80 protein-coding genes and 1 pseudogene are annotated in these 93,225 nt (G+C 72.8%); 55 read left to right on the top strand and 26 right to left on the bottom strand.

The features are described from left to right. Positions 1–15: 15 nt before the first annotated feature. The 3 genes from ACFU5F_RS18910 to ACFU5F_RS18900 all read right to left on the bottom strand — a co-directional run bounded on the left by ACFU5F_RS18910 (position 16) and on the right by ACFU5F_RS18900 (position 3,715). Positions 16–831, bottom strand: coding sequence for a hypothetical protein (locus ACFU5F_RS18910; protein WP_383888257.1), 816 nt, complete (start codon positions 829–831; stop codon positions 16–18). Next, positions 831–2,102 (bottom strand): VWA domain-containing protein, encoded by a 1,272-nt coding sequence (locus ACFU5F_RS18905; protein WP_383888254.1) that lies wholly within the window; start codon positions 2,100–2,102, stop codon positions 831–833. Before ACFU5F_RS18905 ends, ACFU5F_RS18910 begins: the two co-directional genes overlap by 1 nt. A gap of 110 nt (positions 2,103–2,212) precedes the next feature. Further along, entirely contained in the window at positions 2,213–3,715 is a 1,503-nt protein-coding gene (locus ACFU5F_RS18900) for an IucA/IucC family protein (RefSeq protein ID WP_383888251.1), read from the bottom strand. A gap of 254 nt (positions 3,716–3,969) precedes the next feature. On the opposite strand from ACFU5F_RS18900, the gene ACFU5F_RS18895 reads away from it, so the two are divergent. The 3 genes from ACFU5F_RS18895 (at position 3,970) to ACFU5F_RS18885 (ending at position 7,091) form a co-directional block, all read left to right on the top strand. After that, on the top strand, positions 3,970–5,748 hold the full coding sequence (locus tag ACFU5F_RS18895; RefSeq protein ID WP_383888248.1) for an IucA/IucC family protein: 1,779 nt from the start codon (positions 3,970–3,972) through the stop codon (positions 5,746–5,748). 287 nt (positions 5,749–6,035) lie between these two features. Next, entirely contained in the window at positions 6,036–6,323 is a 288-nt protein-coding gene (locus ACFU5F_RS18890) for a hypothetical protein (protein ID WP_383888246.1), read from the top strand. A gap of 405 nt (positions 6,324–6,728) precedes the next feature. Continuing rightward, on the top strand, positions 6,729–7,091 hold the full coding sequence (locus tag ACFU5F_RS18885; RefSeq protein WP_383888243.1) for an ANTAR domain-containing protein: 363 nt from the start codon (positions 6,729–6,731) through the stop codon (positions 7,089–7,091). A 162-nt stretch (positions 7,092–7,253) separates the two neighbouring features. Here ACFU5F_RS18885 and ACFU5F_RS18880 read toward each other — a convergent pair whose 3' ends face one another. From ACFU5F_RS18880 to ACFU5F_RS18870, 3 genes are all read right to left on the bottom strand, one after another. Beyond that, on the bottom strand, positions 7,254–7,970 hold the full coding sequence (locus ACFU5F_RS18880; protein WP_383888241.1) for a GAF and ANTAR domain-containing protein: 717 nt from the start codon (positions 7,968–7,970) through the stop codon (positions 7,254–7,256). An 85-nt stretch (positions 7,971–8,055) separates the two neighbouring features. Beyond that, complete coding sequence (locus ACFU5F_RS18875) at positions 8,056–8,823, bottom strand: GAF and ANTAR domain-containing protein (RefSeq protein ID WP_383888239.1); 768 nt, start codon at positions 8,821–8,823, stop codon at positions 8,056–8,058. Positions 8,824–9,310: 487 nt separating this feature from the next. After that, entirely contained in the window at positions 9,311–10,009 is a 699-nt protein-coding gene (locus ACFU5F_RS18870; protein WP_383888236.1) for a DUF5994 family protein, read from the bottom strand. A 1,115-nt stretch (positions 10,010–11,124) separates the two neighbouring features. Between ACFU5F_RS18870 and ACFU5F_RS18865 the strand changes: the two genes are divergently transcribed. Next, positions 11,125–12,039 (top strand): HipA family kinase, encoded by a 915-nt coding sequence (locus ACFU5F_RS18865; RefSeq protein WP_383888233.1) that lies wholly within the window; start codon positions 11,125–11,127, stop codon positions 12,037–12,039. After that, entirely contained in the window at positions 12,036–12,317 is a 282-nt protein-coding gene (locus tag ACFU5F_RS18860) for a SelT/SelW/SelH family protein (protein ID WP_383888230.1), read from the top strand. The genes ACFU5F_RS18865 and ACFU5F_RS18860 overlap by 4 nt, the downstream gene beginning before the upstream one ends. 9 nt (positions 12,318–12,326) lie before the next feature. Here the strand turns inward: ACFU5F_RS18860 and aceB are convergent, their stop codons facing one another. Beyond that, positions 12,327–13,961, bottom strand: a complete 1,635-nt coding sequence (gene aceB, locus ACFU5F_RS18855) for a malate synthase A (RefSeq protein WP_383888228.1) — start codon at positions 13,959–13,961, stop codon at positions 12,327–12,329. Between the two features lie 208 nt (positions 13,962–14,169). Then, positions 14,170–14,787 (bottom strand): NTP transferase domain-containing protein, encoded by a 618-nt coding sequence (locus ACFU5F_RS18850; protein ID WP_383888226.1) that lies wholly within the window; start codon positions 14,785–14,787, stop codon positions 14,170–14,172. 262 nt (positions 14,788–15,049) lie between these two features. Here ACFU5F_RS18850 and ACFU5F_RS18845 point away from each other — a divergent pair, with 262 nt between their 5' ends. After that, entirely contained in the window at positions 15,050–15,340 is a 291-nt protein-coding gene (locus ACFU5F_RS18845) for a DUF5955 family protein (protein WP_383888224.1), read from the top strand. Positions 15,341–15,436: 96 nt separating this feature from the next. Here the strand turns inward: ACFU5F_RS18845 and ACFU5F_RS18840 are convergent, their stop codons facing one another. Beyond that, positions 15,437–16,234 (bottom strand): IclR family transcriptional regulator, encoded by a 798-nt coding sequence (locus ACFU5F_RS18840; RefSeq protein WP_383888221.1) that lies wholly within the window; start codon positions 16,232–16,234, stop codon positions 15,437–15,439. A 272-nt stretch (positions 16,235–16,506) separates the two neighbouring features. On the opposite strand from ACFU5F_RS18840, the gene allB reads away from it, so the two are divergent. Both allB and alc read left to right on the top strand, forming a co-directional pair. Further along, on the top strand, positions 16,507–17,847 hold the full coding sequence (allB, locus tag ACFU5F_RS18835) for an allantoinase AllB (RefSeq protein ID WP_383888218.1): 1,341 nt from the start codon (positions 16,507–16,509) through the stop codon (positions 17,845–17,847). Positions 17,848–17,899: 52 nt separating this feature from the next. Continuing rightward, positions 17,900–19,048 (top strand): allantoicase, encoded by a 1,149-nt coding sequence (gene alc / locus ACFU5F_RS18830; RefSeq protein ID WP_383888215.1) that lies wholly within the window; start codon positions 17,900–17,902, stop codon positions 19,046–19,048. A 52-nt stretch (positions 19,049–19,100) separates the two neighbouring features. On the opposite strand, the gene ACFU5F_RS18825 is transcribed toward alc, so the two are convergent. Then, positions 19,101–19,304: a hypothetical protein gene (locus tag ACFU5F_RS18825; RefSeq protein ID WP_383888212.1), complete on the bottom strand. Its 204-nt coding sequence runs from the start codon at positions 19,302–19,304 to the stop codon at positions 19,101–19,103. A gap of 179 nt (positions 19,305–19,483) precedes the next feature. On the opposite strand from ACFU5F_RS18825, the gene ACFU5F_RS18820 reads away from it, so the two are divergent. Continuing rightward, positions 19,484–20,758 carry a histidine kinase gene (locus ACFU5F_RS18820; RefSeq protein ID WP_383888210.1) on the top strand — a complete coding sequence of 425 codons (1,275 nt, stop codon included), beginning with the start codon at positions 19,484–19,486 and terminating at the stop codon, positions 20,756–20,758. 280 nt (positions 20,759–21,038) lie between these two features. Continuing rightward, positions 21,039–21,884 carry a hypothetical protein gene (locus tag ACFU5F_RS18815; RefSeq protein WP_383888207.1) on the top strand — a complete coding sequence of 282 codons (846 nt, stop codon included), beginning with the start codon at positions 21,039–21,041 and terminating at the stop codon, positions 21,882–21,884. 19 nt (positions 21,885–21,903) lie between these two features. Here the strand turns inward: ACFU5F_RS18815 and ACFU5F_RS18810 are convergent, their stop codons facing one another. Continuing rightward, positions 21,904–22,932, bottom strand: coding sequence for an aldo/keto reductase (locus tag ACFU5F_RS18810; RefSeq protein WP_383888205.1), 1,029 nt, complete (start codon positions 22,930–22,932; stop codon positions 21,904–21,906). 149 nt (positions 22,933–23,081) lie between these two features. On the opposite strand from ACFU5F_RS18810, the gene ACFU5F_RS18805 reads away from it, so the two are divergent. Together ACFU5F_RS18805 and ACFU5F_RS18800 are read left to right on the top strand one after the other, a co-directional pair. After that, entirely contained in the window at positions 23,082–23,756 is a 675-nt protein-coding gene (locus ACFU5F_RS18805) for a response regulator (protein ID WP_383888202.1), read from the top strand. Positions 23,757–23,791: 35 nt separating this feature from the next. Continuing rightward, on the top strand, positions 23,792–24,982 hold the full coding sequence (locus ACFU5F_RS18800) for a cytochrome P450 (RefSeq protein WP_383888200.1): 1,191 nt from the start codon (positions 23,792–23,794) through the stop codon (positions 24,980–24,982). A gap of 157 nt (positions 24,983–25,139) precedes the next feature. Here the strand turns inward: ACFU5F_RS18800 and ACFU5F_RS18795 are convergent, their stop codons facing one another. Continuing rightward, on the bottom strand, positions 25,140–26,150 hold the full coding sequence (locus tag ACFU5F_RS18795; protein ID WP_383888197.1) for a Gfo/Idh/MocA family oxidoreductase: 1,011 nt from the start codon (positions 26,148–26,150) through the stop codon (positions 25,140–25,142). Positions 26,151–26,279: 129 nt separating this feature from the next. Between ACFU5F_RS18795 and ACFU5F_RS18790 the strand changes: the two genes are divergently transcribed. From ACFU5F_RS18790 to ACFU5F_RS18755, 8 genes are all read left to right on the top strand, one after another. After that, positions 26,280–27,017, top strand: coding sequence for a GntR family transcriptional regulator (locus ACFU5F_RS18790; RefSeq protein ID WP_383888266.1), 738 nt, complete (start codon positions 26,280–26,282; stop codon positions 27,015–27,017). Positions 27,018–27,185: 168 nt separating this feature from the next. Then, the gene (locus ACFU5F_RS18785) at positions 27,186–28,331 is read left to right on the top strand and encodes an ROK family glucokinase (protein WP_012999673.1); all 1,146 of its coding nucleotides are present in this window, start codon (positions 27,186–27,188) and stop codon (positions 28,329–28,331) included. Beyond that, positions 28,328–28,909 (top strand): sugar kinase, encoded by a 582-nt coding sequence (locus ACFU5F_RS18780; protein ID WP_383888195.1) that lies wholly within the window; start codon positions 28,328–28,330, stop codon positions 28,907–28,909. Before ACFU5F_RS18785 ends, ACFU5F_RS18780 begins: the two co-directional genes overlap by 4 nt. 138 nt (positions 28,910–29,047) lie before the next feature. Continuing rightward, positions 29,048–31,885: a DEAD/DEAH box helicase gene (locus ACFU5F_RS18775; protein WP_383888193.1), complete on the top strand. Its 2,838-nt coding sequence runs from the start codon at positions 29,048–29,050 to the stop codon at positions 31,883–31,885. Further along, a complete protein-coding gene (locus ACFU5F_RS18770) occupies positions 31,882–34,200 on the top strand; it encodes an SWIM zinc finger family protein (RefSeq protein WP_383888190.1) in 2,319 nt (772 codons plus the stop codon). The genes ACFU5F_RS18775 and ACFU5F_RS18770 overlap by 4 nt, the downstream gene beginning before the upstream one ends. Before the next feature lie 248 nt (positions 34,201–34,448). After that, positions 34,449–35,747: a 4-carboxymuconolactone decarboxylase gene (gene pcaC / locus ACFU5F_RS18765; protein WP_383888188.1), complete on the top strand. Its 1,299-nt coding sequence runs from the start codon at positions 34,449–34,451 to the stop codon at positions 35,745–35,747. 61 nt (positions 35,748–35,808) lie between these two features. Beyond that, positions 35,809–36,444: an MBL fold metallo-hydrolase gene (locus ACFU5F_RS18760; protein WP_383888185.1), complete on the top strand. Its 636-nt coding sequence runs from the start codon at positions 35,809–35,811 to the stop codon at positions 36,442–36,444. Between the two features lie 77 nt (positions 36,445–36,521). Then, on the top strand, positions 36,522–37,301 hold the full coding sequence (locus tag ACFU5F_RS18755) for an exodeoxyribonuclease III (RefSeq protein WP_383888182.1): 780 nt from the start codon (positions 36,522–36,524) through the stop codon (positions 37,299–37,301). Positions 37,302–37,312: 11 nt separating this feature from the next. Here the strand turns inward: ACFU5F_RS18755 and ACFU5F_RS18750 are convergent, their stop codons facing one another. Further along, a complete protein-coding gene (locus tag ACFU5F_RS18750) occupies positions 37,313–39,073 on the bottom strand; it encodes an SGNH/GDSL hydrolase family protein (RefSeq protein ID WP_383888179.1) in 1,761 nt (586 codons plus the stop codon). Positions 39,074–39,285: 212 nt separating this feature from the next. Between ACFU5F_RS18750 and ACFU5F_RS18745 the strand changes: the two genes are divergently transcribed. Further along, entirely contained in the window at positions 39,286–39,729 is a 444-nt protein-coding gene (locus tag ACFU5F_RS18745; protein ID WP_383888177.1) for a DUF6278 family protein, read from the top strand. A gap of 224 nt (positions 39,730–39,953) precedes the next feature. After that, positions 39,954–40,697: an amino acid ABC transporter ATP-binding protein gene (locus tag ACFU5F_RS18740; protein WP_383888174.1), complete on the top strand. Its 744-nt coding sequence runs from the start codon at positions 39,954–39,956 to the stop codon at positions 40,695–40,697. Positions 40,698–40,852: 155 nt separating this feature from the next. Here ACFU5F_RS18740 and ACFU5F_RS18735 read toward each other — a convergent pair whose 3' ends face one another. Both ACFU5F_RS18735 and ACFU5F_RS18730 read right to left on the bottom strand, forming a co-directional pair. Continuing rightward, positions 40,853–42,451 carry a CocE/NonD family hydrolase gene (locus ACFU5F_RS18735; RefSeq protein ID WP_383888172.1) on the bottom strand — a complete coding sequence of 533 codons (1,599 nt, stop codon included), beginning with the start codon at positions 42,449–42,451 and terminating at the stop codon, positions 40,853–40,855. Positions 42,452–42,570: 119 nt separating this feature from the next. Further along, the gene (locus tag ACFU5F_RS18730; protein ID WP_383888169.1) at positions 42,571–43,326 is read right to left on the bottom strand and encodes a hypothetical protein; all 756 of its coding nucleotides are present in this window, start codon (positions 43,324–43,326) and stop codon (positions 42,571–42,573) included. Between the two features lie 183 nt (positions 43,327–43,509). On the opposite strand from ACFU5F_RS18730, the gene ggt reads away from it, so the two are divergent. Beyond that, positions 43,510–45,315, top strand: a complete 1,806-nt coding sequence (ggt, locus tag ACFU5F_RS18725; RefSeq protein ID WP_383888166.1) for a gamma-glutamyltransferase — start codon at positions 43,510–43,512, stop codon at positions 45,313–45,315. A gap of 18 nt (positions 45,316–45,333) precedes the next feature. Here ggt and ACFU5F_RS18720 read toward each other — a convergent pair whose 3' ends face one another. Together ACFU5F_RS18720 and map are read right to left on the bottom strand one after the other, a co-directional pair. Further along, complete coding sequence (locus ACFU5F_RS18720) at positions 45,334–47,943, bottom strand: ATP-dependent Clp protease ATP-binding subunit (protein ID WP_383888163.1); 2,610 nt, start codon at positions 47,941–47,943, stop codon at positions 45,334–45,336. Between the two features lie 296 nt (positions 47,944–48,239). Beyond that, entirely contained in the window at positions 48,240–49,007 is a 768-nt protein-coding gene (gene map, locus ACFU5F_RS18715) for a type I methionyl aminopeptidase (RefSeq protein ID WP_383888160.1), read from the bottom strand. 73 nt (positions 49,008–49,080) lie between these two features. Here map and ACFU5F_RS18710 point away from each other — a divergent pair, with 73 nt between their 5' ends. The 9 genes from ACFU5F_RS18710 to ACFU5F_RS18670 all read left to right on the top strand — a co-directional run bounded on the left by ACFU5F_RS18710 (position 49,081) and on the right by ACFU5F_RS18670 (position 60,455). Next, positions 49,081–49,356 carry a helix-turn-helix domain-containing protein gene (locus ACFU5F_RS18710; protein ID WP_383888157.1) on the top strand — a complete coding sequence of 92 codons (276 nt, stop codon included), beginning with the start codon at positions 49,081–49,083 and terminating at the stop codon, positions 49,354–49,356. A 146-nt stretch (positions 49,357–49,502) separates the two neighbouring features. Then, positions 49,503–51,059 (top strand): hypothetical protein, encoded by a 1,557-nt coding sequence (locus tag ACFU5F_RS18705; protein WP_383888155.1) that lies wholly within the window; start codon positions 49,503–49,505, stop codon positions 51,057–51,059. Positions 51,060–51,292: 233 nt separating this feature from the next. Further along, a complete protein-coding gene (locus ACFU5F_RS18700; protein ID WP_319363140.1) occupies positions 51,293–52,135 on the top strand; it encodes a nitrilase-related carbon-nitrogen hydrolase in 843 nt (280 codons plus the stop codon). An 83-nt stretch (positions 52,136–52,218) separates the two neighbouring features. Further along, a complete protein-coding gene (locus ACFU5F_RS18695) occupies positions 52,219–53,505 on the top strand; it encodes an aspartate aminotransferase family protein (protein WP_383888152.1) in 1,287 nt (428 codons plus the stop codon). 31 nt (positions 53,506–53,536) lie between these two features. Next, the gene (locus ACFU5F_RS18690; RefSeq protein WP_383888150.1) at positions 53,537–55,114 is read left to right on the top strand and encodes a PucR family transcriptional regulator; all 1,578 of its coding nucleotides are present in this window, start codon (positions 53,537–53,539) and stop codon (positions 55,112–55,114) included. 155 nt (positions 55,115–55,269) lie between these two features. Then, the gene (locus tag ACFU5F_RS18685; RefSeq protein WP_383888148.1) at positions 55,270–56,112 is read left to right on the top strand and encodes a nitrilase-related carbon-nitrogen hydrolase; all 843 of its coding nucleotides are present in this window, start codon (positions 55,270–55,272) and stop codon (positions 56,110–56,112) included. Positions 56,113–56,228: 116 nt separating this feature from the next. Continuing rightward, positions 56,229–57,632: a dihydropyrimidinase gene (hydA, locus tag ACFU5F_RS18680; RefSeq protein ID WP_383888146.1), complete on the top strand. Its 1,404-nt coding sequence runs from the start codon at positions 56,229–56,231 to the stop codon at positions 57,630–57,632. A gap of 11 nt (positions 57,633–57,643) precedes the next feature. Continuing rightward, the gene (locus tag ACFU5F_RS18675; RefSeq protein WP_383888144.1) at positions 57,644–58,663 is read left to right on the top strand and encodes a TIGR03842 family LLM class F420-dependent oxidoreductase; all 1,020 of its coding nucleotides are present in this window, start codon (positions 57,644–57,646) and stop codon (positions 58,661–58,663) included. Between the two features lie 211 nt (positions 58,664–58,874). Further along, positions 58,875–60,455, top strand: a complete 1,581-nt coding sequence (locus ACFU5F_RS18670) for an NCS1 family nucleobase:cation symporter-1 (protein WP_383888142.1) — start codon at positions 58,875–58,877, stop codon at positions 60,453–60,455. Positions 60,456–60,492: 37 nt separating this feature from the next. Here the strand turns inward: ACFU5F_RS18670 and ACFU5F_RS18665 are convergent, their stop codons facing one another. Then, on the bottom strand, positions 60,493–61,164 hold the full coding sequence (locus tag ACFU5F_RS18665; protein ID WP_383888140.1) for a hypothetical protein: 672 nt from the start codon (positions 61,162–61,164) through the stop codon (positions 60,493–60,495). 226 nt (positions 61,165–61,390) lie between these two features. Between ACFU5F_RS18665 and ACFU5F_RS18660 the strand changes: the two genes are divergently transcribed. The 18 genes from ACFU5F_RS18660 to ACFU5F_RS18575 all read left to right on the top strand — a co-directional run bounded on the left by ACFU5F_RS18660 (position 61,391) and on the right by ACFU5F_RS18575 (position 79,193). After that, positions 61,391–62,044, top strand: a complete 654-nt coding sequence (locus ACFU5F_RS18660; protein ID WP_383888138.1) for a DUF4232 domain-containing protein — start codon at positions 61,391–61,393, stop codon at positions 62,042–62,044. Positions 62,045–62,084: 40 nt separating this feature from the next. Then, positions 62,085–62,915 carry a class I SAM-dependent methyltransferase gene (locus ACFU5F_RS18655; protein ID WP_383888136.1) on the top strand — a complete coding sequence of 277 codons (831 nt, stop codon included), beginning with the start codon at positions 62,085–62,087 and terminating at the stop codon, positions 62,913–62,915. A gap of 96 nt (positions 62,916–63,011) precedes the next feature. Continuing rightward, complete coding sequence (locus ACFU5F_RS18650) at positions 63,012–64,838, top strand: gamma-glutamyltransferase family protein (protein ID WP_383888134.1); 1,827 nt, start codon at positions 63,012–63,014, stop codon at positions 64,836–64,838. A 109-nt stretch (positions 64,839–64,947) separates the two neighbouring features. After that, on the top strand, positions 64,948–65,793 hold the full coding sequence (locus tag ACFU5F_RS18645) for an inositol monophosphatase family protein (RefSeq protein ID WP_383888132.1): 846 nt from the start codon (positions 64,948–64,950) through the stop codon (positions 65,791–65,793). A 156-nt stretch (positions 65,794–65,949) separates the two neighbouring features. Beyond that, positions 65,950–67,362 (top strand): phytoene desaturase family protein, encoded by a 1,413-nt coding sequence (locus ACFU5F_RS18640; RefSeq protein ID WP_383888263.1) that lies wholly within the window; start codon positions 65,950–65,952, stop codon positions 67,360–67,362. Positions 67,363–67,463: 101 nt separating this feature from the next. Further along, positions 67,464–68,462 (top strand): SCO3242 family prenyltransferase, encoded by a 999-nt coding sequence (locus ACFU5F_RS18635; protein WP_383888130.1) that lies wholly within the window; start codon positions 67,464–67,466, stop codon positions 68,460–68,462. A gap of 33 nt (positions 68,463–68,495) precedes the next feature. Further along, positions 68,496–69,344: a sugar phosphate isomerase/epimerase family protein gene (locus tag ACFU5F_RS18630; protein WP_383888128.1), complete on the top strand. Its 849-nt coding sequence runs from the start codon at positions 68,496–68,498 to the stop codon at positions 69,342–69,344. A 64-nt stretch (positions 69,345–69,408) separates the two neighbouring features. Next, a complete protein-coding gene (locus ACFU5F_RS18625) occupies positions 69,409–70,221 on the top strand; it encodes an EboA domain-containing protein (protein WP_383888127.1) in 813 nt (270 codons plus the stop codon). A gap of 231 nt (positions 70,222–70,452) precedes the next feature. Then, the gene (locus ACFU5F_RS18620) at positions 70,453–71,307 is read left to right on the top strand and encodes a TatD family hydrolase (protein WP_383888125.1); all 855 of its coding nucleotides are present in this window, start codon (positions 70,453–70,455) and stop codon (positions 71,305–71,307) included. Between the two features lie 10 nt (positions 71,308–71,317). Beyond that, positions 71,318–72,484, top strand: coding sequence for a metabolite traffic protein EboE (eboE, locus tag ACFU5F_RS18615; protein ID WP_383888123.1), 1,167 nt, complete (start codon positions 71,318–71,320; stop codon positions 72,482–72,484). Next, positions 72,481–73,893: an alkaline phosphatase family protein gene (locus tag ACFU5F_RS18610; protein ID WP_383888121.1), complete on the top strand. Its 1,413-nt coding sequence runs from the start codon at positions 72,481–72,483 to the stop codon at positions 73,891–73,893. The genes eboE and ACFU5F_RS18610 overlap by 4 nt, the downstream gene beginning before the upstream one ends. Further along, a complete protein-coding gene (locus ACFU5F_RS18605) occupies positions 73,890–75,074 on the top strand; it encodes a cytochrome P450 (RefSeq protein ID WP_383888119.1) in 1,185 nt (394 codons plus the stop codon). The genes ACFU5F_RS18610 and ACFU5F_RS18605 overlap by 4 nt, the downstream gene beginning before the upstream one ends. Before the next feature lie 217 nt (positions 75,075–75,291). Continuing rightward, on the top strand, positions 75,292–75,792 hold the full coding sequence (locus tag ACFU5F_RS18600; protein ID WP_383888117.1) for a VOC family protein: 501 nt from the start codon (positions 75,292–75,294) through the stop codon (positions 75,790–75,792). Between the two features lie 152 nt (positions 75,793–75,944). Next, positions 75,945–76,274 (top strand): hypothetical protein, encoded by a 330-nt coding sequence (locus tag ACFU5F_RS18595; RefSeq protein WP_383888115.1) that lies wholly within the window; start codon positions 75,945–75,947, stop codon positions 76,272–76,274. Beyond that, on the top strand, positions 76,271–76,927 hold the full coding sequence (locus tag ACFU5F_RS18590; protein WP_383888113.1) for a YeeE/YedE family protein: 657 nt from the start codon (positions 76,271–76,273) through the stop codon (positions 76,925–76,927). The genes ACFU5F_RS18595 and ACFU5F_RS18590 overlap by 4 nt, the downstream gene beginning before the upstream one ends. Continuing rightward, positions 76,927–77,346 (top strand): YeeE/YedE thiosulfate transporter family protein, encoded by a 420-nt coding sequence (locus tag ACFU5F_RS18585; RefSeq protein ID WP_383888111.1) that lies wholly within the window; start codon positions 76,927–76,929, stop codon positions 77,344–77,346. The genes ACFU5F_RS18590 and ACFU5F_RS18585 overlap by 1 nt, the downstream gene beginning before the upstream one ends. A gap of 171 nt (positions 77,347–77,517) precedes the next feature. Then, positions 77,518–78,027, top strand: a complete 510-nt coding sequence (locus ACFU5F_RS18580; protein ID WP_383888109.1) for an O-acetyl-ADP-ribose deacetylase — start codon at positions 77,518–77,520, stop codon at positions 78,025–78,027. A gap of 269 nt (positions 78,028–78,296) precedes the next feature. Further along, complete coding sequence (locus ACFU5F_RS18575; protein WP_383888107.1) at positions 78,297–79,193, top strand: hypothetical protein; 897 nt, start codon at positions 78,297–78,299, stop codon at positions 79,191–79,193. A 5-nt stretch (positions 79,194–79,198) separates the two neighbouring features. On the opposite strand, the gene ACFU5F_RS18570 is transcribed toward ACFU5F_RS18575, so the two are convergent. Then, positions 79,199–79,567 (bottom strand): metalloregulator ArsR/SmtB family transcription factor, encoded by a 369-nt coding sequence (locus ACFU5F_RS18570; protein WP_012999635.1) that lies wholly within the window; start codon positions 79,565–79,567, stop codon positions 79,199–79,201. A gap of 142 nt (positions 79,568–79,709) precedes the next feature. Between ACFU5F_RS18570 and ACFU5F_RS18565 the strand changes: the two are divergent. The 3 genes and pseudogenes from ACFU5F_RS18565 to ACFU5F_RS18555 form a co-directional block, all read left to right on the top strand. Beyond that, positions 79,710–79,976 (top strand): annotated as a pseudogene (locus ACFU5F_RS18565) (heavy metal translocating P-type ATPase); the annotation flags it as partial. Between the two features lie 193 nt (positions 79,977–80,169). After that, positions 80,170–81,654 carry an AlkA N-terminal domain-containing protein gene (locus ACFU5F_RS18560; protein ID WP_383888105.1) on the top strand — a complete coding sequence of 495 codons (1,485 nt, stop codon included), beginning with the start codon at positions 80,170–80,172 and terminating at the stop codon, positions 81,652–81,654. Between the two features lie 37 nt (positions 81,655–81,691). Next, positions 81,692–82,192, top strand: a complete 501-nt coding sequence (locus tag ACFU5F_RS18555) for a methylated-DNA--[protein]-cysteine S-methyltransferase (protein ID WP_383888103.1) — start codon at positions 81,692–81,694, stop codon at positions 82,190–82,192. Positions 82,193–82,231: 39 nt separating this feature from the next. On the opposite strand, the gene ACFU5F_RS18550 is transcribed toward ACFU5F_RS18555, so the two are convergent. Together ACFU5F_RS18550 and ACFU5F_RS18545 are read right to left on the bottom strand one after the other, a co-directional pair. Next, positions 82,232–82,942 (bottom strand): response regulator, encoded by a 711-nt coding sequence (locus tag ACFU5F_RS18550; protein ID WP_383888101.1) that lies wholly within the window; start codon positions 82,940–82,942, stop codon positions 82,232–82,234. Further along, a complete protein-coding gene (locus ACFU5F_RS18545) occupies positions 82,939–84,198 on the bottom strand; it encodes a sensor histidine kinase (protein WP_383888099.1) in 1,260 nt (419 codons plus the stop codon). Before ACFU5F_RS18545 ends, ACFU5F_RS18550 begins: the two co-directional genes overlap by 4 nt. Before the next feature lie 233 nt (positions 84,199–84,431). On the opposite strand from ACFU5F_RS18545, the gene ACFU5F_RS18540 reads away from it, so the two are divergent. Continuing rightward, positions 84,432–85,238: a class I SAM-dependent methyltransferase gene (locus tag ACFU5F_RS18540; RefSeq protein ID WP_383888097.1), complete on the top strand. Its 807-nt coding sequence runs from the start codon at positions 84,432–84,434 to the stop codon at positions 85,236–85,238. Between the two features lie 23 nt (positions 85,239–85,261). Here ACFU5F_RS18540 and ACFU5F_RS18535 read toward each other — a convergent pair whose 3' ends face one another. The 4 genes from ACFU5F_RS18535 to ACFU5F_RS18520 form a co-directional block, all read right to left on the bottom strand. Further along, on the bottom strand, positions 85,262–85,996 hold the full coding sequence (locus ACFU5F_RS18535) for an NAD-dependent deacetylase (protein WP_383888095.1): 735 nt from the start codon (positions 85,994–85,996) through the stop codon (positions 85,262–85,264). Between the two features lie 66 nt (positions 85,997–86,062). Further along, on the bottom strand, positions 86,063–88,438 hold the full coding sequence (locus ACFU5F_RS18530) for a protein kinase (protein ID WP_383888093.1): 2,376 nt from the start codon (positions 88,436–88,438) through the stop codon (positions 86,063–86,065). A gap of 383 nt (positions 88,439–88,821) precedes the next feature. Continuing rightward, complete coding sequence (locus tag ACFU5F_RS18525) at positions 88,822–89,313, bottom strand: NUDIX domain-containing protein (protein ID WP_383888091.1); 492 nt, start codon at positions 89,311–89,313, stop codon at positions 88,822–88,824. A 63-nt stretch (positions 89,314–89,376) separates the two neighbouring features. Beyond that, positions 89,377–90,474 (bottom strand): ADP-ribosylglycohydrolase family protein, encoded by a 1,098-nt coding sequence (locus tag ACFU5F_RS18520; protein ID WP_383888089.1) that lies wholly within the window; start codon positions 90,472–90,474, stop codon positions 89,377–89,379. A 189-nt stretch (positions 90,475–90,663) separates the two neighbouring features. Here ACFU5F_RS18520 and ACFU5F_RS18515 point away from each other — a divergent pair, with 189 nt between their 5' ends. Next, complete coding sequence (locus tag ACFU5F_RS18515; RefSeq protein ID WP_383888260.1) at positions 90,664–91,827, top strand: glycerate kinase; 1,164 nt, start codon at positions 90,664–90,666, stop codon at positions 91,825–91,827. 3 nt (positions 91,828–91,830) lie between these two features. Here ACFU5F_RS18515 and ACFU5F_RS18510 read toward each other — a convergent pair whose 3' ends face one another. After that, positions 91,831–93,048 carry an alpha/beta fold hydrolase gene (locus tag ACFU5F_RS18510; RefSeq protein WP_383888087.1) on the bottom strand — a complete coding sequence of 406 codons (1,218 nt, stop codon included), beginning with the start codon at positions 93,046–93,048 and terminating at the stop codon, positions 91,831–91,833. Positions 93,049–93,225: the final 177 nt, after the last annotated feature.

The raw sequence follows: 93,225 nt of genomic DNA, 5'->3' as shown, positions 1-93,225 counted from the left end.
CCCCGGGGGCGACGGTCAGGCGCCCGGCGGCGGTACCCGGGCCGGGCGGCCCGAGCCCCTGGTCAGGGTGTAGCCCCCGATGCCCGCCAGCGCCGCCAGCGCCGCGCCCAGCGCCGTCCACACCCAGCGGTCGCTCCACCAGCCGGAAGCCCACCCGTCGTCGGGTTCCAGCGAGGAGAGGACGGCCTCGGCGGAGGAGCCGTCCTCGGCCTCCTCCTGGGCGGAGGTGACGGCGATGCCCGGCACCAGCGGCTGTGCCAGCGAGCCGTCGACGGCCGCGGCACCGCCCATGTCCTTCGACTCGACGCCGACCTCGGCGCCGACGGGCAGCCCCAGGTCGGCCGTGGCCAGCCGGATCGTGGTGAGGCGGAGGTAGTACGTGCCCGGCAGCGGATCGTCGGCCCACGGCTCCGACCAGGCGCGCACCGTGCGCAGGGTGCAGGACAGCTCGACGGAGCCCGCCCCCGCCGCGGCGGTCCGGGTCTGCGCCCCGTACTGGCAGGCCTGGCGGCGCCGCAGTCCGTCGTACACGTCGAGCTGCCAGGCGGAGGCGGACTCGGCGCCCTCGGGCAGCTTCACGGTCGCCCGCACGGTGGGCCGTTGCCCCGCGTCGGCCGGGAACGACCAGTACAGGTAGTCGCCGGTCGAGGCGTTCGCCGTCGCGGTCTCGCCCTGCTCGAACTCCGTGGCCGTACGGAAGGAGGTACCGGCCTCCGTCGGCGCGTCACCGTCCTTCGCGGGGCTCGCGGAGGGGGTGGAGTCGGCGACCGCCGGGGACACGGCCAGGCCGAGCGTCAGCAGGGCCGCGCCCAGCACACGTGTGATCCGCATCAGTTGGTCCTCCAGACCGCGACCCGCCAGCGTGACAGCCAGCCCCACAGCACACCCGCCAGGAACCCGACGAGCACCAGCACACCCAGCAGCCACCAGCCACGGCCGAGGCCGAAGGAGGCCACATCGCCGGCCTGGTCGGGCCCTTCCACGACGTCGACGGTGATTTCGAGCGGCAGACCGGGCGTGGTCTTCACGCCGGTCGCCGGTGAGTAGGAGTGGGTCACCTGGAGGCACACGGTCTCGGCACTGTCCGCGTCCGTGGAGTCGTCCTCGTCCTCCGCCTTCGGATAGCGCAGACCGGTCGAGATGACGTCGGTACGGCCGTTGCCGGCCGCCTCGCCGCGCACGATCTCGCGGTTCTCGCTGGTCACCGCGCGCAGCAGCACCCCGTAGTCCGGGTTGACGTCGCGGTCGGCCGCGACGCTCACCGCGGCCCGCAGCTCCTGACCGGGCTTCACGTCCACGCGGTACCAGCGCTGCCCGGCGAACTCCTCGCGGTCGGTGTAGAGACCCGACGTGAGCTTCGGCGCCTTCGCGCATGCCTCGGCGCCCTCGACCGCCTTCGGCACGACCACCGGGTCGGCGGCCCGGTCCACCAACTGATTGACGCGTTCGGTGAGTTCGTCGCCGTGCTCGATCGAGGTGTAGGTGCCGCCGGTCGCCTCGGCGATACAGCTCAGCTGGAGCCGCATCTTGGCGTTCGGGACCAGGCCGAGGGTGTCGATGGTCAGGCCGATGCCCTTCGCCGCGATCTCGCGGGCCACCTCGCACGGGTCGAGCGGGGCGCAGGTGTCCTCACCGTCGCTGATCAGCACGATCCGCTTGGTGCCCTCGCCGCCCTCCAGGTCGTCGGCCGCCTTCAGCAGCGCCGGGCCGATCGGGGTCCAGCCGGTCGGGGCGAGCGTCGCCACCGCCGTCTTCGCCTCGGTACGGTCCAGCGGCCCCACCGGATACAGCTGCGCGGTGTCCTTGCAGCCCGTCTTCCGGTCGTCGCCCGGGTAGTCGGCGCCCAGGGTGCGGATGCCGAGCTGTACCTCCTCGGGCGTGGCGTCCAGCACCTCGTTGAACGCCTGCTTCGCCGCGGACATGCGGGACTGGCCGTCGATGTCCTTGGCCCGCATCGAACCGCTGACGTCCAGCAGGAGGTTGACCTTGGGCGCGGTGGCCGTGGTCTCGTCGGCGACGGCCGTGGACGGGACCGCGATCCCGGCCGTCAGGACGGCGAGCAGGACGAACACCCCTGCCGCCAGCCGTTGTCTTGTGATCATCGGCGGATCCTATTGATCCGGAGGGCCACGCTTCAAAACGAGACCGCCTGTTGACGGTCCGTTCACCGGGCGGACGACGGGCGCGCACGGCCCCTTCGGGCCCCGTCGGGTCACCGCAGCGGACTCGGCACCTCCGCCCAGATGTCGCCGGGCCGCTCCGGCGAAAGGCGCATCAGCGTCAGCGCCTTCGTCGGTACGGGCCCCTCCAGCAGCGTGGCCAGATCGGGCGTGCGCGGCACATCCCGTACGGCGGTGGACAGCGCCTCGCGCAGCACGGGTGTCGAACCGGCCGTGGCGCCCAGCGTGCCCGTGATCAGGGCGCCGAACAGCTTGCGGCGCAGGACGGTCTCGTCGTCCGTGACGATGCGGCCGCTCATCGCCGGGGCGGGGACGCCGTGCCGGGCCAGGCGCGCGGGGCTGACCCGGATGTCCGCGAGGTCCCGGTAGACGAGCCGGCGGGGGGCACCCGAGGGGGACAGGACCACCAGGAGGTTCTGGCCGTGTGCCTCCAGGGCCACGCCCAGGTCGAGCAGTCGGAGGGAGACCGTGAGCGCGAGCCGGGCGAAGTCCGCCAGCCAGGACGGCGAACGGGGCAGCTCGGTCGTCGCGAGCGCGGCCACCGGCAGGACCCGTTCGCCCGTCGCCGTGTCCGCGTACGTCTCCGGTGACTCGCGCAGCACCGCCGCGAGATCGGGCGAACCGGCGGTGACCGCGCCGAGGGTGCGCGTGACGTGCAGCAGTCCCTCGGTGCGGCCGGCGACCTCCGTCATGAAGTCCGACACGATCGCCGACGTCTCGATCGAGTAGACGGAGATGTCCCGGACGGACGAGGTCAGCCGGGCGCTCAGCGCGGTCTTGACGTGCGGGCCGCCGTCCGCAAGGGCGAGGGTGCGCAGCGACATCAGGGGGTGCGCCTCGATCACCTGCCCCAGCGGGCACTTGAGGACATGGGCCGCCTGCCACGGATGCACCGGCACCAGCACCCGCCCGCCGTCCCGGAACTCGTCCGGCCACTCCCCGACGACCGCCGCGTCCCGCACCGGTGCCAGGCCCAGCCGGACGACCTGCCGGTGCTCCGGCCCGTACGCGAGCTGGTCACCCGCCGAGAACCCCGGACGGGAACGGCAGTTGGGGTGGAAGGGATGGCCGTCGACGATCAGCTGCTCCCATTCCCAGCTGGTGGCCGGTGGCGTGACTGCTGCCGCCCGACCGGCCCGGGACAGGGCCAGCGAGGCCACGCTGTGGTCGAGTTCGACGGCGAAGGCGGCGCTGTGCGGCACCGCGAGGGCGGCCATGAGGCGAGCCGGACGGTCGTAGGGCCGCTCGTCGCACCACACCTCCCCGGTGTGCGCGGCGGTGCTGTACGGGTCCACTGCGGGGCCGTGCAGCCGGCGGCCGTCGGCCAGATGGAGCGTGACCCCGTCGGCCCCGGCCGGGTCCCGGCGCACCACCCACGGCACCGGCTCATGGACGAGGCCGCGCCACAGCCGGGACAGCACGGCCGCTCGGGCGCCCGGCAGGGCGGTCGTGTACGGCAGCGCCAGATCGGGGCGCACGACGCCCAGTTCGGCGCCCAGCGTCGTCTCGGCGTCGGACAACGGGTGACGGTCCACGGAACGGGCTCCTCGGGTGAGGGACGGGTACGGAACCCGCATCGGCATCGGCGTACGACCACTGCCCGCCCGCCTCCGCCGCGACGCCCGACGGCGGCGCGGCGGAACCCCACGTGGCCGCGTCGCGACGCCGACGCGCACGGTCCCCCGGACGGGACGGCCCGCGACCGTCTCCCGCCGGAACCGCACCCGACAGCGTCGCGACGCGGCGCGACGGGCAGACATACTGATCACGAGTGCACCGTAAGGAACGAATGGACCCCGTGGACACCGACCCGCCTCGTGGCACCCCCGGCCTGCCCGACTTCGCCCCCGAACCGTCCGGCGCCGCGCAGGATCCGTCCGACGGCGGTACATGGCCGGTTCGCGGAGGTGACGTCCCGCCCGGCGAAGGGAGCGGCCCGGCGGGTCGCGACGCGGGTGTCCCGTTCGGTGACGGTGACGGTGACGGTGACGGCCGGGCTCACGGCGCCGGCGTCGCGTCCGGCGACGACCCCGATGACGCCTTCGGTCCCGCCGCCGACGCCCGTGCCGCCGCTCCGCTGCTCAACTGTCTTCTGCGGGAAGCGGCGGAGCCCGTCGCCTCGTCGGACGGGGTCGTGGTGCATCGTCTCCGGGCCGGGGGGCGGCTTCTGCGTGTGCGCGGCACCCGGCGTCCCACGCACCCCGAGGTGCGCACGGCGGGTGCCTGGCAGACGCTCGACCACACCGGACTCGTCGACCTCACCGCCGGGGAACTCCGCGCCCTCACCGGTCTGTCCAACCCCGAACTGCCCGCCGAGATGCTCGACAGCCGCGAGGCGGTGGCCGCTCTCCTCGCCGCGCGCGCCCGCACTCCTGCGCCCGAGGACCCGTACCGGCGCTCCGAGCAGTCCCTGATCACCGGTCACCCGTTCCACCCCGCCCCCAAGGCCCGCGGAGGCGGCCCGGTCACCGGCTGGCTGCCCTACGCACCCGAGGCGTATGCCGCGTTCCCGCTGGTCCTCCTCGGGGTCCGTGCTGACGCGGTGGTCGAGGAGGGGGACACCAGTGCCCTCGACGCGCTGGGTGCGCCTCCGCCCGGTTACCGGCTCCTTCCCGCCCATCCCTGGCAACTCGACCTTGTGGGCGCTCGGTTGACCGACGCCTTCGCCGACGGCCGCCTCGTCCGACTGGGCCGGACGGACACCGAGGTGTGGCCGACGGCGGCGATCCGCACGCTGTACGTGCCCGAAGCCCCGCCCGCATCCGGGCCGGTCGCCCCCGACCTCTTCCTCAAGTTCAGCCTGGACGTGCGGATCACCAACGACATCCGCCGCCTGTGGCGCCACGACCTGCTCAGGCTGCGCCGGACGGACCGGGCGGTCACCGAGGCCTTCGGCGGGGCGCCCGGTGCCTGGCTGAGCGACCGCGGCTACCGCACCGCCGACTTCGCCTTCGAGGAGCTGGCGGTCCTCGTGCGGGACGGCCTGCGCGGCCATGTGCCCCCCGGCACGACCCCTTTCCTCGCCGCCGCCCTCACCGAGGACACCGACGCCTTCCCGGACAACCCGCTGGCCCGCGCCACCGACCCCGGCGCCTGGTGGGAGGCGTATCTGCGCGCGGTCGTCCCCCCGGCCCTCGCCGCCTTCCACGACCACGGTGTCGTCCTGGAGGCCCACCTGCAGAACACCCTCATCGCCTGCGACCCCTCGGGAACGGCCGTGCGGGCCCTGTACCGGGACGCCGAGGGCGTGAAGCTCCTCCCGGACGTGACACGCGAGGCGGGCTGGGAGCGGCTGGTCTACTGCCTCTTCGTCAACAACCTCCTGGAGATCGCCGCGGCCCTGGTCGAACACCACCCCGGGATCGACCCCTGGCCCGCCGTACGGAGGGAGTTGGCGCGCCACGGTGACGTGCCGGAGGCCACCGGCCTCCTCGACTCGCCCACGCTGCCGGGCAAGACGAATCTGCTGCTGAGGTGGACCGGCGCGGACGGAGCGGACGCGCGCTACCTGCCGCTGCCCAACCCGGTCAGGCGGACGCCCGGCCGAGCCGGGCGACCGTCCGTCTGAACGCCCGCCACCCGATCTGCAGTGACCGGCGCGCTGTGCACAGTGACCGGTGTGCCGCGCGCAGTGACCGTGCGACGCGGCGGGCGGCAGATCGTGCCCGCCAAGGGGCGGCAGTTCGCACGCCTGCCCTTGCGGCGGATTTCCCGACAGGTGTCGAGCGGCCGTTCACGTAGGGCGGCACACGTTGGCGTCGCACGGTATCCGTGACCCTTGGGCAGGGCTACGCTGTGGGGTGAGGCCCCAGTCCCCGGCGTCGACGCTGTGTTCCGTTCCTGGGGAGGCCCATCGTGTTCGTCGTGCTTCTCGTCCCTATCGCGGTCCTGTTCGGCCTCGGCTTCCTCGACCCCCTCTGGTGGGTGGCCGCGGCGGTGATGCTGTTCGTCGCCACCCGCCACGGCCGCGATCGTGGGGGAGGCCGGATCCGTGGCGACGGGTCCGATCGCGGCGACTGTCGCGACTATCGCGACTACGAGAACCGCCGGAATCGTCAGGACCGCTGGGACCGACGCTACAGCCGTCAGCACCGGGCGCGCCTGCGGCGCGAGGACCGTCAGGACCGTGAACGCCGTGGATGACCCGTCAAGTGGTCCGGGAAGCGCGGGATCCGCGGGCCGAGGCCCTGTGGAACACACCTGCGGCACAGGACACCGGTGCGGACCCGGAGCGAGCCGCGTCGTACGCCTCGTCGACGTCCGGTGCGGGACCGGGGGCGCGACTCACGTTCCCCAGGCGGGTCATCGAGGTGGGGAGAGGCCCATGACTCACGCAGCCGGCGTCCGGGAACGGCGCGACCGCGATGTCGTTGACGCGGAATCGCGCAAGACCGGTGTCCTTGAGGCGGTCCATGTGGACACCACCACCGATGAGCCGGCCATGGCCACGGTGGGGACCGGCCTACGAGCCCGGCGCGGCCGGAGAACGGCAACTGCCATGTCGTTGAACACCTTTGGACGGGACGACTGCGCTGTGAGGTACGTGCCATGCGCCAGGTGACCCCGCCCGGTGTGGATCAGCGGCTGCCGACCGTGCCGTCGGCGGCGCATGCGGTACTGCTGGCCGAGGTCGTCGAACTGCGCGCCGAAAACCAGCAGTTGGCGCGAGCGATGGAGAGCCGGGAGGTGATCGACCAGGCGCGCGGCATGCTCATGGCCTTGGCATCGTGTTCCCGTGAAAGAGCCTGGGACCTGCTGGTGGGCGTGTCGCAGCGCAGCAACACCAAGCTCCGGGACGTGGCCGAGGCCCTGGTCGCCACGACCGAGGACCGGAGCCTTCCGGAACCGGTACGGCGGGAGCTGCGCGGAGCACTGCGACGCTTCCACGCGACGGGAACGGCACTTCCGTGACGAACTCCGGGTCGAGCATGTGCCGCGGCGCGTAAGGGAACTGCGCCGCGGCACACGGCCGTGCGCGGTTTCGCGCAGGCCCAGCGGCCCAGGGGCGGGCCACGGCTTCCGCTGCGCACGCCTGGGAGACCCGCCGGTAGCGGGTCTCCGCGAGGGTGTGGGTCAGGACCCCAGGCCGATGAGAGGTTCGGAGTCGTCGATGAGAGCGCGGGCCACGTCGGCCAGGCGCCGGTTGTGGGCGCGGGCGTAGCCGCGCAGGGAGCGGAACGACTGTTCCATGTCGATTCCCCGGCGTTCCGCGAGCTTTCCCTTGGCCTGTTCGATCAGCACCCGGCTGTTCAGTGCTGTCTGCAGTTGCTCGTTGAGCATCGTGCTGCGCTGAGCGGTGCGTTGTTGCAGCAGGCTGATGGTGGCGACGTCCGCCAGCGCCTGGGCGATGAGGGTGGCGGCCGGGTCGAAGGGGCCAGGGGCGGCGCGGAAGAGGTTCAGGGCGCCCACGGTCTCCGCCCGCAGGCGCATGGGCAGGGCCTGCACCGCCCCGAAGCCGCTGTGGTGGGCCGCCGTGACGAAGCGCGGCCAGCGGTCTATCTCCCGGGTCAGGTCGTGGATGACCACCGGTGTGTTGGTGCGGAAGCAATCGAGGCAGGGGCCTTCGTCGTTCTGCAGCTGGAAGAGCTCCAGCAGGCGCACCTGTTCGTCCGAGGCGGCCATGAGTCGGAGTCTGTCGTCCTGGTCGGCGATCAGCACCCCGGCGGCGCTCGCGTCGAGAATGCCGACGCAGCGGTCGGTCAGCAGGCACAGGAAATCGATGAGGTCGAAGTCGGCGACGAGGTTGTCGGCAAGCTCGACGAAGGTCTTGGCCAGAAGTTGTTGGTTCATGGTGGGCACCCTCGATTGAGACCGGTCCCGGCCCGGAGAGCCGGGAAGGACGGCCTGTTGCTCGGCCGGTGAAGACAGGTCAGGTCTACTCATCGGACTGCACCGGCTCCGTGTCCGTGTCCGTGTCCGGTGAGAAACGAAGCCGACGGGCCACCACATCCGCGGCCACGTCGGCGAGCCGGCGTCCCCGCGCGTAGGCGTAGGCGCGGAGCCGGACGAAGGCTTCCTCGATGCCGACTCCGAGCTGGACCGTGATCATCCCGCTGGCCTGGTCGATCTCCGCCCGATACGCGCCCAGGTCCGCGCAGCCGAGGTCCGGCATCGGCCCGTCGGTGGGAGCGCCCGTCTCGGCGATCCCTGCGTCGAGCAGGAGCAGTGTCGCGAGGTCGGCGAACGCCATGGCGTCGGCCAGTTCCTCCGCGTCCAGTACGGTCGGAACGCCGGCGTACAGGTCCAGGACTCCCGGGCTGATCGCGCCCTTCCGCAAGGGGAGGGAGAACAGTGCGCGAGCTCCTGTTCTCAGAGCCGCATCGGTGAACACGGCCCAGCGAAAAGGAAGTTCAGCGGCGAGCAGGTCGGGTGTCAGAACGGCCGAGCCGCTCGCGAAGGCGTCCACGCAGGGCCCCTCGCCGAGCGTGAGCTGGAGCTCCTCCAACTGCTCGCTGATGTCGTCGGTGCTGTACAGAGGGTGGCTCGCGGTGGACCGTGACATCGCCGACAGCCCTGCACCGCCGACCGGCAGCGCGGCCACGGCCGCGGTGCACACATCCACGACACCGACCCGGGCGCCTCGTCGGACCGCCTGCTCGGCGACCAGCAGCCGTATGCGGTCCGATCGGCTGTCAGGCCCCACCCGGGTCACCGCCTCCAGGGGTGGTGACGAGGCGCTCCGGCTCCGCCGTGAGGGCGCGCCCCGAGGGGTGCACCTGCCCGCGCGACGACGGCCCGGCAGCCCGCGCAGCGTGCCGGATACGCCAGGCTCCGACGGGTTCCCGGGCGTACCGGTGGTACGAGCCGGGTCGGCGATCCCAGTGGGCATCCATGGCGGAAAACCGGCTGGTCACCTGGGGCGAGCCCTACGGTTGCGGCCTGGCGGGAAGCGGGCAGGGCCCTCGTCGCGCTGGTCCCTCCGCTCGCCGCCGACCGACGACTCGGACCGGTCCGTTCCCACCGGCGGCTGCGGTCCGCCGCTACTGCGCCGGCCGGGCGGTGCGGCGCTGTACCGGCGTGCGGCGATTCTGTCGGCGTGCTGGGTGTTGAGCCGATGGATCACGTAGGCCCCCGCTGCGATGAGCACCACGAAGGCGGCGGCCGTCAGAAGGACGTTCACAGCCGCCCCCTCACATACCGATGATCAGACGGCTGGCCCGGCTGGGCGGCCCGGTCCGCTGCGGAGCGGCCGCGGACACCGTGGAGGCACCGCCCTCGTACTCCCATGATTCGTCCGGGTCCAGTGGTTCGGAGCTCGCGCAGACGCCGTACCGCGCCTCGTCCGCGGCGATGAACGCGCTCGCTGTCAGTGGCGGACCCTCGTGGTCGGACGCGGCTGCCATGAGCCGGGCCGCCGACTCCGCCCCTGTCTCGGGCGGGATGACCAGCAGGTCCCAGCGACCGGCGCCGTGGGAGAGCAGCAGTAGCTTGTGCGGGTCTATTTCCGCGGTGAACCAGCCGATCTTGACGACGTGGCCGTCCACGGGAACCTTGCGGGGGACGACCGGCCAGTGCGTCGGGTTGACGGCGATGCGGGTGATGCGGCCCCAGAGAGGGTCCAGCACGTCGGTCAGTGCGGGCAGTTCCCCCTGCAGATCTCGGGAGCGGGGCCACCAGGCCCCGTCCAGGAGTCCGCGGGACGCGCCGTCGGTCTTCAACGCGAGACGGGCGGCCGGGGCAGCCGTGTGGTGCGTCGGAGTGGGGAGCAAGGTCGCCGTCATGATGCGAACCCGTCTCCGGACCGCCTCTGCGGCGGCCCGGGTTTCATCTCTCGCCGAGAACGACCCGGCGTGGAAGCCGGTGTGCGAAATGCCCTCGGTAGTGACCACACTACTCCGCGCTCTGCCGCGATGCGTACCTCCGGCCGGCCCTGGAGGTTGAGCAGCCGTCGCGTGATCTCCCGGTGCTGCCTCAGTGCCTGCCGGAGTTCGCCGGACCGTGTCTCGGGGTCCCGGTCCCTGCATGCGGGACACGCCGCCGTTCTGCGAGGGCGCTCATGAGCTGGGCGGTGGCCTCGTCGTAGGCGCTCTCGGCCTCGTCTGCGCCTCGCGCGGAGCGTCGGCGAAGGTGTCGAGGACACATCGCAGGCGCCCGGTCGGTGGCGGTGTCCGGGCTGACCGCCACCAGAGCGCCGACCTCGTGCCCTTTCGGGTCCGCGACGTCGTGGACGCGCTTCGGACGCCGGCGGAACGGATCACGCCGTCCTCCAACGACCCCGGCGTCTGCACACCGGGGTCGCCCTTCCAGGCCGGTCGCACGTGAGAGTGTGCCGACCCGCTTTCATGCTATGCCCGGTTCACATCTCGGGCATCCGGCGTTTCGTCGTTCTTCGGCCACAGCAGACACATCTCGGCCTGCGACCACAGCCGCTCCTGGACGATGGCGCGGGACTCGCCCGGCTCGTTCCCCGTCGCCCGCGTACGGTCCGTGGCGGACACCCGGCGCCGCGGGTGGTGTGCCCGGACGGGACCAGTCGCCGTGCCGAGGAAGGAGGCCGCGGCGGACGCGTGAGGGCGACGCCGACCGGCTCACCGGCGGCGCACAGGCCCCTTCCGTGGAGCATCGGACGGCGCACGACGTCCGGCCACGGCCAGCGCGGGACGTCCGGCCACGTCCTCGCGATCACCTGGACCGTTTGCAAGCCACGCACGGACGAGCAGGGCCTCTCCCGCAGCCCTCGGCGACGGGCGCTCGCCGATCGGCCGGCCCGGCTCGTGCGAGGCTCGGACACCCATCACCGGCGATCACCCTCGGTTACTATGCTCACTTCATGCCGAAGGCCATGGACAAAGGGCGGGCGACCGTCGACGGACTGCTGGTCAGGCAGTGGGGACCGCATATGAGCCGATGACGGGCATGTCCCGCTGTCGGACACCCCGTTGTCCGGACGCCTCCGAGATTGTTCATGGATTGCAAGGTCGATGAAGCAGGGTGGTCTGAGAAAGTGTTGAGGGAAGTCAAAGCGACCCGCTATGTCGAACCTCTCCGGGCGGGCGGCTCTGTCCCCGGCATCGTCGAGGCCGACGACCTGGGTACGTACGTCGTGAAGTTCACCGGCTCCGCGCAGGGGCGCAAGGCGCTGGTCGCCGAGGTGATCGTCGGTGAGCTGGCGCGGGCGCTCGGCCTGCGCTTCCCCGAGCTGGTCCTCGCGCACTTCGACCCGGTGATCGCCGAGAGCGAGCCCCACCAGGAGGTGCGGGAGCTGCACGGTGCGAGCGCCGGCCTCAATCTCGGCATGGACTACCTGCCGGGCGCCAAGGACTTCACCCCGGAGGTCGCGCAGGAGTTCCGGGTGGAGCCCCTCGAAGCCGGCCGGATCATCTGGCTCGACGCCCTCACCGTCAACGTCGACCGCACCGTGCACAGTTCGAACCTCATGATCTGGCCCACGCTCGGCGTCACCCCCGCGCGCCTGTGGCTGATCGACCACGGCGCGGCCCTCGTCTTCCACCACCGCTGGGACGCCTCGGACCCCGCCAAGGCGTACGACTTCCGCCACCACGCCCTCGGCCACTACGCCCCCGACGTGCGCGCGGCGGACGCCGAACTCGCGCCGAAGGTGACGGAGGAACTGCTGCGGCGGATCGTCGCCGAGGTCCCGGACGCCTGGCTGTCCACCGAGGACGGCTTCGCGTCGCCCGACGAGGTCCGCGACGCCTACGTCCGCTACCTCCACGCGCGCGCGGGTGCCTCCGCCGCCTGGCTCCCCACCGACTTCCCCACCCCGGAGGAACTCGCCGCCGAGCAGGCCCAGCGTGCGGCGAGGACCCGGCGAGGCCGCCCGAACTGGCTCAAACAGGTCCCCGACCTGCATGGCGAACCGGCGGCGGAACAGGATTGGTCGGTGCATCTCGGATGAGTCCCGTCGTACAGATCGAGTACTGCACCCAGTGCCGCTGGCTGCCGCGCGCGGCCTGGCTCGCGCAGGAGCTGCTCACCACCTTCGAGACGGAGCTGACCGAGCTGTCGCTCAAGCCGGGGACCGGTGGTGTCTTCGTGGTCCGGGTCGACGACGAGGTGGTGTGGGACCGTCGCGCACAGGGTTTCCCGGAGCCGACGGCCGTCAAGCAGGCCGTACGCGACCGAGTGGCCCCGGGAAGATCCCTGGGCCACTCGGACAGGTCCGCCGGGGAGTAGGGCGGCCGGTCAGCCCTTGAGCTGTGCGTATGCCGGGAGCGTCAGGAAGTCGGCGTAGTCCTCGTCGAGGGCGACCTGGAGGAGCAGGTCATGGGCCTGCTGCCAGTGACCGGCGGCGAAGGCCTCCTCGCCGATCTCGGCGCGGACGGCGGCCAGTTCGTCGGCCGCGACCTTGCGGGCCAGCTCCGGAGTGGCCCGCACCGTGCTCCCGTCGTGCTCGAACTCGACGCCGGCGTTGATCCACTGCCAGATCTGGGAGCGGGAGATCTCGGCCGTGGCCGCGTCCTCCATGAGGTTGAAGATGGCGACGGCGCCGAGGCCGCGCAGCCACGCCTCGATGTACCGGATGCCCACCTGGACGGCGTTGACGAGTCCGGCGTACGTCGGCCGGGCGTCGAGGGAGTCGACGGCGATCAGGTCGGCGGCCTTGACGTCGACGTCCTCGCGGAGCCGGTCCTTCTGGTTGGGCCTGTCGCCGAGGACGGCGTCGAAGGATGCCATGGCGATCGGGACCAGGTCCGGGTGGGCCACCCACGACCCGTCGAACCCGTCGTTCGCCTCGCGGTCCTTGTCGGCCTTGACCTTCTCGAACGCGACCTTGTTGACCTCCTCGTCGCGCCGCGACGGAATGAAGGCGGCCATGCCGCCGATCGCGTGCGCGCCACGCTTGTGGCAGGTGCGGACGAGGAGCTCGGTGTACGCCCGCATGAACGGGGCGGTCATCGTGACGGCGTTGCGGTCCGGGAGGACGAACCTGGCCCCGCCATCACGGAAGTTCTTCACGATGGAGAAGAGGTAGTCCCAGCGGCCCGCGTTCAACCCGGAGGCGTGGTCGCGGAGTTCGTAGAGGATCTCCTCCATCTCGTACGCGGCCGTGATCGTCTCGATCAGGACGGTCGCGCGGACCGTGCCCTGCGGGATGCCGCAGTACTCCTGCGCGAACACGAACACCTCGTTCCACAGGCGGGCTTCGAGGTGCGACTCCGTCTTCGGGAGGTAGAAGTACGGGCCCTTGCCGAGGTCCAGCAGCCGCTGGGCGTTGTGGAAGAAGTACAGGCCGAAGTCGACGAGCGCGCCGGGGACGGGGGTGCCGTCGGCGTCGACGAGATGGCGCTCGTCGAGGTGCCAGCCGCGCGGGCGCATGACGACCGTCGCCAGTTCCTCGTTCGGGCGCAGGGCGTACGACTTGCCGGTGCGCTCGTCGGTGAAGTCGATGTTCCGGGTGTAGGCGTCGGCCATGTTCACCTGGCCGAGGACCACGTTCTCCCAGGTCGGCGCGGAGGCGTCCTCGAAGTCCGCGAGCCACACCCGGGCCCCGGAGTTGAGGGCGTTGATCGTCATCTTGCGGTCGGTGGGGCCGGTGATCTCGACGCGGCGGTCGTCCAGCGCGGCGGGGGAGGGGGCCACGCGCCACGAGTCGTCGGCACGGATCGCGGCGGTCTCCGGGAGGAAGTCGAGCGTGGAGGTGCGGGCGATCTCGGCGCGCCGCTCCGTGCGGCGGGCCAGCAGTTCGTCACGCCGGGGCGTGAACCGGCGGTGCAGTTCGGCCACGAAGGCGAGGGCGGCCTGGTCAAGGATCTCGTCCTGGCGGGGCAGGGGCTCGGCGTCGACGATGGCCAGCGGGGACGGCGCTGGTGCGGACATGAGCGGTCACTTCCTTCAGCGGGCGTGGCACCGGGTGTCGGTCGACCCGGGTGGGACGGTGAACGCCCGAGGATGAGCCGGGCGCCTCTGGGAAATGGATACTAGTTTCCTCATGGTGGAAGTTCAATGTTTTGTTGATGTCAAGATTCTTCGGGTCGAGGCGGGTCGAGGAGGGGTCCGGGTGGGGCGGTGCCGGGTCCCGTGCCCCTCACTCCAGGTGGGCCAGGTCGGCCTCGATGTCGATGTCGTACGGCCGCGCCACGTCCCCGCACTCGACGAGCGTGAGCCCGCCGCCGTGATCCCGCAGATAGGCGCGTGCCCCCCGGTCGCCGGTGGCCGTCTCGGCGATCCCCGCCCAGTGCGCGGCGCCGAAGAGGACGGGATGGCCTCGCACCCCGTCGTACGCGGCCGCCGCGAGCGAGTCCTGCGACCCGTACGCGGCGAGGACGCGGGCCACCGCCTCCGGGCCGATGCCCGGCTGGTCGACGAGTGAGACCAGGGCGGCGCCGGCGCCCGTCCCGGCCAGCGACTCCAGTCCGGCCCGCAGTGAGGAGCCCATGCCCTCGGCCCACTCCGGGTTGTCGACCAGGACGCAGCCGGGCAGTTCGGCCCGCGCGCGTACGGTCGCCGCGTCGGCGCCCAGGACCACATGGATCCGGGTGCAGCCGCCCGTCCGCAGCACCCCGGCCGCGTGTTCGACCAGGGGGCGGCCGCGGTGGGTCAGCAGGGCCTTGGGTCGGCCGCCGAGGCGGCGCCCGCCGCCGGCGGCCAGCAGCAATCCGGCGACATGGCCCGGGGGCCGGGGCCGGGTCTCGTGGTGCGTCATGTCCCCTGCATACCCGACCGGGCGACGGTGTCGCGTGAAGCCGGACGGACCGGCAGCCGGCTCGGTGGGATCCCGGGACTGAATTTCGGTCCCCGTGGTGGCGCTCGCCACACCGATTGGCGTTAACTGTCCCGCGCCACCTCCGGCGCCCGACCGACGCCACCGGTGGCGGGCCGTGCGCGGGTGCACGGCCGTGCCTCGCGCGTGTGGGAGCGGGCGGGGAGGGGGGAGGGCTGTGTTGCGGAGCTTGGGGCAGAGGCCAGTGACCGGCAGTGACGAGGATCCGAGGGTGGCGGGCTTGCGGTCGGCCGTGTCCCGGCTGCGTCGTGAACTGGCCGCGCATCCGGCGGAGTTCCCGGACCGCGGGATCGCCGAGGACGAACTGGCGGTCCTCGCGGCGATGGCGGTCACCGGCATGCCCGAGGTGCCGCGGTTACGGCGGTCCCTCCTGCTGATCGCGGGATCGATAGGGTCGGTCAGCGCGTTGTCCAGGGGGCTGGCGGACGTGCGTACGGCGGTCGAACTCTTCGGGGAGCCACCGCGACGGCACTGACCGTCCCGGCGACCGGGTGGACGGCGGCGCGGCCCGCTTCAGGAGCGAGGAAGCCGCGGTGAACCCTGCCGGACCCGCGTCCCCCCCCACCCTGGGTCAGTTCCCCGCGCCCGAACTCGCCAGCGCCTGCGACAGTTCGACCGCCACCTGCCGCAGCACCGGCACGATCCGCTCCGTCGCCGTCTCGGTGACGCGTCCGGCGGGGCCGGAGATGGAGATGGCCGCGGCGGTGGGGGAGCCGGGGACGGAGACGGCGAGGCAACGGACGCCGATCTCCTGCTCGTTGTCGTCGATGGCGTACCCGACCCGGCGGACCTCCTCCAGGGCGCTCAGGAAGCCCTCGGGAGTGGTGATCGTCTTCTCGGTGGCGGCCGGCATGCCCGTACGAGCGAGCAGGGCGCGGACCTCGTCGGCCGGGACGTCGGCGAGAAGGGCCTTGCCGACGCCGGTGGAGTGGGGCAGCACCCGGCGGCCCACCTCGGTGAACATCCGCATGGAGTGCTTGGACGGCACCTGGGCCACGTACACGATCTCGTCGCCGTCCAGGAGTGCCATGTTCGCCGTCTCGCCGGTCTCCTCCACCAGGCGCGCGAGGTAGGGCCGCGCCCAGGTGCCGAGCAGCCGGGACGCCGACTCGCCGAGGCGGATCAGGCGCGGGCCGAGGGCGTACCGCCGGTTGGACTGCTGGCGGACGTACCCGCAGACCACCAGCGTCCGCATCAGCCGGTGGATGGTCGGCAGCGGCAGCCCGCTGCTCGCGGACAACTCACTGAGGCCCACCTCGCCGCCGGCGTCCGCCATCCGCTCCAGCAGATCGAAGGCACGCTCCAGGGACTGGACGCCACCGGAGGACGACTTGGTGGACTCGGTGGCGCTGGCGCTGGACGTCGGCACGGGCACGGTCCTTTCGGATGGCAGGGAGGTCGCAGCCTACCGGGCAGTTCGTTGACTGCTCGCTTGTGCGTCACTACGTTCTGCTCAGTGGAATTCTAATTCCGTCTTGTGAAAACATCCAGACCGGATGCCGTCGAGGCAGAGTGGAGAGGCGCACCCTTGACGGGGTGCGGGCGGGGGTGAAAACTCCTTCAACAGAACGTTGAATTCCGTTACGCGGAAGTAAATACCGTGACACGGAAGTGAACGGCGGTACGGCGAGAGGGGTCCGGGTGTCCGAGGCTGAACTGGTGATGCGATCGACGCGTGTCCTCACCCCCGAAGGGTCGCGCGCCGCCGCGGTGGTCGTCGCCGACGGCAGGATCACGGCCGTCCTCCCGTACGACGCCGAGGTGCCGTCCGGCGCCCGCCTGGAGGATCTCGGGGACCACGTCCTGCTGCCGGGCCTGGTCGACACCCACGTCCATGTCAACGACCCCGGCCGCACCCACTGGGAGGGCTTCTGGACGGCCACGCGCGCCGCGGCGGTCGGCGGCATCACCACCCTCGTCGACATGCCGCTCAACTCCCTCCCGCCGACCACGACGCCCGGCCATCTCCGCACCAAGCGCGAGGTGGCCGCCGACAAGGCGCACATCGACGTCGGCTTCTGGGGCGGCGCGCTGCCCGACAACGTCAAGGAACTGCGGCCGCTGCACGACGCCGGGGTCTTCGGCTTCAAGGCGTTCCTGTCGCCGTCGGGCGTGGACGAGTTCCCGCACCTGGACCGGGACGGACTCGCCCGCTCCCTGGCCGAGATCGCCGGCTTCGGGGGCCTGCTCATCGTCCACGCCGAGGATCCGCACCACCTCGACGCCGCACCGCAGCGGGGCGGCCCCCGCTACGCCGACTTCCTCGCCTCCCGCCCGCGCGACGCCGAGGACAGCGCCATCGCGACCCTCGTCGCCGAGGCCCGCCGCCTCGACGCACGCGTCCACGTCCTCCACCTCTCCTCCGCCGACGCGCTCCCGCTGATCGCCGAGGCCAAACGGGACGGCGTACGCATCACCGTCGAGACCTGCCCCCACTACCTCACCCTCACCGCCGAGGAAGTCCCGGACGGGGCCAGCGAGTTCAAGTGCTGTCCGCCCATCCGGGAGTCGGCCAACCAGGATCTGCTGTGGCGGGCCCTCGCGGACGGCACGATCGACTGCGTGGTCACCGACCACTCCCCGTCCACGGCCGACCTGAAGACCGACGACTTCGCCACCGCCTGGGGCGGCATCTCCGGCCTGCAGCTCAGCCTCGCGGCGGTCTGGACGGAGGCCCGCGGGCGCGGCCACGCCCTGGAGGACGTGGTCCGCTGGATGTCGTCGCGCACCGCCGAACTGGTGGGCCTCGACGACCGCAAGGGCGCCATCGAGGCCGGCCGCGACGCCGACTTCGCCGTCCTCGCCCCGGACGAGACCTTCACCGTCGACCCGGCCGCCCTCCAGCACCGCAACCGCGTCACCGCGTACGCCGGCAAGACCCTGTACGGCGTGGTCAAGTCCACCTGGCTGCGCGGCGAACGGATCGTCGCGGACGGCGAGTTCACCACCCCGAAGGGACAACTCCTCACCCGCACCCCCTGATCCACCCTCCGCACCCGCGGCAGGTGACCACCGAAAGGCAGACCTGATCATCGTGACGGCGCAGCAGCACTCCCCGTTGGCGAGCTTCACCGGCGACGCGCGCCCGTACGGCGGCGGCGACCCGTACGCGGACTACCGCACCGCCGACTTCCCCTTCACCCGGTACGCCGACCTCGCCGACCGCAGGCTCGGCGCCGGTGTGGTCGCCGCCAACGACGAGTTCTTCGCCCAGCGCGAGAACCTGCTGGTGCCCGAGCGCGCCGAGTTCGACCCCGAGCACTTCGGGCACAAGGGCAAGATCATGGACGGCTGGGAGACGCGTCGCCGCCGGGGTGCCTCGGCCGACCACCCCTGGCCCACGGCCGACGACCACGACTGGGCCCTGATCCGCCTGGGCGCCCCCGGTGTGATCCGCGGGATCGTCGTCGACACCGCCCACTTCCGGGGCAACTACCCGCAGGCCGTCTCCGTCGAGGCCGCGTGCGTGGCCGGATTCCCGTCGCCGCAGGAACTGCTCGCCGACGACGTGAAGTGGACGACCCTCGTCCCGCGCACCGCGGTCGGCGGCCACGCGGCCAACGGTTTCCAGGTCTCCGTCGAGCAGCGCTTCACCCACGTCCGCCTGAACCAGCACCCCGACGGCGGCGTCGCCCGGCTGCGCGTGTACGGGGAGGTCGTGCCGGACCCGGCCTGGCTGGCCGCCCTCGGCACCTTCGACGTGGTCGCCCTGGAGAACGGCGGCCGGGCCGAGGACGCCTCCAACCTCTTCTACTCACCCGCCACCAACACCATCCAGCCCGGCCGCGCCCGGGTGATGCACGAGTGCTGGGAGACCCGTCGGCGCCGCGACCAGGGCAACGACTGGATCCGCTACCGCCTCGCCGCCCAGTCCGAGATCCGCGCGCTGGAGATCGACACGGCGTACCTCAAGGGCAACGCGGCCGGCTGGGCCACGGTCTCGGTGCGCGACGGCGAGGACGGCGGCCACGGCGAGACGGGCGACTGGACCGAGATCCTCCCCCGAACCCGTCTCCAGCCCGACACCCTGCACCGCTTCGTCCTCGACACCCCGGTCGTGGCCACCCACGCCCGCGTCGACATCTACCCCGACGGCGGCATCTCCCGCCTGCGCCTCTTCGGCTCCCTGACGGAGGAGGGCACAGCCCGTCTGTCGGCACGCCACCAGGAACTGGGCGGCTGAGCGACGCCCCGGGAAGGGGGCGCGACCCGGCCCGCCCCGGACGGCCGACGTGTCACCGGGGCTTCCGGCTCTCCGCCGCCGCGAACAGCGCGAGTGCCAGGACGATCAGCGCGATGCTCACATAGATCTCGTAGCCGTCCAGGGCGCTCCACCGCTGCGTCACCCCCCACCCCAGCCAGCCGGTGAGTTCGTGGACAAGACCGCCCGTGCCCTGCAGCAGGGCGAGGAACCCGAAGAACTCCAACAACTGCTTCATGTCCCGGATCCTCGCCCCGCGACCCCCTCGCCTTCATCGGCCGCGGGGTGCGGACGGACCGACCGGAGTACCGATCCACGGGACCGGCGGGCGCCGAAAGTCGACGGGGCGCCGACTTTCGTCGCGATCACCGGTGCGAGGGAGGTGGCGGGGTCCGACCCCGCGTAGATTCGTCGACCGTGAAGGGTGACATGGCGGTGCCGGGGCCCCGGGCCTTCCCCGGGCGGAGCTGGCTGCTGCCGTCGGCCCTGCTCGACGACGACCTCGCTCCCGGCTCCGGCCCTGGCCAGGACTCCGGCCCAGGCCGCCCCGGGCGGCCCAGGCGGACCGCGCGCGACTGGGTCGTCGACTTCACCTGTTTCCTGATGGCCGTGTTCATCGGTCTCCTCGGCATGGAGACGGTCAGGAACGAGCCCGACCTGCCGCAGACCTTCGCCGTCCTCGACCAGGTGCTGGGCGCGCTCGCCTGCGCGGCGGTCTGGCTGCGCCGCCGCTGGCCCGTCGGCCTCGCCGTGGCGATGCTCCCGGTCTGCTTCGTGTCCAACACCGCGGGCGGCGCCGGCCTCGTCGCCCTCTTCACCCTCACCGTGCACCGGCCCTTCCGGTACGTGGCCTGGATCGGCGGCGCGAGCCTGGCCCTGAACCCGCTGTTCTACCTGCTGCGCCCGGAACCGGACCTCGCCTACGCCTGGGCGGTCCTCCTGGCCCTGTTCCTCACCGCCGCCATCGTCGGCTGGGGCATGTTCGTGCGCTCCAAGCGGCAGCTCATGCTGAGCTTCCGGGACCGCGCCCGGCGCGCCGAGACGGAGGCGGCGCTCCGGGCCGAGCAGGCGCAACGGCTCGCCCGCGAGTCCATCGCGCGGGAGATGCACGATGTCCTGGCGCACCGCCTCACCCTGCTGAGCGTGCACGCGGGCGCGCTGGAGTTCCGCCCCGACGCCCCCCGCGCCGAGATCGTCCGCGCGGCGGGCGTCATCCGGGAGAGCGCCCACGAGGCCCTCCAGGACCTCCGCGAGATCATCGGAGTGCTGCGCGCGGGCGAACCCGACGAGGCGGGGCGCCCCCAGCCCACCCTCACCGCGCTCGACACGCTCGTCGCCGAGTGCCGCGAGGCCGGCATGAAGGTCACCCTCGACCAGCACGTCACCGACCGCGCCGCCGTTCCCGCCTCCGTCGGCCGCACCGCGTACCGCATCGCCCAGGAGTGCCTGACCAACGCCCGCAAGCACGCCCCCGGCGCCGAGGTCACCGTCACGGTCACGGGCGCCCCGGGCGAGGGGTTCACCGTCCGCGTACGCAACCCCGCGCCCCCTGGGGAGGTCCCGCACGTCCCCGGCTCCGGCCAGGGCCTCATCGGCCTCACCGAGCGCGCCACCCTGGCCGGGGGCCGCCTCGACCACGGTCCCGAGGCGGACGGCGGCTTCGCGGTGCGGGCGGCGCTGCCCTGGGACTGACCCCGGTCAACTCCTTCGAACCTCCGACCGGAACACCCGTATCGGGGTGCGCCGCGCCATCTCATCCCCCAAGATGGCCAGTTGACCCGTACGGCCGCTGAGGCACGTACGGCACACAGCACCGGAGCGTCCCGGGATCGGGACGGGAGGGGACAGCGCAGTGAGTGTCGGGGGACGGAATCCGTATCAGCCACCCTGGCCGCCACCGGACGGCGGACCACACCCACCGCACCTCCCGTACCTTCCGCCGTATCCCCCCTACGGCCCGCCGCCCACGCTCGTGCGGCGGCTGCGGGAGGACGAGTGGCCGCCGCTCAGGGAGTTCCTGAGCGGCCTCCGGCTGCACGGCTGCCTCTGGGCGCTGGCCGCGATGTGCGCGTGGCCGATGGTGGTCGGTCTGCTCGTGGGCTACCCGCTGGCGCGATCGGCCCGCCGTCCCGCCCGCCGGATCTTCCCCTCCCGCCCCCGCCACCGCACCCTGGACGACGACGTGACACGGATGCAGCGCCGACGCGCCTGGACGGCCACCCTCATGTCGCTGCTGATCCTGGCGGTCTACGGCAAACCGGAGGACGTCGACCAGGCGCAGCAGCAGTTCATGATGAGGCTGACGGTCAGCCCCTGGCTGCTGCTCCTGAGCGCGCCCGTCGTCGTCGCCGCCCTGTTCCGCTGGTCGTCGCCGGGCGCGCGCCGGACCATGCGCGCCCCGCTGCGCGCCGCCGGCAGGTCCGCCCTGTGGTACGTCGGCGCCTTCACCGCGATCCCGCTCCTCGGCGGGGCGATCTACTACACCCGCACCCGCCTGGACCAGGACCTGAGCCTGTGGGCGCCCCTCGCCCTCCTCGTCCCGCTGCTCTGGGTGCTGCTCTTCATCGTGTTCGCCACCGGGCCCGCCGTGCGCAGCGCGTTCAACACCGTCGATGTGCACCCCGCGCTCCCCGCGCTGCTCACCGGCGCCCTGGTCTGGGAGTTCTCCGCCATCAACCTCGCCGTCGGCGGCCTCCCGCCGGGCCCGCCCCTGGTCCAGCTCGCCGCCCTCATCGGCGGCCCGGCCTCGGTGACGGCGGTCGCGTGGTGGGAGATCCGCCGGCTGCGCACCCGGTACGGGGTCCGTCTGCGTGCCTGAGGAGCGCACCCCGCCGCGCTCACGCCCGGCGCGGCACCACCCGCCGGCCCGCCGCGCCGTACACCCAGGCGGACGCCTCGTCGATGAAGTCACCGGGGAAGCCGACGCGGAAGGTCGTGGTCTCCTCCAGCCGGGCCAGCACCTCCTCGGGGAGGACGAGCCGGGCCGCACCCAGGTTGTCCATGAGCTGCTCGACGCGGCGGGCGCCGAGGATGGGGTGGACGGCGGGGGAGTGGGCCATGGTCCAGGCGATGGCGATCTGCGCCGGGGTGGCGCCGAGTTCGTCCGCGGCGCCCTGCACGGCCTCCGCGACCGCGCGCTCGCGCGCCCCGATCGCCTCGGCCGACAGCCGGGTCGCGGTGCCGGGCGCCACCCCGCCCGGGCGGGTGTACTTGCCGGACAGGACGCCGTTGTGCAGGGGACTCCAGGCCGCCACCGACATGCCGAACGCCTCCGCCATCGGCAGCAGCTCGCGCTCGATGTCCCGGTCGAGCAGGCTGTAGGGCACCTGCAGCGCCGACAGCGCCGACCAACCCCGCCACTCCGCCAGGGTGTTGGCGCGCGCGACCACCCAGGCCGGGGCGTCCGAGATACCGACGTAGAGCACCTTCCCGGACCGTACGGCGTCGTCGAGGGCGCGCATCGTCTCCTCGACGGGGGTGTTCCGGTCCCAGATGTGCACCCAGTAGAGGTCGATGTAGTCGGTGCCCAGGCGCCTGAGGCTCGTCTCCAGGGACAGCGCGAGGTTCTTGCGGTGGTTGCCGGCCGCGTTGGGGTCGCTGCCGTCCCGGGAGACGGTGTACTTGGTGGACAGCACGAACCGGTCGCGCCGCCCCTTGAGCAGTTCGCCGACGATCCGCTCGCTCTCCCCGCCCCGGTAGTTGACGGCCGTGTCGATCACGTTCCCGCCGGCCTCCGCGTACACGTCGAGGATCCGCGCGCACTCCTCCCGGGGCGCCCCCACCCCGCCCTGCTCGCCGAACGTCATGGCGCCCAGGAACAGCTCGGAGACGCGCAGCCCGGTCCGGCCCAGGAGTCGGTAACGCACCCAAAACCTCCGTCAGTTGAATGCCGTACCGGCCGACACTAACGGGTCGGCCGTGGCGGCGCGGCGGTCCGGGCGCGGAGCCTCATTACGGTAGGACCCCGTGACCGGCACCAGAGGTGCTTCATGACCGACTTCCGAACGGTGGGCCGATGACCGCGATCCGACTCCTCCTCGTCGACGACGACCCCCTCGTGCGCGCCGGGCTCACGTTCATGCTGGGCGGCGCCGACGACATCGAGATCGTGGGCGAGGGCGCCGACGGCGACGAGGTGGACGCCCTCGTCGACCGCACCCGCCCCGACGTCGTCCTCATGGACATCCGGATGCCTACCGTCGACGGTCTCACCGCCACCGAGCGGCTGCGCACCCGCGCGGACGGGCCCCAGGTCGTCGTTCTGACCACCTTCCACGCCGACGACCAGGTCCTGCGCGCGCTGCGCGTGGGCGCCGCCGGCTTCGTCCTCAAGGACACCCCGCCCGCCGACATCGTCGAGGCGGTGCGCCGGGTCGCGGCCGGTGACCCCGTCCTCTCGCCCGCCGTCACCCGCCGGCTCATGGCCCACGCCGCCGGCGGCGCCCCCGACACCCGCCGTGACACCGCCCGTTCGCGCGTCGCCGTCCTCAACGACCGCGAACGCGAGGTCGCCGTCGCCGTCGGCCGCGGCGCCTCCAACGCGGAGATCGCCGCGGAACTCTTCCTCAGCGTCGCCACCGTCAAGACCCACGTCTCCCGCATCCTCGCCAAGCTCGACCTCAACAACCGCGTGCAGATCGCCCTGTTGACGTACGACGCGGGGCTGCTGGACGACGACGGGCACTCCTGAGCCGCTCCGGGAGTTGGACGGGTGAGGGGGAGACCATGGGACACGAGCGTGTGATCGATCTGGGGGAGTACGGGCCGGGGTTCACCGCGAACCCGTACCCCGTCTACGCCGAACTGCGCGAACGGGGTCCCGTGCACCGGGTCCGGCTGCCGGAACCCGACGCGCACCACGAGGTCTGGCTCGTCGTCGGGTACGAGGAGGCCCGGGCGGCGCTCGCCGACCCCCGGCTGTCCAAGGACGGCTCGAAGATCGGGATGACCTTCCTCGACGAGGAGCTGATCGGCAAGTACCTGCTGGTCGCCGACCCGCCCCAGCACACCCGGCTGCGCGGGCTGATAACCCGGGAGTTCACCGGACGCCGGGTCGAGATGCTGCGGCCGAGGATCCAGGAGATCACCGACTCGCTGCTCGACGCGATGGTGCCGCGGGGCCGCGCCGACCTCGTGGAGTCCTTCGCGTACCCCCTGCCGCTCACCGTCATCTGTGAGCTCCTCGGCGTGCCCGAGATCGACCGGGCGGCCTTCCGGAAACTGTCCACGGAGGCGGTCGCGCCGACCAGCGGCGAGAGCGAGTACCAGGCGTACGTCCAACTCGCCTCCTATCTGGGCGAGTTGATCGAGGACAAGCGCTGTTCACCGCCCGCCGACGACCTGCTGAGCGCCCTGATCCGGACGACCGACGAGGACGGCGACCGCCTGTCACCCACCGAACTGCGCGGCATGGCCTTCATCCTCCTGATCGCCGGCCACGAGACCACGGTCAACCTCGTCACCGGAGCGGTCCACGCACTGCTCACCCATCCCGGCCAACTCGCCGAGGTCCGGGCCGACCCGGGTCTCGTCGACGCGGTCGTGGAGGAGACGCTGCGCCACGAGGGCCCGGTGGAGAACGCGACGTTCCGTTACGCCGCGGAGCCGCTGGACATCGGGGGCACGGTCGTCCCGGCGGGTGACGCGGTCCTGATCGGCCTGGCCGCCGCCGACCGCGACGGCGCCCGCTATCAGGGCCCCGACGGCTTCGACCTCCACCGCGACACACGCGGCCACCTCGCCTTCGGCCACGGCATCCACTACTGCCTCGGCGCACCCCTGGCCCGGCTGGAGGCCCGGGTCGCCCTCAGGTCCCTCCTGGACCGCTGCCCCGACCTGACCCTGGACGGCCCCCCGGGCCCATGGCTCCCGGGCATGCTGATGCGGGGGGTACGGAGCCTTCCGCTCCGCTGGTGAGAGTGATTCTCCGCCGGCCTGAAAAGCAGGGGGCGTGGCCCCTGCTGTTCATCGGTGGGGCGCGGGGCGAACTGCGCGAGAAGCCCCACCGGCCCGCGGCCGCGACACCACACGAGCCCCCCGGACGGAGCGGACCCCGCACGCCGGAGGCCGAGCGCTACTCCCGGCCCCCCGCGATCTCCCCGAGGTTCACGGGCCGGTGCTCCAGCCGGGACAGCTCGCACGCCTCGGCGACGCGGAGTGCCTGGAGTGCTTCACGCCCGTCGCACGGGTTGGCCCGCTCCCCGCGCACGACCTCGACGAACGCGCCGATCTCGGCCTCGTAGGCGGCGGCGAAACGTTCCAGGAACCCCGTCCACGGCTTGTCCGCCGGCGGCGGCCCCTTCGGCTCCGTGGACGCGACCGGCGTACGGTCGTCCAGGCCCACCACCACGGTGTCCAGCTCCCCGGCCAGCTCCAGCCGCACGTCGTACCCGGCCCCGTTCACCCGCGCCGCCGTGGCCGTCACGAGCGTGCCGTCCTCCAGGGTGAGGACGGCCGCCGCGGTGTCCAGGTCGTGCGCCTCCCGGAACATCGGATGCCCGGCGTCCGACCCGGTGGCGTACACGGTGGTGACCTCGCGCCCCGTCACCCACCGCACGATGTCGAAGTCGTGGATCAGCGTGTCCCGGTAGATCCCGCCCGAGACCGTCAGGTATTCCGCGGGCGGCGGTGTCCGGTCGGCCGTGAGGGCCCGTACGGTGTGCAGCCGCCCGAGCCGGCCCGCGCGCACCGCCTCCCGCGCGGTGACATAGCCGGAGTCGAAACGCCGCTGGAAGCCCATCTGCAGCACCGTCCCGGCCGCGTCGACCTCGGTCAGCGCGTTTAACGTGTTCGGCAGGTCCACGGCGATGGGTTTCTCGCAGAACACCGGGAGACCCGAGCGTGCTGCCCGACCGATCAGTTCGCCGTGGGCCGAGGTCGCGGCCGTGATGACCACGGCGTCCACACCCCAGGTGAAGATCTCGTCCACCCCCGGAGCCACCGTCTCGCCGAGGCGTTCCGCGAGGTCGTGGGCCCGGGCCCGGTCGACGTCCGTGATGATCAGAGAGCCGACGTCGCGGTGGCGGCTGAGCGTGGTCGCGTGGAACGTCCCGATGCGACCCGCGCCGATGAGTCCGATGCGCATGGGAAACAAAGTGGGGTCGCACCCGCCGCTGTGTCAATGCTTTGTCCGGACAACCGAACCACGCAACTTCCCGTCATCCGGCACCGGGGCTACGCTCGGCCCGTGCCGAAACCAGAAGAGGCTCCGACCGTGTCGCTCCAGCTCAGCGTCGACCGCAGCAGTCCGGTCCCGCTCTACTTCCAGCTGTCCCAGCAGCTGGAGGCGGCGATCGAGCACGGCGAGCTGACCCCGGGCAGTCTGCTGGGCAACGAGATCGAGCTGGCGGCCCGCCTCGGCCTGTCCCGCCCCACCGTCCGCCAGGCCATCCAGTCCCTGGTCGACAAGGGCCTGCTCGTACGCCGCCGCGGCGTGGGCACCCAGGTCGTGCACAGCCAGGTCAAACGGCCCCTGGAACTGAGCAGCCTCTACGACGACCTGGAGGCCGCCGGCCAGCGCCCGGCCACCCGCGTCCTGCTCAACACCACCGTCGCCGCGTCCGCCGAGGTCGCCGCCGCCCTGGCCGTCGCGGAGGGCGGCGAAGTCCACCGTATCGAGCGACTCCGTCTGGCTCACGGCGAACCCGTGGCCTACCTGTGCAACTACCTCCCCGCCGACCTCATCGACCTCGACTCCCCCCAGCTCGAAGCGACCGGCCTGTACCGCCTGATGCGCGCCGCCGGCATCACCCTGCACAGCGCCCGCCAGACCATCGGCGCGAAGGCGGCCACCCCGGACGAGGCCGACCGCCTCACCGAACCCGAGGGCGCCCCCCTGCTCACCATGCAGCGCACCACTTTCGACGACACGGGCCGCGCCGTCGAGTACGGCACCCACATCTACCGGGCCTCGCGCTACTCGTTCGACTTCCAGCTGCTGGTGAGGGCGTAGAGAGGTCTCCGCCCCGCGCCCCTGTGGAGCACGGGGCGCAGCCCCTGCTCCACAGGGGCGCGGGGAACTGCGCGACCAGCCCTCACGCACCCGCACCCGAAAAACAATGAGGCGGCACCCCCCGCCCCCACGGCGCACCAAGCGGAGCGCTAAGGCAGAATCGGCCCGATGAGCACCTACCGCGACTTCACCCACCGCGGCTCCGCGCGGGCCACCGTCCTGCGGACCGTGGGAACGCGCGAGCGCCGCTCCCACCTGACGGCCCCCCGCGTCCCCACCGTCGGCATCGACATCGGCGGCACGAAGGTGATGGCGGGCGTCGTGGACGCCGACGGCAACATCCTGGAGAAGCTCCGCACGGAGACCCCGGACAAGTCCAAGAGCCCCCAGGTCGTCGAGGACACCATCACGGAACTCGTCCTGGACCTCTCCGACCGGCACGACGTGCACGCCGTCGGCATCGGCGCCGCCGGCTGGGTGGACGCGGACCGCAACCGCGTCCTGTTCGCCCCCCACCTGTCCTGGCGCAACGAGCCCCTGCGCGACCGCCTCGCCGGCCGCCTGGCCGTACCGGTCCTCGTCGACAACGACGCCAACGCCGCCGCCTGGGCGGAGTGGCGGTTCGGCGCCGGCCGCGACGAGGACCACCTGGTCATGATCACCCTCGGCACCGGCATCGGCGGCGCGATCCTGGAGGACGGCCAGGTCAAGCGCGGCAAGTTCGGTGTCGCGGGCGAGTTCGGCCATATGCAGGTCGTGCCCGGCGGCCACCGCTGCCCGTGCGGCAACCGCGGCTGCTGGGAGCAGTACAGCTCGGGGAACGCCCTGGTCAGGGAGGCCCGTGAACTCGCGGCGGCCGACTCCCCGGTGGCGTACGGGATCATCGAGCACGTCAAGGGGAACATCGGGGACATCACCGGCCCGATGATCACCGAGCTGGCCCGCGAGGGCGACGCGATGTGCATCGAGCTGCTCCAGGACATCGGCCAGTGGCTCGGCGTCGGCATCGCCAACCTCGCAGCCGCCCTCGACCCCTCCTGCTTCGTCATCGGCGGCGGTGTCTCGGCCGCCGACGACCTGCTGATCGGCCCCGCCCGGGACGCCTTCCGCCGCCACCTCACCGGCCGCGGCTACCGCCCCGAGGCCCGGATCGCCCGCGCCCAGCTCGGGCCCGAGGCCGGCATGGTGGGCGCCGCCGACCTCGCCAGACTCGTCGCCCGTCGCTTCCGGCGCGCGAACCGGCGCCGGGTGGAGCGGTACGAGCGCTACGCGCGGTACGTGGAGGCCCGCCGCACCACCCAGGACACCGCGTGACCACCTCGGTGCCGCGCCAGGGCTCCTCCCCCGAGGAGCCGGAGCGGCCCGCCGAGGACCGCAGGCACCGCAACCGCCGCCGGGCGATCACCCTGGCGATCATCGTGCTGCTCATCGGCGTACCCGCCGGCTACCTGGTGATCTCCGCCAACCAGAGCCGCGACAGCGGCAAGGACAAGGAGGAGAAGTACTCGGCGACCGGCCTCACCGCCCACTGGCCCTCCCTGGTCCAGCGGCGCCTCTACCAGGTGCCGATCCCGCCGTACTCCAAGCACGTCGCCTACTACGAGACGAACAACTGGCGGACCAGCCGTCTCTACGTGCAGTTCTATACGAGCAACGAGGGCCTGGAGAGCTTCCTGAACCAGATCGGCGCCCGCACCGCCGACCTGAAGAAGGACAAGATGGCCATCAACGCCCGCGACCGGGGGATCGTCGGCTGGGACTTCACCGGAGTCGGCCCCTGGTACGGCCTCGTCAGCGACCGCAAGAACCCCGCCCCCACCCACGACATCGTCGTGAACCGGACCAACCCGGACCATCCGATGGTGTACGTGGTCTCACGCACCGTGCCCTGACCTGCGCGGACGCCGTGGCGGGCGGGCCGTCGCCCGCTCGTCACGACCGATTGTCAGAGCCCGCCCGTAGAGTCGGAGACAGTGATCGGAGCCGCACCCCGGGCGGCTCCACCGACCGGAGGCGGGGTGACCGGACACATGGGGGACACCGCCGTTCCCGGGACCGGCCCGGCCGCCACCGCGCCCACGGCCGTTTCCGTCCGGCTGGCCGCCGTCTTCCTCCCGGCCCCGCTGCCCCGCCACGGCCGGTTCGCGTTCTGGGACCCGGCGGGCGGCGAGCCGCCACCGGGAGACACCGAGGACCTCACGGTCGTACGGCAACACGGCTCCGGAGCCCGCAGAGGCACCGTCCCCGCCGTGTGCCTGCCGGTCGGCAAAGCCCTCCCCCTGCTCGCCCGTGCCCGCCGCGACCCTGCCGCCCACCCCGCCACGGCCTGCTGGGGCGCGGCCGCGCTGCACGCGCTGCGCCTGGTCGCCCGGGGCCGCCTGTTGCCCGGACTGACCGCCGAGGGGTACGACGCCTGGCGCGCGGGCCCCCTCGACCCGGACGACATCGCCCACCTCAGGGCCGTCGCCGCCGCCCTGCCGTACGAGGGCCACGCGGTCCCGCTGCCCGGCAGGGGCCCGCTGCGGCTGCCCGAGCCGGAGCCCCTGGTGCGGTCCTTCCTGGACGCGGTCGCCGACACACTGCCGCGCGGCCCGGCGGCGCCGTACGTCTCCGGGAAACCGTTCGCCGCACAGGCCGGACAGCGGCTGCCGGGGGCCCGTGACTGGGCGGCCGAGGTCGCTGCCGGCATGGACGCGGGCGTACGCGTCTCCCTGCGCCTCGACCTCGCGGCCCACGACCTCTTCGACGACAGCGAAGGGGCCGGGCGGGCGGGCGCGGCGGTCGTCCAGGTGCACAGCCTCGCCGACCCCACTCTCGTCGCCGACGCGGCCGCACTGTGGTCGGGGGACGCGGACGCGGCGTTCGGGCCCCGCGCGCGCGTGGACGCCGCCCTCGCCGTCCGGCGCGCCGCCCGCGTCTGGCCGCCCCTGGACCGGCTCGGTGAACAGGACGTGCCCGACGTCCTCGCCCTCTCCGAGGACGAGCTGTCCGACCTGCTGGGCGTCGCCGCGACCCGGCTCGCGGCGGCCGGAGTCGCCGTGCACTGGCCCCGGGACCTGGCCCACGACCTGAGCGCCCGCGCCGAGGTCAGCCCGGCGCCCGGCTCCGCCACCGACGGCACCGGCTTCTTCGAGGGCGAGGAACTGCTGCGCTTCCGCTGGCAGCTGGCGCTCGGCGGCGACCCGCTCACCGAGGCCGAGATGGACAGCCTCGCGGAGGCTCACCGCCCGATCGTGCGCCTGCGCGACCAGTGGGTGCTCGTCGACCCGGCCCTCGTCCGCAAGGCCCGCAAACGCGAGCTGGGCCTGCTCGACCCCGTGGACGCCCTGTCCGTGGCCCTCACCGGCCAGGCGGAGGTCGACGGCGAGACGGTGGAGGCGGTACCGGTCGGAGCGCTGGCGTCCCTCCGCGACCGCCTGACGGCCGGCCTCCACCCGGTCGACCCGCCCCCCGGCCTCCGTGCCACCCTCCGCGACTACCAGCTCCGGGGCCTGGCCTGGCTGGACCTCATGACCTCCCTCGGCCTCGGCGGCTGCCTCGCCGACGACATGGGCCTCGGCAAGACGATCACGGTCATCGCCCTCCACCTGCGCCGGGACCGTCCGCAACCCACCCTGGTCGTCTGCCCGGCCTCCCTGCTGGGCAACTGGCAGCGCGAGATCACCCGCTTCGCCCCCGGAGTTCCCGTGCGCCGCTTCCACGGCCCCGACCGCACCCTGGACGACCTCGACGGCGGCTTCGTCCTCACGACCTACGGCACCATGCGCTCCACGGCCCCGCGCCTCGCCCAGCAGGAGTGGGGCATGGTCGTCGCCGACGAGGCCCAGCACGTCAAGAACCCCTACTCGGCGACGGCCAAGGCGCTGCGCACCATCCCGGCGCCCGCGCGCGTGGCGCTCACCGGCACCCCGGTCGAGAACAACCTCTCCGAGCTGTGGGCCCTCCTCGACTGGACGACGCCGGGGCTCCTCGGCCCGCTGAAATCGTTCCGCGCCCGCCATGCCCGCGCCGTGGAGAACGGCGAGGACCAGGAGGCGGTCACCCGTCTCGCCCGACTGGTCCGCCCCTTCCTGCTGCGACGCAAGAAGTCCGACCCGGGCATCGTCCCCGAACTCCCGCCCAAGACGGAGACCGACCACCCCGTCCCCCTCACCCGCGAACAGGCCGCGCTGTACGAGGCCGTGGTCCGCGAGTCGCTGCTCGCCATCGAGACGGCGGAGGGCATCGCCCGCCGGGGCATGGTCCTGAAACTCCTCGGCGCCCTCAAGCAGATCTGCGACCACCCGGCGCTGTATCTGAAAGAGGAGCCGGACACCGCCACCGGAGACCGGTTCGCCGCCCGCTCCGGCAAACTGGCGCTGCTGGACGAGCTGTTGGACACGCTGCTCTCCGAGGACGGCTCCGCGCTGGTCTTCACCCAGTACGTCGGCATGGCCCGCCTGATCACCGCGCACCTCGCCGCCCGCGCGGTCCCGGTCGAGCTGTTGCACGGCGGTACGCCGGTCACCGAGCGCGAACACATGGTGGACCGTTTCCAGAGCGGGGCGACACCGGTCCTCGTCCTCTCCCTGAAGGCGGCCGGCACCGGGCTGAACCTCACCCGCGCCGGCCATGTCGTCCACTTCGACCGCTGGTGGAACCCGGCCGTCGAGGAACAGGCCACCGACCGCGCCTACCGCATCGGCCAGACCCAGCCCGTCCAGGTGCACCGGCTCATCACCGAGGGCACCGTCGAGGACCGCATCGCCGAGATGCTGGAGGCCAAGCGGGCCCTGTCCGACGCCGTCCTCGGCTCGGGCGAGGCGGCCCTCACGGAGCTGACGGACCGGGAGCTGACCGACCTGGTGTCGTTGCGGAGGCAGACATGAGCGGGGGAGAGGAGACGCGGGAGGAGGCGGACTCGCTGGATCGCACGGCCGGGACCCGGCCCGCCGACGCGGCCCGCCGGGCGCTGCGCGCGGCGCGCGAGCGGGACAGGCACGGCGCCGAGACCGACGACCCCGGCGACTCGGCGCCGGAGACGCAGAGCACGCCGCCCGTGGCCCGGACGATCCGTCAGACCACCGCCCGGCCGGGTGACGTGGCGCGCGAGGCGTTGCGCAGGGCCGCGGAATCCAGGGCGGGGACTGTGCACGAGCCGGCGCGGGAGCGTGCGGACGCCGGGGAGCCGGCGGAGCGTACCGGCACCGCCGGGCCGGTGCGGCGGAGCGCCCCGGGCCCGGCGGCGGAAGGCGCCTGCGCCGGTCCCGGAAACCCGCCGTCAGCCGACGAGCCCTCCCCGGGTGCCCTGCCCGGGGAGGGAGGCGGGCCTGCCCCCCGCCCCGGCGACATCGCCCGCGAGGCGCTGCGGGCCGCCCGCGAGGCCACCGGCCGGGCCCGTGCCGAGGCGGCTCGTGTCGAGGCCGCCGACAGGGAGGGGCGGGCCGCACGGCGTGCGGCGGCGGAACACGACCGGGCGACGGCGAACGGTACCCACGACGGACGTGAACGCCTCGCAGGGGCAGCCGAGTCGCCTACCTCCGGAGAGAGGCCGGGATCCCGCGCGGCCTCCACGGCTGCCCCGGCCGCCCGGGACCGGGAGACGGCGGCCTCCCCCACGGTGGCCGAGAAGACGCCGGTACCGGACGGGACCGGCCCGAACTCCGTGCCGGACGCCCCCGGTTCGGCGGCGGGCGACCCCCCTGAGTCACCGTCACCCCGCCTCACGGCCTCGCCGACAGCCGACTCCTCCGGACGACGACCACCACGCCCCTCGGCCGCACCCGACCCGGAACCCGTACCCGACCCGGAACCCGTACCCGACCCGGAACCCGTACCCGACCCGGAGCTCGCCCCCGGCCGGCCGGCTCTCCCGCGGCCGGACACCGACCTCCCCGCGGCCCCCCGGGTCCCCCGCACCATGGCCGCCCCCTCCCGGGACGGTGAACTGCGGCGTACCTTCCGTCCGTTCCCGCCGCGCCCCTCGGCCGGGGAGGCGTTCGCGGAGAGCTGGTGGGGCAACGCCTGGGTGACGGCGCTGGAGGAGGGCGCGCTGGACCCCGCGCGGCTGGCGCGGGGGCGGGCCTACGCGGACAAGGGGCGGGTGGACGCGATCACCGTGACACCCGGGCTGGTGCTGGCGTATGTGCACGGCAGCAGGGCGCGGCCGTACCGGGTGCAACTGCGCCTGCGGACCCTGGACGAGGACGAGTGGGACCGCTTCCTGGACGCGGCGACGGAGCAGCCGGCCCACATCGCCGCGCTGCTGGACAAGGAACTGCCCCACAGCCTGGCCGGGCCCGGACCCCGGACCGGGGCGGGCCGGGGCGCACGTCTGCTGCCGGGGGCCGGTGAGCTGGAACCCCGGTGCAGCTGCCCCGACTTCGGGCACCCCTGCAAACACGCCGCGGCGCTCTGCTACCAGACCGCGCGGCTGCTGGACGAGGACCCGTTCGTGCTGCTGCTGTTGCGGGGCCGGGGCGAGCGGGAGCTGCTCGACGCGTTGTCACGACGGAACGCGGCCCGTGCGGCGCGCGCCGCACAGGATCAGGAGCCCGCGTCCCTGCCGGGTGTGCGGGCCCGTGACGCCCTCGCCCCGCGCACCCTCCCCCCGCTGCCCGCCCCGCTGCCCCCGCCGCCGCACCCGGAACAGCCGCCGGTGTACCCGGGCGCTCCCGGCGGCCCGGACCCCTTCGCACTGGACCAGTTGGCCACCGACGCGGCAGTCCGCGCGCACGCGCTGCTCACCACCGGACGCGACCCGGTGGCCGAACTGACGCTGTGGCAGGACGCGGTACGGCTCGCCGCCGCCCGCCCCGGCTCCGGTCTCACCGCCACGACCCGGGCTCTCTACGCGTCCCTGGCCGCGGCCACCGGCCGCACCCCGGCCGACCTGGCCCGCGCGGTCGCCGCCTGGCGGCAGGGCGGTCTCGAAGCGCTGACCGTGCTGGAGGAGGCCTGGGACCCGCCGGCCGGCCGCTTCGACCGCGCCCGCCCCCTGCTGCGCGCCGCGGACCTCCCGGCCTTCCGCCCCTGGCGCAACCACCTCACCCACCCCCGCGGCCACGTCCAGCTCCGCCTCGGCCGCGACGGCCTGTGGTACGCCTACGAGTCCGAACCGGGCCACGACGACTGGTGGCCGAGAGGCACCCCGGACCTCGACCCGGTCGGCGCCCTCACCGGGCTGGGCGCCTCCGACGACTGACGACCGGCGCCACGGGGCCGCGCCTCCTGCCCTGCGGACGGCGGCGCACCGCGTGACACGCGCCGCGCGACACGCGGGGATGTTTGTTCGACACCCTGGCCCGTCGCTCCGGCCGCCGCGTGCTTCGGCCCGATGACCTGCGCTCAGGTGAAGACGGTGTGAGAGTTGCCCGCTGATGTGCGGGAGCCGTCCGAGCCGATTCGGGGGCCTGGGGCCGAGCACCGGGCGGGGGACGTTAGCGTGGAGCGGTGACTGAGACGCAGACCCCCGCCCTCCAGTACCGGTTCGACGGGCCGGACGACGCCCCGGTCCTGATCCTCGGGCCCTCGCTCGGCACGACCTGGCACATGTGGGACCGCCAGGTCCCCGAACTGACCAAGCAGTGGCGGATCTTCCGCTTCGACCTGCCCGGTCACGGCGGCGCCCCCGCGTACCCCGGTGGTTCGGTCACCGAGCTGGCCGCCCGGCTGCTGGCCACGCTCGACGCCGTCGGCGTGCAGCGCTTCGGTTACGCGGGCTGCGCGCTCGGCGGCGCCATCGGGGCCGAGCTGGCGCTGCGTCACCCCGAGCGCCTCGCCTCGCTCGCGCTGATCGCCGCCTCGCCCCGCTTCGGCACGGCCGACGAGTTCCGGCAGCGCGGCGTGATCGTCCGCACGAACGGCCTCGACCCGATCGCCCGGACGTCCCCGGACCGCTGGTTCACGGGCGGGTTCGCCGCCGCGCAGCCCGCGATCACCGAGTGGGCGGTGCAGATGGTCCGCACCACCGACCCCGGCTGCTACATCGCCGCCTGCGAGGCGCTCGCCTCGTTCGACGTGCGCGCCGAACTCGGCCGCATCGGCGTCCCCACCCTCGTCCTCGTCGGCTCCGACGACCAGGTCACCGGCCCCGCCGAGGCCCGTACTCTCGTCGCGGGCATCCCGGACGCCCGGCTCGCCGTCGTCCCCGGTGCCTCGCACCTCGTTCCGGTCGAGCAGCCAGCCGCCGTCACCGACCTCCTCGTCCGGCACTTCTCCACCGCCTGGCAGCCCGCCTACGACTCCACCACCGGCCAGGTCGCCATCCCCACGACCCCGGTCAAGCCGGCCCTGGCCGTCGTGCCGCCGCAGGCGGGGCCGGTCGCCGAGATCGCCCCGGCAGCCGCCCAGCCCGAGGCGCTCGGGAGACCGGACCCGTACGACGCCGGGCTCAAGGTCCGCCGTGAGGTGCTCGGGGACGCGCACGTCGACCGGGCGCTGTCCACGGCGGACGAGTTCTCCGGCGACTTCCAGGAGTTCATCACCCGCTACGCCTGGGGCGAGATCTGGGACCGGCCCGGCCTCGACCGCCGCTCCCGCAGCTGCGTCACGCTGACCGCGCTCGTGGCCGGCGGACACCTGGACGAACTCGCCTTCCACACCCGCGCCGCCCTGCGCAACGGCCTCACCCCGGACGAGATCAAGGAAGTCCTCCTCCAGGCCGCCGTCTACTGCGGGGTGCCGGCCGCGAACAGCGCGTTCCGGGTGGCCCAGCAGGTCATCCGTGAGGAGACCACGCCCGAGGAGTGAGCCGGCGGTGCCGTCGGCCGCCGACGGACCCGGCACGGGTGGGCAGAGGCAGGATGGACCTATGAAGCTCACGAAGAAGTCGCACGCCTGCGTCCGTCTGGAGAAGGACGGACGCACGCTCGTCATCGATCCGGGCGGGTTCAGCGAGCAGGACGCCGCGGCCGGCGCGGACGCCGTCCTGGTCACGCACGAGCACCCGGACCACTTCGACGAGGGTCGGCTGCGGGCGGCCCTGGAGGGCAACCCGGCCGCCGAGATCTGGACGCTGCGCTCCGTCGCCGAGCAGCTCTCCGCCGCCTTCCCGGGCCGGGTGCACACCGTCGGCCACGGCGACACGTTCACCGCCGCGGGCTTCGACGTCCAGGTCCACGGCGAACTGCACGCCGTGATCCACCCGGACATCCCGCGCATCACCAACGTCGGCTACCTCGTCGACGGCGGCCGGGTCTTCCACCCCGGCGACGCCCTCACCGTCCCCGGCCACGCCGTGGAGACGCTGATGCTGCCCGTCATGGCTCCGTGGAACAAGATCTCCGAGGTGATCGACTACGTCCGCGAGGTGAAGCCGCACCGCGCCTACGACATTCACGACGCCCTCCTCACCGACCTCGCCCGCCCCATCTACGACCGCCAGATCGGCTCCCTGGGCGGCGCGGAACACCTCCGGCTCGCGCCCGGGGCCTCGGCGGACGTGTAGGAGGAGCCCGCCGGGCCCCTGACCGGGGGGACCGGGCGGGACGGGCGTTGTCGGACCCGCCGGGTAGGTTGTGAGGCATGCGCATCGCGACCTGGAACGTGAACTCGATCACCGCCCGCCTCCCGAGGCTCCTGGCCTGGCTGGAGAGCAGCGGCACCGACGTGCTCTGCCTCCAGGAGGCCAAGATCGCCGAGGACGGTTTCCCGCTCGACGCGCTGCGGGAGGCGGGCTACGAGGCGGCGGTGCACGCCACGGGCCGGTGGAACGGCGTGGCGGTGATCTCCCGCGTCGGCATCGAGGACGTGGTCAAGGGTCTGCCCGGCGACCCCGGGTACGACGGCTCGGTGGAGCCCCGCGCGATCTCCGCGACCTGCGGCCCGGTGCGCGTGTGGTCGGTGTACGTGCCGAACGGCCGCGAGGTCGACCACCCGCACTACGCGTACAAGCTCCAGTGGTTCGAGGCGCTGAAGGCCGCCGTCGCCGGTGACGCGGCCGGCAGCCGCCCCTTCGCCGTCATGGGTGACTACAACGTGGCGCCGACGGACGAGGACGTGTACGACGTCGCCGCCTTCGAGGGCCTCACCCATGTCACCCCCGCCGAGCGCGCCGCCCTGGCCTCCCTGCGCGAGGCGGGCCTGACCGACGTGGTCCCCCGGCCCCTCAAGTACGAGCACCCGTTCACGTACTGGGACTACCGCCAGCTCTGCTTCCCGAAGAACCGGGGCATGCGCATCGACCTGGTGTACGGCAACGAGGCGTTCGCGAAGGCCGTCACCGACTCCTACGTGGACCGCGAGGAGCGCAAGGGCAAGGGGGCCTCCGACCACGCGCCGGTCGTGGTGGACCTGGAGGTGTAGCTCCCGGCCGCTCAGAGAAGCCCGAGGTCCACCGACTCCGCCAGTGCGGCCAGCCCCGTCTCGTTCGGGTGCAGGTGGTCCCCGCTGTCGTACGCGGGGAGCAGCCGGGCGGGCCGGCCGGGGTCGCGCAGCACCGCGTCGAAGTCGAGGACGCCGTCGAAGGTGTCGCCGCCCCGGATCCAGTCGTTCACCGCGACCCGCTGGGCGTCGGCCTCGGCCGTGCAGCGGGCCTCGCCCTCGCAGGGCGCGATCGTCGCCGCCAGCACGCGCAGGCCCCGCTCTCGCCCCCGGGCCGCGATCTCCCGCAGCCCGGCGACGACCTCGCCCGCCGTCGTGCCCCAGCGGACGTCGTTGACGCCCTGGAAGACGACGACGGTACGGGCGGAGGTCTGGGCGAGGACGTCGCGGTCGAGGCGGTGCAGGGCGCTCACGCCGCCGGTGTCGGTGGAGACGCCGTCCCCCGGGTAGCGGTCGATGACCACGCGGTTCGCCGAGATCCCCTGGTTGAGGACGCCGTAGCGCGGAACCTCGTCCTGGTCCAGCAGCCGCCGGGCCAGCACGTCCGGCCACCGCCGGTTCGCGTCGGCCGTCACCTTCTCGCCGTCGGTGATCGAGTCCCCGAGCAGGACGACCGAGCCCGGTCCGCCGCCGACGTCCACGCCGGTCAGCAGCGGCCAGGTCGTCACCGTCGAGGTGTACGCCGTCGCCGAGTCCTCGCCCGCGTGGTCGCCCGGTTCGCTCACGTACGAGGTCTGCCGGGCGAGCCGGTGCACGGGCGCGGCCGTCACCGTGTCCGGCAGATGGAAGCTGACCAGGAGGTCGGTGTCCGGGGGCACGTCGAAGCGCAGCGGGTCGCTGTACGCCTGGGCGCCCGCCGGGATCAGGGTGCCCGCCGCGCCCCCGAACGACAGCGGCACCGGTGCGCCGCGGGCGGCGGCGCCCTCCGCCCGCAACGCCACCGTCGCGCTCCCCACCCGTACCGGCGCCGACGCGAAGGTGTTGTCGAGCCGGATCCGCACCCGGGGGCCGCCCGCCGAGGTGTGGACGACGAGCCGCAGGGTCCGGTCGGTCCAAGGGCCGACGGCCGTGTAGCCGGAGGTGGACGCGGCCCAACCGCCGGTCCAGCCGCGTGACTCGGGGCGGACGGACAGCGCGAACACATGCAGGTCGGGGTTGCGCGGCAGGGTGACGGAGGCGACCTCGCGGCCCCGCCCGACCGGCACGGTGACGACGTACAGCCGTGCCTTCTCGGTGAGTTGACCGCCCGGGGTGTTCACATGGGGGAGGGCGACGGCCTTGGTGGCGAGGGGGCCGGTGCGCCAGTCGGAGACGGTGAGGCGGTACGCGGAGCGAGCGCCGTTCGCGTAGCGGACCGTCCCGGTGCCGGTCGCCTCCGAGCCGCCCGTTGCGGCGACGAGGAAGGCGAGCGCGTCGCCCCGGCCCCGTACCCGGACCGCCTGCCCGGCGGCGCGTACGTTGTCGGGCTCGCCCGCCGTGCGGCGCGGCCAGGTCAGCCGCGCGCCCTGAACGGTCAGCGTGCGCCCCGGTGTCCACCCGGCGGCCGTCAGGTCGGTGGCGGAGAGCGAGCCCCCGTGTCCGTCGAAGTCGGCCTCGGCGGGCCGCGCGTCGTCACTGACCGCCCGGTTGTCGAAGAGACGTTCCAGGGGTGCCGGTCTCGCCTTCCCGCCGTCCGAGGCCCGGGCCGTGGCGACCGGCGCGGCCGTCGCGACGAGTGCCAGGACGACGGCCGTTCCCCAGACACGTCGGCGCACGCGTGACCCTCCCCTACGTTGCTGACCTTGATGGCGACGATGATGACGGATGTGGCACCGGGACGACGACGAGGCGACTGATGTGTCATGAACCTAAAGAGGCGTCAGGGACCCGTCAATGAGGCGTGCTCGAACGGCGGACGAACTCCGGGCGAACAGGCGGGCCCGCGCGCCTGTGGTGCCGGGGGTGAGGTGGATGACACGCTGAGCGCATGAACATCTCTTTCCTGGGCAACTGGCGCAAGAGGCGTGGTCCCGCCTTCGGGGTCGCGGTGTTCACCGGCGGCGACGACGACGGTCACGCGGGCCTCGCCGAACTCCTCGCCGAATGCGAACTGCTGCGCGCCCAGGCCGCACAGGCGGGTGTGCGGCTGGACGACTCCGCGTCCTCGCTGGAAGCCCTCGACCAGCTCGTCCCGCGCTGGCGCGACGACGAGGAGACCGCGGCCTGGCTGGGCAACGACGCCGGGCTCTACCTGGGCACGGTGGTCGTCCGGACCGTCCCGGGCGCCCGCTGGGAGATCTGGCCCAACGGGCAGCCCGTGGTGCGTCTGGTGTCCGGCCGGGAGATCGACGTGGTCGAGGCCGGCCAGGAGTGGGCGGCGAGCGGAGTGCCGGAACTCTCCCAGCTCTACGCCGAGGTCGCCGAGTCGTGACGACCCCGCACCGCGCTCTCGCCGTCGGCCGTGGCACCGCCGGGGCGGCGACAATACGGCTAATGCGCGGCCGTGCGTGTCGTGGACGGGGGCCATGGCCGTCCGGATAGTTTGCGGCACCGGCACCGGCACCGGCACCGGCACCGGCACCGGCACGACAGAGCACCGCACGACATGACAGGGCACACCACGGCACGGCCGACAGCGAGTAGGGCGGGCAGGGCATGGCGATCGATCCGCTGATCGAGATGCACGGCGTGAACAAGTACTTCGGCGATCTGCATGTCCTCCAGGACATCGACCTCACCGTCGGCAGGGGGGAGGTGGTCGTGGTCATCGGCCCGTCGGGGTCGGGGAAGTCCACGCTGTGCAGGGCGATCAACCGGCTGGAGCCCATCCGCTCCGGCACGATCCTGCTCGACGGGCAGCCGCTGCCGGACGAGGGCAAGGCCCTCGCGGCACTGCGCGCGGACGTCGGCATGGTCTTCCAGGCATTCAACCTCTTCGCGCACAAGACGGTCCTGCAGAACGTGTCGCTCGGTCAGGTCAAGGTCCGCAAGAGGAAGAAGGAGGACGCCGACCGGCGCTCCCGCGAACTCCTCGACCGGGTGGGCCTCGCCGACCAGGCGTCCAAGTACCCGGCGCAGCTCTCCGGCGGTCAGCAACAGCGCGTGGCCATCGCCCGCGCCCTCGCCATGGACCCCAAGGTCATGCTCTTCGACGAGCCGACGTCGGCCCTCGACCCGGAGATGATCAACGAAGTCCTCGAAGTGATGCAGCAGTTGGCGCGGGAGGGCATGACCATGGTGGTCGTCACCCATGAGATGGGCTTCGCCCGCTCCGCCGCCAACCGGGTCGTGTTCATGGCGGACGGCCGCATCGTCGAGGACCGCGCTCCGGACGCGTTCTTCACGAACCCGGAGAGCGACCGTGCCAAGGATTTTCTCTCCAAGATCCTCAAGCACTGACCACCGCCACATGACCGGGCGCGGTCCTCGACTACGATGAGCGGTTCATCCACTTGGGGTGAGCGAGGCCGTGGACGCCACCCCGGCCGAAACAGGAGCGCCGCCGCCGGACACGCGGCGGCCAGGGGCCAGGCCCGTCCGGCGGCAGCCGGAGATCACTGCTCGCGCAGCGGGATCGACACGTACGACGGGTCGTTCGGCGGCGAGGAGAAGGTCAGCTGCGCGCCGGTCGGGTTGTGCTCGATGTAGAGCGGGTCGACCGTGTCGACGACCAGGGCGAGACGGTGGCCCGCCGGAACGTCGTAGGCCGTGGAGAGCAACTCCAGGTCCACACCGAACGGCTTCCCGGGCGTCATGCCGTGGAAGGTGTACGGCGCGTGGCTGACCAGCTTGCCGAGGCCGAGCGGGCCCACGTCGTACAGGTAGGCGACGAGGGTGCCGCTCTCCTTGGTGGGGGTCACCGTGGTGTGCAGCTTCGCGGTGCCGCGCACGGCCTGCGCGGTGGCGTACTTCTCCGACTGCCACACGGCCGTCCAGCGGCGCGGCAGCAGCGGGATCGAGGCCACGGGCGGGAGTTGTGCCACCTGGTCCAGGATGCTGGACAGGAAGACGACCCCGCCGTTCGCGCCCGAGTCGACGTTCGCGCGGATCGTGGTGCCGCCCGTCAGGGCGATCTTCTGGCGGGTCGCGGTGACGGACTTCCAGTCCGGATAACCCTCGAAGGCGCCGCCCGTACGGGACTTGAGCCGGACGGGCTGCTCGCGGTCGATGCCGTTGTCGGTGCCCTTGAGGTAGCGGTCGAACCAGCGCCGGGTGTCCGTCCAGACGTCGTTGGGCAGCCCGAACAGGCCGGTCAGCTCCGTGGTGGCGTGGTCGCCGGGGCGCAGCTCCAGCCGCTTGGGGCCGGTGAGCTTCTCGTAGAAGTCGGCGTACTGGTTGGGCGGGAAGATCGAGTCGCCCCAGGCGTTGGCGAGCATGACGGCCGTGCCGTTGGTGTTCAGCCGGTCCAGATAGGTCTCGGGGGAACGTTTCTTCCCCCAGGCGATCATGTCCTCCTCCTTCGTGAGGTCGGAGGCGTAGAAGCTCTTGAAGATCTGCTGGAGTTCGGGGCTCTGGCGGCCGGTGATCCGGCCCGCGCCGTCCAGCAGGGCGGACGCCTGGAGGTGCTGGGTGCGTCCGCCGTAGATCGAGTCGATCAGGTCCGCCCAGCCGCTCAGTGCCGCCACGGCCTTGACGCGCTGGTCGTGCGCGGCGGTGAGCAGGCTGATGCCCGCCCCGTAACTCAGCCCCGCCATGCCGATGTGTGCGGCGTCGGCCGGGGTGTTGGCGAGGGCCCAGTCGATCACCCGGGAGGCGTCGGCCGTGTCGGGTGGACCCGCGACCTCTATGTATCCGCCGGACTCCCAGAAGCCGCGGACGTTGTAACTGACCACCACATAACCGGCGTCGGCCAGTTTCCGTGCCTGGGCCAGATACTCGATCTGTGGGAGGCCCCAGCTCGTGGGCAGCACGAGGAGCGGGTACGCGCGTGAGGTGTCGGCAGGTGCGACGACGTTGGCCTTGAGGACCGTGCCGCCGTCGCCGGCGATGTCCACGAAGCGGGTGGTGGGAGCGGCGGTGGAGCCGGAGGCCGCGTGAGCGGCGGGTGCGAGACCGAGGGCCGTACCGGCGATCAGGGTGGCCGAGACGGCGCCGACGGCGCTCGTCCGCAGTGCCCCGGCCGTACGCGAGGTGGTGCCGTGCTGGTGTCTCATGGGTCGCCTCACTCGTGTCAGTGCAAAGTGACCCGACGGTAACCGGACACCCTTACCGGAAGTAACTCCCCGGTAAGTTACGTGACGGTAACGTTCGATGATGGACCGGTACGACGGTGCTAGGAGGCGCGGTGCGAGATCTGGGCCGGTGCGGAAGGCGCCGGGGTCTGGGCCGCGCGGGTGACGTCCGCGACGAGTTCGACGACATCTGGGCCGTACGCCTGTGAGTTGACGACCTTCAGCAGGAGTACGAAAGAGCCCGTGCCGTACTTGCGGTGCAGGCGCTCGTGGTTGCGGGCCAGATAGCGTGTGGCGGCCTGGTTGGTGATCGCGCGCTGGCCGCAGAAGAGGAAGACGGGCCGGGCCTGGTCGGGCTGCCCGGTGGTCAGCCGGGCGAGGATCACGTGTTCGGTGATCCCCGGGTCCAGGCGGTAGCGGTCGCCGCCGATGTGCAGCGCCACCCGGTCGGGGCCGGGCTCGGGGTCGAGGTTGAAATGGATGCCTGGCAGCATCGCGGATATGTGCGCGGCCATGCGCCGGTTGGAGCCGGGACCCCCTACGCAGAACTCGGTGCGTTCACCGAAGCCCTGTTGGGCGGCATCCTGCGTGATGATCTGAGCGTGCGCGCCACAGTCCTTGATCAGTGCGGAGAGCTCCAGCAGCGCGAAGACGTCGAAGCGGTGTACCGCCAGGTTCGCGGTCGACGGATCGCGGCTGACGACCAACAGGGACTCGGCGTTGTCGGGCAGCCCGAAGAACGTCTGCTTGCGGCGGAGTTTCCTCTTCCACAGGTACGTCCGGAAGGTCCAGCCCAGCGAGGCGCTGAGCCCCGCCGCGATCACCCCGAGGACGATATTGCGCACGTCGTCATTCATGGCCGCGCATGGTAGCGGGCGCGGCCGAGACCTGTCCGAATCCATGTCCGATTCCGGGCCCGGTGTCCCGGTTCGGCGGGCTGTCGCGGGGGTGCCCCGGCACCGCCGGATGGCCGAGACGCCGCTGACGGGGTCATGGCGCCCGCGTTAGTCTGCGCGGACGGTCCTTGACTGGAGGTACGGATGCGTCTGCGTCGCCCTGTCGCGCGGAAACTGGCTGTGCTGGCGGCAACGTCCGCCGTGGTCGCGGTGGGGGCGGCCCCGCCGTCCCAGGCCGCGACGGGCCCCGTCGAGAAGGTCCCGCTCGCCGTGGGCCACGGCGGTGCCGTCTCCAGCGTCGACCCGGACGCCTCCGCCGCCGGTATCGAGGTGCTCCGCAAGGGCGGCAACGCGGTGGACGCGGCCGTCGCCACGGCCGCCGCGCTCGGCGTCACCGAGCCCTACTCCGCCGGTATCGGCGGGGGCGGCTACTTCGTCTACTACGACGCCGCCTCCCGTACGGTGCACACCATTGACGGCCGGGAGACCGCGCCCCTGAGCGCCGACCGGAACCTCTTCCTGGACAACGGCACGGCGATCCCGTTCGCCGAGGCCGTCACCAGCGGGCTGAGCGTCGGCACACCCGGCACCCCCGCGACCTGGCAGAGCGCGCTGAACAGTTGGGGCAGCAGACCACTCGCCAAACTGCTGAAGCCCGCCGTGAAGCTCGCCCGGCACGGGTTCACCGTCGACGCCACCTTCCGCGCCCAGACCGCCTCCAACGAGGCCCGGTTCCGCAACTTTCCGGCCACGGCCGACCTCTTCCTCCCCGGCGGGCAGCTGCCGGTCGTCGGCTCGACCCTGAAGAACCCCGATCTGGCCCGCACCTACGCGCTGCTGGGCCGCAAGGGTGCCGGCGCCCTGTACCGGGGCGACATCGCCCAGGACATCGTCGACACGGTCAACAAACCCCCGGTGGACCCGGGTTCGGGCTACAACGCCCGGCCCGGCGACCTGACCACGGCCGACCTCGCGGCGTACCGGGCCAAGCGCCAGGCGCCCACGAAGACGTCGTACCGAGGTCTCGGCGTCTACGGCATGGCCCCCTCGTCCTCCGGCGGTACGACGGTCGCCGAGGCGCTCAACATCCTGGAGCGGACCGACCTCTCCAAGGCGAGCGACGTCCGGTATCTGCACCGCTACATCGAGGCCAGCCGCATCGCGTTCGCCGACCGCGGCCGCTGGGTCGGCGACCCCGCCTTCGAGGACGTCCCCACGCAGGAACTGCTGTCACAGGAGTACGCCGACTCGCGCGCCTGCCTGATCAAGGACGACGCGGTGCTCACCAGCCCCGTCGCGCCGGGCGATCCGCGGAACCCGGCCGCCTGCCAGGCCGGCGGCACCGCCGCGCCGACGACCTACGAGGGTGACAGCACCACCCACCTCACGGTCGCCGACAAGTGGGGCAACGTCGTCTCGTACACGCTCACCATCGAGCAGACCGGCGGCAGCGGCATCACCGTGCCGGGCCGCGGTTTCCTGCTCAACAACGAGCTGACGGACTTCTCCTTCACCCCGGCCAACCCGGCCGTGCACGACCCGAACCTGCCGGGGCCGGGCAAGCGGCCGCGCTCGTCGATGTCGCCGACGATCGTGCTCGACCGGCACGACCAGCCCGTGGTGGCGCTCGGTTCGCCGGGCGGCGCGACCATCATCACGACCGTGCTGCAGACCCTGACCGGGTTCCTCGACCGGGGCCTGCCGCTCGTCGACGCGATCGCCGCGCCACGGGCCAGCCAGCGCAACCAGACCACCACCGAACTCGAACCGGGCCTGTGGAACAGCCCGCTGCGAACGGACCTCGAAGCCATCGGACACGGCTTCCGGCAGAACCCGGAGATCGGTGCGGCGACCGCCGTCCAGCGCCTGTCGAACGGCAGGTGGCTGGCCGCCGCGGAGACCGTACGGCGCGGGGGCGGCGCGGCGATGGTCGTGCATCCCACGAAGTAGGCACCCACGCCGGGCGGCCTACGGCCGGGCGGGCCCCTCGGAGGCGGGCGGCGGAGACGGCGGCTGTGGCCGCGGCTGTGGTGGTGGCGTCGTACGGAAGGCGAGCCGGCCGTCCTCCACCTCCGCCACCACCCGGCTGCCGGACGGCAGCCGGCCGTCGAGAAGCAGCCGGGACAGGGGGTTGTCGACCTCGCGCCGGATCGTGCGGCGCAGCGGACGGGCGCCGTACTCGGGCTGGTCGCCGTGGCGGGCGAGCCATTCCACGGCCCGCCCGGTGAGGTCGAGGGTGACACCCCGCGCGCGCAGCCGGTCGCGGGTGCGCTCCAGGAGCAGGTCGGTGATCCGCCGCAGTCGGTCGTCGGTGAGACGGCGGAACACCACGATCTCGTCGACGCGGTTGAGGAACTCGGGCCGGAAGTGCTCCCGCAGCGGTCGCAGGATCCGCTCGCGCCGGTTCTCCTCGGCCGCCTCCGCACCGGCCGCCGAGAAGCCCGCCCCGGCCCCGCCGCGGACGACGGCCTCCGAGCCCAGGTTGCTCGTCATGACGATCACCGTATGGGTGAAGTCGACCGTGCGGCCCTGCGCGTCGGTGAGCCGTCCGTCGTCGAGCACCTGCAGCAGCAGGTTGAAGACGTCCGGGTGGGCCTTCTCCACCTCGTCCAGCAACAACAGGGCGTACGGGTGCCGCCGCACGGCCTCCGTCAGCCGGCCGGCCTCCTCGTGACCGACGTAGCCGGGCGGGGCGCCGATCAGCCGGCTGACCGTGTGCCGCTCCTGGTACTCGCTCATGTCGAGCCGCACCATCCGGTCCTCGCCGCCGAAGAGGGCCTGCGCCAGCGCGCGGGCCAGTTCGGTCTTGCCGACGCCGGTCGGGCCCAGGAAGAGGAAACTGCCGACGGGCCGTTCGGGAGCGGCGAGCCCGGCGCGCGAGCGCAGCACGGCGTCCGCGACCACGTCCACCGCCTCGTCCTGCCCGACGACCCGCTCGCGCAGCCGCTCCGCCAGCCCGAGCAGCCGCTGCGCCTCCTCCTGGGTGAGGCTGCTGACGGGGATGCCGGTCCGCCGGGAGACGACCTCGGCGATGTCCTCGGCGGTGACCTGCAGCCCCTGCCCGTCGTCGGCCCGCCCCTCGCCGTGGTCCGCGCCGATCCGCTGCCGCAGCTCACCGATCCGGTCCCGCAGCCGGGTGGCCCGCTCGTACTGCTCGGCCGCGACCGCCTGGTCCTTGTCCCGGGTCAGATCCTCGATCTCCCGTTCCAGGGTGCGCAGATCCGTCCCCTTGGTCCGGGCGCGCAGCCGGACGCGGGCCCCGGCCTGGTCCATCAGGTCGATGGCCTTGTCGGGCAGCCGGCGGTCGGTGAGATACCGGTCGGACAGGTCCACGGCGGCCGTCAGCGCCTCGTCGAGGTAGCGGACCTGGTGGTGGGCCTCGTACCGGTCGCGCAGTCCGCGCAGGATCTCCAGGGCGTCCTCGCCGCCCGGCTCGGGGACGAGCACCGGTTGGAAGCGGCGGGCGAGTGCCGCGTCCTTCTCGATCCGCCGGTACTCCTCCAGGGTCGTGGCCCCGACGATGTTCAGCTCGCCGCGCGCCAGGGCCGGCTTGAGGATGTCGCCCGCGTCCATGCCGCCGCCCTCGCCCGAACCGGCGCCCACGACGGTGTGCAACTCGTCGACGAAGACGACCAGTTCCCCGCAGTGGGCGCGGATCTCGTCGACGATGTTCGTCAGCCGCTCCTCGAAGTCGCCCCGGTAACGGGTTCCGGCGACGACCCCGGACAGGTCCAGGGCGACGACCCGGCGCCCGGCCAGGACGTCGGGCACGTCGCCCTCGGCGATGCGCTGGGCCAGGCCCTCCACGATCGCCGTCTTGCCGACGCCCGCCTCACCGATGAGCACGGGGTTGTTCTTGCCGCGCCGGGAGAGCACTTCGACGGTCTGCTCGATCTCCTCGTCCCGTCCGATGACCGGGTCGATACGGCCCTGCCGGGCGAGGTCGGTCAGATCGCGGCCGTACTTGTCGAGCGTCGGGGTGCTGGTCGGGACGCGGCGTGGCAGGTCGGGGTGCGGCGGCACTCCGGGGAGGGCGGTGCCCGCCGTCGGCTCCTGCGAGTCCGGCGGCAGCGCCGCGGCCGCCAGCCGTGCCGAGCCGAGGATGTGACCGGCCGCCGAGTCGGGGTGGGCGGCGAGGGCGCTGAGGACGTGTTCGGGACCGATGTGCCCGGAGCCGGTGGCCCTGGCCCGTTCGTGGGCGTCCAGGAGCGTCCGTTTGACCGCGGGCGTCAGGGCCAGGGACGCGGGTGCCGGGCCCTGGCCGGGCCGGTGGCGCTCCGGGCCGGACCGGGCGTCGATCTCACCGGCCAGCGTGTCGGGGTCGGCGCCCGCGCGGGCCACCAGACTTCGCGTCGGTTCGGCGCTCAGCGCGGCGCGCAGCAGGTGCTGGGTGTCCAGGTCGGTGCTGCCGCGCCGTGCCGCGTACGCCGCGGCGTCGGCCACCAGCCGGCGGGCCGGGCCGCTCATCAGGCGGCCCACCTCGACCCGCCGGGGGCGCGGGCCGCCGAAGAAACGGGCGAGGAACTCACTGAAGGGGTCCGGACCGTAGCCGTCGGGCCCCGGGATTGCGCTGTTCATTCGCCGCCGGGTTCCCGCGTGCGGGTGCGCCATGCGGGGCGGGGGGCGCCGTTGGGGGTGCGGTGGTCCTTGCGGGTGCCGGTCCGCGGTGGTTGCTCGCGCAGTTCCCCGCGCCCCTGAAAACCGGGGCTGCGCCCTTGCCTTTCATCGGCCCTCGCTGTCGAGGTTCGCGCACCGCCGCCGTCCGAAGGCCCGCCGGGCCAGTCTTTTCAGGGGCGCGGAGACCTGCGCGAGAAGCCGACGCACCCGCACCCCTACCCGCAAAGGCACCCGCACCCGTAAACCACCCGCAGCCCTTAGCGGGCCGTCAGTATGCGGGGGCCCGTGTCCGTGACGGCGACCGTGTGTTCCGCGTGGGCCGCACGGGAGCCGTCGTCCGTGCGCAGCGTCCACCCGTCCGGCGCCGCGTGGAAACCGTCGCCGCCCCCACCGAGAACCATCGGCTCGATCGCCAGGACCATCCCGTGCCGCAGCTTCATTCCCCGTCCGGGCCGCCCCTCGTTCGGCACGCCCGGATCCTCGTGCATCTGCCGCCCGATCCCGTGCCCGCCGAACCCGTCGGGAATCCCGTACCCGGCGGAACGGCACACGGTGCCGATCGCGTGCGCGATGTCGCCGATGCGGTTGCCGACGACGGCCGCCCCGATGCCCGCCGCGAGGGCGCGTTCGGCCGTCTCGACGAGCCGCAGGTCGGCCGCGCGCGGCTCGCCCACCACGAAGCTGACCGCCGAGTCCCCGGCCCAGCCGCCCAGCACGGCGCCGCAGTCGACGGAGAGGAGGTCGCCGTCGCGCAGCCGGTACGCCGTCGGGATGCCGTGCACGATCGCGTCGTTCACGGAGGCGCAGACGACCGCGGGGAACGGCGTGGGCGCGAACGAGGGCCGATAGCCGAGGAACGGTGACGTGGCCCCCGCCTCCCGCAGCACCTCCCGCGCCACCTCGTCCAGTTCGAGGAGGGAAACCCCCACGTCGGCCGCCTTCCGCACCGCCGTCAGTGCGCGCCCCACGACCTGCCCCGCCTCGTACATCGCGTCCATGGACGCATCCGTCTTCAGTTCCACCATGCCAATTACTATACCGGTCGCTGCCCAATTAATATACCGGTCCACCGGTGGGGTCCGGTATTAGAATGGGGCCATGGTGCGCACCCCACTGACCCCCGAAGAGCGCGAACGCGGCGAGCGGCTCGGCCGGTTGCTGCGCGAGGCCCGCGGCGGCCGGAGCATGGCGGAGATCGCCGCTCAGGCGGGACTCTCCGCGGAGACCCTGCGGAAGATCGAGACCGGCCGGGCCCCCACCCCGGCCTTCTTCACGATCGCCGCTCTCGCCCGCGCGCTGGGCCTGTCCATGGACGAACTCGTCACGCGCTGTGCACCGGTCGCCGGTGACGCCCCGGCGGCCGCGGTCGCCTGAGCCCCGGCCCGGACCCGTCACGCACGGCCCCCGCCCGGCCGCGCACGGCGCACCGCGTCCGCCCCGAAAACTCCACGTAGCCCGCCTGTAACACAACTGGTGTTTTCTTGCGGGTCGGAGCACTCCAGTCGGCCGGGGAGCATGCGATGACGGTGGATCAACTCCCGGCACAGGTAAGGGAGTTCGCGCAGTACCTGAACAAGTTGATGGCGAAGCTGGACCAGGGCGGCGGCTGGTGCGGCGTCTTCTGGCAGCGCGACCCCGACGGCATGCGCGCCTGCCTGGAGGGGCAGGAGGTGCCGCCCTGGGACGTCGTGCAAGCACTCATGCACGACCTCCACACCGCCTACGGCCCCGCCGCCGCGGCCCAGGAGACCGAGCGCGCCCGCGCTCTGCACACCGCCTCCCTCGCCGCCCACGACGCCCGGCCCGGCGGCCGCGACGCCCTCGGCGACCGCCTCGACGTCATGCTCCGCGAACAGCGCTACGCCGCCGAACGCGCCGCCGAACTGACCCACCGGCTCCGGTCGGCCACCACCCAGGTCGAGGCCGACACCATCCGCCTCGACCTCGCCTGGGCCCACGACGACCGCGAACGCGCCACGGCCCGCTGCACAGAACTGCGCACCCGCATCGAGCACGCCGACCGCCGCGCCCCCCTCGAACCCGTGCGGGACGCGGCCCGGGGGCGGGAGACCACCACCGGGGACGCCTTCCGGGCGGGCGCCCCGCAGGCGGGGGAGACCACGGCCGAGTGGGCGCGGCACCCGGGCGAGCATGCGTACGTGGACCGGTACGGCGCCGAAGGCCCCACCCCCGTGCCCGAGGGAGGCGTTCGTACAGCTCAGGCCGCCGGACCGGGCACCGCCCCCGCTTCCGACACCGGCCCCGGGCCCGCCGCCCCGGCGCCGGTCAAGCAGCGGGCCAGGCGCCGCCCGCGCGGGGGCGCCCGTTTCGCCGGGGCGGTGGAGGCCGAGGACGACCGGCCCGGCGTACCGGAGAAGGACCGGCCCGACGCGCCGGAGGACGACCGGTCCGTCGGGCCCGGGACCACCGCGCCGGCGGCCGGTCGAAAGGGCCGTGCTCCCCGGGGCGCCCGGTACGCCGGAGTCGCGGAGCGGACCGAGGGGGAGACGGAGGCACCGCAGCAGCCGCGGGCGCGGCAGCCGCTGGACGACGACGCGCGGCGGGAGGTCGCCGACACCGTGGACCGCCTGGTGCGGCTGCGCCGGGAGGGCCGCAGCGGCGAGGCGCACGCCCTCCTCGTGGAGGCCGCGCGATGGCCCGCCGCCCGCTTCCCCTTGCTCGCGGCCGAGCTGCACCGGGCGGGGCTCGGCGCCGACTGGGCGACCCTGCTGTGGGAGGCCGGCTCGCTGCCCGCCGACCGGCTGGTCGCGGTGGCGGACGCCCTGGACGCGGTGGGCCGCGCCCCGGACGGGGAGCAGATGCTCCGGCAGGGCGTCTCGCGGCCCGCCGAGGAGATCGGCGAGGCGGTGCTCGCCCTGACCACCGAGGGACGGGAGCGGGAGGCGCGTGCGCTGCTCGACGTCTATGTGCGCATACGCACGCCGGAGGAGGCGGCGCGCACCGCGGAGGCCCGCCCGCGACGGCTCGGACCCCTCGTGCTGGCGGCGGCGCGCCGCGTCTCCGAGGAGCGCTACCGCGAGGTCGTGCACGCGCTGCGCGTGCAGGGGCTCAGCTGACCCGTCCGCCCCGAACCCCCCGCTCGCCTCGCCTGCACCGCCCGACGGAGCCGGCCGGTCCGGTGCGCGAAACACGGGGGCAATCACCCACTGGAGTGCGAAACGTGATCGACTCGGCCGGTTGACGACGATGGTCTTGCCCAGCCCGTCGACGGGGCTTAGTTTCAAGCCTCTACGACCTTCGTCTACGGGCGTAGAGGCTCTCTGAGGTCCCTGTCGAAGGAGCAGCTGAGATGGCCAACGTCGTACGCGCCGCCCTCGTCCAGGCGACCTGGACCGGCGACACCGCGTCCATGGTCGCCAAGCATGTCGAGCACGCCCGCGAGGCCGCCCGGCAGGGCGCGAAGGTGATCGGCTTCCAGGAAGTCTTCAACGCGCCCTACTTCTGCCAGGTCCAGGAACCCGAGCACTACGCCTGGGCGGAACCCGTGCCCGACGGCCCCACCGTCACGCGCATGCGGGAGCTGGCCCGCGAGACCGGCATGGTGATCGTCGTCCCGGTCTTCGAGGTCGAGCAGTCGGGGTTCTACTACAACACCGCTGCGGTGATCGACTCCGACGGCACCTACCTCGGCAAGTACCGCAAGCACCACATCCCCCAGGTCAAGGGGTTCTGGGAGAAGTACTACTTCAAGCCCGGCAACCTCGGCTGGCCGGTCTTCGACACAGCCGTCGGCAAGGTCGGCGTCTACATCTGCTACGACCGCCACTTCCCGGAGGGCTGGCGCCAGCTCGGTCTGAACGGCGCCCAGCTCGTCTACAACCCGTCCGCCACCCACCGGGGCCTGTCCTCCCACCTGTGGCAGCTGGAACAGCCCGCGGCCGCCGTCGCCAACGAGTACTTCGTCGCCGCGATCAACCGGGTCGGCGTGGAGGAGTACGGGGACAACGACTTCTACGGCACCTCCTACTTCGTGGACCCGCGCGGCAGGTTCGTGGGCGAGGTCGCGAGCGACCAGGGCGAGGAACTCGTCGTACGGGACCTCGACTTCGACCTCATCGAGGACGTGCGGCAGCAGTGGGCGTTCTACCGGGACCGCCGCCCCGACGCCTACGAAGGACTCGTGCAGCCCTGACGGGACTCGCAGCGCCCCGAGGTGGGCACGTACAGCCGTGACACCCGCAGAACCCGTACAGGAGTGAAAGGAGTGGTGCAGCCGTGACCGACGAACTGCTCGGACGCCACAAGGCCGTACTGCCCGACTGGCTCGCGCTCTACTACGCGGACCCCCTGGAGATCACCCACGGCGAGGGCCGGCACGTCTGGGACGCGGCCGGCACCCGGTACCTCGACTTCTTCGGCGGCATCCTCACCACGATGACGGCGCACGCGCTGCCCGAGGTCACCAAGGCGGTGAGCGAGCAGGCCGGACGCATCGTCCACTCCTCGACGCTCTACCTCAACCGGCCCATGGTCGAACTCGCCGAGCGGATCGCGCAGATGTCCGGCATCCCGGACGCCCGCGTCTTCTTCACCACCTCCGGCACCGAGGCCAACGACACCGCGCTGATGCTGGCGACGACCTACCGCCGCAGCAACCAGATCCTGGCGATGCGCAACAGCTACCACGGCCGTTCCTTCAGCGCGGTCGGCATCACCGGCAACAAGGGCTGGTCCCCGACCTCGCTGTCCCCGCTCCAGACGCTGTACGTGCACGGCGGCGTCCGCACCCGCGGCCCGTACGCCGACCTGAGCGACGCCGACTTCATCACGGCCTGCGTCGCCGACCTGGAGGACCTGCTCGGCCACGGCCGTCCGCCGGCCGCGCTGATCGCCGAGCCGGTCCAGGGCGTCGGCGGCTTCACCTCACCGCCGGACGGCCTGTACGCGGCCTTCCGCGAGGTGCTCCAGCGGCACGGCGTGCTGTGGATCGCGGACGAGGTACAGACCGGCTGGGGCCGCACCGGCGACAACTTCTGGGGCTGGCAGGCGCACGGGCAGAACGGCCCGCCGGACATCCTCACCTTCGCCAAGGGCATCGGCAACGGCATGTCCATCGGCGGTGTCGTCGCCCGATCCGAGGTCATGAACTGCCTGGACAGCAACTCGATCTCGACCTTCGGCGGCACCCAGATCACCATGGCCGCCGGGCTCGCGAACCTGAACTACCTGGTCGAGCACGACCTGCAGGGCAACGCGCGGCGCGTCGGCGGACTGCTCATCGAACGGCTGCGGGCGATCACCGCACAGATTCCCGAGGTACGGGAAGTACGCGGCCGGGGCCTCATGATCGGCATCGAGCTGGTGAAGCCCGGCACGGACGAGGCCAACCCGGAGGCCGCGTCCGCCGTTCTCGAAGCCGCCCGCCGGGAGGGCCTGCTGATCGGCAAGGGCGGCGGCCACAACACCAGCGCGCTGCGCATCGCGCCCCCGCTGTCGCTGACCGTAGCCGAGGCCGAGGAGGGCGCCGACGCCCTCGAACGGGCTCTGAGGAGCATCCGGTAGCACCAGAGGAACAGATCTGAGGAACACCGCCATGACCACCACCTCGGCACCCGCCCCGGAACCCGCCCTGTCGGTACGCCAGGTCCTCGGCCTGGACCGGGTCCTCGCCGGAGAGCCCGAGGTGGTGGCCGGGGCCGGTCAGCTCGACCGGCCCGTGCGCTGGGTCCACGTGGCCGAGGCCCCCGACGTGGGCGTGATGCTCACCGGCGGCGAGATGGTCCTCACCACCGGGGTCCTGCTCGCCGGGAACGAGGAGGCCCAGGCCGAGTACATCCGCTCGCTGTACCGGGCCGAGGCCGCCGCGGTCGTCCTCGGTCTCGGCCGGGCCTTCCCGACGCCGCCCGACGTGATGCGCCGGGCGGCGGAGCGGTGCGGTCTGCCGATGGTGGTGCTGCACCGGCCGTTCCCCTTCGCCGAACTGACCGAGGAGGTCCAGTCCCGGCTCGTCCGGCGGAAGTTCGCGGCCGTGAGCCTGTCGGAGGCCGTCCGGACGGCCCTGACCGGGCTGATCACCGCCGGTGCACCGCTGCAACGGCTCCTCGACGAGATCGCCCACCACGCGGGCTGTCCGCTCGTCGTCACCAACCTGGCCCATCGCGTCCTCGCCACGGCGGGGGAGCGGTCCGCGGTCGACGACGTGCTGCGTGACTGGGAGCGCATCTCACGGCAGGCGGGCGGCAACCAGGTCGACGGCTGGATCAGGGCCGAGCTGGGCGGACGCGGGGAGCGCTGGGGCCAGATCGTGCTGTGCGGACACCGGGGTGACACCGCCACGGGGCGGCTGCTCGCCGACCGGGCCGCCGAGGCGCTCGTCCTGCACCGCATGCTCGGCGGTTCGGCGCACAGCTGGGAGGAGCAGTCCGCGCAGGGCCTCCTGACGGACCTCGTCTCCGGGGTCGTACCGGCCCGGCAGCTGCTGCCGAGGGCGCGCGCGGCCGGGCTGCCGGTCAACCGCCGTACGTTCGTCCCGCTCGTCGTACGCGACGGGGACCCGGCGCAACTCGACCGTGTCCTGCGGGTGCTGGGGCTCTCCGGGCTGGTCGCCGAGCTGGCGGAGGGAGCCACCGCCGTCCTCCTCAGTCTGGCCCGGGACCAGGACGCGACCGCGCTCACCGCGCACTTCGCGACCCGGCTGCGGTCGGAGTCGGGTGTGCGGACGACGGTCGTCGCCGCCGCCGAGGCCAGGACCACCTGGGAGGACGTGCCGGGCGGGCTGCGCGAGGCCCGGCACGTGGCCGACGCCGTGGCCCAGTCCGCCACGACCGGGCTGGACCTCCCCGTCGTGGTCCGCCTGCGGGACGTCCATCTCCGGGGCCTGGTCCGGCTGCTGCGGGACGACCCGCACGTACAGGCCTTCGCCGAGCGGGAGCTGGACGGGCTGCTGTGCGGTGACGGGCACGCCGAGCAGGACCTGCTGCCCGTGCTGCGGACCTATCTCGCGACCGGCCGCAACAAGTCGCACACCGCCCAGCTGCACCACGTCAGCCGGCCCGCGCTGTACCGCCGGCTCGAAGCCATAGAGGCCCGCCTCGGCGTGGACCTCGACGACTTCGAACAGGCCGCGTCCGTCCACATCGCCCTCCTCGCGCACGACGCGCAACAGGGCTGAAACATGCCGGGACCTGCGAAAACTCCGGTGAAACATGTGCCCACGAAGAGGTGACACGGTGGAACGCGAAACGCCTTCAGACGTGACACCGTGCAACTCAAACCCGCCACCCGGACTTCCTAGGCTCACCGCACACCCAGTGACCGGAGGTTCCGATGAGCAGAGTCATCCGCGCAGCCATCTTCCAGACGGCCTGGACCGGCGACAAGGAGTCGATGATCCAGGTCCACGAGCAGGCGGCCCGCGACGCGGCCGCGCAGGGTGCGCAGGTCCTGTGCTTCCAGGAGCTGTTCTACGGTCCCTACTTCTGCCAGGTCCAGGACAAGGCGTTCTACGAGTACGCGGAGGCGATCCCCGACGGCCCCATCGTCAAGCGCTTCCAGGCGCTCGCCAAGGAACTGGGCCTCGTCCTCGTGCTGCCGATGTACGAGGAGGAGCAGCCGGGCGTCCTCTACAACACCGCCGCCGTGATCGACTCCGACGGCACGTACCTCGGCAAGTACCGCAAGCACCACATCCCGCAGGTCCCGGGATTCTGGGAGAAGTTCTACTTCCGCCCCGGCAACGCGGGCTGGCCGGTCTTCGACACCGCCGTCGGGAAGATCGGCGTCTACATCTGCTACGACCGGCACTTCCCGGAGGGCTGGCGTGCGCTGGGTCTCGGCGGCGCCGAGATCGTGTTCAACCCGTCGGCCACCTCCCGCGGCCTGTCCCGCTATCTCTGGCAGCTGGAGCAGCCGGCGTCGGCCGTCGCCAACGAGTACTTCATCGGCGCCATCAACCGGGTCGGTGTCGAGGAACTCGGCGACAACGACTTCTACGGCACCTCCTACTTCGTGGACCCCGAGGCCCAGTTCGTGGGCGAGGTCGCCTCCGACAAGGAGACCGAACTCGTCGTCCGCGACCTGGACCTGGCCAAGCTCCGCGAGGTCCGCGACCGCTGGCAGTTCTTCCGCGACCGCCGCCCGGACGCCTACGGCCCGCTGACGGCGCCGTAGCACCGCATGACCCGCGTCCCTGACGGGCCCCGCAGGGGCCCTGAGGGGCGCGGGGAACTGCGCGACCAGCCCAAGACGACCGGCACTGTCCCGACAACCGAACGGAGCGTGACCGAATGAGCGGCCGTACTCTGATCCGCGGCGGTCTCGTCATCACCGCGTCAGACGAACTGCACGCCGACGTCCTGATCGAAGACGGCCGGGTCGCCGCCCTGGCGGCGAGCGGCACCCCCACCGCCGGCGCCTGGACCGCCGACCGCACCCTCGACGCCACGGGCAAGTACGTCATCCCGGGCGGCGTCGACGCCCACACCCACATGGAGCTCCCCTTCGGCGGCACCTCGGCCTCCGACACCTTCGAGACCGGCACCCGGGCGGCGGCCTGGGGCGGTACGACGACGATCGTCGACTTCGCCGTGCAGGGCGTCGGCCACGCCCTGCGCGAGGGCCTCGACGCCTGGCACGCCAAGGCGGAGGGCAACTGCGCCATCGACTACGGCTTCCACATGATCGTGTCCGACGTGAACCAGGACACGCTCAAGGAGATGGACCTGCTGGTGCAGGAGGGGGTGACCTCCTTCAAGCAGTTCATGGCCTACCCGGGCGTCTTCTACAGCGACGACGGCCAGATCCTGCGCGCCATGCAGCGCTCCGCCGAGAACGGCGGACTGATCATGATGCACGCGGAGAACGGCATCGCGATCGACGTGCTGGTCGAACAGGCCCTGGCCCGCGGCGAGACCGACCCCCGCTACCACGGCGAGGTCCGCAAGGCCCTGCTCGAAGCCGAGGCCACCCACCGCGCCATCAAGCTCGCCCAGGTCGCCGGTGCTCCCCTGTACGTCGTGCACGTCTCGGCCATGGAGGCAGTGGCCGAGCTGGCACGCGCACGGGACGAGGGGCTGAACGTCTTCGGCGAGACCTGCCCGCAGTATCTGTTCCTCTCCACGGACAACCTCGCGGAGCCGGACTTCGAGGGCTCCAAGTACGTGTGCAGCACGCCCCTGCGGCCGCGCGAACACCAGGCGAAGCTCTGGCAGGGCCTGCGCACCAACGACCTCCAGGTGGTCTCCACCGACCACTGCCCGTTCTGCTTCGTCGGCCAGAAGGAGCTCGGCCGCGGCGACTTCTCCAAGATCCCCAACGGCCTCCCGGGCGTCGAGAACCGCATGGACCTCCTGCACCAGGCGGTCGTCGACGGGCACATCTCGCGGCGCCGCTGGATCGAGATCGCCTGCGCCACCCCGGCCCGCATGTTCGGCATGTACCCGAAGAAGGGCACCATCGCACCGGGCGCGGACGCCGACATCGTCATCTACGACCCGCACGCCGAGCAGGTCATGTCCGCCGAGACGCACCACATGAACGTCGACTACTCGGCGTACGAGGGCAAGCGCACCACGGGCCGGGTCGAGACGGTCCTCTCGCGCGGCGAACTCGTCATCACCGAGCGGGAGTACACCGGGCACGCCGGGCACGGCGTCTACACCCCCCGCTCCACCTGTCAGTACCTCAACTAGGAGCGCAGCACATGGACTTCGGACTCGTCCTGCAGACCGACCCGCCGGCCTCGCGCGTCGTCGAGCTGATGAAGCGCGCCGAGAACAACGGTTTCACGTACGGCTGGACCTTCGACTCCGCCGTGCTCTGGCAGGAGCCGTTCGTCATCTACAGCCAGATCCTGGCCGGCACCACGAGGCTGACGGTCGGCCCGATGGTCACCAACCCGGGCACCCGCACCTGGGAGGTCACCGCCTCGACCTTCGCCACGCTGAACGACATGTTCGGCAACCGCACGGTCTGCGGCATCGGTCGCGGCGACTCGGCGATGCGGGTGGCGGGCCGCAAGCCCAACACCCTGGCCCGGATCAGCGAGGCGATGAAGGTGATCCGGTCGCTGGGCAGCGGGGGAGAGGCCGACCTCGGCGGCACCGTGATCAGCTTCCCGTGGATCAAGCCCGGTGCCCACCTCCCCGTCTGGATGGCCGCGTACGGACCCAAGGCCCTGAAGATGACCGGTGAGGAGGCCGACGGCTTCATCCTCCAGCTCTCCGACCTCTACCTCACCGAGTACATGGTCAAGGCGGTCAAGGACGCGGCGGTCGCCGCCGGGCGAGACCCGTCCGAGGTGAAGATCTGCGTGGCGGCCCCCGCGTACGTCACCGAGGACGACTCGCCCGAGGCGCTGGCCCACGCGCGGGAGCAGTGCCGCTGGTTCGGCGGGATGGTCGGCAACCACGTCGCCGACCTGGTGTCGAAGTACGGCGAGCACTCCGCGGCCGTACCGGAGGAGCTGACGGACTACATCAAGGCACGTGAGGGGTACGACTACTCCCACCACGGGCGCGCGGACAACCCCGACACCCAGTTCGTGCCGGACGAGATCGTCGACCGGTTCTGCGTGATCGGCACTCCCGAGGCGCACATCGAGAAGCTCGGCGCGCTGCGCGCGCTGGGCGTGGACCAGTTCGCCGTCTACGACATGCACGACGCGCAGGAGCGGGTGATCGACGTGTACGGCTCCACGGTCATCCCGGCCGTCAACGGCTGACCCCTCTCCCTTCCCGGAACAGGCCGGTGACTGCGAGAATCCGGCCAACCCGAATAAAGCGGAACCAGTAGCTCCGATTCTGGCGCCGACCGCTCCGCCCCTCGACCCCCCCCACACCTTGTCTCCCTTCCCTCCGCCGTCCGGAGGGAAGGGGCCCAAGGCCTCCGCACGGCCTTTCGTTCCCGTCCCGTCTCCCCTGATTGGCCTGCCCATGACCGACATAGCCTCCTCGGGGTCGCCGAGAGCCCAGAGCGCCGACCCGTCCGGCCGGATCGAGCTGGCGCCCGGGGCCTTCCCCGCCGAGAGCCCCTTCGCCAACGAGGACCTGCGCCCCGTACCCGTCTCCGAGCGCAAGTGGACGACGTACAACTTCGCGGCGCTGTGGATCTCCATGGCCCACTGCATCCCCAGCTGGACCCTGGCCTCCGGCCTGGTCGCCCTCGGCATGGACTGGAAGCAGGCCGTCTTCACCATCGCCCTGGCCAACATCATCGTGCTGCTGCCGATGCTGGCCACCGGGCACGCCGGCCCCAAGTACGGCATCCCGTTCCCGGTGCTCGCCCGCGCATCCTTCGGGCTGCGGGGCGCCAACATCCCGGCGATGATCCGGGCGGCCGTGGCCTGCGGCTGGTTCGGCATCCAGACCTGGATCGGCGGCTCCGGCATCTTCGCCCTCGGCTCCAAGCTGACCGGCGGCGAATGGGAGAAGGCGGGACAGATCGCCGGCAATCCCTGGCCGCTGTGGCTCTGCTTCATCGTCTTCTGGGCGCTGCAGATAGCGATCATCTACCGCGGCATGGACTTCCTGCGGCACTTCGAGAACTGGGCCGCGCCCTTCGTGATCGTCGGCGCGCTCGTGCTGCTGGTCTGGATCGCGGTCAAGGCGGACGGTTTCGGCGCGCTGCTCGACCAGCCGTCCAAGCTCGGCTGGGGCCCCGACTTCTGGCCGGTCTTCTTCCCCTCGCTGATGGGCATGATCGGTTTCTGGGCGACCCTGTCCCTGAACATCCCCGACTTCACCCGCTTCGGCGCCAGCCAGAAGGCGCAGACCTGGGGCCAGGCCCTGGGGCTGCCGACGACCATGACGCTCTTCGCGGTCCTCGCCGTGCTGGTCACCTCCGGCTCCGAGGTGGTCTACGGCGAGGCCATCTGGGACCCGGTCGCGCTGGCGGCCAAGGCGGACAACGCCTTCGGGCTGCTCTTCGCGCTGATCATCGTGCTGGTCGCCACCATCTCCGTGAACATCGCGGCGAACGTGGTGTCACCGGCGTACGACCTGGCGAACCTCGCCCCGAAGTTGATCAACTTCCGTACGGGCGCCCTCATCACGGGCGTCGTGGGCATCCTGATCTTCCCGTGGAAGCTGATCTCCACGCCCGAGTTCTACATCTTCACCTGGCTCGGGGTGGTCGGCGGTCTGCTCGGCACGGTCGCCGGCATCCTCATCGCCGACTACTGGATCATCCGCCGCACCGTCCTGCACCTCGCCGACCTGTACACGCCCGGCGGGCGCTACTGGTACGCGTCCGGCTGGAACTGGCGGGCGATAGCGGCCTTCGTGGTCGGCGGCGTCCTCGCGGTCGGCGGCTCCTACTCGACCGTCTCCGAGGACGGCGTGGCCTCGGGACCGTTCCCGCACGACGGCATGATCCCGTTCCTCAAGCCGCTGGCCGACTACGGCTGGGCGGTGGGGCTGGCCACGTCGATGCTGCTGTACGTGGCGCTGATGGCAGGCGAGAGGAAGAAGGAGCAGCGGCAGGCGGAGAAGGGGTCCGTCCGACAGCGGCCGTGACCGGGGCGACGGTGGCCGTGCCGGAGGGATCCCGCCTCTAGCGGGCGCCCTTCAGCACGGCCGCCGCCTCCTTGGCGGCCTTGATGGCACCCTTGTTGATCACGTCCGTGCCGGGCGCCTTCTGGGACTCGAAGTCGCTGCCGTTGTAGGTGACGATCACCAGGGCGTTGGCCATGCGGACGTACACCACGCCCTCGCGGGTCTGCTGCTTGTCGTCCGTGGTGAGGTTCACCACGGAGTAGGCCTCGTCGCCGAGACCCGGGACGGCTCCGCCGCCGTTCTTCTCCGTGGTACGGGTCTGATAGGCGCTTTGGGCCTTCTCGTCCGATTGCTGGATCTCGTACGAGACGTCGAGCCAGCGGTAGTCGAAGCCCTTGAGCGCGTTCCACGAACAGGTGCGGCGCACGGACTCATTGGTCGACGCGATCTCCTTGCCGGCCGTCTTCGCGCCCGGAACAAGGGATGTGACCGTTTTCGTGGTGACACCGGTGCAGGGAGAGGGGGCCTTCGCGTACGTCTTCGTCACGGTCGTCGTCGACGGCGCGGATTCGGAGGTCGAGATGGGCGCCGAGGCGGTGTCCTGTGTGGAGTCCTCCCCGGCCGGGCTCGCGGACAGCGGACCGGACGACAACGCCCAGCCGGCGGTGGCGAGTACGGCGACGGGCAGCAGTCGCGCGGTGAGGGCGAGCGGCAGAGGCAGTTCACGCACAGCGCACTTCTCGGGGTCGAGGCGGGGGGTACCGCCGGGCGGTGGGGTACGTCAGTGTCACATGACTCTCTGTGGGACGAAAGTGCGAACTCTCTCCGTGCATACGTGGTGACAGGGGTGCCTGGTTCAAGAAGAGTCCGCCTTCTTCGCGTCGGCCTTCGCGCCGGCCTTCGCGCCGGCGGCGGAGTGGCGGCTTCCGTCGGGCGTTCGTGTCAGGATCGGCGTCATGATCCCGATACCCGTCCGCAGGGCCTTCCGCGTGCTCCTCGTGGCGGCACTGACGCCGGCCGTGGCCGGCTGCGGACTCGCGGAGGAGCTGGACCGCGAGCGCGACCCCGACCGGACGGAGCCCTCGGCGGCCGTCTCGTCGGCGGGCACGGGCGCCCCCGAGGGATCGAGGGTCCCCGAGCCGACCGGGAGCGCCCCGGCAACCGCCTGTTCGCCCTCCGGGGTGCGCATGGTCCCCGGCCTCGTGGAAGCGGCGATGGGCCTGCGGGCGATGGGTGTGGTCCTCACGAACTGCGGCACGAAGCCGTACACCCTCAAGGGCTACCCGGCGATCCGGCTGCTCGACGCGGAAGGCCAGCCCTACGACGACGTACGCGTCCTGAGGGGCAGCCGTCACCTCACCACCGGCGTGCCCGACTTCGGCCCGCGCACCGTCACCCTGAAGCCCGGCGAGTCCGCCAGGACCGAACTGGTGTGGCGCAACACGGTCGACGAGGCGGACACCCCCGGCGTCTACGCCCCGACCCTGAGCATCGCCCCCCAGCCGGGCCGGCCGGCCGAACTCCTCGATCCCGAGGGCGACATCGACCTCGGCACCACGGGACGCCTCGGCACGACGGCGTGGGCGCAGATCGCCGGGGAGGGGCTTTAACCGGTTGCGGGCCCTCGCGGGTGATCAGCAGCCTGGGTGCATGACACGGTCACAGAACGCCACGCAGCCCCAACTCCCGCCCCTGCCAGGGGAGATACTCGCCTACTACCAGCGCGGCGGGGAGAACACCCGGCTCAGGGAGGGCGCCGGGCGGCTGGAGTTCTGGCGCACCCAGGACATCCTGCGGCGGTTGCTGCCGGCCGCTCCCGCGCGCGTGCTCGACGTCGGCGGCGGCACCGGGATCCACGCCGAGTGGCTGGCGGCGGACGGGTACGCGGTCGAGGTCGTCGATCCCGTGCCGATGCACGTGGAGCGTGCAGGGCGGCTGCCCGGGGTCACCGCGCGGCTCGGGGACGCCCGGTCGCTACCGGCCGAGGATGCCGCGTACGACGTCGTGCTGTTCCTCGGGCCGCTCTACCACCTGCCCGAACGGCCTGACCGGGTGCGGGCGTTGACCGAGGCCCACCGGACCGTCCGCCCGGGCGGTGTGGTGGTCGCGGCCACGATCAACCGCTTCGCGGGGCTCAACGACACGCTCATGCAGGGGAACTACTTCATCCCGGAGCGCCGCGAGCGCACCGACGCGGTGTCGGACCACGGCAGGCACCGGTGGTCCCCGGCGGACCCGCACTTCACCACCGCCTACTTCGCCGACCCCGCCGAGGTGCCCGGGGAGTTCACCGAGGCGGGGCTCGCCCACGAGGGGCAGTACGGAGTCGAGGGTGTCGCCTGGCTGATGGGCGGGGTGGAGGAGTGGCTGGACGACCCGGAGCGCCGGGAGGCGGTGCTGGCCGCGTCCCGGCGGATCGAGTCGGAGCCGTCGCTGCTCGGGGCGAGCGGGCATGTGCTCACGGTGGGACGGCGTCCCTGAGAGGCCGGCGGTCGTCCCCGTGGGTCGGTCGAGGGCTGGTCGATCGTGGACTGCGTACGATCACCGAACGCCCGTCGCGCAGCGAGGAGTCCGCCCGTGTTCACCACTCGACCGACGCTCCAGGGGACCTTCGGCATGGTGTCCTCCACGCACTGGCTCGCCTCCCAGTCGGCGATGGCGGTGCTGGAGGACGGCGGCAACGCCTTCGACGCGGCCGTGGCGGCCGGCTTCGTCCTGCACGTCGTGGAACCCCACCTCAACGGGCCCGCCGGCGAGGTGCCGATCCTGCTCGCGCCGGCGGACGGCGAGGTCCGGGTGCTGTGCGGACAGGGCGTGGCACCCGCCGGGGCGTCCATCGGGCACTACCGGGGGCTCGGACTGGAGCTGGTCCCCGGCACGGGACCGCTGGCGGCCGCCGTGCCCGGCGCGTTCGACGCATGGATGCTCCTGCTGCGCGACCACGGCACCAAGGACCTGGCGGACGTCCTGAAGTACGCCATCGGGTACGCGCGGGACGGCCACGCGCCCGTGGAGAACGTGGGGGCGACGGTCGAGTCCGTGCGGGATCTCTTCGAGAAGGAGTGGCCGTCGTCGGCGGAGGTGTACCTGCCGGACGGTCGGGCGCCCCGCCCGGGGGAACTGTTCCGGAACCCGGCCCTGGCCGCGACCTGGCGGCGGCTCCTCGCCGAGACCGAGGGGGCGAAGGGCCGCGAGGCCCGTATCGAGGCCGCGCGCCGGGTGTGGCGCTCCGGCTTCGTCGCCGAGGCCCTCGTCCGGCAGGCCGGACGGCCCACGCTGGACACCAGCGGGGAACGGCACACCGGGACGCTCACCGCGGCCGACCTGGCCGGCTGGTCCGCGACCTACGAGGCCCCGACGACCTACGACTGGAACGGCTGGACCCTGTGCAAGGCCGGCCCCTGGAGCCAGGGCCCGGTCCTCCTGCAGCAGCTCGCCCTCCTGCCGCCGGACCTCCCCGCCCACGGCTCCGCCGCGTACACGCACCTCCTCATCGAGGGCTGCAAGCTCGCCATGGCGGACCGCGAGGCCTGGTACGGGGACGCGGCGCCGGTCCCGCTCGACGAGCTGCTGTCCGAGGAGTACAACGCCGCGCGGCGGGCCCTCGTCGGTGACACCGCCTCGTACGAGCTGCGGCCGGGCGCTCCGGGCGGCCGTACGCCGCGACTGAGCGCGCACGCGCGCGTGGTGGCCGGCGACGAGCCGGGCGGCGGTGCTCCGGGTGCCGGCGAGCCCACCGTCGCCCGGTGGCCCCGGTCGCCGGTGCCGGGGGAGCCCGAGGTCGCGGAGGACGGGAGCACCCGGGGCGACACCTGCCACCTCGACGTCGTCGACCGCTGGGGCAACATGGTCGCCGCCACGCCCAGCGGCGGCTGGCTGCAGTCCAACCCGGTGGTGCCCGAGCTGGGCTTCCCGCTCGGCACCCGGCTGCAGATGACCTGGCTCGACGAGGGACTGCCCAACTCCCTCACCCCCGGCCGCAGGCCGCGCACCACCCTCACCCCGTCCCTGGCGCTGCGCGACGGGGTGCCGGTCATGGCCTTCGGCACGCCCGGCGGCGACCAGCAGGACCAGTGGCAGCTGCACTTCTTCCTCGCCGTCGCCCTCCGCCCGCCGGTCCGCGGCGGCCTCGACCTCCAGGGCGCCATCGATGCCCCGAACTGGCACAACGACAGCTTTCCCGCCTCCTTCCACCCGCGCGGCACACGCCCCGGCAGCGTCACCGTCGAATCCCGGACGCCCCCCGAGGTCGTCGAGGAGCTGCGCCGACGCGGCCACGACCTGGTGATCGGTGAGCCCTGGTCCGAGGGCCGGCTGTGCGCGGTCGCGCGGGACCCGGTGAGCGGGGTGCTGTCGGCGGCGGCCAACCCGCGGGGGATGCAGGGGTACGCGGTCGGGCGCTGAGCCGCGGCGCGTCCCGGCGGCTCCGGCCCGCCCCGGGTGTTCAGCGCGATTCCAGACCGAATACACCGGACGGGCAGGGATTGTCAGTGGCGCGTGCTGTCATGGAGGCATGATCGAAGACAACGAAACCATCGACGAGTTTCTCGCCCGGCACGCCCCGGACGTCGAGGAGGCGATCCGCAAGGCCGCCGCCGCGGAGATCATGCCGCGCTTCCGGCAGCTCGCCGCGCACGAGGTCGACCAGAAGGCCGGCCCGCACGACCTGGTGACCGACGCGGACCGCAAGGCCGAGCTGTATCTGACCGAGGCGCTCTCCGCGCTGCTGCCGGGCTCGGTCGTGGTCGGCGAGGAGGCCGTGCACGCCGACCCGACGTCGTACGAGGCGATCCAGGGCGACGCGCCGGTCTGGATCGTCGACCCGGTGGACGGCACCCGCCAGTTCGTGAACGGCGATCCCGGCTTCTGCACCCTCGTCGCCCTCGCCCGCGGCGGCGTCCTGCACGCCTCCTGGACCTACGCGCCCGCCCTCGACCGGTTCGCCGTGGCGATCCGCGGCCGGGGCGCCACCGTCGACGGTGTGCCCCTGCGCGCCGGCTCGCCCGCCCCGGACCGGGACCTCGACATCGCCACCTCCCACCCGGACTACACCACGCCGGAGCAGAAGCGGGCCCTGCTCGGTCTCCGGACGGACGGCGTGGCCCCGCGCCCCTGCGGTTCGGCCGGGCTGGAGTATCTCGCCGTGGCGGAGGGCCGGCTGGACGCGACCGCCTTCTCCTGGGAGGCCGCCTGGGACCACGCGGCCGGTCTGCTGCTCGTCCAGGAGGCGGGCGGCGCCCATCTCACCCTGGCAGGCGAGCCCTTCCGCATAACCGGCGGCAACGCCCTGCCTTTCACCACGGCCCGGGACGCGGCCACGGCCCGCCGGGTGGTGGGGCTGCTGTCGGGCGGCGCCTGACGAGCCGAGCGGAAGCGGCACCTCCGCCGGCGGGGTGCACCCTTGCCCGGGCCTGTCGGTGGCCGGGCATATCCTGGGCCCAGGTCTGTCCGCCGGCGGGGATGCCGCCGACGGGACGTGGCCATCGGCTGACGAAGGGGTCCGGACGTGCCGTCGATGCTCGACGCGGTGGTGGTGGGGGCGGGGCCGAACGGCCTGACGGCCGCCGTGGAGCTGGCCCGCCGCGGGTTCTCCGTGGCCGTGTTCGAGGCGAAGTCCACCGTCGGGGGAGGCTCCCGCACCGCTGAGCTGACCCTGCCGGGCTTCCGCCACGACCCCTGCGCGGCCGCGCACCCGCTCGGCGTCAACTCACCCGCGTTCAAGGCGATGCCGCTGGAGCGCTACGGCCTGGAGTGGCTGCATGCCGAGCTGCCCATGGCGCACCCCTTCCCCGACGGCTCGGCGGCCGTGCTGTCGCGCTCGGTGGGGGAGACGGCCGCCTCGTTCGGTCCGCGTGACGCGGGCGCGTACCGCAGGCTGGTCGAGCCGTTCCTGCCCAAGTGGGACACGCTCGCCCGGGACTTCATGTCGCTGCCGCTGTCCGCGCTGCCCCGCGACCCGGTCACCCTCGCCCGCTTCGGGCTCGTCGGGCTGCCGCCGTCCACCTGGCTGATGCGCCGCTTCAAGGACGAGCGGGCCAAGGCGCTGTTCGCCGGCCTCGTCGCCCATGTCATCGCCCCGCTCGGCGGCCTCGCCACCGGCGCGGTGGGACTGGTCTTCGCGCTCGCCGCGCACGCCGCGGGCTGGCCGGTCGCCCGGGGCGGCTCGCAGTCCATCGCCGACGCGCTCACCGCGTATCTGAAGGACCTCGGCGGCGCCGTCCACACGGACTACGAGGTCAAGCGCCTCGACGACCTGCCGCCCGCGCGCGCCTACGTCTTCGACACCTCACCCACCGCACTGGCCCGCATCGCGGGCTTGGGCGGCTACTACGAGCCGTACCGCTACGGCGCGAGCGTCTTCAAGCTCGATTACGCGCTCGACGGCCCCGTGCCGTGGACCGCCCCGGAGGCACGCCTCGCCGGGACCGTCCAGGTCGGGGCGAGCCGGGCCGAGATCGGCACGGCGCTCGACGCGGCCTCCCGGCACGGCCGGGCGCCCGACAGGCCGTTCCTGATCACCGTGCAGCCGAGCCTGGTCGATCCGAGCCGGGCCCCGGAGGGCAAGCACGCCTTCTGGGCCTACGGCCATGTCCCGAACGGCTGGACGGGCGACCTGACGGACGCCGTCGAGCGTCAACTGGAGCGTTTCGCCCCGGGGTTCCGCGACCGGGTGCTCGCGCGCGCCACCGCGGGACCGCCGGAACTCGCCGCACACAACGCGAACTACGTGGGCGGCGACATCGCCTGCGGCGCCGCCTCCGGCCTCCAGCTGCTGCTCCGCCCCAAGCTCTCGCTCACCCCGTACGGCACCCCGCACCCGGCCGTCTTCCTCTGCTCCTCGGCGACCCCGCCCGGCCCCGGTGTGCACGGCATGTCGGGACACAACGCGGCCAAGGCGGTCTGGCGCAGGCTCCGGCAGGAACCCTGAGTTCGTCGCAGGGCCGAGCGATCCGGACAACATCACGAATCGACAAAGGTCTTCACGCTTTCTCCATATGAATGTGTAAGTGGCATGGGTAAGTTGCCGCCATGAAAGATCGGAGTGCGTTACCTGGCTCCGGCTCGCGACCTGCCGCGGGCCTCGCCGACCTCGCACAACTCGTCCGCGCCCCGGCCGCGTTGAGCGTCCCGGGCGACGTGCTCGCGGGAGCCGCCGCCGCGGGCCGACCCCTCGGTGCGCGGACGTTCGGTGTGATGGGTTCGTCCGTCTGCCTCTACTGGGCCGGCATGGCCCTCAACGACTACGCCGACGCCACGATCGACGCGGTCGAACGTCCCGAACGCCCCGTCCCCTCGGGCCGGGTCCCGCGCCGCACCGCACTCGCCGTCGCCGGTGCCCTGACCGCCGGGGGCCTCGCGCTCGCCGCCGCCTCGGGGGGCCGCCACAATCTGCTCGGCGCGCTGCCGCTGGCCGGCGCCGTCTGGGCGTACGACCTGAAGCTCAAGTCCACCCCGGCGGGCCCCGCCGCCATGGCCTGTGCGCGCGCCCTGGACGTCCTCGCGGGCGCCCTGGCGGCCGCCGGGCGCGGCCCGGACCGTACGCCCGGCACCGGTACCGCCCTGCTGCGGGGTGCCGTCCCCGCCGCGCTGGTCGGCGCCCACACCTACACGCTGACCGCGCTCAGCCGGCACGAGGTCTCCGGCGCCCCCGCCCGGCTGCCGGCCGCGACCCTCGCCGCCTCCACGGCCACCGCCCTCGCGGCAGCCCTCCCGGCCCTCCGCACGGCCACCGCCCACCGCGCGGGGAGCGGCGGCGCCACCGGGGTGTCACCTTCGGCCGCGGCCCGGGCCGCCGTGGTCGCCGCCGGGGCCCTCGCCTACCTCGGCAGCTACGGAACGGCTCAGGCCCGCGCCGTACGGGAGCCGTCGGGCGAGAACCTGCGACGGGCCGTCGGGGCCGGGATCCTCGGGCTGATGCCCCTGCAGGCGGCGCTGACCGCGCGGAGCGGAGCCACGGCCGCGGCGGCGGCGCTGGGCGTCGTCCACCCCCTCGCGCGGCGGCTCGCGCGACGCATATCCCCCACCTGAACAGCCCAGACCTCCGCGGAGGAAGGCGCCGGCATGACCCCGCCCCCCACCCCCCTCAGATTCGGCTACGGCACCAACGGCTTCACCAACCACCGGCTCGGCGACGTCCTCGCGGTCCTCGCCGACCTCGGCTACGACGGTGTCGCCCTCACCCTCGACCACGGCCACCTCGACCCCTACGCGCGGGACCTGCCCCGGCGGGTGGACGCCGTCGCCCGGGACCTGGCCCGGCACGGTCTCGACGTGACCGTCGAGACCGGCGCCCCCTATCTCCTCGACCCCTGGGGCAAGCACCACCCGACGCTCATGGCGGACGACGCCGAGCGCCGGATCGACCTGCTGCGGCGTGCCGTCCGCGTCGCCGCCGACCTCGGCTCGCCCACCGTCCACCTGTGCAGCGGCCCCGCGCCGGACGACGGGCTGCCGGAGCGCGACGCGTGGAAGCGGCTCGCGGCGGGGGTCGAGACCGTCCTGGACACGGCGGGGCGCCACGGCGTCTCCCTGGCCTTCGAGCCCGAGCCGTACATGTTCGTCGACACCGTCGAGCGGTGCCTGGAACTGGCCGAGATGACCGGCGGACACGAACTGTTCGGGATCACCCTCGACATCGGCCACGCGCACTGCGTGGAGGAGCGGACCGTTCTGGAGTGTGTCCGCCTCGCCGCCCCGCGGCTGCTGAACGTGCAGATCGAGGACATGCGGCGGGGCGTCCACCAGCACCTCGAACTCGGCTCGGGCGAGATCGACTTCCCTCCCGTGCTCGCCGCCCTGCGGGACCTCGACCACCGCGGACTGGTCTCCGTGGAGATCCAGGGCGGTTCCCTCGACGCCCCCGAAGTGGCCCGCCGCTCACTGGAATTCCTGCGCGCGGCGACGGCCTGACCCGACCGACCCCACGACCACCACCCCCTTCATGTCCTCCCACCCCGCGAGAGGTTGTTCCGTCATGCTCTCCACCGGACCGACGACCGCCGAGTCCCCCGATCCAGCCGATCCGGCCGACCCTCCCGACCCCCGCACCCTCCTCGCCTCCCGCGCGCCGGACGCGGCGGCCCGCGCCTGGCTCGACGAGGCGGTGGCCCGTGTCGCCGACCGGCCCGCGGCGATCCACGCCCTGTTCCCCGCCGCCCGGCGACGCTGCGGCCGCGCCCGGCTGGACGCGCGCTGGACCGTCGACGAGGCCGCCCGCGTCGTCCTGCTCACCGGGCTGCCGCTGGGCGGGCAACCGCTCGCCGACGAACTGGCGCGTCTCTTCCGCCACGGCGACCCGGCCGAACAGCGGGCCGTCCTGCGGGCCCTGCACCTGTTCGATGGCCCCCGCGACGGCGACGGGGCCGGCCGGGAGCCCCTCGGTGACCTCGCGCTGCCGCTCGTCCGCGAGGCGCTGCGCGGCAACGACAGCAGCCTCGTCGAAGCGGCCCTCGGCCCGTACGGCGCCGCCCGCCTTCCGGACGCCGAGTACCGGCAGGCCGTGCTGAAGTGCGTGTTCCAGGAGATCCCCCTGGACCGGACCGCCTCTCTCACCGACCGCGCCGACGCCGAACTCGCCCGTATGCTGGCCGACTTCGCCCACGAGCGGGTCGCCGCCGGCCGGGACGTACCGGCGGACGTCTGGCCCGTCGTCGGCGCCTTCCCCGCCGCCGACCGGCTGGCCGACCGGCTCACCGCCGAGACGAGCGCCGCCCCGCCCGCCCGCCGTGCGGCCGCCGAGCGAGCCCTCCGGGCACTCCACCTAGCCACCGCGTCCGCCTCTTCCTAGCCACCGCGTCCGCGTAGCCCCCACGGCCGCCCAGCCACCACGCCCGTCATGCCACGGCGTCCGCGTAGCCACCACGGCTGTTCGGCCACCGCGTCTGCATAGCCGCCCCATCCGCCGAGCCGCCTCATCCGCCGTCCAACCACCGCGTCCGCCCGACCGGCCCACCGGCCTTCACATCCCGTCGTCGGCATCACTCACGGAACACATCCGAGGAACCCGAGGCACCCGCACATGCGCATCTTCGACCCCCACATCCACATGACCTCCCGCACCACCGACGACTACGAGGCGATGCACGCCGCCGGAGTGCGCGCCGTCGTCGAGCCGGCGTTCTGGCTGGGCCAGCCCCGCACCTCGCCGGGGAGCTTCTACGACTACTTCGACGCGCTGCTCGGCTGGGAGCCCTACCGGGCCGCCCAGTTCGGCATCCAGCACTTCTGCACGATCGCGCTCAACCCCAAGGAAGCCAACGATCCGCGCTGCCGGCCCGTGCTCGACGAACTGCCCCGCTACCTCGCCAAGGACCGTGTCGTCGCCGTCGGTGAGATCGGCTACGACTCCATGACGCCGGAGGAGGACGAGGCCCTCGCGCTCCAGCTGCGGTTCGCCGTCGAGCACGAGTTGCCCGCCCTCGTCCACACCCCGCACCGCGACAAGGCCGCCGGCACCCGGAGGACCCTGGACGTCGTACGGGAGTCGGGCATCGCCCCCGAACTCGTCGTCCTCGACCACCTCAACGAGCTGACCGTCGGCATGGTCCTCGACAGCGGCTGCTGGGCCGGGTTCTCGATCTACCCGAGGACGAAGATGAGCGAGGACCGCATGGTGACCATCCTCCAGGAGCACGGCACCGAACGCGTCCTGGTCAACTCGGCCGCCGACTGGGGCCGTTCGGACCCGCTCAAGACCCGGAAGACCGCCGACGCCATGCTCGCCGCCGGCTTCGACGACGACACCGTGGACCGGGTGCTGTGGCGCAATCCCGTCGCGTTCTACGGGCAGAGCGGCAGGCTGGACCTCGACGAGCCCAAGCCGGACGAGGAGTCGAGCTTCCAGGGCAACTCCGTCCGGCGCGGCGGGGAGTGAGGCACCGGCCATGCGCTTCCGGCATCCGGACGGCACGACCGTCCACCTCGGTTACTGCAGCAACGTCCATCAGGCGGAGGACATCGACGGCGTCCTGGCCCAGCTCGCCCACCACGCAGAACCGGTGCGCGAGCGCCTCGGCGTCGACCGGCTGGGCATCGGCCTCTGGCTCGCCCGCGACGTGGTGTCCGCACTGGTCGCCGTACCCGGCGAGGTGAAGAACCTCCGGAACGAACTCGCGGCCCGGGGCCTGGAGACCGTCACCCTCAACGCCTTCCCCTACGCCGGGTTCCACCGCGAGGTGGTGAAGAAGGACGTCTATCTCCCCGACTGGGCGGACGAGGCCCGGCTGGCCCACACCCTGGACTGCGCCCGCGTCCTCGCCGCCCTCCTCCCGGACGACGTCGAGCGCGGCAGCGTCTCCACCCTGCCGCTGGCCTGGCGCACGCCGTGGCCGCCGGACCGCGCCGACACCGCCCGCCGAGCCCTGGACCGGCTCACCGCAGGGCTCGCCGCCATCGAGTCCGACACCGGCCGCCGTATCCGGGTCGGCTTCGAACCGGAGCCCGGCTGCGTCGTGGAGACCACCGCCCAGGCCGTACGGGAGCTGCGCGGCCTCGACCCCGAGCGGCTCGGTGTCTGCCTCGACGCCTGCCACCTCGCCGTGCAGTTCGAGGAGCCAGGCGCCGCCCTGCGCCGCCTCGCGGACGCCGGACTGCCCGTCGTCAAGCTCCAGGCGTCCTGCGCGGTCGAGGCCGCCGACCCGGCCGACCCCGCCGCCCAGACGGCCCTGCGGCGCCTCGCCGAGCCCCGGTTCCTGCACCAGACGCGGACGGCGGCACGGCAGGAGCCGACGGACGTGCGCGGCGTCGACGACCTGCCGGACGCGCTGAACGGCGGCCTGCCCACGGACACCGGTCCCTGGCGCGTCCACTTCCACGCCCCGCTGCACGCCGCCCCCGAACCGCCGCTGCGCACCACCACCGACCAGCTGAGCCTGGTCCTGGCCGGACTGCTCGGCGGAGCGTCGGCCGACTGCGACCACATCGAGGTCGAGACCTACACCTGGTCCGTCCTCCCCGAACCGCCCACCGACCTGCCCGGCGGCATCGCCGCCGAACTCGCCTGGGCCCGCGACCGGTTGACCGGCCTGGGTCTTGAGGAGGACCAGAAGTGAGTGACCGGACCAGCCCCCGCCCGAACCGGCTCGTCGTCCTCGACATCGTCGGTCTCACCCCGAAGCTGCTGGCGCACATGCCCGCCGTGGCCGCCCTCGGCGAGCGCGGCTTCCGGGCCCGGCTCGACCCCGTGCTGCCCGCCGTGACCTGCGCGGCGCAGTCCACGTTCCTCACCGGCGAACCGCCCTCCGGCCACGGCGTGGTGGGCAACGGCTGGTACTTCCGGGACCTCGGCGAGGTGCTGCTGTGGCGCCAGCACAACGCACTCGTCGGCGGCGAGAAGATCTGGGAGACCGCCCGCAGGACGAACCCCGGCTACAAGGTCGCCAACATCTGCTGGTGGTACGCGATGGGCGCGGACGTCGACCTCACCGTCACCCCCCGTCCCGTCTACTACTCCGACGGCCGCAAGGAACCCGACTGCTACACCTGGCCGCCGGCCCTGCACGACGAACTCACCGACCGGCTCGGCACGTTCCCCCTGTTCACCTACTGGGGTCCCAACGCCGGCCTGCCCTCCACCCAGTGGATCCTCGGCGCGGCCCGCCAGGTCTTCGACGAGCACGGCCCGGACCTCACCCTCGTCTACGTCCCCCAGCTCGACTACGAACCCCAGCGCTCCGGCCCCGGCTCGCCCGCCACGGCGCGGGCCGCCCGGCAACTCGACGACGCCCTGCGCCCGTTGATCGACCACTTCCTGAGCGAGGGCGCCACGGTGGTCGCGCTCAGCGAGTACGGGATCACGCCCGTCTCCCGGCCCGTGGACATCAACCGGGCCCTGCGCCGGGCCGGTCTCCTCCAGGTGCACACCCAGGACGGCATGGAGTACCTCGACCCCTGGACCTCACGGGCCTTCGCCGTCGCCGACCACCAGATCGCCCACGTGTACGTGCGGGACCCGGCCGACACCGCGGACGTCGCCAAGCTCCTGGCCGAACTCGACGGCGTGGAGCAGGTGTTGGACGCCGAGGGCAAGGCCGCCCACGGCCTGGACCACGAACGCGCCGGCGAACTCGTCGCGGTCGCCGACCCCGACGCCTGGTTCACCTACTACTACTGGCTCGACGACGACCGCGCCCCCGACTTCGCCCGTCAGGTCGAAATCCACCGCAAGCCCGGCTACGACCCGGCCGAGCTGCTGTACGACGAGACCGTCCCCGCGGTGAAGCTCCGCGCGATCGGCCAGGTCGCCCGCAAGAAGCTGGGCTTCCGCTACCGCCTCAGCACGGTCCCGCTGGACCCGTCCGGCGTCGGCGGCAGCCACGGACGCCTGCCCGCCGACCCCGACGACGGACCCGTGCTGCTGTGCTCGACGGGCGAGCAGGCCCGGGAGGCGTACGCCGCCACCGAGGTCAAGTCGTTGCTGCTGGGCCTCGCGGGCCTCACCAAGGAGGAGCCGCGCGCATGACCACCCACCCTCCCCTCCCCACCCTGCGGCCCCTGCTCGACCCGTCGCCCGAGTACGCGAAGTGGCGTACCGAGGAGCCGATCCGGCGGGTGACGATCTGGGGCGACAACAGCCCCTGGCTGATCACCCGACACGAGGAAGCCCGCGTGGTCCTGGCCGATCCTCGCTTCAGCGCCGACGCGACCCGCGACGGCTTCCCCGGCTTCCGCCCGCAGGCGCCGCCCCGCGGACCGGGCCAGTTCTTCATGATGGACCCACCCGACCACACCCGACTGCGCCGCGTCCTGATCCCCGACTTCACCTTCCGCCGCATCGAACAACTCAGACCGGCCATCGCCCGCATCTGCGGCGAGCTCCTCGACGCGATGACCGCGGACGCCGCCACGGCCGCCGACCTGGTCGAGGCGTACGCCATGCCGCTGCCCTCGCTCGCCATCTGTGAACTGCTCGGAGTGCCGTACGAGGACCACGACTTCTTCCAGCGCCAGGCGAAAGCCTTCAGCAGTCTCACTTCCGGGCCGGAGGAGATGATGGCCGCCCGCACGTCCCTCCACACCTACCTGGGCGACCTGCTCGCCCGGCGCGCCCGGGAGCCCGCCGACGACCTCCTCACCCGTCTCGCACGCGACCGGGTGGCCACCGGCGAGATCAGCGCACCCGAGGCCGTCGGCATCGCCTCGCTGCTGCTGGTGGCCGGCCACGAGACGACCGCGAACATGTTCCCGCTCGCGGTCGTGGACCTGCTGCGCCACCCCGCACAACTGGCCGCCCTGCACGTGGACCCCGCCCTGTGGCCCGGAGCCGTCGAGGAACTCCTGCGCCATCTCACCGTCGCGCACTCGGGACTGCGCCGGATCGCCACCGAGGACGTGGAGGTCTCCGGTGTCCGCATTCGCGCCGGCGAGGGCGTGATCGTGGCGCTCCAGGCCGCCAACCGCGACCCGTCCGCCTTCACCGCCCCCGACACCCTGGACGTCCACCGCACCACCACCGGCCACCTCGCTTTCGGCCACGGACTGCACCAGTGCATCGGCCAGTCCCTCGCCCGCGCGGAACTCCAGATCGGTCTGCCCGCCCTCTTCGACCGCCTGCCGGGCCTGCGGCTGACCGGAGAGCCGGAGGACTTCGTGCCGGCGATGAGCACGGTCCACGGGGTGCGGTCGTTGCCGGTGAACTGGTAGCCGGCGCGGCTTCGGCGCAGGCTGTGCGGCCGGGCCAGGAACGTCGGCCGCACGGCCCGCTCCCCGGCCGGCACGGGGAGCGGCCCGGTGCGGGCCCCTGGGGACCGGGACGTTGATCCGTTCCGTCCAGCAGTTCGATCATTTTGATCGGTACGTCTTCCTCACCTTAGGAGGACCGATCAGCCAGTGCGGCAGCACCAAGAGAGATGAGGGTTCGATGGCCGTACGCCGACTCAACCACGCTGTCCTGTTCGTCCGTGACATCGCATGTTCCGTCGACTTCTACAGCCAGGTGTTCGGCTTCGCCGTCGAGCACGAGATGCCCGGCAGGGCCGCCTTCCTCAGGGCCCGGGGCAGCGACAACGACCACGACCTCGGCCTCTTCACCCTGGGACCCGACGCGCCCGGTCCTCAGCGCGACCGCGTCGGACTGCACCATCTCGCCTGGGAGGTCGGCACACTCGGTGAACTCGCCGACACGGCGGACCTGCTGGAGGCACGCCAGGCTCTGACCGGGAGCACCGACTTCCTGGTGACCAAGTCCCTGCACGGCGTGGACCCGGACGGCAACGAGTTCGAGGTGCTGTGGCGCGTCCCCCGCGCCGACTGGCCGGCCTCGGAGAAGAACCAGGGACCGCTCCCGCTGGACCTCCGGTCGGCGATCGACCGATGGGGCCCCGATCTGCGAACGGGAGCGGCTGCCGGGTCGGTCACATGACAGCGCATCGGATCCGGCGGGACGACCACGCGGCCTCGTCCGTCCGAGCCCGCCCGCAGAGGAACCGGGCAAACGACTCGAAGGGCGCGCTGTGAAGGGCGTTGCACTCATCCTCACACGTCGATCGGTGGCGGCCCGCTGTGCAGGATGGTTTGATCACCCGTGTGGGTTGCTTACATTCTTCGACGTGCCCGCTCTTCCCGCACCTCAACGAGAGTCTGGCGGGCTGGCGTTCCTATTACTGCGACAACGACGCCAACTGGCGTGGGTGCGCGCGCTACAAGGTGTCACTCACCGGTGAGCGGGTGCCCATCACCCTGCTGCCCAACGGACGGCACGCCCGTCATCTGGCGCCGACGCCCAAGCCCACCAGTTCCGTGGGGCGCGGTCCCCGCCAGGCCGAACAGCCGCCGACGACCGTCGAGGAGCCCGAACGGGGCTGGTGGGCCCGCCTGGCCGAGTGGATGAAGGGCAACGCATGACCGCCTACTGGCCCTGGTGGGCGGGTGCTGTCGGACTCGCCGTACTGACCATCGGTTACACCCTCGCCACCGACCGGTCGTTCGGGGTGTCCGGTGCCTGGGACCGCGTGCTTCACTGGCGGCGCGAAGCCGAACTGGAGCGGATGGAGGCGGAGTTCACGGACGAACGAGCCCTCGCCGCCGCCCTCGACGCGGCCACCGCCGAGCACTTCGGAACCGTACCCGCAGCGTCCGGGCCTGCCGCGTCCTCGCCCGCCGCGCCCGTGCCCCCGGGGCCGACCGGCGTGGCGGCCGAGGACGGACGCCGCGGAAGCGGGCAGTCGCGCCCCGCGCCGTTGGTCACCCAGGCCGTTCTGCTGGTCTCGATCTTCGTGGGCGGACTGATCGCCGCCGTCTCCTCCGGGCGGTTCCACCTCCGCTTCGACATGGGGGCGGGCTACCGGGACGTGGTGACCGGCAACCCGGTCGCCATGGTCGCCCTGCTGTTCGTGGGAGGCGTACTGGTCGGCTTCGGCACCCGGCTGGCCGGTGGCTGCAGTTCGGGGCACGGGCTCAACGGCTGTGGTCGGCTGAGACCCGTCAGTCTCGTCGCTACGGCCACGTTCTTCGGAACCGCCGTCGCGGTGTCGTTCCTCCTGTGGAAGGTGATCTGATGCGTACCCGGGGCGGCATCCTGCTGGCCAACCTTGTCACCGGACTGGCTCTCGGCTTCACCGTGACCAGCATCGGGTTCGGCGACTACGCCGAGCTGAACCGCATGTTCACCTTCCAGGATCTGCGGATGCTCCTCTCCTTCTTCGGCGCTGTCGTGATCATCGCGAGCGTGTTCGCCCTGCTGCGGGTGCGCCGGGACGCAGGCCGCGTCCACGCCGGTGTCGTTCCCGGCGCGGTGCTGTTCGGTATCGGTTGGGCGATCTCCGGCGGATGCCCCGCGATCCCGATCATCCAGGTGGCCGGCGGCTACCTGCCCGCCGTGATCACCATCGTCGGCATCGTCGTCGGGGTCAGGCTGTGCCGCTGGGCCGGTGGCCGACACCTCTTGCGTGTCGACCGGGGCTCCTGCGGAGGGTGAGCGACGGGGCACCGCCGTGCGAGGAGGCCGGACCACATCCGGGATCTTCGGCCCTGAGCACACCGCGACAGCCTCAGGAGGTGGTGGCCCGGCCGGGCGCCGCCCGAGGGCGGCGGCTGCCCCCCCATATTCGAGGGCTCGCCTGCCCCGTCGGCTGGTATAGAGGCGGGCATGACCACCATCACCCTCGTCCGGGGGGACATCACCCAGCAGTCCGTCGACGCCATCGTCAACGCCGCGAACTCCTCCCTCCTCGGCGGGGGAGGAGTGGACGGCGCGATCCACCGGCGCGGGGGCCCCGCCATCCTGGCCGACTGCCGCAAGCTCCGCGCCTCCTACTACGGGCGGGGTCTGCCCACCGGCCAGGCCGTGGCCACCACGGCGGGGGACCTGGACGCACGCTGGGTGATCCACACGGTCGGCCCGGTCCACAGCCAGAGCCTCGACCGCTCCGCCCTGCTCGTCTCCTGCTACCGCGAGTCCCTGCGCGTGGCCGACGAACTGGGCGCCCGTACGGTCGCCTTCCCCGCCGTCTCCGCCGGTGTCTACGGCTGGTCGATGGACGACGCCGCCCGGATCGCCGTACAGACGGTCCGCGCCAGCCAGACCTCGGTCGAGGAGGTCAGGTTCGTCCTCTTCGACGACGAGGCGTACGCGGCGTTCGCCGCACAGACGGGCTGACGGGCTGACAGCGCAGCCGACAGCGGAGTCGACACCGGCGCAGCAGGACGGGAAGCAGTCCGGCGTGTCGCCGCGCCGCACTCTGACGGACGAACGGCCGAAGCGGTTCGAACGGAGTCGTACGGAGTCCCCTGCCAGGAGAAAGGGCCAGGTCAGGTCGGTCGGCGTGGAAGATTGACCGGGCTGCTCCCGATGCCGTGCTCGGTTGCGGCGTTCCCTGCCGCCTTCCACGGTGAGCGCAAAGGACAGCAGCTTCGAAAGGAACGTGCATGCGCGCCCTCGTCTCCCGTGGTCTCCTCCTGTCGCCCCTGGTCTGCGGGGCACTGGTCCTCGGTCCGGTCGGCACCGCCACCGCGGCCGTCGACGCGGGCCGCACCGCCTCGGACCGTGCCTCGACGCGGACCGCCGCGGTCCCCGAACCCGATCTGGACGCCCTCTTCGACGCGCTGGACGCGGAGATCGACGCCCTCCTGGCGAAGGAGGAGGCCGACGCGGACGCCCTCGTCGCCCAGGAGATCGCCGACGTGGACGCGCTGCTCGCGCGGCTCGACCTCGAAACGGACGGGCTCCTGGCGGACATCGAGGCCGACCTGGACGCGGCCACGGCGACCGGGACCGAGACCGAAACCGTCACGGAGACAGTGACGGAGACGGTGACGGACCCCGCCGTGGAGGCCGACGCCGCCGGAACCGACGCGGACGTGCTGCTCGACCAGTTGGACCTGCTCGACCGCATGGACCAGGGCGATGTCCTCGCCCCGCTGCTGGGCGAGTTGACCACGATCGCCAAGCTGGACGCCGCCCGGCTCGACACGGCCGAGGCGGCCCGGCACGCCGCGGCGCTGCGGACCGCCCACACCACCGTGCAGCAGCGGCTGCAGAAGCTGCGGGCGGCGGAACCGGCCGGCACCGATCGCGCCGCGGCGGCGGCCGACCCGGTCACGGACCTGCTGGCCACGCTCCAGTCCGCCGTCGACGCCCTGCTGAAGGCGCTGACCTCGCTCGACCTGGGTGCCGTCCTGGGTGCCGTGACCGGTCTGCTCGCCCCGGTCCTCGGCGTCGTCACCGGCCTTCTGCAGCCCGTCCTCGGACTGGTCACCGGTCTGCTCGGGGGTCTCCTCGGCGGGGTGCCGACCGTGACCCTGCCGGCGCTGCCCGCGGCGTGAGCGGCTCAGTCCCCGTCCGGCGCGTCGCTGAGGCCCAGCCTCAGGTGCTCGACGTGGAAGACGGCCTGGTCCAGCAGCTCGGCGACATGGTGGTCGTGCAGCGCGTACACCACCGAACGGCCCTGCCGCTCGCCCACGACCAGGCCGAGGTTGCGCAGCAGACGCAGCTGGTGGGAACAGGCGGACTGTTCCATCCCGACCTCGGCGGCCAACTCGGTCGCCGGGAGCGGGCCTTCGCGCAGCCGGGCCAGGATCAGCAGGCGGGACGGGGTGGACAGGGCCTGGAGTGTGGTGGCCACCTTGGCGACGTTGCCCGCGTCCAGGCGCACGCGAGGGGTGGCGTCCTGCGCTGAGGTGACGGCTCCATGACCCATGGCCCGTATCTTACCCATCGGACAGGAACACATGAATGAGTCTTCATGTGTTCTTGCGTGCGGTCCCGGTGGCGGCGGACACCGGCTCGCCGAGGTAAGGCCGGACTGCCGCCGCAGGACGAGGTGGCGGCGGTACGGGAACCTGGAGACTTCGGACGCGGTGGTGGTCCGGGACGAGCTGAGCGCGATCCCGGCGGTGGTGCGGCTGTCGCGCGCCGCCCGGCGGCTGATGGCGCAGAACCTGGTGATCGCCGGGGTGTCCATCGCGGTGCTGGTGGTCTGGGACCTGGTGGGCCACCTGCCGTTGCCCCTTGGGGTGGCCGGGCACGAGGGGTCCACGGTGCTGGTGGGGCCGAACGGGCTGCGGCTGCAGAGGGAGTCGGGGTGGCGTCGGGCCACGCGCACCTGAGCAGCGCCCGGGCAGGGCCTGCTCATGCCCTGCTCAGGAGCTGGGCAGGCCCTGAGCAGGGCATGACGGGGCCTGCGGGGGCCCGCGCGCGGGGGCGGGGAACCGTGGGCTTCGCAGGTCGGTCCACCTCGATGTCGGATTCTCGCCAGCCCTCACCCCTCTCCTCCCCGATGCTTGTCTCATGCGGAACGGGATGCACAGAGACACGGAGCGGTGTGTGCGGGCCGTGCGGTCGAAGGACGCTCGGTTCGACGGGTGGTTCTTCACGGCCGTGCTGACCACGCGGATCTACTGCCGCCCCAGCTGTCCGGTGGTGCCGCCGAAGGCGGAGAACATGACGTTCTACCCGAGCGCGGCGGCGTGCCAGCAGGCCGGGTTCCGGGCCTGCAAGCGGTGCCGGCCCGACACCAGCCCCGGATCACCGGAGTGGGACCAGCGGGCGGACCTCGTGGCACGGGCGATGCGGCTGGTGGGGGACGGGGTGGTGGACCGGGAGGGCGTGCCGGGGCTGGCGCGGCGCCTCGGGTACAGCGCCCGGCAGGTCGAGCGGCAGCTGCTGGCCGAGCTGGGCGCCGGACCGCTGGCGCTCGCCCGGGCGCAGCGGGCGCAGACCGCGCGGCTGCTGATCGAGACGACCGCGCTGCCGATGGCGGAGCTCGCGTTCGCCGCCGGGTTCGCGTCGATCCGGACGTTCAACGACACCGTGCGGGAGGTCTTCGCGCTGTCGCCGAGCGAACTGCGCGAGCGTGCCACCCGCTCGGCCCGGCAGCGCTCCGACTCCCCCGGCACGTCCGGGGCGTTGAGTCTCCGGCTGCCGTTCCGGGCCCCCCTCAACCCCGACAACCTCTTCGGTCACCTCGCCGCGACCGCCGTACCCGGGGTGGAGGAGTGGCGCGACGGCGCGTACCGGCGCACGCTCCGGCTCCCGTACGGCCACGGCATCGTGGGCCTCACGCCACGGCCCGATCACATCGCCTGCCGGCTCACCCTGGGCGATCTGCGTGACCTGCCCGTCGCCATCAGCCGCTGCCGCCGACTGCTCGACCTGGACGCCGACCCGGTCGCCGTGGACGAGCAGCTGCGCACCGATGCCGTGCTCGCGCCGCTGGTGGACAAGGCGCCGGGGCGCCGGGTGCCGCGTACCGTCGACGAGGCCGAGTTCGCCGTCCGGGCGGTGCTCGGTCAGCAGGTGTCCACGGCCGCGGCTCGGACGCACGCGGCCCGGCTGGTCGTCGCGCACGGTGAACCGGTCGACGACCCGGAAGGGGGCCTCACCCATCTCTTCCCGTCGCCCGAGGCGCTGGTGGCCGTCGACCCCGAGACCCTCGCGATGCCCGGCACCCGCCGGACCACCTTCACCACCCTGGTACGCCGTCTCGTCGACGGCGAGCTGCACCTGGGCGTGGACAGCGACTGGGCCGAGACCCGCGCCCGCCTCCTCGCCCTCCCCGGCTTCGGACCCTGGACCGTCGAGGTCATCGCCATGCGCGCCCTCGGCGACCCCGACGCCTTCCTCCCCGGCGACCTCGGAATCCGGCGCGCCGCCCGGGAATCGGGCCTGCCGTCCACCCCGGCGGCGCTCACGGCCCGGGCGGCGGCCTGGCGGCCGTGGCGGGCGTACGCCGTGCAGTATCTGTGGGCGACGGACAGCCACCCCATCAACCACCTTCCCGTCTGAGCCCGTTCCGGGCGCACGCACCTCCCGAGGATCACTCATGAAGCACCAGGCGTCGCAGAAGCGGCACACGGTCGTCGACAGTCCCTACGGCCCCCTCACCCTCGTCGCCGACGACGGCGTGCTGTGCGGGCTCTACATGGCCGAGCAGCGGCACCGCCCGCCGGAGGAGAACTTCGGCGCACGTGACGACACGCTCTTCGCCGGGCCCGAGGAGCAGCTGAAGGCCTACTTCGCGGGCGAGCTGCGGGAGTTCAGCCTCGAACTCCGACTGCACGGCACCCCGTTCCAGCGACTGGTCTGGGAACAGCTCGCGGGGATCCCGTTCGGCGAGACCCGCTCGTACGGCGATCTCGCCGACGCCCTCGGCAGCCCCAAGGCGTCCCGCGCGGTCGGCCTGGCCAACGGCCGCAACCCCGTCAGCATCATCGTTCCCTGCCATCGCGTGGTCGGCTCCGACGGCAGCCTCACCGGCTACGGCGGCGGCGTGGAGCGCAAGCGCCGCCTGCTGGACTTCGAGCGGGGAGCGGCCCTCTTCTAGCCCGCGGGGCGCGGGGCGCGGCAGTCAGGGGAGCGCGGATCACGGCAGCAGCCGGCGCTCCTTCGCCACGGCCACCGCGCCCGCCCGCGTCTCCACGCCCAGCTTGGCGTAGATGCGGCCGAGGTGGGTCTTGACCGTGGCCTCGCTGATGAAGAGGGCCCGCGCGATCTCCCGGTTGCCGAGCCCGCGGGCCAGCTGGCCCAGGATCTCGTGCTCACGCTCGGACAACGCCGGCCGGGGGCTGCGCAGTTGGGCCATCAGCCGGTCGGCGACCGGAGCCGACAGCGCGGTGCGGCCGGAGGCGGCGTCGCGGATCGCCGCGAACAGTTCCTCGGGCCGCTCGGCCTTGAGGAGATAGCCGGTGGCTCCCGCCTCGATCGCGCGGCTGATGTCGGCGTCGGTGTCGAACATGGTCAGCACGAGCACACGGGGCACCGGCGCGGCGGGGCCCTCCGCTCCGGCCGGGCGCGCCGTCAGCCGCCGGGTGGCCGTCACCCCGTCCACACCGTCGCCGAGCTGCAGGTCCATCAGGACCACGTCGGGGTGCAGGCGGGCGGCCAGGGCGAGCGCCTCCTCGCCGGTGCCCGCCTCACCGACCACCTCGATGCCGTCGGCAACGGACAGCAGCGCACGCAGCCCGGCGCGTACGACGGCGTGGTCGTCGCACAGCAGGAGCCGCACCGGAGGCCGGGCGACGACCGGGGATCCAGGCGGCCGTCCGGGCGGCCGTGCGGGCACCGGTCCGCTCATCGCACGCCCCCCTCGGCGGTGCCGAGAGCGATCGGCGTACGGGGGACGGCCGCCGACACCACCGTGCCCTCGCCCGGCGTGGACTCCACGGTGAGCGTGCCGCCCGACTGCCGTGCCCGGATGCGCATGGCCGGCAGCCCGTGACCACGCTCCCGCCCGGCCGTCTCCGCGGCCCCGCCCGCCTCGGCGGTCGCCCGGCGGTCCAGGTCGAAGCCCCGCCCGTTGTCGGCGATGTCCAGCGAGACGAGGTCGTCGAGGCAGGTCAGGGTCAGTGCGGCCCGGGTCGCGGCGGCGTGTTCGCGTACGTTGGCCAGGGCTCCCTGGGCGATGCGCAGCAGGGCCGCCTCGGCACGCTCGGGCAGCGCGCCGGGGCTGCCGTCGAGACGGAACTCCACCGTCAGGCCCGGCCCGCTCTCCCGCTCGGCGAGGGCGCCGAGCGCGGCGGGCAGCGAGCGCTCCACGAGATCGGCCGGAGCCAGGTCGTGCACGAAGCGGCGTGCCTCGGCCAGGCTGCGGGAGGTGATCTCGGCCGCCCTCCCGATGTGGGCACGCGCCGCGTCCGGGTCCGTGACCCAGACGCGTTCGGCGGCCTGGAGCAGCATCCGCTGGCTGGACAGCCCCTGGGCGAGGGTGTCGTGGATCTCCGTGGCCAGCCGCTGCCGCTCCGCCAGGACGCCCGCCCGGCGTTCCGTCGCCGCGAGATCCCGGCGGGTGCGGACCAGGTCGCCGATGAGGACGCGCTGCCGGGCCGCCTGGCGCCGCAGATGGACGAAGACGGCGGTGGCGACGGCCGCGACGGCCGGCGGCGCGGCGACCATGTTGGGGTTGATGGTGCCCTGGGACACCCGTATCTCGGCGGCGACGACGAGCGTGGTCACCAGGACCGCCAGCGGCACGGCCATCCGCGGCGGCAGCGTGTGGAACCCGGCGAACAGCAGCGGCATGGCACACCACGTGGCACTGGGCGCGAGCGCGAGCAGGACGACCCAGACCGCCGTCACCGACCCCAGCCAGGTCAGATGCCGGGTGGACGGACGGCTGCCGGGCGGCGGCGCGGGCGCCAGCAGCTGCCCGAGCGCGTAGAGCAGCCCGAACACCGCGAACAGCGCCACCACCCAGCCGGCACGGGCGTCGCCCTGATGACGTGTCAGGAACCGGGCGAACGAGGAGCACAGCAACAGGAAGAACGCGGCGTGCACGACGGCGGCCAGCCAGCGGCCGTCCGGGTCCGGGTGTTCGTGTTCCGGCCAACTCATCGCCCCACCGCCTCTCTTGTCGTGCTCCTCGGGTACTTCACAGCGCGCCCTCCCGTGTCTAACGTGGCTCGCTTCCGGCCGCATCATCCGATCGGCTGATACGAGGATCGCCCGATCCGCCCGCGGACCGGAGCCGGTCGACCGAACCGGACACCCCGCCGCCGCCCCGAGGCTGACAGCACGGCCCGAGCCACTCGGGACGCCATCCGCAAGCCCTCAGGGAAGGAAGCCCCGTGCCACCGACCGAGAAGAACCTGACCGCCAACCGGGCCGCCCTCGGCCACCGCGTCTCCTACGCCCTGCGCCACCCCGACCGGGTGCCGCGCCACCTGGCCCGGGTGGCCCGCGACATGTGGCTGCGCCACCGCCACCCGGACCACATCGACTACTACCGCGCGGTGATGCGCTCCGACACCCGCGCCGACCCGGACGCGGCGGTCGGCAGCCGCAGCCGGGAGAGATGGCTGGCCCTGGGCGCGATGCAGTTCGACTACCTGCTCGGCCACGGTCTGCGCCCCGAGCACCGCATGCTGGAGATCGGCTGCGGCAACCTGCGGGGCGGCTGGAGGTTCATCCGGCACCTGGAACCCGGGCACTACTACGGCCTCGACATCTCGCCCGACATCCTCGCCGCAGCCCAGGACACGATCGTCGAGATGGGGCTGCAGTCACGCCTCCCCACCCTCACCCCCGTACGCGACCTGACCCTGAAGTTCCTGCCCGACGCCCACTTCGACGTCGTGCACGCGCACAGCGTGTTCTCGCACTCGCCGCTCCACGTCATCGAGGAGTGCCTGTCCCATGTCGGCCGGGTACTGACCCCGCGGGGCTGGTTCGACTTCACCTTCGACCGCACCGAGGGCACGGAGCACCATGTCCTGCGGGAGGACTTCTACTACCGCACCGAGACGCTCGTCGCCCTGGCGGAGAAGCACGGACTGCGGGCCCGCTTCATGGACGACTGGGAGAAACTGCCGCACGGCCAGTCCAAGCTCCGCGTCACCCACCCCGCCGCGTCCGGGGACTCCGAGGTGTCCTGACACCCCGGGGTCCTGCCGCCCGGTCAGCCGCTCGCGGCCCCGATCCCCCGCAACAGCTCCGGCAGCGCGGTCCCGATCGGCTCCCGCACGACCTCGTCGGCCCGCTCGTCGTACGGGGTCGGATCGGCGTTGACGATGATCAGCCGTGCCCCGTGGTCGGCGGCGACGCCGGCGAGCCCGGCGGCCGGCTGGACCTGGAGGCTGGTGCCGACGGCGATGAAGACCTGGCTGGCCTTGGTGATCGAGACCGCCTCGCCGAGCACCACCGGGTCGAGGCGTTCGCCGAACATGACGGTGGCCGACTTCAGGACGCCCCCGCACTCCAGGCACGGCGGATCGTCCTCGCCGGCCTCGACCCGGGCGAGGGCGTCCTCCATCGGCGTACGGGCACGGCACGCGACGCACACCACGGACCGTGCGCTGCCGTGCAGTTCGAGGACCTTGCGGGCGGGCATCCCGGCGAGCTGGTGCAGCCCGTCCACGTTCTGCGTGATCACCCGCACCGGCACCCCGGACCGCTCCAGTTCGGCCACCGCCCGGTGTGCCACGTTCGGCTCCGCCTGCAGCGTCCGGTTCTGCCGCCGCATCCGCCACGCACGCCGGCGGATCTCCGGATCGCCCATGTAGTACGCGTACGTCACCAGCTTCTCGGCCTCCGGGTCCCGCCGCCACAGCCCGTTCGGGCCCCGGTAGTCGGGGATGCCGGAGTCGGTGCTGATGCCGGCGCCGCTGAGGATGGCGACCAGGGGCTTGTCCATGGGGCGAGGGTAGGCCGGGTGCGCGGCCGGGGCGAACGGATAACCGGGGCCGCGGCGCGGGCGGGGTCAGGGAGCCGGCAGTCCGTAGGTGCGGTCGTAGTGCTGGGCGACCAGGACGCCGCTGTGGTCGCAGGCGAGCTGCCAGTCGTTGACGCCGGTCTCCACGCCGTCGGTGAAGTTCCACAGGAGCCGGCCCTCGGCGGCGCCGATGGCGTAGATGCCGTCCCGGTTCTGGTAGGCCGGGACGTAGACGGCGTCGGGGCCCGCGGTGACCGGCTGGTCGATGTTGAGGCGGGGCGTGGGGCAGAACCAACGGCGGGCGCCGGTACCGGCGTTGAAGGCGTACACCCCGGCCGGGTCGGTGCCGGTGACGTAGATCGTGTTGCCGTAGCCGCCGAGGGAGGCGAACGTGCCGCGCTCGGGCTTCACCCGCCAGCGGACCTTGCCGGTGGCGAGGTTCAGCGCCTCCAGGTGCCGGCTGATGGCGAACACGGTGCGGTCGAGGACGGCGATTCCGGGCCGCAGGTCGTAGCCGACGGGGTGGCGCCACAGGACGCCGGAGCTCTCCGTGCTCCGGGCCGTGACATTGCGCAGGCCGTCGGCGTAGACGAAGTACCCGGGCAGGATGACGGGCGTCAGCCGGATTCCTACGTCCTCCGGGCTGATGGGGATGACCTCCGCGCGGCGGCCCCCGAGATCGACGCCGAACACCGTGTCCGTGGACGTCGCGACGCCCTGCCGTGCGGACTTCCGTCTGAGGAGGACACCGATGACGGACACCCACCGGTCGGCGGTGGCGCCGAGCAGCGTGTCGAAACGGAAGTCCGGCCCGAAGTCGATGGTGAAACGTTCCGTCCCGTCGGCCGGGTCCACGCCGATCACCGTCGCCCCCTCACCGAGAGCGATCGCGGAGTCGAAGGACAGCACGGTGGGGGTCGGCGACTGGCTGATGCCCTCGTAGACCCACTTGGGCCGGGTGCCGTCCTTGAGGTCGAGGCAGACCAGGTCACCCGGGCGGGTCTTCACCAGGGCCGTGCCCTCGTGGAAGACGGCGGGCGCCTGGAGCATCGGTCCGCCCCGGTAGGTCCACAGCGGCTTCGGGGCCGGGCCCGCGGGCTTCGTGGAACGCGCGGCCGACTTGTCCGGCCGGCCGAGGACCAGGGCGGCACCGACGGCCGCGGCGGTGGCGGATCCGGCCGACACGCTCAGGACCGTACGCCGGGACGGGCCGGGCCGCGACACCGCGCGGCGGTGCCCGCCGGAGGCACGGTACGCCTCCGGCCCTCCGGGAGGGGAGTGCGGCTCCGCGTGCGTGCGGGCCTCGGCCCCCGACCGTGGGGTGCTGCCGCCGGGCGAGGGCTCCCGCACGGGCCCGCCCGGCCGTCCTGAGCCGTCGTACGGGCGGGCCGGGGCCGGTCCCGACGGGCTCCCCGCGTCACCGGCCTGCTCGTCCCGCTCGAAGTCGTACGCGGCCCGGCTCAGCCGCGCGGCGTATCCGTCCGGCTCGGGGCCGCTTCCGGCGGAGGGGAGCACGACGTCGGTGTACGGGGTGGTGTCCAGGGTCCGCACCGCCGCAGCGCGCAGCGCGATCGAGGAGGTCACCGAGGCGGGCAGCCAGCCGTCCTCGGCCAACTGCTCCACACCTCCGGGCGCGCAGGCCGCAGCCAGCTTGTCCGGAGTGATCCGCAGCCGGGGGTCCTTGGTGAGACAGAGGTTGATGATCCTGTCCAGGGGCTCGGGCACCCCCGTCAGATCGGGGGCGGTGTGCACGACCTGGTAGAGGAGCGTGGCCGCCGCGGTGCCGCTGAACGGCGCGTGCCCGGCCGCGGCGAACGTGAGCACCGAGCCCAGGGAGAAGACGTCTCCCTCGGGTCCCAGCGGCTCGCCGGTCGCCTGCTCGGGGCACATGTACTCGAAGGACCCGAAGAGGGCGCCGGAGCGGGTCAGGTCGTAGCCGTCGCTGGCCCGGACGATGCCGAAGTCGATGACGCGCGGACCGTCGGCGGCGAGCAGCACGTTGGACGGTTTCAGGTCGCGGTGCACCAGACCGGCGGCCTGCACCGAGATCAGCGCCTCGGCGATGCCGGCGCCCAGCACGAGCACCGACTCCACCGGGAGCGGCCCGTGCGCGGCGACCGCCTCGGCCAGGGTGGGACCGGCGATGTAGTCCGTGGCCAGCCACGGCACGGCCCCGTCCGGGTCGGCGTCCACGACGGGCGCGGTGTATCGGCCGCCGACCGCTCCGGCGGCCTCCACCTCCCGGCGGAAGCGGACACGGAAGTTCTTGTCCCCCATCAGCTCGGGACGGATGGCCTTGACCGCGACGGTCCGCCCCTCGGGGGACCGCGCCAGATAGACCCGTCCCATCCCTCCCGCGCCGAGCCGTGCCACGAGACGGTACGGACCTAGCTCCTCGGGATCGTCTGAGCCCAGTGGTTCCATGACCTCAGCTGCCTGTTCGGTGAGGACGGGCGACAATCGGCCCGCGGGTGGGGGAGGACCGACTGGTCCGGGCGGCTCCCGGTGACCGTTCCCCCAGGTGCTCCGGATCTCCCGGAGCCACGGCCCGCGCCCGGGCCGCCGGTCACGGGTGTCCCGAGTACTGCCCCGGTTCCTGAGCGGAACACGGGGCGCGATCGCTCGGACGGGGTTGACGTCAGCCTAGATGCTGTAGTGACGAACGGGCAGCGTTTTCAGCCAGAGCTTCAAACTTCTATTAAGTGTCCGTTTCACTCTTCTCACGTTCCGTACAAGGGCAGTTGACCTGCAGTCAGGTGACTCCTGTCAACGGCCGGGCGACACCGCCGTGGCCGATCTGCGACGGTTCAGCCGACCCGGCCGCCGTTCTCCAGCTCGACCGTGCCCGACCCGTCCGCGAGCGCGTCGAGGGCCGCGAGGACCCGCGTGCCGAGCGCCCCCGGGAGGTACGCGGTGAGTTCGGCGCGCGGGACGAGCCGCCACGACACCAGCTCCTCCTCCTGCAGACGGATCCGCTTCAGATCCTCCTCGCCGAGCACCCCGCCGTCGTACACGTACGCCACCAGCGGCGGCCGCCCCACCCCGTGCACCCAGTCCACGGCGAGCAGCCGCCCCGGCTCGACGTCCAGCCCGATCTCCTCCAGGGTCTCGCGCCGCGCGCCCTGCCTCGGGGTCTCCCCCTCGTCCGACTCGACCGTCCCGCCGGGAAGCGCCCATCCCTCGCGGTAGTTGGGCTCGACCAGGAGGACCCGCCCCTCGGCGTCCCGGAAGACGGCGGCGGCGCCGGCCAGGACACGGGGCAGGCTCGCGATGTACGCGGCGTAGTCCGGAGTGCTCATCCAGGCAGGGTAGACGGACCCGGAGGGGCGGGACATCGGCGCTCGGGGGCGGCAGGCCCGCGCTCAGGGGCCGGCGGACCGGGCCAACCGCACCGTGCGCTCCGCGAGTTCACCGATGCGCACCCCGTCGAAGCCGAACACGGCGCTGCGCACGGTGTCCTCCAGCGGGTCCTTCCACCGGTCCGGGATCGCCGCCGCCCCGCACAGCACGCCCGCCACCGAACCGGCGGTGGCCCCGTTCGAGTCGGTGTCCAGTCCGCCGCGGACGGTCAGCGTGATCGTCCGGGTGAAGTCGCCCCCGCCGTACAGCAGCCCGGCGGTCAGCACCGCCACGTTCGGCACGACGTGGATCCAGCCGAGCCCCGCCGTCTCCTCGCCCACCGTCGACAGTGTGTCCTCCCAGCCCAGCCCGGCGTCGTACAGGGCGACGACCCGGCGCACGGTCCGGGCGAGGCGGCTGCCCGCCGGGACCACCGCCAGCGCCTCTTCCACGGCCGCCCGCACATCCGGCGCCGCGAACGCCGCCGCGATCAGTGCCGCCGCCCACATGGCGCCGTACACCCCGTTGCCGGTGTGCGAGAGCACCGCGTCGCGCCGTGCCAGCGAGGCCGCGCGCCGGGGCAGACCGGGGCACGTCCAGCCGTGCACGTCGGCGCGGATGAGGGCGCCGATCCACTCCTGGTACGGGTTGTCGTACGTCGCGGTCAGCGGCGGCCGCAGCCCCCGGGCGAGGTTGCGGTAGGCCGCCCGCTCCGCCGTGAACGTCTGCAGATACGGCAGCCGCAGCAGCCACAGGTCCCCGACCTGCTCGGTGCTGAAGCCGAAGCCGTGCGTCTCCAGCAGGTGCAGCCCGAGGATCGCGTAGTCGACGTCGTCGTCCCGGCAGCTGCCGTGGATCCGGCCCCGTACGCAGTCGCGCCACTCCGGCCGCAGCGCGCGCCGGTCACGCTCGGTGGCCGGTTCCGGGAGGTAGTCGGTGAGCGGGAGGGCGCCGGCCTCGCACAGATAGCGGTCGATGCGCTCCCGCGTCCACAGGTCCCCCTGCTCGACCGGCTTCCCCAGCATGTTCCCCGCGATCCGGCCCAGCCAGCCCCCGAGGACACGGTCGCCGAGTTCGGCCCCCACCGGGGGTGTGCGGGTCGCGGGGCTCGTGGGCGTCATGTTCCAGGTCTACCCGCTCGCGGCCTCGTCGGCGCGCAGGACGGTGTTCGGTGGGCGGGACGGGGCATGACGTACGGGGGCCGGGACGGTTAGGGTCGCAGCGGCGCGACTGCCTTGACGTGCGCAAGGCCCGATGAGCGAGGGGAACGCAAGGTGGCGAACGCCGCAGCGGACGGGATCGGTACGTCCATCGACACGGAAGCCGACACGGACGCGGACACGGCAGTCCCGCGGGTGCTGATCGCCGCGGACAAGTTCAAGGGCACGCTGACGGCCGTCCAGGTCGCCGAGCGGGTCACGGCGGGCCTGCGCCGGGTCCTGCCCCATCTGGCGGTGGAGGCCCTGCCGGTCGCCGACGGCGGTGACGGCACGGTGGCCGCGGCGGTGGCGGCCGGCTTCGCACAGCGCGAGGTACGGGTCACCGGCCCGCTCGGTGAGCCCGTCACCGCCGCGTACGCGCTGCGCGGCGACACGGCCGTCGTCGAGATGGCGGAGGCGAGCGGGCTGCAGCGGCTGCCCGCCGGGACGTTCGCGCCGCTCACCGCCACCACGTACGGCTCCGGCGAACTGCTGCGCGCGGCGCTCGACGCGGGCGCCCGGACGATCGTGTTCGGCGTGGGCGGCAGCGCGACGACGGACGGCGGCGCGGGGATGCTCGCCGCGCTCGGGGCGCGCTTCCTGGACGCGTCGGGGGAGCCCGTCGGGCCCGGGGGCGGTGGTCTGCGCGACCTGGCTACGGCTGACCTGTCGGGCCTCGACGAGCGGCTCACGGCGGTCGACCTCGTCCTCGCCAGCGACGTCGACAACCCGCTGACGGGGCCGAAGGGCGCACCCGCCGTGTACGGGCCGCAGAAGGGCGCTAGCCCCGAGGACGTCGCGGCGCTCGACGCGAACCTCGCCCACTACGCGGCCGTCCTGGAGCGGACACTCGGCGGGCGGGCCGCCGAACACGCCCTGGCGCCCGGCGCGGGCGCTGCCGGCGGCATCGGCTACGGCGCCCTCGTCCTCGGCGCCCGCTTCCGCCCCGGCATCGAGGTCATGCTCGACGTCCTCGGCTTCGCGGCGGCGCTGGAGAAGGCGACCCTGGTGATCACCGGCGAGGGCTCCCTCGACGAACAGACCCTGCACGGCAAGGCCCCGGCGGGCGTCGCGGCGGCCGCCCGGGCCGCCGGCAAGGAGGTCGTGGCGGTCTGTGGCCGCCTGGCCCTCCCGCAGGACGCCCTCGACCGCGCGGGCATCCGCCGGGCGTATCCGCTCACGGAGGTGGAGCCGGACGTGGCGCGCTGCCTGGCGGACCCGGGGCCGATCCTGGAGCGGGTGGCCGAGCGGATCGGCCGGGACTTCCTCGCCTGACGGCTACGGCAGGGCGATCAGGTTGCCGTCCAGTTCCCTGAAGTACCTGCCGCTGTCGTGGCCCTCCACCTTGCCGTGCCGGAACCAGAGTTTCGAGAAGTGGTGGATGGTCTGGGAGGTGGTCTCCCAGACCAGGGAATGGCCGGATCCCTCGAAGCAGAACATCAGCTTCTTCTCGCCCTCGATGGCCGAGTAGAGATCCGGGACGGAGAAGTACAGGTCGTCGGGCATCGGGTTCGGGCTGTTGGCCGTCCGGTCCAGTTCCCCGTAGAGGATGAGCACGGGAACCCGGTCGCCGAGCACGTACCTGCCCTGGTGCTTGTGCGGCGCGGTCTTGCTGTTCCAGCCCCACCAGTAGGTGTTCCGGTACCGCAGGACCCCCGCGTGTTCGCCGTTCGTGAGGGGTCCCCACTTACTGGCGACGGGGTCGTCCTCCATGCAGGCGGCCCAGGCCAGCTCGTCGATGCCGGGCTCCCACAGGGAGGCGGGGCCGGTCAGCGCCCTCTGGAATCCGGTCTTGCTGGTGACGTGCATCGGGAAGCCGAACTGGTCGGCCGGCTGACCGACGGGCAGTGACGTGACCCCCGGGGGGCGTCCGAAGATGTCATCGGCGTCGCCGGACCACCGCCCCCGCGGCGGGAACATCGGAGCGAGCAGGAACAGGCTCTCGACCTCCTCGGGGTGCAGGAGGGTGTAGGGGCCCATGACGAACGAGGCCGCGGACCAGCCCACGAAGCGGATCTTCTTGCCGGGACCCACCTGCGACTGGATGAACCGCACCACCGTCGCCAGCTCCGCCGCGTCACTTTCCGCGTTGCCCAGCTCGGACTTGTACGTCGGCTCGCCGGGCGCCGGGATGGTGTGGTCGACGAGGACCGGCTGCTGCTGAGCCGGGTTGGTGTTGTACGGATCGTCCATCTGCCCCGGACGGGGTGACCGGCCGGAGCCCTGGAGGTCCATGAGGAAGACGTCGAAACCGGCCGCCGCCAGCTCCTGTGCCCAGCTGTAACGGTTGGCGTCGCCGCCGGGCACCGGCGCCAGGTCGAAGCCCGCCAGCTCCGGCACGCTTCTGCCGTGCAGCATCAGCACCGGTTTGCGGTCGTGCGCGTGTCCGTTGCCGGGGGTGCCGTCGTACTCCCGGACGGGCAACTCGATGGTCCTGCCGTGGGTCGCCGGCATCGTGGACCTGTGCGTGACCTTGTGCTCGTCGTATCTGGTCATGACCATCTCCTGACGGTCCGTGGGACAAATAGGGAGGAAGTGCCCCCTTTTCCACCGTCCCCCTCTTCCTCACCCCCAGCAACTCGACCCCCACGCCATGTAGTTGACCCGTCAAGGGCACACCGCGGAGGCCCTTGAACCAGAAACGGGTGTGGCCCGAGCCATGAAGGCTCGGGC

The organism is Streptomyces sp. NPDC057438, from assembly GCF_042802995.1.
GTDB lineage: Bacteria > Actinomycetota > Actinomycetes > Streptomycetales > Streptomycetaceae > Streptomyces.
This window is presented reverse-complemented; position numbering and strand designations above follow the sequence as displayed.

Bases quoted from the DNA above. Each gene is read 5' to 3' on its own strand.
- ACFU5F_RS18560 (WP_383888105.1), top strand. From the start codon at position 80,170: ATGCACAGAGACACGGAGCGGTGTGTGCGGGCCGTGCGGTCGAAGGAC.
- ACFU5F_RS18670 (WP_383888142.1), top strand. From the start codon at position 58,875: ATGACCGACATAGCCTCCTCGGGGTCGCCGAGAGCCCAGAGCGCCGAC.
- ACFU5F_RS18895 (WP_383888248.1), top strand. From the start codon at position 3,970: ATGGACCCCGTGGACACCGACCCGCCTCGTGGCACCCCCGGCCTGCCC.
- ACFU5F_RS18880 (WP_383888241.1), bottom strand. From the start codon at position 7,970: ATGAACCAACAACTTCTGGCCAAGACCTTCGTCGAGCTTGCCGACAAC.
- ACFU5F_RS18530 (WP_383888093.1), bottom strand. From the start codon at position 88,438: ATGGAACCACTGGGCTCAGACGATCCCGAGGAGCTAGGTCCGTACCGT.
- ACFU5F_RS18860 (WP_383888230.1), top strand. From the start codon at position 12,036: ATGAGTCCCGTCGTACAGATCGAGTACTGCACCCAGTGCCGCTGGCTG.
- hydA (WP_383888146.1), top strand. From the start codon at position 56,229: ATGAGCGGCCGTACTCTGATCCGCGGCGGTCTCGTCATCACCGCGTCA.
- ACFU5F_RS18735 (WP_383888172.1), bottom strand. From the start codon at position 42,451: ATGAGACACCAGCACGGCACCACCTCGCGTACGGCCGGGGCACTGCGG.
- ACFU5F_RS18655 (WP_383888136.1), top strand. From the start codon at position 62,085: ATGACACGGTCACAGAACGCCACGCAGCCCCAACTCCCGCCCCTGCCA.
- ACFU5F_RS18720 (WP_383888163.1), bottom strand. From the start codon at position 47,943: ATGAACAGCGCAATCCCGGGGCCCGACGGCTACGGTCCGGACCCCTTC.
- ACFU5F_RS18625 (WP_383888127.1), top strand. From the start codon at position 69,409: ATGCTCTCCACCGGACCGACGACCGCCGAGTCCCCCGATCCAGCCGAT.
- ACFU5F_RS18600 (WP_383888117.1), top strand. From the start codon at position 75,292: ATGGCCGTACGCCGACTCAACCACGCTGTCCTGTTCGTCCGTGACATC.
- ACFU5F_RS18645 (WP_383888132.1), top strand. From the start codon at position 64,948: ATGATCGAAGACAACGAAACCATCGACGAGTTTCTCGCCCGGCACGCC.
- ACFU5F_RS18745 (WP_383888177.1), top strand. From the start codon at position 39,286: ATGAACATCTCTTTCCTGGGCAACTGGCGCAAGAGGCGTGGTCCCGCC.
- ACFU5F_RS18905 (WP_383888254.1), bottom strand. From the start codon at position 2,102: ATGATCACAAGACAACGGCTGGCGGCAGGGGTGTTCGTCCTGCTCGCC.
- ACFU5F_RS18760 (WP_383888185.1), top strand. From the start codon at position 35,809: ATGAAGCTCACGAAGAAGTCGCACGCCTGCGTCCGTCTGGAGAAGGAC.
- ggt (WP_383888166.1), top strand. From the start codon at position 43,510: ATGCGTCTGCGTCGCCCTGTCGCGCGGAAACTGGCTGTGCTGGCGGCA.
- ACFU5F_RS18825 (WP_383888212.1), bottom strand. From the start codon at position 19,304: ATGAAGCAGTTGTTGGAGTTCTTCGGGTTCCTCGCCCTGCTGCAGGGC.
- eboE (WP_383888123.1), top strand. From the start codon at position 71,318: ATGCGCTTCCGGCATCCGGACGGCACGACCGTCCACCTCGGTTACTGC.
- ACFU5F_RS18580 (WP_383888109.1), top strand. From the start codon at position 77,518: ATGACCACCATCACCCTCGTCCGGGGGGACATCACCCAGCAGTCCGTC.
- ACFU5F_RS18740 (WP_383888174.1), top strand. From the start codon at position 39,954: ATGGCGATCGATCCGCTGATCGAGATGCACGGCGTGAACAAGTACTTC.
- ACFU5F_RS18800 (WP_383888200.1), top strand. From the start codon at position 23,792: ATGGGACACGAGCGTGTGATCGATCTGGGGGAGTACGGGCCGGGGTTC.
- ACFU5F_RS18570 (WP_012999635.1), bottom strand. From the start codon at position 79,567: ATGGGTCATGGAGCCGTCACCTCAGCGCAGGACGCCACCCCTCGCGTG.
- ACFU5F_RS18770 (WP_383888190.1), top strand. From the start codon at position 31,882: ATGAGCGGGGGAGAGGAGACGCGGGAGGAGGCGGACTCGCTGGATCGC.
- ACFU5F_RS18605 (WP_383888119.1), top strand. From the start codon at position 73,890: ATGACCACCCACCCTCCCCTCCCCACCCTGCGGCCCCTGCTCGACCCG.
- ACFU5F_RS18805 (WP_383888202.1), top strand. From the start codon at position 23,082: ATGACCGCGATCCGACTCCTCCTCGTCGACGACGACCCCCTCGTGCGC.
- aceB (WP_383888228.1), bottom strand. From the start codon at position 13,961: ATGTCCGCACCAGCGCCGTCCCCGCTGGCCATCGTCGACGCCGAGCCC.
- ACFU5F_RS18520 (WP_383888089.1), bottom strand. From the start codon at position 90,474: ATGACGCCCACGAGCCCCGCGACCCGCACACCCCCGGTGGGGGCCGAA.
- ACFU5F_RS18585 (WP_383888111.1), top strand. From the start codon at position 76,927: ATGCGTACCCGGGGCGGCATCCTGCTGGCCAACCTTGTCACCGGACTG.
- ACFU5F_RS18660 (WP_383888138.1), top strand. From the start codon at position 61,391: ATGATCCCGATACCCGTCCGCAGGGCCTTCCGCGTGCTCCTCGTGGCG.
- ACFU5F_RS18535 (WP_383888095.1), bottom strand. From the start codon at position 85,996: ATGGACAAGCCCCTGGTCGCCATCCTCAGCGGCGCCGGCATCAGCACC.
- ACFU5F_RS18620 (WP_383888125.1), top strand. From the start codon at position 70,453: ATGCGCATCTTCGACCCCCACATCCACATGACCTCCCGCACCACCGAC.
- ACFU5F_RS18525 (WP_383888091.1), bottom strand. From the start codon at position 89,313: ATGAGCACTCCGGACTACGCCGCGTACATCGCGAGCCTGCCCCGTGTC.
- ACFU5F_RS18635 (WP_383888130.1), top strand. From the start codon at position 67,464: ATGAAAGATCGGAGTGCGTTACCTGGCTCCGGCTCGCGACCTGCCGCG.
- ACFU5F_RS18640 (WP_383888263.1), top strand. From the start codon at position 65,950: ATGCTCGACGCGGTGGTGGTGGGGGCGGGGCCGAACGGCCTGACGGCC.
- ACFU5F_RS18675 (WP_383888144.1), top strand. From the start codon at position 57,644: ATGGACTTCGGACTCGTCCTGCAGACCGACCCGCCGGCCTCGCGCGTC.
- ACFU5F_RS18775 (WP_383888193.1), top strand. From the start codon at position 29,048: ATGGGGGACACCGCCGTTCCCGGGACCGGCCCGGCCGCCACCGCGCCC.
- ACFU5F_RS18690 (WP_383888150.1), top strand. From the start codon at position 53,537: ATGACCACCACCTCGGCACCCGCCCCGGAACCCGCCCTGTCGGTACGC.
- ACFU5F_RS18730 (WP_383888169.1), bottom strand. From the start codon at position 43,326: ATGAATGACGACGTGCGCAATATCGTCCTCGGGGTGATCGCGGCGGGG.
- ACFU5F_RS18685 (WP_383888148.1), top strand. From the start codon at position 55,270: ATGAGCAGAGTCATCCGCGCAGCCATCTTCCAGACGGCCTGGACCGGC.
- ACFU5F_RS18590 (WP_383888113.1), top strand. From the start codon at position 76,271: ATGACCGCCTACTGGCCCTGGTGGGCGGGTGCTGTCGGACTCGCCGTA.
- ACFU5F_RS18575 (WP_383888107.1), top strand. From the start codon at position 78,297: ATGCGCGCCCTCGTCTCCCGTGGTCTCCTCCTGTCGCCCCTGGTCTGC.
- ACFU5F_RS18710 (WP_383888157.1), top strand. From the start codon at position 49,081: ATGGTGCGCACCCCACTGACCCCCGAAGAGCGCGAACGCGGCGAGCGG.
- ACFU5F_RS18700 (WP_319363140.1), top strand. From the start codon at position 51,293: ATGGCCAACGTCGTACGCGCCGCCCTCGTCCAGGCGACCTGGACCGGC.
- ACFU5F_RS18510 (WP_383888087.1), bottom strand. From the start codon at position 93,048: ATGACCAGATACGACGAGCACAAGGTCACGCACAGGTCCACGATGCCG.
- ACFU5F_RS18545 (WP_383888099.1), bottom strand. From the start codon at position 84,198: ATGAGTTGGCCGGAACACGAACACCCGGACCCGGACGGCCGCTGGCTG.
- ACFU5F_RS18850 (WP_383888226.1), bottom strand. From the start codon at position 14,787: ATGACGCACCACGAGACCCGGCCCCGGCCCCCGGGCCATGTCGCCGGA.
- ACFU5F_RS18755 (WP_383888182.1), top strand. From the start codon at position 36,522: ATGCGCATCGCGACCTGGAACGTGAACTCGATCACCGCCCGCCTCCCG.
- ACFU5F_RS18795 (WP_383888197.1), bottom strand. From the start codon at position 26,150: ATGCGCATCGGACTCATCGGCGCGGGTCGCATCGGGACGTTCCACGCG.
- ACFU5F_RS18705 (WP_383888155.1), top strand. From the start codon at position 49,503: ATGACGGTGGATCAACTCCCGGCACAGGTAAGGGAGTTCGCGCAGTAC.
- ACFU5F_RS18550 (WP_383888101.1), bottom strand. From the start codon at position 82,942: ATGAGCGGACCGGTGCCCGCACGGCCGCCCGGACGGCCGCCTGGATCC.
- ACFU5F_RS18630 (WP_383888128.1), top strand. From the start codon at position 68,496: ATGACCCCGCCCCCCACCCCCCTCAGATTCGGCTACGGCACCAACGGC.
- ACFU5F_RS18785 (WP_012999673.1), top strand. From the start codon at position 27,186: ATGAGCACCTACCGCGACTTCACCCACCGCGGCTCCGCGCGGGCCACC.
- ACFU5F_RS18885 (WP_383888243.1), top strand. From the start codon at position 6,729: ATGCGCCAGGTGACCCCGCCCGGTGTGGATCAGCGGCTGCCGACCGTG.
- ACFU5F_RS18555 (WP_383888103.1), top strand. From the start codon at position 81,692: ATGAAGCACCAGGCGTCGCAGAAGCGGCACACGGTCGTCGACAGTCCC.
- ACFU5F_RS18910 (WP_383888257.1), bottom strand. From the start codon at position 831: ATGCGGATCACACGTGTGCTGGGCGCGGCCCTGCTGACGCTCGGCCTG.
- map (WP_383888160.1), bottom strand. From the start codon at position 49,007: ATGGTGGAACTGAAGACGGATGCGTCCATGGACGCGATGTACGAGGCG.